This is a genomic window from Azospirillum largimobile (assembly GCF_977007025.2).
Genome location: NZ_CDRMUA020000005.1, coordinates 446,054 through 559,781, shown reverse-complemented (window position 1 = coordinate 559,781; position 113,728 = coordinate 446,054). Strand labels below are relative to the sequence as shown.

The window sequence follows — 113,728 nt, the reverse complement described above, 5'->3', positions numbered from 1 at the left end:
CCTCTCGCGCAAGGGCCGCGAACCGCGTGTCATACGGAAAGCGGGCTCGTTCAGCGATGCGGGAATGATGACGGGGCGATGGAGCAGCGCCGGCAGCGGCACGGTGTCGCGCCTTTGATTTTCCGTCCTTTTACAAGCGTTACTGCCTATGAGAAAGGTCCGGTGCGGCTTCGGACCTTGCGGATAAAGATCGGCCGGAATGAGGACATTCGGCCGGTTTTCATTTGATTTCGGCCGCCGGGACTAGCCTTTTGCCCGGTCTCGGAAGGTTTGTTGCGCAGTCGCGGAAGGCGTGGCAGAAAGCCCGGGAACACGGTCGTGCTTCCGCCGGCTCCGCTTGCGGTCGGGCAATGCCGTGGGACCATGGATTTGACTTCGCCTCAACCACAAGAGACGTCCAATGCGGAAACCCGTGCGCAAGGTGGTGTTCCCGGTCGCCGGTCTCGGCACGCGCTTCCTGCCGGCCACCAAGGCCATCCCGAAAGAGATGCTGCCCCTGGTCGACCGCCCCCTGCTGCAGCACGCCGTCGAAGAGGCGCGCGCCGCCGGCATCGAGGATTTCGTTTTCGTCACCGGCCGTTCCAAGCGCGCCATCGAAGACCATTTCGACGCCGACACCGAACTGAACCGCACGCTTGAAGAGCGCGGCAAGATGGATGCGCTGGAGGAGGTCCGCCACAGCGAGATCGCTCCCGGCCGCTGCTTCTACACCCGCCAGCAGGTTCCGCTGGGCCTCGGCCACGCCGTGTGGTGCGCCCGCGCCCTGATCGGCAACGACCCGTTCGCCATCGTGTTGCCCGACGACTTCGTCCAGGGCAAGACCCCCTGCCTGAAGCAGATGGTCGAGGCGTACGAGGAGGTCGGCGGCAACATCGTCGCCGTCGTCGACGTGCCGCGCGAACGCACCAGCAGCTACGGCATCCTGGACGTCGAGAAGGACGACGGCCGTCTGGCCACCGTCCGCGGCCTGGTGGAAAAGCCGAAGCCCGCCGAGGCGCCGTCGACCCTGTCGATCATCGGCCGCTACATCCTGCAGCCGGAAATCTTCGACCATCTGGAAAAGCAGCAGCGCGGCGCCGGCAACGAAATCCAGCTGACCGACGCCATGGCCAACCTGATCGGCAACCAGCCGTTCCACGGCCTGCGCTTCGAAGGCACCCGCTACGACTGCGGCGACAAGGTCGGCTTCATCGAGGCGACGGTCGCCCACGCGCTGAACCGGCCGGACATGGCCGACAAGGTGCGCGAGATGCTGCGTAAATATTGCTGACCGACGGGCAGCATGCATGATGCCGCGCCCGCCCCGTCCCCTGATCCGGACGGCGGCGGGCACGTGCGTTTGCGCTGCGCGACGATAAGAGCCGGCCGCATCGAACGGCCTGCCACGAGGAACGCCCGGCAAGGGCATCCCAGAGACATACAGGTTTCCTGACTTTCAAGGACTTGAGGGGGACGCGATGCGCATAGCGATGATCGGCACGGGCTATGTCGGCCTGGTCTCCGGCGCCTGCTTTTCCGAGTTCGGCGTGCACGTCTGCTGCGTCGACAAGGACGCCGGCAAGATCGAGCGGCTGAAGCGCGGCGAGATTCCGATCTACGAGCCCGGCCTGGACGACCTCGTCGCCCGCAACGTCGCCGCCGGCCGCCTGTCCTTCACCATGGATTTGAAGGAGGCGATGCAGGGCGTCGACGCCGTGTTCATCGCGGTGGGCACTCCGTCGCGCCGCGGCGACGGCCATGCCGACCTGTCCTACGTCTACGGCGCCGCCGAGGAGATCGCCCAGCATCTCGACCACTACACGGTGGTGGTGACCAAGTCGACGGTCCCGGTCGGCACGGGCCGCGAGGTGGAGGCGATCATCCGCCGCGTCCGGCCCGACGCCGAGTTCGACATCGCCTCCAACCCGGAATTCCTGCGCGAAGGCTCCGCCATCGGCGACTTCATGCGGCCGGACCGCGTCGTCATCGGCGCCACGTCGGACCGCGCGGGCGACGTGATGCGCCGGCTCTACCGGCCGCTCTACCTGATCGAGACGCCGATCGTGGTGACCTCGCTGGAGACGGCGGAGCTGACGAAATACGCCGCCAACACCTTCCTGGCCGCCAAGATCACCTTCATCAACGAGATCGCCGACCTGTGCGAGAAGGTCGGCGCCAACGTCCATGACGTGGCGCGCGGCATCGGGCTGGACGGCCGCATCGGCAAGAAGTTCCTGCACCCCGGCCCGGGTTACGGCGGGTCCTGCTTCCCGAAGGACACGCTGGCGCTGGTCCGCACCGCCCAGCAGGTGGGCAGCCCGCTGCGCATCATCGAGACGGTGGTGGACATCAACGACAAGCGCAAGAAGCAGATGGCCGAGCGCATCATCGCCGCCTGCGGCGGGTCGGTGGACGGCAAGACCGTCGCGGTGCTGGGCGTCGCCTTCAAGCCGAACACCGACGACATGCGCGACAGCCCGTCTCTGGACATCATCCCGGCGCTTCAGGCGGCGGGTGCCCATGTGCGCGCCTTCGACCCGGCGGCGATGCACGAGGCCGAGAAGCTGCTTCCCGGCGTGGAGTGGGCGAAGGACGCCTACGGCACCTTGGAAGGGGCCGATTGCGTCGCTATTCTCACGGAGTGGAACGAATTCCGCGCGCTCGACCTGCGTCGGGTGAAGTCGATGCTGAAGCGGCCGGTGATGATCGACCTGCGCAACATCTACAACCCCGAGGACATGGCGAAGGCCGGCTTCACCTATACCTCCATCGGCCGGCCGTCGCCGGCGGGTGGGATGGACCGCGGCTGACGGTCCAAAGACGGCGTCCAACAGAGGACTAACGAGACGATGAGCGAAGCCCATACCTTCCACCCCACGGTGCTGCGCGAGTACGACATCCGCGGCATCGTCGGCAAGACGCTGACCCCGGCAGACGCCCGCGCGGTCGGCCGCTCCTTCGGCACCGTGGTGGTGCGCAAGGGCGGCAAGACGGTCTGCGTCGGCTATGACGGCCGTCTGTCCTCGCCGGAACTGGAGGAGGCGCTGGTCGAGGGGCTGGTTTCCACCGGCCTGCACGTCCTGCGCATCGGGCTCGGCCCCACGCCGATGCTGTATTTCGCCACCCGCGACCGCGAGGCGGCGGCCGGCATCATGATCACCGGCTCGCACAACCCGCCGGACTACAACGGCATCAAGATGATGCTGGGCAAGGGTCCGGTCTATGGCCAGCAGATCCTGGAACTCGGCACCATGGCGGCCAAGGCCGACTGGGAGCAGGGCCAGGGCTCGTCGGAGAAGATCGACGTCCAGGACGAATACGTCACCCGCCTGCTGAAGGACTATGACGGCACCCGCGACCTGAAGATCGCCTGGGACGCCGGCAACGGCGCGTCGGGCGAGATCCTGCGCCGCCTGACCGCCAAGCTGCCGGGCAAGCATGTCCTGCTGTTCGACGACATCGACGGCAACTTCCCCAACCACCACCCGGACCCGACGGTCGAGGCCAATCTGGTCGACCTGAAGAAGGCGGTGGCGGAGCATGGCTGCGACATCGGCATCGGCTTCGACGGCGACGGCGACCGCATCGGCGCCATCGACCACAAGGGCCGCGTGGTGTGGGGCGACCAGCTGGTCGCGCTCTATGCCGCCGACGTGCTGAAGAGCCACCCGGGCGCCACCATCATCGCCGACGTCAAGGCCAGCCAGGCCCTGTTCGATGAGATCGCCAAGCATGGCGGCAATCCGCTGATGTGGAAGACCGGCCACTCGCTTCTGAAGGCCAAGATGGCGGAGACCGGGTCGCCGCTGGCCGGCGAGATGTCGGGCCACATCTTCTTCGCCGACAAGTGGTACGGCTTCGACGACGCGCTGTATTGCGGCGTCCGTCTCGTCGGGCTGGTCAGCAAGCTGAACACCACGCTGGCGGACCTGCGCGACGGCCTGCCGGACATGGTCAATACGCCGGAGACCCGCTTCCAGATCGACGAGGAACGCAAGTTCGCGGTGGTCGAGGAGGTCAAGGGCCGCGTCAAGGCGTCGGGCGCCAAGGTCAACGACATCGACGGCGTCCGCGTGACGACCGACGACGGCTGGTGGCTGCTGCGCGCGTCCAACACCCAGGACGTGCTGGTGGCCCGCGCCGAGTCCTACAGCCAGGAAGGGCTGGAGCGGCTGAAGGGCGCGCTGATCGAGCAGTTGGTGGCTTCGGGGCTGAGCGCGCCGTCGTTTGAGGGCGGCGGGTCGGCGCACTGAGGTTTGAGGGTGGGGAATCGTCTGCTGACGGTGCCCCCACCTAACCTCCCCCGCTGGGCGGGGGAGGGACTGCCGCTGCCTTCCCGAACAAGCACTTATCCCCTCCCCCGCCCAGCGGGGGAGGGTTAGGGTGGGGGCAAGAACGCCCCCTCACCTGAAACTCGCCAAGTGCCTCCTGAACCGCGCCAGGCTCCAGGCGAAGAACAGCGCACCGATCCCGGCCGTCGCCGCGAACCGCGGCCACACCACGTCGAAGCCGGCGCCGCGGAACAGGATCGCCTGGGCGAAGGCGACGAAATGGGTCGAAGGTGACAGCTGCATCGCCATTTGCAGCCATTCCGGCTCGCTTTCCAGCGGGGTGAAGCCGCCGGACAGCATGTTCATCGGCAGCACGATCAGGATGAATAGCAAGCCCAGCTGCGGCATCGACCGCGCCACGGTGCCGAGGAAGATGCCGAGCGCCGTCGCGAAGAACAGGTACAGCGCCGTCCCGGCCAGGAACAGCGGGACCGAGCCGGCCAGCGGCACCGACAGCAGGCCGCGCAGCACCACGTAAAGCGCCACCAGCGTCAGCACCAGGATCACCGCGCCGTTGGCCAGAACCTTGGCGGCCATGATCTCGGCCGGGCGGACCGGCATCACCAGCAGATGTTCCAGCGTGCCGTGTTCGCGCTCGCGGATCAGTGCGGCGCCGGCCAGCAGGACCGCCAGCATGGTGACGTTGCTGACCACCGACATGGTGCCGGTGAACCATTTGGTGTCGAGCGCCTCGTTGTAGGCGACGCGGACCTGCAGGCTGACCGGGGCGGCGCTGCCGTCGGCCTCGCGGCGGACGAAGCGGCCGACCTCGTCCTCGACGATGCCCTGGATGGTGCCGGCGCCGATGCCGGCCTGCATCATCGCGGTGGCGTCGATCAGCAGCTGGATCGCCGGGCTGCGGCCAGCCAGCACGTCGGCCTGGAAATCGGGCGGGATGTCGAGGACGAAGGTGTAGCGGGCGGAATCCATCGCCGGATCGACCTCGGCATGGCCGATCATCGCCGGGGTCTGGAACTCGGGGCCATGGAAGCTGGAGGCCAGCCGTTGCGACAGGGTCGAGCGGTCCTCGTCGACGATGGCGATGGCGGCGTTGTGCAGCTCGTGCGAGATGCCGGTCGCTTGGCTGTAGACGGAGAAGGTGAAGGAATAGACGACGAAGCCCAGCATGAAGACGTCGCGCAGAAGGCTGATCCACTCCTTGCGCGCCAATGTCAGGCTGTTGCGGAGGAAGCGCGTCATGGTTCAGCGCTCCTGTTTCGGCAGGAAGGCGACGCCGAGCGCCAGGAACACCGGCACGAAGGCGGCGGTCGCCAGGATGAAGGGGAGAAGCTCCGGCAGGCCCAAGCCCTTGGTGAAGGCGCCGACGGAGATTTTCAGGAAATGGGTGGTCGGGAACAGCGTGCCGAACAGCCACGCCCCGCCTTCCAGGGTGGAGACCGGCTGCAGCATGCCGGAGAATTGTGTCGCCGGCAGCATGGTGACGATGGCGGTGCCGAACACCGCCGCCGTCTGGGTCGCGGTGAAGACGGAGATCAGCAGCCCCAGCGCCGTGGTCGCCACCACATAGACCAGCCCGCCAAGCAGAAGCCCGAACAGGCTGCCCTTCACCGGCACGCCGAACAGGGTGACCGCCATGACCACCATCAGCAGCAGGTTGAAGGCGGCGAGCCCGATGTAGGGCAACTGCTTGCCTAGCAGGAATTCCAGCCGAGTCACCGGGGTGACGTAGAGGTTGGTGATGGATCCCAGTTCCTTTTCGCGCACCACGCCGAGGGCGGCGAGGATGGCGGGGATGAAGACCAGCAGCAGGCCGATGGTGCTGGGCACCATGGCGTCGAGGCTGCGGAAGGCCTGATTGTACCGATACCGCATCTCCAGGGTCGCCGGTGAAGCGGGCAGGATGACGCCGGACGCGATGGCGGCATCCTGGATGAAGCGCTGGTGCAGGCCGGCGACGTAGCCCTGGATGGTCTCCGCCCGGAAGGGCATGGCGCCGTCGATGCGCACCGCCACCTCCGGGACGCGGCCACGGCGGAGGTCGCGGCCGAAGCCTTCGGGGATCTCGATGGTCAGCGACGCCTCGCCGCGTTGCAGGCGGAGCGCGAGGTCGCGGGCGTCAATGGCCGGCGGGGTGGCGCGGAAGCTGCGGGAGCCGTCGAACTGCTCGATATAGGCGCGGCTCTCGGGGGAGCGGTCGTGGTCGAGGACGGCGAAGGTCAGGTTCTCCACATCCATGGTGATGCCGAAGCCGAAGACCAGCATGAGGAGGACGGTGCCGAGCAGGGCGACGGTCAGGCGGACGGGGTCGCGGCGGAGTTCGAGGGTTTCGCGCCATGCGTAGGCGAGGAGACGGCGGCGGGAGAGGGGGGAAGACTTAAGTCCCCTCTCCCCCCCAACACAAGCTTCGCTTGTGTTGCCGGCAGGCGAAGCGAAGCTTCGCCGAGAGGCGGGGAGAGGGTTAGGGTGAGGGGGGAGCGTGGCGAGGATTCTTGGGGAAGGCACACGGTGCGTCCCCCTCACCCCGACCCTCTCCCCGGGGGGGAGAGGGGGATTCTGCGGGGTGTCGAGTTGAGCATCACCCATGAAACCGATGAAGGCGTCGTCCAGGCTGTCGGCCTGTTGCTGGCGGCGCAGTTCGTCGGGGGGGCCGGCGGCGATGACGCGGCCGGCGTTCATGAAGGCGACGCGGTCGCAGCGTGCCGCCTCGTTCATGAAATGGGTGGAGACGAAGATCGTCACCCCCTGGTCGCGCGACAGGGCGATCAGGTCGCGCCAGAACTGGTCGCGCGCCACCGGGTCGACACCGGAGGTCGGCTCGTCGAGGATCAGCAGCTCCGGGCCGTGCAGGATGGCGACGGCCAGCGACAGCCGCTGCCGCACGCCGAGCGGCAGGCGGTCGGCGACCGCGTCGATGTAGGGGGAGAGGCCGAAGCGCTCGACCAGTTCGGCGAGGCGGTGCTCTGAGTCGGGCAGGTCGAACAGGCGGGCGTGCAGGTCCAGGTTCTGGCGCACCGTCAACTCGCCATAGAGCGAGAAGGCCTGCGCCATGTAGCCGACGCGGCGGCGGCTCTCCAGGTCACCGGCGTCCACCGGCCGGCCGAACAGCCGCGCTTCGCCCGCGGTGGCGGGGAGCAGGCCGGTCAGCATCTTCATGGTGGTGGTCTTGCCGCAGCCGTTGGAGCCCAGGAAGCCGAAGATTTCGCCGCGGCCGATGCGGAAACTGATGTCCGACACGGCGGTGAAATCGCCGAAGCGGCGGGTCAGGCCGATCGCCTCGATGGCCGGTTCGGCGCCGATGGGCTCCGGCGGGCGGGGCGGGACGATCAGGCGTTCATGGCCGCGCCGGGCATCCTCCGGCAGCAGGGCGACGAAGGCCTCCTCCAGGTCGGCGGCGCCGGTCTGCGCCTTGACCGCGGCGGGAGTGTCGTGGGCCAGCAGGCGGCCGGCGTTCATCATCACGACCCGGTCGAAGCGCTCCGCCTCGTCCATGTAGGAGGTGGCGACCAGCACGGTCATGCCGGGGCGGCCGGCGCGGATGCGGTCGATCAGCTCCCAGAACTGCCGGCGGGAGAGCGGATCGACGCCGGTCGTCGGCTCGTCGAGGATCAGCAGGTCGGGGTCGTGCAGCAGGGCGCAGCACAGGCCGAGCTTCTGCTTCATGCCGCCCGACAGCTTGCCGGCCGGGCGGTCGGGAAAGGGGGCGAGGCCGGTCGCCTCCAGCAGGTCGGCGATGCGGTGCCGGCGCTCTGCGGCATCCAGGCCGAACAGGCGGCCGAAGAACTGCAGGTTTTCGGCGACGCTGAGTTCGGCATAGAGGTTGCGGCCGAGACCCTGCGGCATGTAGGCGATGCGCGGCTGGAGCGCGGCGCGGCCATGGCGGTCGGCGACGTCGGTGCCGAGCACGCGGACGCTGCCCTGCTGGATTTTCTTGGCGGTGGAGATCAGGCCTAGCAGGGTCGATTTGCCGACGCCGTCCGGGCCGATGACTGCGACGCTGACGCCGGCGGGGATGTCGAGGGAGGCGTCCTCCAGCGCCACCGTCCCGCCATAGCGGTGCCGCACGCCCGACAGCGAGACGGCGGGGGCGGGGGTGGGGGCGGGAGTCATGAACTTCCGCCCGGAGCGGTGTTCCCTCTCCCCCCCGGGGAGAGGGTCAGGGTGAGGGGGATGCGTGGCGGGGATTGGGTAGCGGAGGGTGTCTGATTCTCGGCGAAGTCACGCTGTGCCTCCCCCTCACCCCGACCCTCTCCCCGGGGGGGAGAGGGGGATACGGGTGGGGAAGAGGTCACCTCCCGCGTCAGCTTCGATTCCAGCCAGTCGGGCCAGACCGCGGTGTCGTCCAGCTTCACATAGGCCATGCCGGTCAGGCCGGTCTTCACCCGCTCGATGTAGCGGGTGACCAGTGCTTCAGGCACGCGGGCCTTGACGCGGAACATCATGCGGTCGCGTTCGGACTTGGTCTCCACCTGCTTGGGCGTGAACTGGGCGCGTGGGGCGACGAAGGTGACGGTCGCGGGGATCGCGGTGTCGGGAACGGCGTCCAGCAGGATGCGGGCGTCGGCGCCGAGCGCCAGGTTTCCCGCCGTGTCGGTCGGCAGGAAGAAGGTCATGTAGACGTTGGACAGGTCGAGCAGCGTCGCCGCCTTGCCGCCGGCGGCCAGAACCTCGCCGGGTTCGGACAGGCGGTAGAGGACGCGCGACTTGCGCGGCGCCTTCAGCACGCCGTCGGCGACCAGATCGGTCAGACGGTCCACATCGCCGGCCGCTGCGGCAATGGCCTCGTCGGCGCTGGCGAGGTGGCTCTTGGCCGCTTCGAGTGCCGCGTCGGCGGTGCGGCGGCTGTTGCGGGCCTGATCGACGCGCTGTTCGGCGACATGACCCTTGCCGAACAGGATCAGCGCCCGTTCCATCTCCTTGGCGGCGAAATCGGCCTCGCTGGCGCGCTGGGCGACGAGGGCGACGGCCTCGTCGCGGGCGCGGCGGGTCTGGCGCAGCTGGGCCTCGGCGGAGCGGAGCTGCGCTTCCAGGTCGCGGGTGTCGAGCGTGGCGATGACGGCGCCGGCCTCCACCAGATCGCCCTCCTGCACCGGGATGGTCAGGACGCGGGCGGCGTATTTGGTGGCGACGTCGATCTCGTTCGCTTCGATCCGGCCGTTGCCGGAGGCGAAGCCGGCGGGCAGGCGGTTGCCCTGCATCGCCCGCCAGCCATAGGCGGCGCCGGCGCCGAGCAACGCCAGCAGGACCACGGCGATCAGAAGGCGCTTGAGGGTCATGGCTGCGCTCCCTTGCCTGCTTTGCCGGTGGTGTCGAGCGCCCCCATCACGCCGGCCAGGATGCGTTCGCGCGCCGCGTCGTCGGGCGCGGCATCCAGCGTGCGACGCAGGGTCAACAGCGCTTCGGCATAATGGTTGTGCCAGTCCCGGCCGGCGAGTTCGGCAGGGGCGAGGCGTGGGTGACGGTCTGTCGGGGCCAGCGGGCGCGGGGCGGCGAGGTCGACGCGGTCGTCCAGCGCCGGCTGGGCGATGCGCTCCGGCGACCAGCCCTTGTCGAGCAGGGCCTGCCGGATGGAGGCGCGGGCGGCCTCCTCGCCATGGATCAGGAACAGGCCGTGGCCGACGCCGTGCCGCGCCTCCACCCAGTCCAGCAGGGTGGAGCGGTCGGCATGGCCGGAATAGACGTCGATGGAGCGCACCTTCGCCTTGATGGCGATCTCCTCGCCATGGATGCGGACGCGCGGGGTGCCCTCCTGCAGCAGGCGGCCCAGCGTGCCGGGGGCCTGATAGCCGACCAGCAGCACGGTGTCCTGCGGGCGCCACAGGCGGTTCTTCAGGTGGTGGCGGATGCGGCCGGCGTCGCACATGCCGCTGGCCGCCATGATGATGGCGCCGCCGGAGATGCTGTTCAGGCGCTGGCTTTCCGGCACGCCGCGGACATGGTGGAAATTGGCGCGGGTGAAGGGGTCGCCATCGGTCTCCAGATCGTCGAGATGGCGGCGGAAGACGCCGGTCACGGCGTCGGCGAGCGGCGAGTCGAGGAAGACGTCCACCGTCGGCAGCTGGCCGCCGTCGAACAGGCAGTCGAGGTCGTAGAGCAGTTCCTGCGTGCGTTCCACCGCGAAGACCGGGATCAGCAGGACGCCGCCCGCCGCCAGCGCTGCCGCCACTTCGGCGCGCAGCACCGCCTGCCGCCCGGCCTCGTCCAAGTCGGTGCGGTCGCGGTCGCCGTAGGTGGTCTCCAGCACCATCCAGTCCGGCCGCTCCGGCCCGTCGGCGTCGGCGTGGAAGCTCTTGCCGCCGGGGCCGAGATCGCCGGAGAACAGGATGCGGGTGGGGTCGCCGGTGCCATTCGTTGCTTCCACCTCGATGGAGGCGGAACCCAGGATATGGCCGGCCTGCCAGAAGCGGGCGCGCAAGCCGGGCAGGATCTCGGTCCAGCGGTCGTACTCGACACGGCGGAGCCGGCGCAGGCTGCGGATGGCGTCGTCCTGGGTGTAGATCGCCTGGACCGGGGGCCGGCCGCGCTGGCGGTTGCGGCGGTTGAGGCGCTCCACCTCGCCCTCCTGGATGTAGCCGCTGTCGGGCAGCATGTATTCCAGCAGGTCCACCGTTCCGCCGGTGGCGTAGATGCGGCCGCGGAAGCCGAGACGGGTCAGCTTCGGCAGCAGGCCGGAATGGTCGATGTGGGCATGGGTCAGCAGGACCGCGGCGATCGAGGACGGATCGAAGGGGAAGGGGCGGTAGTTCAGTTCCCGAATCGTCTTGGTGCCCTGGAACATCCCGCAATCGATCAGCACGTCGCCGTTCGGCGTGGACAGGCGGAAGCAGGAGCCGGTCACCGTGCCGGCGGCGCCATGGAAGGTCAGCGACAGGGACATGGGTCTGCTCCTTCTGGTCTATCCCCTCTCCCCCCGGGGAGAGGGTTAGGGTGAGGGGGAACCGCTTCGTGGCTCTCTTCGGCTGCGCCGAACCCCCTCATCCCGACCTTCTCCCCAGGGGGGAGAAGGGGATTGGCTCCTGCTCACCTCACCTCACCTCCCGCCGCCACCCGCACCCCGCTGTCGTCCGCCGCAAAGGCCTGGGCGAAGGTGAAGTCGGCGTTGGTGCTGGCGTGGATGCGGTAGAGCGGTTCGCCGCGGCGCACCCGCTCGCCCACCTTGCGCAGCAGGTCGATGCCGGCGCCCTTGTCGGTGGGCGCGCCGGCCAGCCGCGCGATGCGGGCGAGGCGGTAGCAGTCGAGCGACGACACCACCCCGTCGGCGGGCGACGCGACCTCCGCAACCAGGGAGCCCAGCATCGCCACCGCGGGCGGCGGACCCTGCAGGGCGATGATGCGCTCCATGGCGGCGAGCGCGGCGCCGGATTCCAGCAGGTCGCGCGCCCGGCGGTTGCCGCTGCCGCCGCGGACGGCGGGGTCGAATTCCAGGATGCGGCCGGCCAGCAGCAGGGCGCGCTCCTTCAGGTCGGCGGGGGCGGCCGTGTCGTTGCGCAGCACGGCCATCACGTCGCGCGCCTCCAGCACCGGGCCGATGCCGCGCCCGACCGGCTGCGAGCCGTCGGTGGTCGCCACCTCCAGCGTCAGGCCGAGGCTGTCGCCGACATGCTCGAACAGCTTGCGCAGGCGCACCGCCTCGCCGGGGGTGCGGATCTTGGCGCTGGGGCCGACGGGGATGTCGATCAGCAGATGGGTGGATCCCGCCGCCACCTTCTTCGACAGGATGGAGGCGACCAGCTGCTCGCGGGTGTCGATGGCGAGCGGGCGCTCGACCGAGATCAGGATGTCGTCGGCCGGCGACAGCCGGACATGGCCGCCCCAGACCAGGCAGCCCTTGGCCTCGCGCACCAGGGTCTGCATGCGCTCCATCGGAACGTCGACATTCGCCAGCACCTCCATGGTGTCGGCGGTGCCGGCGGGCGAGGTGATGGCGCGCGACGAGGTCTTCGGTATCGGCAGGCCATGGGCGGCGACGATCGGCACCACGATCATCGAGGTGCGGTTGCCGGGAATGCCGCCGATGCAGTGCTTGTCGGCGATTGTGCCCAAATCCTGCCAGTGCAGCCGGGTGCCGGCGGCGATCATGGCGCGGGTCAGGCCCAGCACCTCCGCCGTCGTCATGAAGCTGGCGCAGGCGATCAGGAAGGCGGCGATCTCGATCTTGGAATAGCGCTGGTCGGTGATGTCGCGGATGATCGCGGCCAGCTGCGCGTCGGTCAGGGCGGCGCCGCCGACCTTGGCGCGTACCAGTTCGAAGCTCTCGGGCGGAGTGGGGGGCACGAGATGGACGGCGGAGCCCTCGGCCAGTCCCAGCTGGCGGAAGGCGGGATCGGACAGGCCGATCTCGTCGGGGCCGACGATGGCGGGGTCGTCGACGATGTTCAGCACCGCCAGCAGGGAACGGCCGTCGTTCCGCACCTCCACCCGGCCCAGACCGAGGAAATCCTCGACATGGTACCGGGCGCAGCGCCGGTTGAGGAAGGCGACGTTCTCCCGGACGGTGTCTATCGCCAGATGTCGAAGCGTCAGCATGGGAACAGTCTACGACAGACCGCGCCAAATAGAGACGCCCAGCCCGCGCGTCAGCCATACGGGACTTACGCGCGCGCCATTTGATCCGGATCATTGGCAAAACGGAGGAGCCGTGTTCAGGAGATGCGCAGTGACACTGCTGCTGCACCACACCGGCCGCCCCGCATTTATTCCCGCCGGCCCATCAGCCCTTCCAGCTTGGCGAAATCCACATATTGCGCCGGCCGGTCCTTCAACAGGTCCGGCGCGGCCTGGGCATTCTCGCGTGCGCATTCGGCGACATAGCGGGCCAAGAGGTCGCGCATGACCTCGGCCAAAGGCGTCTGCCGCTGGCGTGCGTAATTCTTGGCGACATCTTTGATTCGGCGATCAACGCGCAAAGAGATCGTCGCCTTCTTTGGATGAAACGGATCTCCGATCATGACGATCCTCCACCAATCTTGCCGATCCTCGTTATTTGGATATGCCGGATCGGCGGTGGATACAAGGATCGTCGGGAAGACGGGCGATAAAACTTGGGGATGATAACTTGTGAATTTGTGTGGATAAAATTTCTGCCGGTTTTCTTCTCCACAGAATCTGTGGATAGATGTGTGCGCAATCCCCGAACAGAATCATCCACATCCTTCCGGCCGGCCTGTCCGGCCTGTGGATGACTGGGTTTGCTTATTTTTTGGGCATACCTGGCATGCCGGGGGAACCCGGACCGCCGACCAGCCGCAGGCGCCCGGCGGGGGACAGGTCGGGCAGGATGGACAGGACGGTTTCCTCCGTCAGTTCGCCCATCTGGCGGCGCTTGGCGCGGGCCGCTTCGGTCGCGACGCGCAGGGAGCCGTAGTCGACGGGATCGGCCTGCAGCAGGGCGCGCACCCGCTGTCCGGCCTCGTGATACTCGCGGGTCAGCGTGTCATAACGCGGGCGCAGCGGCTCGAAGGCGGCACGCAGGCGCCGCGCGTCGGCATCGGTGAGGTCGGCCGCCATCCGCTCGACGAAGCGGTCGGGCATCGGTTGGTGAGGGGGCGGGGGAGGATGGCGGAAGGTCGCGACCAACATCGCGCCGAAGAACAGGTTCAGCGCCAGCGAGGCCAGCGCCAGCGTGCGCAGGCTTGGCCGCCGCAGGATTTGACGGGGCGCGGCGAGACCGCTCATCGGGACTCTCCGTCGAACAGCGTGACGACGTCATCGTGCAGCAGGGCCAGTTCCTGGCCGCGCGGTGCCTGGACGGCGGGCGCCGGCAGCGTCCCGGCGAGCCAGCCGCCGGTGAGCCAGCCCAGCGCCAGCAGGGCGGCGCAGAAGCCCGCCACCGTCCGCCGCGGCATCCGCCCCAGCAACAGCAGCGCCAGCCCGTCCTGCGGCACGGCGCGGGCGGCGGCACCGACCGTCGCAAGCAGGCGGCCGATGCGGGCATCCTCCACCGCCGGCGGGCTGCCGGCCAGCAGCCGGTCGAAGGCGAGGGCCTCGTCCGCCGCCGCCCGCAGTGCAGGCGAACGGGCAAGCGCGGCCTCGGCCCCGGCACGCAGCTCGGGCGGCCAGCGTTCCGTGGAGGCGCCGTACTCGTCCAGGTGGCGGAGGAACTGGTCGTCGGTCATTGGTTCCTCCTTCATGGACCGTCTCCGGCGGAGAGCGCGGTCTTCAGCGCGGAGCGGGCGCGGGCGAGCAGCGAGGCGAAGGCGGTCTCACCCATGCTCAGCACATCGGCGGCCTGCCGCAGGCTGAGCCCCTCCTGATGGAACAGCACCACCGCGGCGCGCTGGCGGTCCGGCAATGCTGCCAGCGCCCGGTTGACGCGCTCCGCCGTCTGGCGCTCGGCGATGCGGTCGACAGCGTCGGGGCTCTCGTCGGGCGGATCGCCGGCCTCCTCCAGCGGCGACCAGCCGGGACGGCGGCCGCGGTCGATGGCGAGGTTCATGACGATGCGGTAGAGCCAGGTGGTGAAGGCGGCGCGCCCGCCGTCCCAGCGCCCGGCATGCTGCCAGACCCGCAGGAAGGCCTCCTGCGCGATCTCGTCGGCATCGGACGGGTTGCCGGTCATCCGCTGGGCGAGCGCCACGGCGCGGCGCATGTGGCGGGCGGCCAGCCGGTCGAACGCCGCGGCATCGCCGCCGGCCACGCGGGCCATCAACTCGTCGTCCGTGCCGCTGGCCTCGATCACCGGGGGTCCGCTCATGCCGTGGGCGAGAACTATGCCCAAGAGCGCAAGGGGGTGCCAGCGTGGAGAAATCCCCTTCTCCCCCCTGGGGAGAAGGTTGGGATGAGGGGGTTCGGCGCAGCCGAAGAAATCCATGAAGCGGATCCCCCTCACCCTAACCCTCTCCCCGAGGGGGAGAGGGGATCTTGTCCAGTGGAGCAGGATCAGGGCACCCATCCGCCGCCCCCCTATTCCGCCGGGGCGGCGATGGCGGCGCGCCGCCGCCGCCGCATCGCCAGCCGTTCCAGCGTCAGATAGACCACCGGCGTGGTGTAGAGCGTCAGCATCTGGCTCACCAGCAGGCCGCCGATGATGGCGACGCCCAGCGGGCGGCGGATCTCGCCGCCGGTCCCGTAGTCGAAGGCGAGCGGAACCGCGCCCAGCAGCGCCGCCATCGTCGTCATCATGATCGGGCGGAAGCGGACCAGGCCGGCCTCGCGGATCGCCTCCAAAGGCGACAGGCCGCGCTCCCGCTCCGCCTCCAGGGCGAAGTCGATCATCATGATGGCGTTCTTCTTGACGATGCCGATCAGCAGGATGATGCCGATCAAGGCCACGATCGACAGGTCGTAGCCGGTCAGGATCAGCGCGATCAGCGCCCCCAGCCCGGCCGAGGGCAGGGTGGACAGGATGGTCAGCGGGTGGATCAGGCTTTCGTACAGCACGCCCAGCACGATGTAGATGGTGATCAGCGCCGCCAGGATCAGCAGCGGCTGGCTGGACGAGGATTGCTGGAAGGCGCGCGCGTCGCCCTGGAAGCCGGCGCGGATGCCGGCCGGCATGCCGATGTCCTCCGCCGCGCGCTGGATCACCTCGGTCGCCTGGGACAGCGAGACGCCGGGCGCGAGGTCGAAGGTCAGGTTGGCGACCGGGAAGCCGCTCTGGTGCTGGATGCTGGACGCCTGGTTGCCGATGACGACGCGCGACACCGCCGACAGCGGCACCATGCCGTCGCGGCCCGGCACATGGATGCGCTTCAGGTCGTCGGGGCCGAGCGCCTCGCGCGGATCGACCTCCAGCACCACCTTGTGCTGGTTCTGTGCCAGATACATGGTGGAGACTTGCCGCTGGCCGAAGGCGTCGTACAGCGTCGCCTCCAGCGCGCTCAAGGACACGCCGAGGCGCGAGGCGGCGTCGCGGTCGACGATCACGTTGGCCTGGATGCCGCCGTTCTGGCGGTCGTTGGCGACGTCCACCAGCTCCGGCAGGGTGCGCATCTTCTCCACCAGCTTGGGCGCCCATTCGTTGAGCGCGCCGATGTCGGGATCCTGCAGGCTGTAGCGGTATTGGCTGCGGCCCTGGAAGCCGCCGACGCGGATGTCCTGCACCGGCATCAGGAACAGCTGCACCCCCGGCACCCGGCCGGCGCGCATGCGCAGCCGCTGGGTGACGGTCGCCAGATCCTCGCGCTCCGTCTTCGGCTTCAGCGCGATGTAGATCTGGCCGGAATAGCTGCCGCCCGGCCCGCCGCCGCCGATGGTGCCGCCGACGCTGGCGACCGCCGGGTCGCCGGCCACCGCCTCCTGCAAGGCGCGCTGGCGCGTGACCATGGCGGTGAAGGAGATGTCCGGCGGCGGGTCGCTGAAGCCCATCAGCAGCCCGGTGTCCTGCTGCGGCACGAAGCCCTTCGGCACCTGCCCGTAGAGCCAGACGCTGACGCCGATGATGGCGAAGGTCGCCGCCAGCATGGTGCGGCGATGGGCCAGCACCCAGTCCAGCCCGTCGGCATAGAGCCCGAACAGCCGGTCACCGATCCAGGCAAGAGCGCGGGCGAGCCGGCCAGGGGGCTTGCGCTCCGACTCCGGCTGCAGCAGGTGGGCGCACATCATCGGGGTCAGGGTCAGCGACACCACCGCGGACACGGCGATGGCGACCGACAGCACCACGGCGAATTCGCGGAACAGCCGGCCCTGGATGCCGCCCATGAACAGGATGGGGATGAAGACGGCGACCAGCGACAGGCTGATCGACACCACGGTGAAGGCGACCTGCCGGGCGCCCTTCACCGCCGCCTCCAGCGGCTTGGCGCCCTTCTCGATGTGGCGGACGATGTTCTCGATGACGACGATGGCGTCGTCCACCACGAAGCCGACCGAGATGGTCAGCGCCATCAGCGAGAAATTGTCCAGGCTGTAGCCGACGATCCACATCACGCCGAAGGTGCCGGCCAGCGACAGCGGCACCGACGCCGCCGGGATGACCGTGGCCCACAGGCGGCGCAGGAACAGCGCCATCACCATCACCACCAGCGCCACGGTGATCGCCAGCGTCTTCTGCACGTCGTCGATGGAGGCGCGGATGGTCGGCGTGCGGTCGGTGCGCACCGAAAGCTGCACCCCCGGCGGCATCCAGCCGCGCAGGGTCGGCAATTCGGCGTTCACCCGGTCCACCGTCTCCACCACGTTGGAGCCCGGCTGTTTCTGGATGTTGATCAGCACCGCGCGCTGGCCGTCCTGCCAGGCGGCGGTGCGGCTGTTCTCCGGCGCCTCGATCACCTCGGCGACGTCGCCGAGACGGATGGTGGCGCCGTTCTTCTCGGTCACGATCAGCCGGCGGTAGGCGTCCGCGCCGAACAGCTGGTCGCTGGCCCCGATCGACCAGGATTCATGGCGGCCGTCGAAGCTGCCCTTGGGACCGTTGGCGTTGGCGCGCGAGATGGCGCTGCGGATCGTCTCCAGGCTGACGCCCATGTTGGCCGCGGCGGCGGCGTTGACCCGCACGCGCACCGCCGTCTTCTCCGCCCCGTTGATGGAGACCTGGGCCACCCCCTCGATCTGGCTCAGCCGCTGGCCGATCACGCTGTCGGCCAGATTGTACAGCTCCGACGGCGCGAGCGTGGTGGAGGTCATGGCCAGCGTCATCACCGGCGCGTCGGCCGGGTTGATGCGCCGCATCTTCGGCGGGCTGGGCAGGTCGGCCGGCAGGTCGCCGCCGGCGGCGTTGATGGCCGCCTGCACGTCGCGTGACGCCGCCTCCACCTCGCGGTCCAGGTCGAACTGCACGACGACGGAGGTGCTGCCGAGCCTGCTGTTCGACGTCATCTCCGTGATGCCGGCGATGCGCGACAGCCGCCGTTCCAGCGGGGTGGCGACGGAGGCCGCCATCGTCTCCGGGCTGGCGCCGGGAAGCGACGCGGTGACGACGATGGTCGGGAATTCCACCTGCGGCAGCGGCGCCACCGGCAGGAAGCGGTAGGCGACCATGCCGAGGATCATCAGCCCGACCATCAGCAGCGAGGTGCCGACCGGCCGTGCGATGAAGGGGGCGGAGAGCGACAGCTTGGACGAAGAGTTTGCGGGGGATGCCATGGGCGGTCTACTCCGCCGCCGCACGGCCGGGCGCCCGGTCGTTGCCCGGCAGCGCCGCCGCCTTGGACCCCGGCCGCAGCCAGCGCCGCAGGCGGGTGCCCAGCCGGTCCATGTAGAGATAGACCACCGGCGTGGTGTAGAGCGTCAGCACCTGGCTCAGCACCAGCCCGCCGACGATGGCGATGCCCATCGGCTTGCGCAGTTCCGATCCGGTGCCGTTCTCCAGCGCCAGCGGCAGGGCGCCCAGCAGCGCCGCCATCGTCGTCATCATGATCGGCCGGAAGCGCAGGAGGGAGGCCTCGTAGATCGAGCGCTCCGGCGCCATGCCCTGGTGGCGTTCGGCCTCCAGCGCGAAGTCGATCATCATGATGGCGTTCTTCTTGACGATGCCGATCAGCAGAACGATGCCGACCAGCGCGATCAGCGACAGGTCGTGGCCGGTCGCCATCAGCGCCAGGAGCGCGCCGATACCCGCCGACGGCAGGGTCGACAGGATGGTGACGGGGTGGATCGTGCTCTCGTACAGGATGCCCAGCACGATGTAGACCGCGACCACCGCCGCCAGGATCAGCCAGGGCTGGGTTTCCAGCGACGTGCGGAACTCCGCCGCGGTGCCGGCGAACCGCGCCGTCGCGGTGTCGGGCATGCCGATGCTTTCCCGCGCCTCCTGGATCGCCGCCACCGCGGCACCCAGCGAGACGCCGGGCGCCACGTTGAAGGACAGGGTGACGGACGGGAACTGTCCCTGGTGGGTGATGACCAGGGGAGCGGTCTTGCGCTCCGCCGACACCACCGCGCCCAAGGGCACCACGCCTCCGTTGCCGGACTTCACATAGATCTTGGACAGCGACGCCGGATCCATCTGGAAGGACGGCTCCACCTCCAGGATCACGCGGTACTGGTTGGTCTGGGTGTATATGGTGGAGACCTGCCGCTGGCCGAAGGCGTCGTACAGCGTGTCGTCGATGGCCTGCGGCAGCACATTCAGGCGGCTGGCGGCATCGCGGTCGATGGTCAGGTAGACCTGCAGCCCGTCCGGCTGCTGGTCGGTCGCCACGTCGGTCAGCTCCGGCCTTGCGCGCAGCGCGTCCAGCAGGCGCGGGGTCCAGTTCTCCAGCTCCCGCGGGTCGGCGTCCTGCAGGACATACTGGTACTGGGTGCGGCTGACGCGGCTGTCGATCTGCACGTCCTGCACCGCCTGCATGAACAGCGAGACGCCCTTCAGGCCGGAGGTCGCCGCGCGCAGGCGGGCGATGATCTCCTCGGCCGAGGAGGTCCGTTCGTCGCGCGGCTTCAGCGCGATGGTCAGGCTGCCGGTGTTGGTGGTGGCGTTGACCGTGCCGGTGCCGACGAAGCTCGCCACCCCGGACACGTCGGGATCGCGGCGCACGATGTCGGCGACCTCGCGCTGGCGCTCCGCCATCGCCTTGACCGAGATGGAGGGGGCGGCGTCGGTGACGCCGATGATGACGCCGGTGTCCTGCTGCGGCAGGAAGCCCTTGGGCACCACGGTATAGAGGTAGAGCGTGGCGGCCAGCGTCGCGATGGTGAAGATCAGGGTCGCCGGCTGGTGGCGCAGCACGACGCGCAGCGAGGCGGCGTAGCCGTTCAGCAGCGCGTCGAAACCGCGCTCGGTCCAGCGGAAGAAGGCGTTGGGCTTGCTGTCCGTCTCGGGCTTCAGCAGGCGGGCGCACATCATCGGCGTCAGCGTCAGCGAGATCACCGCCGACACGAGCACGGCGATGGACAGCGTGATGGCGAACTCGCGGAACAGCCGGCCGACCACGCCGCCCATGAACAGCAGCGGGATGAACACCGCGATCAAGGACAGGGTCAGGGACACGACTGTGAAGCCGATCTGGCGGGCGCCTTTGAGGGCCGCCGGCAGCGGTTTCTCGCCCTTCTCGATGTAGCGGACGATGTTCTCGATCATCACGATGGCGTCGTCGACGACGAAGCCGGACGCGATGGTCAGCGCCATCAGCGACAGGTTGTCCAGGCTGAAGCCGCACAGCGCCATGATGCCGAAGGTGCCGATCAGCGACAGCGGCAGCGCCGCCGCCGGGATCACCGTCGCCCACGCCTTGCGCAGGAACAGGAAGATCACCATCACCACCAGCCCGGCGGTCAGCACCAGCGTCTTCTGCACGTCGACCACCGAGGCGCGGATGGTCTCCGTCCGGTCGGTCAGCACCGCCATGTGGATCTGCGGCGGCAGCGTGGCCTGGAGCGACGGCAGCAGGGCGCGGATGCGGTCCACCGTCTCGATGATGTTGGCGCCGGGCTGGCGCAGCACGTTCAGCAGCACCGCCGGCTTGCCGTCATGCCAGGCCGCCAGCCGGGTGTTCTCCACCGAATCGACCACGGTGCCGATGTCGGACAGCCGCACCGGGCCGCCGTTCTTGTAGGTGACGATGATCGGGCGGTAGGCGGCGGCGGTCTCGATCTGGTCGTTGACGCCGATCGACCAGGACTGGCGTGGGCCGTCGAAGCTGCCCTTGGGCGCGTTGACGTTGGCCTGGGTGATGGTGGTCCGCACATCCTCCAGCGTCAGCCCGAGACCTGCGACGGCGGCGGGGTTGACCTGCACGCGCACTGCGGGGCGCAAGCCCCCCTCGATCCCGACATAGCCGACGCCCTCGACCTGGGACAGCTTCTGCGCCAGCAGCGTGTCGGCGGCGTCGCTGACGGTTTCAAGCCGCAGGGACTCCGAACTCAGCGCCAGCACCATGACCGGCGTGTCGGCCGGGTTGACCTTGTCGTAGACCGGCGGATTCGGCAGGCCCTTGGGCAGCGTGCCCGACGCGGCGCTGATCGCCGACTGCACGTCCTGCGAGGCGGCGTCGATGTCGCGGGACAGGTCGAACTGCAGGGTGATGACCGACAGCCCGAAGGAACTGGTCGAGATCATCGAGGAGATGCCGGCGATCTGCCCGAGCTGGCGTTCCAGGGGTGCGGTGACGGAGGACGCCATCACGTCGGGGGCCGCCCCCGGCAGCTGGGTGGTGACGCGCACCGTCGGGAAATCCACCGTCGGCAGCGAGGAGATCGGCAGCGCGCCGTAGCCCAGCAGGCCGAGCAGCACGACCGCCAGCATCAGCAGCCCGGTGGCGACCGGCCGCAGGATGAAGGGGGCGGAGATGTTCATGAGGGCTGCCGCCCCTCACGCTGGCCGGGCTGGCCGGGAGGGGGAGTGGCGCCGTTGTTCTCGCGCTGCTGCTGGCGCTCGCGCCGCCGCTCCTCGCGCGCGGCCGGATCGGGCGCGGTGCCGGCGGGCGGAGCCATGGCGGGGGCATTCGCGGCGGGAGCGGTGCCGACGGGGGCGGCCCCAACCGGTGCGGCGGACGCGATGGGTTCGACGATGCGGATCTTGGAGCCGGGCTGCAGGCGGTACTGGCCGTCCACCACCACGCGCTCGCCAGGGGTCAGGCCCTCGTCGATGATCGCCTTGTTCTCCTCCTGGCGGGCGACCTTGATCGGGCGCTGCTCCACCGTCAGGTCGTCCTTGATGACGTAGGCGTAGGTGCCCTGCGGCCCGCGCTGGACCACGGTCGAAGGCACGGTGGTGGCGTCGCGACGGATTGTGGACAGCAGGCGGACATTGACGAACTGGCCGGGCCACAGCTTCTGCGGGTCGTTTGGCATCTGCGCCTTCAGGCGGATGGTGCCGGTGCCGCTGTCGATCAGGTTGTCCACCACGGCCAGCGAGCCGGTGTCGAGCACGCGCCGGCCCTCGCGGTCCTGCACCTCCACCTTGACGGGACCCTGCGCCTGGGCGGCCAGCACGGCGGGAAGCTGCTTTTCCGGCAGGGTGAAGAGCACGGCGATGGGCTGGATCTGGGTGATGGTGGCGATGCCGCTCTGGTCGCTGGCCCGCACCACATTGCCCTGGTCGACGTTGCGCAGGCCGATGCGGCCGCTGATCGGAGCGGTGACGGTGGTGTAGTTCAGCTGGACCCGCACCGCCTCGATCGCCGCCTCGTCGGCGCGGATCTGCGCCTCGTACTGGGCGACCAGCGCGCGCTGGGTGTCGACCGTCTGGCGCGACGCGAACTCCTTCAGGTTCATGTTGCGCTCCAGGTCGCGGCGGGCGTTCGCGAGCTGCGCCTCGTCCTGCGCCTTCTTCGCCTCGGCCTGGGCCAGCTGGGCCTGCAGCGCGCGGGAATCGATGGTCGCCAGCAGGTCGCCGGCCTTCACCAGCTGCCCTTCCTGCAGCGAGACGCGCTGCAGCTCGCCGTCGACGCGGGCGCGCACGGTGACGGTGTTGAAGGCTTGGATCGTGCCGATGCCGTCGAACCAGATCGGCACATCCTCGCGCGCCACCGTGCCGGCCTGCACCGCCACCACGGCGCTGCGGGCGCCGCCCCCGGGGCCGGAAGGTGGGCCGGGAGGGGCGCCGGCACCGGCGGATTGCGGCGCGGCAGGAGGCGTCAGCTTCTGCTGAACCGCGTAACCGATGCCGCCGACCAGACCGGCAAGAACCACACCGGTGACCACCGGCTTCCAACGAATCGTCATGACTGTCCCGACGCTTTTCAGGACGGCCGCAGGGCCGCCCCGGTCTTTTCGTGTGCCTTTGATACGAGGCGGCAGGGTGAATTCGTCGAGACCGATCGAAAAAAATGTCCGGCGTCCGGCGGGATGGTTCGTCTTGACCCTCGGCCGAGCCTTGGTCATTATGATGCATCATACAGAGAACGTCGAAGGATGGGTGAGCGGGCAGACGATGAGCGGATTCGATCTTACCCTTCTCGAACATGACAATCTCGGCGGCACGATCTATCAGAAGCTGTGCGAGGCGCTGATGAAGGGGGCGTTCAAGCCGAACGACCGTCTGAAGATCCGCGATCTGGCCGAACGGCTGGGGACGAGCGTCACGCCGGTGCGCGACGCCATCCTGCGGCTGGTGCAGGATCAGGCGCTGGTGCTGCGCTCACCGCGCGACATCCGCGTTCCGATGCTGACCCGCGCCGCCTATTTGGAGATCCGCGACATCCGCGTCAGCCTGGAGGGGATGGCCGCCGCCCGCGCCGCCGGGAAGGCAACCGCCGCCCAGATCGCCGCCCTGGAAAGCCTGCTGGCGCGCAACGAGGACGCGATGGCCGCCGGCAACACCGCGCTGGCCACCGAACTCAACCAGATCTTCCACTTCACGCTGGCGGAGATCGCGGACATGCCGGTGCTCGGCGACATCCTGCGGCGTTTGTGGCTGCAGATGGGACCGCTGATCGCCGACGTCTATGGCGGGGCGGGGCGCACGATGATCGACCATCACTACCCGCTGATGGACGCCATCCGCCGTCACGACGGCCCGGCCGCCGCCATCGCCATCCAGGCCGACATCCTGCTGGCCAGCGGTCCGATCCTGGAGCGGATCGACGCCGAGATCCCGGCCCCCGCCCCGACTCCAGCCCCGGCCGCGCTCGTCTCCTGATCCGGCCGCCAGCCCCCAGTTTCCGAGTTCCGGTCCATCCATGAAGATGATGCATCAAACATTGAATGCCTCGAACCACAAGGAGACATCGGCCATGACACCCGGTGACGTTCTGACCACCGCCGCGCCGCCGATCTCCCCCGACGAGGCGGGCGCCATGATGCAGCGGTGCTTCGGGGTGACCGGCACCGTCCGGACCCTGAGCAGCGAGCGCGACCGCAACTTCCACATCGCCGCCGCCGGAGGGCAGGGCTATGTGCTGAAGTTCACCAATCCGGCGGAACCGCAGCTCGTCACCAGCTTCCAGACCGGGGCGATGCAGCATGTCGCCGCGCGCGACCCGTCCCTGCCGGTGCCGCGGGTGGTGCCGACCCTGGACGGGGACTCCCAGGCGACGGTCCGCATCGATGGACAGGCCATGGTCCTGCGGCTGCTGACCTATCTGGAGGGCACGCCACTCCATGCGGCGCCGGCCTCACCGGGGCAGATGCGGGCGCTGGGGGCGACGCTGGCCCGGCTGGATCTGGCGCTGGCCGATTACGAGCATGCCGGCTCGGAGCGCGATCTGCTGTGGGACATCACGCGCACCGCCGGCGTGGCCGACCGGCTGCATTATCTGCCCGACGGCCCGCGCCGCCGGATGGTGGAGCGCTTCGTCGCCCGCTTCGCCGGGCAGGTGGCGCCGCGGCTGCCCGCCCTGCGGCATCAGGTGATCCACAACGACCTGAACCCGCACAACGCGGTGGTCGATCCGGTCGGGCACGAGGCGGTCACCGGGATCATCGATTTCGGCGACGCGCTGAAGGCGCCGCTGGTCAATGATCTGGCGACGGCGCTGGCCTACCACGTCACCAGCGGCGAGACGCCTTTCGGCTCCCTGGTCGAGATGACCCGCGCCTACACCGCCGTGCTGCCGCTGACGCCGGAAGAGGTAGACCTGCTGCCCGATCTGGTGGCGGCCCGGCTGGCGCTGACCATCGGCATCACCGGCTGGAGGGCGGCCGAATATCCGGACAACGCCCCCTACATCCTGCGGAATTCCGAACGCGCCTATGCCGGCCTGGAAAAGCTGACCGGCGACGAGGCCGCCACCGCGCACCGCCTGCTCCATCTCGCCTGCCAGAGAGTGTGACCCGTCATGACCATGATCAACGCCTACGCGCCCGACTCCGCCGGATCCCTGCCGGAGCGCGAGCGCGCCCTGATCGCCCGCCGCGAGACGCTGCTCGGCCCGGCCTACCGGCTGTTCTACGCCGACCCGATCCATGTGGTGCGGGGGGAGGGCTCCTACCTCTATGACGCGGACGGCAACCGCTATCTGGACGCCTACAACAACGTCGCCTCGGTCGGGCATTGCCGGCCGGAGGTGGTGGAGGCGATGGCGAAGCAGGCGGCCGTGCTGAACACCCACACGCGCTATCTGACCGACGGCATCCTCGACTTCGCCGAAGCCTTCCTGGCGGAGTTCCCGACGCCGCTGTCGCACCTGATGCTGACCTGCACCGGCAGCGAGGCCAACGATCTGGCCCTGCGCGTCGCCCGCGTCCACACCGGCGGAACCGGCGTCGTCATCGCCCACAACGCCTATCACGGCGTCACCTCGGCGCTGGCGGAGATGTCGCCTTCGCTGGGGGCCGCGGTGAAGCTGGGCGACCATGTCCGCGTGGTGCCGGCGCCCGACGGCTACCGCATCCCGGAATCGGAGGTCAGCGCCGCCTTCGCCCGCTCGGTGGAGGCGGCCATCGCCGACCTGCGCGAGAAGGGGATCGCCCCGGCGGCGCTGCTGGTCGACACCATCTTCTCCAGCAGCGGCGTCTTCACCGATCCGGCCGGCTTCCTCGCCCCGGCGGTGGAGGCGATGCGCAAGGCCGGCGGCCTCTTCATCGCCGACGAGGTGCAGCCCGGCTTCGGCAGGCTCGGCACCCACATGTGGGGCTTCGCCCGCCACGGGCTGGTGCCCGACATCGTGACGGTCGGCAAGCCGATGGGCAACGGCCACCCGGTGGCGGGGGCCATCTTCCGGCCGGAGGTGATCGAGGCGTTCGGCAAGAGCCAGCGCTATTTCAACACCTTCGGCGGCAACCCGGTGTCCTGCGCGGTGGCGCTGGCCGTGCTGCGTGTCATCAAGACGGACCGGCTGCAGGAGAATGCCCTGGCCGTCGGCACCGAGATGATCGACGGCCTGCGCGCGCTCGCCGCCAAGCACGACCTGATCGGCGACGTGCGCGGCAGCGGCCTGTTCATCGGCGTCGAGATGGTGCGCGACCGCAAGCTGAAGACGCCGGCGCCGGAGGAGACGGCCCGCGTGGTGAACGACATGCGCCGGCGCCGGGTGCTGATCAGCGCCACCGGGCAGGAAGGGCACATCCTGAAGATCCGTCCGCCGCTGGTGTTCTCCTCCGACGATGCCAAGCTGTTCCTCGCCACGCTGGACGAGGTGCTGACGGCGCTGTGACGCGACCTTGGCGACGGGACCGGAAGGGGTCCCGTCAGCCGACCAGCCCGGCCGCCAGATTGACGCCCAGCGCCAGCACCGCCGTGTTGAACAGGAAGGACAGCGCGCCGTGCATCAGCACCAGCCGGCGCATGCCGGCGCTGCGGGTGGTGACGTCGGAGACCTGCGCCGTCATGCCGATGGTGAAGCTGAAATACAGGAATTCCAGATAGTCGGGAGCGTCGTTGCCGGGAAAGTCCAGCGACCGCTCCCCCTTCGCCTCCCCCGTCGCCTCCCCCTGCGGTCCGCCGTTCAGCCAATAGTCGTGGGCGTAGTGCTGGGCGAAGAAGACGTGCAGGAAGCCCCAGGACAGCAGGACCGTCACAGCAGCCAGCCCCGCCGACAGCCCTTCATGGGGGGAGCCCTTGGCCGACACCAGCTCCACCACGATGGCGGCCAGCGCTATGAGCGAGGCCAGAACCGACCCGATCAGCACGCCCCATTTGCCGGGGTCGAGCAAGCGCGCCCGGCGGCGAATCGATGCCACGGTCGCCCGACTCATCAGGAAACCCGCCATCAGGATGTAGACGGTGACGCCCAAATCCCAGCCGGTCAGCAGGGCGGTGGACGGACGGAACCACAGGGCCGCTGCGGCCCCGGAGGCGAGGGCCACAGCCAATGCGCTGGAAAGCGATGGGCGGTTGCGGAGATGGGTGAGGCTGCGGCGCATCGCGCCTCCGCTTGATCTTGGCCGGTGGACAGATCAGTTGGAGGCGGGATAGAGCGGAAGCAAGGTCTGCTGGCGGCGCTGGTAGCTGATCAGCTCCCAGGCGGTCAGCGGCTTTGTGCCCTGCGCCCGGCAGGCGTCTGCGACCTCGAACATCAGGGCCTGCTGGTGGAACAGGGTGGCGTAGGCGTCGGCCAGCCGGAAGTCCGGATCCCACATGTGGATGGCCTCGGCTCCTGCGCCGTTCACCTCGATGATGCGGAAATCCTCGCCCACCGCCAGCCGCTCCACCGAGGCGAAGCGCACGTCGAAACGGCCGAAATGGAAGCCCGGCATCTGGTCGGCGATCTCGTCGAAGCGCGCGGTCAGCGTCGCGGTGACATGGCCGCAGGCATCCTTGTAGAGCCCGCCGACCCGGCTGCTGCCGACCAGCGACAGCCGCACCGTCCGGCCCGCCGCCGGCACCTCGTCCAGCCGGTCGGCCAGCGCCTCGTGATGCAGGTCGGCCTTCCACGAGGCGCGCGGGTCGGCGGCGATCAGTTCCCGCAGGCTGGACCGGCCGTCGCCCACCACATGGGGGTAATAGCGGAAGGTCATGGAGAAGATGCGGCCGTGCCGCTCGCCCGGCTTGCGGACATAGAAGATGCCGGCCTCGCCCGCGTAATCCACATGCTCCTGCAGGATCACCCGCGCCTCGGCCGGGAAGCCGGCGAGATAGGCGCGCAGGTCGGCGGAATCGCGCACCAGCCGCACGCCGATGCCGCGCCAGCCGATGTCCGGCTTGGCGACCAGCGGGAAGGACAGGCCGGCGCCCGACGCCAGCATGTCGAGCGCCGCCGGGGTCAGCGATGGCCGGTTGACCAGCGCCACGGAGCACGCGGCCCACCGGCGCGCCGCCGGACCGATCAGGTCCATGCAGGCGATCTTCGATTCGCCCAGCAGCCCGCCGGCCTCGATCGACGGGTTGGCGGCGGTCGGCAGGCTGAGGCTGCGGTAGCGGATGCCCAGCGCGAACCACTGGACCACCAGCGGGATGTAGAACAGCAGGGGCGGGATGCGCTCCGCCCAGCCGATGGTGGGGGCGCCGGCCGGCACCACCGGCAGGCCGGGCAGGGCGATGTCGCGCGGGGTCGGATTGCAGTGCAGCGCGTCGCGCAGGCCGCGGGGCAGATGCGGCTCCGCCTTTGTCCGGATGCGGGCGCACAGGGCGCCGGCGACGGACCGGGCGCGCCGCGTGCGCAGAAGCACCAGCAGGGCCGCGCAGCCGATGCCGATCACCTGCACCTGGACCGCCGCCGCCTCAAGCGACGAGGTCATCAGCGTCAGCAGAAGCCCGACATGCACCCCCGCCGTCACCAGCGTGATGACGATGAAGCGCAGGAACGGCACCCGCATCACGCCGCAGGCGAAGTAGGTCGGGAACAGGACGCCGGGCACGATCCGGCAAGTCACCAGCGTCGGCAGCAGGTTCTTCTGCAATGCCGTACGGCAGCGCTCAAGCATCGGGCCCTCGGTCCGCCGCCGGATCCAACTGACGCGCAGGGACAACAGTCCGAGGACATAAATGAAAAGGTCGCCGATAACGATCCCGCACAGCAATGTGATGGCGGTCACGCCGATGCTGACGGTGCCGACGCTGACCAGGCTGGCCCCCACCGCAATTGCAACGTCTTCGTGCAGAAGCGTAAGCAAAGCAAGGCCCAGCAAAAGAGGGAAACCGGCAAGGGCGGTTATTGGTTGCAGTGCAGCAAACACGGGCGGGATGTCCAATGGATGGATGGCGGTCAGGGCGCCATCGGCAAAATTGCATAGGTAATCGTAAGCATCACGTTAAAACTTTTGTAGGACCGGTGGTGGTGCCGACTGTTTTTCTTAAGCCATATCGTATCGTTATGGCTAGGATAGAAAATATGTGTTTGCAGGTATGGCGCCGGCACGGCACAGTGCGGTTCAATCGATGACCGGCCAAATCGGCAACCGGCGGCGAACCGCCATACGACCTGACCAGGAGACGCACCGTGCAGAGCATCCAGTGGGACGACGCCTTCCTCCTTGAAGCCCAGCTGACCGAGGATGAGAAGCTGGTGCGCGACAGCGCCCGCGCCTACTGCCAGGACCGGCTGCAGCCCCGCGTCATCTCCGCCTTCCGCGAGGAGCGGTTCGACCGCGAGATCATGAGCGAGATGGGCGAGCTGGGCCTGCTGGGCCCGACCATCCCGGAGGAGTATGGCGGGCCGGGCGTTAGCCATGTCGCCTACGGTCTGGTCGCCCGCGAGGTGGAGCGGGTGGACAGCGGCTATCGCTCGGCGATGTCGGTGCAGTCCTCGCTGGTCATGCACCCGATCTACGCCTATGGCAGCGAGGAGCAGAAGAAGAAGTGGCTGCCGCGGCTGGCCACCGGCGAGCTGATCGGCTGCTTCGGCCTGACCGAGCCGGACCACGGTTCCGACCCCAACGGCATGAAGACCCGCGCCACCAAGGTCGACGGCGGCTATCTGCTGTCGGGCTCCAAGATGTGGATCACCAACTCCCCCATCGCCGACCTCGCCGTCGTCTGGGCGAAGTCGGACGCCCATGACAACAAGATCAAGGGCTTCGTGGTGGAGCGCGGGACCAAGGGCTTCTCGACCCCGAAGATCGAGGGCAAGCTGTCGCTGCGCGCCTCGGTCACCGGCGAGATCGTCCTGGACGAGGCCTTCGTCCCCGACGAGAACCTGCTGCCCAACGTGTCGGGCCTGGGCGGTCCGTTCGGCTGCCTGAACAAGGCGCGCTATGGCATCGCCTGGGGCGTGATGGGTGCGGCGGAGTTCTGCTGGCACGCCGCCCGCCAGTACACGCTGGACCGCAAGCAGTTCGGCCGTCCGCTGGCCCAGACCCAGCTGGTGCAGAAGAAGCTGGCTGACATGATGACGGAGATCACGCTGGGCCTGCAGGCTGCCTTGCGCGTCGGCCGCATGATGGACGACGGCAGCTGGTCGCCGGAGGCGATCTCGCTGATCAAGCGCAACAACTGCGGCAAGGCGCTCGACATTGCCCGCGTCGCCCGCGACATGCACGGCGGCAACGGCATCTCCGAGGAGTTCCAGGTCATCCGCCACATGGTGAACCTGGAGACGGTGAACACCTACGAAGGCACCCACGACGTCCACGCCCTGATCCTGGGCCGGGCGCAGACGGGCCTGCAGGCCTTCTCGTAAGGTCTTGAAAACACCCTCTCCCGCCCCGGGAGAGGGAGGGACCCGCCGCGGTGCGGCGGGAGGGTGAGGGGTGCTCCGAGGATCGGTGTGGTTGCGGATTGCTCGGAGCGATCCTGTCCTTTCCCGACCGGCAACGCCGGGTCTTCCCTCCTTCTCCCGGGGCGGGAGAGGGTAATCGCTTTTTCAGGGCGAGCGACGACGATCTGCTTCGGATGCCCTTCTCCCCTTGCGGGGCGGGATCGGCCAAACGCCAACGGCGTTTTGCCGACTCGCGGGTTGGGATGAGGGGGCGGTGGCCGCAGACCGTTGGAAATATTGAGTTTGCGCCCCCTCACCCCAACCCCTCTCCCGCGAGGGGAGAGGGGAGAGGGGCTTCAGGTCCCCGTCGCCTGCTGGCGCACCTCGGCCAGGAAGCGGTCGACTTCGGCCGCCAGCGCGCGGGTCTGGCCGGACAGGCCGCGGGCGGCGTCCTGCACGCCCAGCGCCGTGCTGCCGGCGCTCTCCGCCGTATGGGCGAGCGCGGCGATGGTCGCCGACACGTCCTGGGTGCCCAGCGCCGCCATCTCCACCGCCCGGGCGATCTCCCGCGTGGCGGCGTTCTGTTCCTGCACCGACTGGGTGATGGTGCCGGCGATACCGTCGATCTCGGTGATGGTGCTGCCGATGGCGCCGATGGCGTCGGCCGCCTCGCGGGTCACAGACTGCATGGCGTTGACCTGGGCGGCGATCTCGTCGGTGGCCTTGGCGGTCTGGTCGGCCAGCCCCTTCACCTCGGTCGCCACGACTGCAAAGCCTTTTCCGGCCTCTCCGGCACGCGCCGCCTCGATGGTGGCGTTGAGCGCCAGCAGGTTGGTCTGCTTGGCGATGGCGTGGATCAACCCGACCACCTGGCCGATGCGCTCGGCATTGGCGATCAGCCCCTGGACGGTGGCGTTGGTGCGGTCGGCGTGCGACACCGCCTCCCCGGCGATGCGGGCGGAATGGCCGACCTGCTCGGAAATGCCGCCGATGGAGCCGGCGAGTTCGGTCGCCGCCGCCGCGGCGGAGCGGACATTGGACTGGATGTCGTCGGATTCGCGGGCGACATTGCGGGTCTGGCTGGAGGCCTCGCCCACCACCACGGCCATGCGGTCGGCACTGTCGGCCATGCCGGACGCGGACTCGGCGATGCCCTCCACCAGACGCTTCACCGTGCCCTGGAATCGGTCGGCAAGGTCGAGCAGGGCTGCGCGCTTAGCCTCCTCCGCCCTGGCATCGGCTTCGGCTTGCACCGCGTGCATGCGGTCTATGGCGCGGGCGTTGTCGCGGAAGACGGTGACCGAGCCGGCCATGGCGCCGATCTCGTCGGAGCGGCCGGTACCGGGGACCTCCACCGCCGTGTCGCCGCCGGCGAGCGTCGCCATCGCCGCCGACATGGCGCGCAGCGGGCGGATGACGATCCGGCCGAGCAGGACGTTCAGCAGGGCGATCTGAACCACCAGCGCGATCAGGCAGATGGCGATCTGGTTGCGCATCTGGGTGGCGATGGCGTCGATCTGCTGGTCCAGGCTCCAGGCGATCTGCAGGGCGCCGACCAGCCGGTTGCTCTTGCCGGTCACCACCGGCACCGTCACCACGATGTGGCCCTTGGCCGAGCGTGTCTGCGCCCCCTTGCCGGCCAGCACCGCCTCGACCAGATCCTGGTCGGCCTTCAGGTCGTATTTGGCGAAACGCGGGTTGGAGAAGTCGGCGAGCGTGCCGGCGGCGGAGGCGGCGCGCAGCGAGGCCAGCTGCACCTCGCTGCTGTCGGCCAGCGGCATGAACTCCGTCTCGATGGAGGCGCCGTCGCCGGCGACGAAGCTGGTCTTGGTGGCGTTGGCCAGCATGTCCGTCTTCACGCGGGCGTCATGCGTCGCCAGCCGCACCGCGTCGTCATACTGCATCTTGGCCTGCAGCCCCATGATGACGATGAAGCCGCCGACGATGGCCGCGACGAAGGCCGCCGTCACCTTGCGCCCGATGCTCCAGAACCGCCGCGGCCGGGATGCGGCCGCCTTGTCCACTGCCATGCTCTTGCCCCTTCCCATGCCGCCTTCGCTCCTCTCCGACCGCCGCCCGCCAGGGTGAAGCACTGCACCGCCAGGGCACGACGACGCGCCGCCGGCAGGGCCGGCGCTCACTGTCGAAGCGTCAACGAATTGCAAAATTTAAATGGTATTGTAACAGGGCGCCGATGCGGGCGCCATGATGTTCTTCTCTGACTTTCGGAAGATTACGTCCTATACGGGCAATCCCAAAGTCGTGAGACGTCTCGGCCAAAAATAAGACGCCGCCGTCGCTTTGACGAAGCGGCGTCTTTCCATGCCGGGACTGTCGGTTGTCCGACCTGAGTTCTTTTTCCGGTCGCTCCTTGTCCTGGAGTGGGGCGGCTCTTTACAGGAACCGACTCACTCCAGGATTGGACGGCTTCAGCCGCGGGCCGGATTGCGCTCCCGCCAGGCGAAGGGGCCGGCAGTCTCGTAGAGCCACGGATACTGGTTGACCATGCGCCGGGCGATGGCGATGCGGTGGGCGGTCAGGGTGATCAGCCCGATCACCACCGTGTGGACGATGAAGCCCCACAGCGACAGCAACTGCTCGCCGAACAGGCCCCAGGCCAGGAAGCGGTCGCCCAGCCCCAGCAGGAGCGAGTAGGCCAGAACGCTCGACACCGGCTTCCACCCTTCGGCAAGCGTCTGGCCGGTCAGCACGCCGCAGCCGCCGAACACCAGAACCGTCAGGAACACGAACACCGGAACCGAAGAGCCAAGGATCGTTTCCATCTCAGTGGCCCCCTTCCAGATAAGCCGCGCGAACCTCCGGGTCGGCCAGAAGCTGCGCCCCCGTCCCCGTCATCGTGATCTTGCCCGTCACCATCACATAGGCCCGGTGCGCCAGCTTCAGCGCGTGGAACGCGTTCTGCTCCACCATGAACACCGTCATCTTCTGTTCCCGGTTGATCTCCTGGATCACCTGGAAGATCTGCTTCACGATCAGCGGCGCCAGACCAAGCGACGGCTCGTCCAGCAGCAGAAGACGCGGCTGGCTCATCAGCGCGCGGCCGATCGCCAGCATCTGCTGCTCGCCGCCCGACATCGTGCCGGCGCGCTGGTTGATGCGCTCCTTCAGCCGCGGGAACAGGGTCAGAACCCGCTCCAGTTCGCGCTCGAAGCTGCCGGGCTGGGCGACGATGGAGCCCATCTGCAGGTTCTCCAGCACCGTCATCCGCGGGAAGATGCGCCGCCCTTCCGGGCTTTGCGCGATGCCGCGCCGCACGATCTCGTGGGTGGGCAGGTCGGTGATGTCCTCGCCCTCGAAGAACACACGGCCCTGGCGCGCGCGGGGACTGCCGCAGATCGTCATCAGCAGCGTCGACTTGCCCGCCCCGTTGGCGCCGATCAGCGAAACGATCTCGCCGGCGCCGATCTCGATGTCGATGCCCTTCAGCGCCTCGATGGCGCCGTAGAAGGTGTGGACGCCCGATACCTTCAGCATGGCTCAGGCCCCCTTCTGCGCTTCTTGCGGCATGTTCAGGTCGGCGGCGATCTCCGGCGGCAGCGCCTCGTCCTCGTCCTCGCCCAGATAGGCGCGGATCACCGCCGGGTCGTTCTTCACATGCTCCGGATCGCCGTCGGAAATCTTCCGGCCATAGTCCAGCACCACCACATGGTCGGAAATGCGCATCACCACGCTCATGTCATGCTCGATCAGCAGCACGCCCGTGCGGTGACCCTGCGGGGTCTGGACGTCGCGGATGAAGGTCAGGATCTCGGCCAGCTCCGCCGACTCGCGCGGGTTCAGGCCGGCCGCCGGCTCGTCCAGGCACAGCAGCACCGGCTCCGTGCACATGGCGCGCGCGATCTCCAGGCGGCGCTGGGCGCCGTAGGGCAGGTTGCCGGCCTCCCAGTCGGCGAACTCGGTCAGCCGCACCCGCTCCAGCCAGTATTTCGCCAGTTCCACCGCCTCATGCTCGGCCTTGCGGTAGCTGGGGAAGCCCAGCAGCCCGCCGATGGCGAAGGTCGAGGCGCGCATCAGCTTGTTGTGCTGGGCGACGATCAGGTTCTCCAGGACGCTCATGCCGCTGAACAGCCGGATGTTCTGGAAGGTGCGCGCCACCCCGGCCAGCTGGGCGATGCGGTAGCCCGGCATCCGCTCCAGCAGGAACTCCTTGCCGGTGGGATGGCGCAGCGTCAGCCGCCCCACCGTGGGGGTGTAGAAGCCGGTGACGCAGTTGAACAGCGTCGTCTTGCCGGCGCCGTTCGGGCCGATCAGCGCGGTGATCTCGCCCGCCCGCGCCTCGAACGACACGTCGTTGTTCGCCACCAGGCCGCCGAAGCGCATGGTCAGGTGTTCGACGGTCAGCAGGGGCTTTTCACTCATGACGGCGCTCATTTCGCGGCTCCCGCCGGGATCGGCTTCTTGCCGCCATGCAGGAGGATGGTCGGGTCGCGGTGGGCCAGCAGGCCGCGCGGACGCCACAGCATGATCACCACCATGCCGGCGCCGAACGCCAGCATGCGGTAGTCGGCCAGTTCGCGGAACGCTTCCGGCAGGCCGATCACCAGCAGGGTGGCGACCACCACGCCGATCTGGCTGCCCATGCCGCCCAGCACCACGATGGCCAGGATGATCGCCGACTCGATGAAGGTGAAGCTCTCCGGGCTGATGAAGCCCTGGCGCGTGGCGAAGAAGGAGCCGGCGAAGCCGCCGAACATCGCCGCGATGGCGAAGGCCGCCAGCTTCATGTTGGTGCGGTTGATGCCCAGCGAGGCGCAGGCGATGTCGTCCTCGCGCAGCGCTTCCCACGCCCGGCCCAGCGGCAGCTTGCGCACCCGCAGCGTGAACAGGTTCACCACCAGCGCCAAGGCCAGGATGAGGTAGTAGAGGAAGATGATGCGGTGCAGCGGCGAGAACTCCAGCCCGAACATCTCGTGGAAGGCGGCCATGCCGTCGGCCGGGCTGCGCGAGAAGTCGGCGATGCCGAAGAAGCTCGGCCGCGGAATGCCGGAGATGCCGTTGGGACCGCCGGTGAACTGGTACCAGTTGACCAGGATGATGCGGATGATCTCGCCGAAGCCCAGCGTCACGATGGCGAAATAGTCGCCGCGCAGCCGCAGGACGGGAAAGCCCAGCAGCACGCCGGAGATGGCGGCGAGCACGCCCGCCAGCGGCAGGCAGACCCAGAAGCTGAGGCCGAAGTAATGCGCCAGCAGCGCGTAGCTATAGGCGCCCACCGCGTAGAAGGCGACATAGCCGAGATCGAGCAGGCCGGCCAGCCCGACGACGATGTTCAGGCCCCAGCCCAGCATGATGTAGGTCAGCAGCAGGATGCCGATGTCCAGGATCATGCGGTCGGCCAGCGGGGTCAGCGGCAGCACGGCGGCGAAGGCGACAGCGACCGGGCCGATGTAGCGGCTGGCGTGCTGCACCTTGGCGGCGATGCGGTCCATGCGCTTGTCGCGGTCGGCCTGGGACAGCTTGGAGCGGCCGGTGGCGACGGTCATGGCGGCACGGATGGCGATGACGCCGCCGCCCAGCACCAGCACCAGGCGCAGCACCTGGGTCGGCATCGGCAGCAGCAGCCCGACGCCGGCGCAGATCAGCGCCAGGATCAGCACCGGCAGCGCCATGCCCTGGCGGATCAGCCCAAGCCCGAGCCGGCCGAAGAAGACCAGCAGCAGCGAGGCGACGACCTCCTCCGGCCGGGCTTCGATGCCGAGCCCGGTGGGACGGTCCACCGTGCGCAATCCGACCAGCGGCACGGTCAGCAGCAATGCCACGAAGGCGGCGAGGCCGGCGTCCTTGACGGTGGCGGCCCAGTCGACGCCGCGGGCAGCGCCGCCCGCGGCGGACGAGACGGTGTTGGAGTGCATGGTCATGGCGCTTACACCTTCTCGATCTCGGGCCGGCCGAGCAGGCCGGTGGGCCGGAAGATCAGGACGAGGACGAGGATGGAGAAGGTTGCGACGTCCTTCCATTCGGAGCCGACATAGCCGGACCAGAAGGCCTCGATCAGGCCGATGACCACGCCGCCGAGCATGGCGCCGGGCAGCGAGCCGACGCCGCCGAGCACGGCCGCGGTGAAGCTTTTCACCCCGGCGAGGAAGCCGATGTAGAAGTCGATGACGCCGTAGATCAGCAGCACCATCATGCCGGCGACGGCGGCGAGCGCGGCGCCCATGACGAAGGTCAGCGAGATGACGCGGTCGACGTTGACGCCGAGCAGCCCCGCCATCTTCTTGTCCTGCTCGCAGGCGCGCTGGGCGCGTCCCAGCGAGGTGCGGTTGATCAGCATGGTGAAGCCGACCATGAGGACCAGGGTGATGACGATGGTGGCGAGGCGCACGTAGCTGACGGAGACGGCGCCGTCCATCAGGGTGAGGTTGCCGGGCAGGATGGGCTGCAGCGGCTTGGAGCGGGCGCCCTGGAGGAGCTGGATGTAGTTCTGCAGGAAGATCGACATGCCGATGGCGGAGATCAGCGGCGCCAGCCGGGGCGAGGAGCGCAAGGGCCGGTAGGCGATGCGCTCGACCGTCCAGCCATAGACGCTGGTGAACAGCATGGAGGCGAGCAGCATGACCAGCAGGGCCAGCGGCACCCAGGTGATGCCGAGCGCGCCGATGGCCAGGAAGGTGATCAGCGCCACGAAGGAGCCGATCATGTAAATCTCGCCATGGGCGAAGTTGATCATCCCGATGATGCCGTACACCATCGTGTAGCCGATCGCGATCAGGCCGTAAATCGCCCCAAGCGACAAGCCGTTGATCAATTGCTGTATGAAATAATCCATCAGGCGCTCTTCTCCCACTCTCCCAGATCACCGAATAGGCAGGCACTCGAAACTAGGTGCCCTATGCTTGGCACTTGAAACCTGGATTGAGCCGTGTGCGGCGGCGGAGTTCCGATCCGGATGAACGGGGGAGAACATCCAAGACCAAGGCAGGGGACGCTTGGAACCCCGCCGCCGCACCCGGTTCTTGCCGAAGCCCCGCCGGATGCGGGATCCGGCGGGGCTTCGGTCAAAGGCGGATTGGGGGACCCGTGCGGGTCTGCATGTGGAGGGCCGGAATGGTCCGGCGGCCCGGAATCGGACCAACGGCCATCAGGACGCGCGGCGACGTCATCCGGACGCACGACACTGTCATCCGGACGCGCGACACTGTCGCGGGGGCGCGGTCCCGCACCCGGGCGGCATTCCGTCGTTCGGCCATGGTCAACAGCTCCCACTTGCGCGGCACGGCCTGCGGCCGTGGCGTCCCCACCGGCATGGCTGCCGGGCAAACCTGTTGTGAATCGGCCGGATCGGACGGAACGGCCGTCCGGCCCAGCCCAGTCGGCGAAAGGCGCCGAGCCTTACCCTGTTCTATTCTGTTCTTGGCCTCTCACCCCGGCACTTTGGTGCTGGTGGCGGATGCTGCCCTTTTTCTTGTCACAGACAGGTAAAGCAACTTGATCCGTAGGCGCAACACTCTCTTTTCTGCGGCGGAAAAAAACAACATTCCTCGCGCCGTTACGGTCGATTTCAGAACGAAATTTCCAAAAAGCTGATTTCGGCAAAATTCCGTTCAGTTCTTTGTCAACAGCTGTTCACATGTTCAGCCGACGAGCCCGCGGGGGTCGGTGAAGGGCTGCCCCAGGGCGTCGGCGACCGCCGCGTAGGTCAAGTGTCCGGCATGGACGTTCAGTCCCTCCAGCAGGTGAGGATCCTCGGCCAGCGCCCGCTTCCACCCCTTGCCGGCCAGCGCCTGGACGAAGGGCAGGGTGGCGTGGTTCAGCGCCTCCGTGCTGGTGCGGGCGACGGCGCCCGGCATGTTGGCGACGCAGTAATGGACGACCCCGTCCACCACATAGGTCGGTTCGGAATGGGTGGTGGCGTGGCTGGTCTCGAAGCAGCCGCCCTGGTCGATGGCGACGTCCACCAGCACCGATCCGAGGCGCATGCCGGCCAGCTGGTCGCGGCGCACCAGTTTCGGCGCCGCCGCCCCCGGCACCAGCACGGCGCCGACCACCAGATCGCTGTCGGCGACCAGCCGGTCGAGGGTGTCGGCCGAGGCATAGACGGTCTTCAGCCGCGGCCCGAACAGGTCGTCGAGCTGGGCCAGCCGGGGCATGGAACGGTCGGCGATGGTCACGTCGGCACCCAGCCCCATCGCCATGCGGGCGGCGTTGGCGCCGACCACGCCGCCGCCGATGACCAGCACCTTGCCGGGCAGCACGCCGGGCACGCCGCCCAGCAGGATGCCGGAGCCGCCGTTGCTCTTCTGCAAGGCGACGGCGCCGACCTGGATCGCCATGCGGCCGGCGATCTCCGACATCGGCGCCAGCAGCGGCAGGCGGCCGGCGCGGTCGGTGACGGTCTCGTAGGCGATGGCGGTGCAGCCGCTTTCCATCAGCAGCCGGGCCTGTTCGGGATCGGGAGCGAGGTGCAGGTAGGTGAACAGCACCTGATCCGGCCGCAGCCTGCGACATTCCGCCGGCTGCGGTTCCTTCACCTTCACGATAAGGTCGGCCTTCGCGAACACCTCTTCGGCGGTGCCGGCGATCTCGGCACCCGCTGCGCGGTAGGCCTCGTCGGAAAAGCCGATCTCGGCGCCGGCGCCGCTCTGCACCAGCAGGGCATGGCCGTCCGCCGCCAGTTCGCGGACCGAGGCGGGCGTCAGGCCGACCCGGTATTCGTGGTTCTTGATCTCCTTGGGAACGCCGATGCGCGTAACCATGCGGGAACCAACCATACGAGATCTCCTCGATCCGATCCTTCGCCCAAGCGATCCGGCCGAACTGCTCCGGTCTCCAGTGAAACCATCGGTTGGGCTGATTGTCTCACAAAAGCCACTATAAGGCCGTCGAACGGGGTGAATCTCTGCAAAGCCTTGCATGAATCCCCCATAGTGTGGTGGAGCTTTCGCATAATCCTCCACATCTTCGAACAAAGTTGCATGCACGCCCTGGACGCCCTGGACCACAAGATCCTGCGCCTTCTCCGCAAGGACGGCCGGATGAGCAACGCCAAGCTGGCGGCGGAGGTCGGGCTGTCGCCATCGGCCTGCCTGCGCCGCCTGCACATGCTGGAGCATTCCGGCGTGATCCGCGGCTATACCGCCATCATAGAGACGGCGGACGAGGAGCGGTCGGTCATCGTCATCGTCCAGATCACGCTGGAACGCCAGACCGACGAATATCTGCGCCGCTTCGACGCCGCCGTCCGCCGCTGTCCGGAGGTGCGGGAATGCTACCTGCTGTCGGGCAGTTCGGATTACCTGCTGCGGGTGGTGGCGCAGGACCCCGCCGACTACGACCGCATCTACAAGGACTCGCTGTCGCGCCTGCCCGGCGTCCAGCGCATCCAGTCCAGCTTCGCCATCCGCAGCGTGGTGCGTCCGGGCAGCCTGCCGGCGCTGGAGGACTCCGCCGACTGATTCCCTGTGGTCACCCGAACAGGTCCAGTTCCGGATCCGGCGCGGTTTCCGGGTGGGTCAGGTCGGTGCAGCCGATGCCGATCAGGCGGAAGGCGCGGCCGTCCACCTCGCGTTCCAGCAGGGCGATGCCGGCGGCGAGGATCGCTTCCGCCGAGCGGGTCGGCTCCACCCGGCGGGAGCGGGTCAACTGCTGGAAATCCTTGGTCTTCAGCTTCAGCACCACGCTGCGGCCCAGCAGCCCTTCGCGCTCCAGCCGGCGGGCGACCTTGTCGGCCAGCGGCCGCAACTCCTGCGCCAGGGCGGGCAGGGTGGTGACGTCCCAGTCGAAGGTTTCCTCCGACGAGATGCTCTTGCTCGGCGACTCCGGGGTCACCCGGCGGGAATCCTCGCCGCGGGCATAGTTGAACAGCACCCGGCCCATGGCGCCATAGCGCTTGACCAGCCAATGCTCGTCCTTGTCCTGCAGGTCGCCGACGCGGGTGATGCCGTCGGCGAACAGCTTGCGCTCCAGCGCCGGGCCGACGCCCCACAGGATGGTGACCCGCTTGGGCGCCAGGAAGCCCGCCGCCTCCGCCCGGCCCAGTGCCGAGAAGCCGCGCGGCTTGTCGAGATCCGACGCGATCTTCGCCAGCAGCTTGTTGTAGCTGAGGCCGATGGAGGCGGTGATGCGCAGCTCCCGCTCGAACCGGCGGACGATCTCCACCAGCGCCTGGGCCGGGCTGATGCTGAGGCGGTCCTCGACGCCGGTCAGGTCGAGATAGGCCTCGTCGATGCTGATCGGCTCCACCAGGGGGGTGAAGGCCTCCATGATCGCGCGGGCCTGATGGCCGACCTCTTTATATTTCGCGATGTTCGGGCGGATGATGGTGGCGTCGGGGCAACGGTCCAGCGCCTCGCGGATCGTCATGGCGGAGCGCACGCCCGACATCCGCGCCACATAGCAGCAGGCGGCCACCACCCCGCGATGGTCGTCGCCGCCGACGATCACCGGCCGGCTGGCCAGTTCCGGCCGGTCGCGCTTCTCCACGGTGGCATAGAAGCTGTCACAGTCGATGTGGCCGATGGACAGGCTGTGCAGCTCCGCATGGCGGAACAGCCGCCGGCTGTCGCATTTCGGGCAGCGCGTCATCTCGCCCGATTCCGCGCCAGGCAGGGCGGCGGCGCAGTCGCGGCAGACGCTGGGCGGCGTGGGAGGGGCGGTCATTGCTGGCCCGTGGCTTTCGTTCCGGCGGTCTGAGGAGACACAGTAGCAACTCGCGGCGGCGGCGGCCATAGAGCGAGCACATACAGGGAACATATCCGAATCCCATAGAAGCGGAGGCGCAAGAAAACCGTGCAGCGAGATCCTGCATTTCCATCGCCTTCTGTGATCTGCCCGCTCCGTCGGTTATAGTTGTCCAGCTATATACCGGGAGAGATGCGGTGCGTGTAAAAACTCAAATCGAAAGAATGCTAAAAAAAATTTATGAAAGGGTTTTGGTTGTCAGGAAAGAGAGCGAAGCCGATCCGAACCGGCTCTCTGAATTTTTGGATCTGATGGCCCAATACAAACACTTCGCTCTTTTCCTTCAGCTATTCAATAATAATCAAATGACTGTAAGAAGTGGGATATTTGAGGGTCTCAGCTATGATCCCCCAATTTTCGAGGGCAGCCTGTTTCCCCGCCTGCTTGGGACCTACGAAGCGAATCTGCAGCCGCATATCGAGGGACTGCGTGACCGCGGCTATGGGGTCATCCTGAACATTGGCTGCGCCGAAGGCTATTACGCCTGCGGTTTGGGGCGCATGTTCCCCGATACGGTCGTACACGCCTATGAAATCCAGCCCTATTTGCGTGACGCCTGCACCGTCGTCGCGGCGGACAATGGATTGGAGTCCCGGATCGTCCTGCGGGCGGAATTCGTTCCGGGTCAGTCGGACGTGCCGGTGGAAAAGAAGGTCCTGCTGTTCTGCGATATCGAGGGTGGCGAATTCACTCTCCTCAGCCCCGACAGCTTCCCGCAGCTTGCCGACATGGACATGGTCGTCGAGGTGCATCCCAATGCCAACCGCCGCCTCGACGGGTTTCTCAGCCGGTTCGATGCGACCCACGATGTCGAAGTCGTCGATCTCAGCCGGCTTGCCGTCACCATTCCGCCGATCATCAGGGGAATCGGGGATTTCAACCAGCTTCTGACGATGTGCGAGTTCCGCGGGTCGGAAACGCCCTGGGTCGTCCTGCGTTCGAAAACACTGGGTGGCGGGCCGCGGACGGGCGGTTGACCTCTTTCTTTTACCGCAGCACGTCGCCGCCCACCGCCAGACGGCCGGCGACGACGGCGGCCTGGGTGCGGCTGACCACGTTCAGTTTGCGCAGGATGCTGGAGACGTGGACCTTCACCGTCTGCTCCGACACGTTCAACTCGCCAGCGATCTGCTTGTTCAGCTTGCCGTCGACGATCATCGTCAGGATGCGCAGCTGCTGCGGCGAGAGGGAGGCGAAGCGGCGGGCGGCGTCGGCCTCGTCGGCTTCGGATGAGGCGGCCGACAGCGGCGGCGCCCAGGTCTCGCCGGACAGGATAGCGCGGATGGCGTCGGCCATCGCCGGCATCGACAGCGATTTGGGGATGTAGCCCGAGGCGCCATAGGCCAGCGCCCGGCGGATGGTGTCGGAGTCCTGAAGCGCCGACAGGATGGCGACAGGCACGGTCGGGTGGTGGGCCAGCATCATGAACAGGCCGGCGAAGCCGTGGGTGCCGGGCATGTTGAGGTCGAGCAGCACGAGGTCGATGTCGCCCGGCCGCCGCCCCACCGTGGCCATCACCGAGTCGAGGTCCGGGCATTCGATCACCCGCACCTCCGGCATCGACTTGCCCAGCGCGTCGCGCAGCGCCGCCTGGACCAGCGGGTGGTCGTCGCCGATGACGATGGTCGTTCGCTCGCCGGTCGCCTCTTCCGTCGCTGCGCTGTCCTCGCCCATGGCTTCCGCACTCCCCCCATTCGCGACCGTCCGGCTTTTGTCCGGTTCCGGCCTTACCGTTCGGCCACCGCAGACGTCTGCAGGGCCGCCCCGTTCAGGAAGCGGCGCAGCGACGCCGGCTTCACCGGTTTGTAGAGCACGCCGCAGCCGCAACGCTCCGCCTCCGCCCGCACCGCTTCGGACCGGTCGGCGGTCAGCAGCAGCCCCTTGACCGGACGGCCCCACAATTCCCGCAACCGCTGCAGAACCGCAAGCCCCGTCTGCCCGCCTCCGACGTGATAATCCACGCAGACCACGTCGGGAAGCGCACCGTCGAAGGGGGCGAGCGCCGCCAGCGCCCCGGCGACGTCCGACGCCGTCGCCACCCGGCAGCCCCATTGGCCGAGCAGGGCACGCAAGCCCGCCAGGATCGGCTCCTCATTGTCGATGCACAGCACCAGAAGCCCGGCCGAAAGGGCGGCGGGGACGGAGACCGGGCGGTCGACCGGCGCGGCGCGCGCCTGCTCCATCGGCACCTCCACCGCGAAGCCGGTGCCGCGCCCGACGGTGGAGCGCAGCGTCACCCGATGGCCGAGCAGCCGGGCGATGCGGTCGACGATGGCAAGGCCCAGGCCCAACCCCTTGTCGGCCGGATCGCCGCCGCCGTCCGCGCCACCCAGCCGGCGGAACTCCTCGAACACCTCGCGCCGCTTGGCCTCGGGAATGCCGGGGCCGGTGTCCCACACCTCGATGCGCAGGCGGTCGCCATGCACTGGATCGCGCAGCCGCCGGCAGCCGAGCAGGACCCGGCCCTTGGGCGTGTAGCGGATGGCGTTGGACAGGAAATTCTGCAGCACCCGGCGCAGCAGCTGCGGATCCGACCGCACCGCCGCCCCGCAGCCGACCACCTTCAGCGTCAGCCCGCGTTCCTGCGCCAGGGCGGAGAACTCCACCCCCAGCCCGCCCAGCAGCTCGTCAATGGCGAAGCTGCGCATCTGCACCCGAACATTGCCGGCATCCAGCGAGGAGATGTCGAGCAGCCCGCCGAGCAGCATCTCGGTGGAGCGCAGGGCCGCGGCGGCATTGTCGATCATGCCGCATTCGGACACCCGCTGCTCCACCGTCGGCAGGGGAACGCGGATGCTTTCCTCCAGCGCCGAGACGAACAGGCGGGCGGCGTTCAGCGGCTGCAGCAGGTCGTGGCTGGCGGCGGCGAGGAACCGGGTCTTGCTGGCGTTTGCCGCCTCGGCCTCCGCCTTGGCCTGCTGCAGGGCGTCGGTGCGCTCCTGCACCCGGTGCTCCAGGCTTTCGTTGGCCTCGCGCAGGGCTTCGGCGGCGCGGTAGCGCTCGGTCACATCGGTGTAGGTGGAGACGTAGCCGCCCTCCGGCAGCGGGTTGGCGACGATCTCCAGCACCGTGCCGTCGGGCCGGCGCCGCTCATAACGGTAGGGCCATTGCAGGTTGGCGGTGTCGCGGTTGGTCAGAAGCGCCTTCATGTCGTGGGCGCTGTATTCGCCGCGCCGCTCGTTGAAGCGGACCAGGTCGGCGAAGGGCACGCCCACCCGCACCATGTCGGCCGGCAGGTCGAGCAGTTCCAGATAGCGGTGGTTCCAGGCGGCGATGCGGTGCTCGGCGTCGATCACGCAGATGCCCTGGCCGATGTTCTCCAGCGTTGCCTGCAGCAGCTTGCGGTTGAAGCGCAGCGCTTCCGACGCCTCGTCCAGCATCGCCATGGCGTCGCCGCGCGACAGCGACCGTCCCTGGAGCGAGGCCGCCATCACCACCCGCGCCGACGCCGCGCCGATGGCGCCGGCGATCAGCGTCTCGGTGAAGCGGACGGCGTCGAGGTCCGCCGGCCCCGCCTCGCCCTTGCGGCCGGCGGAGTTGAGGAGGCCGCCTCTGGCGGCGTAGGCGTCGAAGGCGGCGTTGCCGCGCTCCGCCCCGACGAAGCGGATGGCGAGCGCCCGCAGGTCGGCCAGCTTGGCGAGCGCTTGGGGGGTGTCGTCGTCGTCCCGGTCGGCGGTGGCGGTGGTGTAGAAGACGGCCTGGGTGCGCTCCACCGCGCTGGGACGGGCGAGCAGCGATCCGGCGACGAAGGCGATCAGGTTGGCGAGAAGGCTCCACAGGCTGGCATGGGAAATGGGGTCCAGCCCCTCGATCCCGAACAGGGCCTGCGGGCGCAGCCAGCCGATGCCCCAGGGGCCGACATCGAACAGCGCGTCGGGCACCGGGACGATGCGGGCCATCGACGGCACCAGCAGGGTGTAGACCCACAGCAGGAAGCCGGCGCCCAGCCCCGCCAGCGCCCCCACCCGGTTGGCCCGCGGCCAGTAGAGCCCGCCGAAGAAGGCCGGCCCGAACTGTGCCACCGCGACGAAGGACAGCAGGCCGATGACGGTCAGCGGGTAATCGCGGTCGACCAGCCGGTGCATGACATAGGCCAGCAGCAGGATGCCCAGCACCGACAGACGCCGCACCAGCAGCAGCGTGCCGACCATGTCGCGCCGGCCGACGCGGGCGGCGAAGCGCGGGCGGCTGAGCAGCAGCGGCATCACCACGTCGTTGCACAGCATGGTGCTGAGCGACACAGCGGCGACGATGACCATGCCGGTCGCCGCCGACAGGCCGCCGATGAAGGACAGCAGGCTGAAGCCGCTGGCCCCCGCCGCGATCGGCAGGGTGATCATGAAGGTGTCGGGGTTGATGCCGTCACCGCCATGTGAATTGGACCCGAAGGTGATCAGGCCGGCCACCGCGATGGGGATCATCAGCGCGCTGAGCGCCAGTAGATATGTCGGATACATCCAGGCGGCGGCGCGCAGATGGCGGGGATTGTCGTTCTCCACCGTCATCACATGGTACATCTGCGGCAGGCAGAGGAAGGCGATCAGCGAGATCGCCGTGTTCGACCACCAGGTCGGGTCGGAGAAGCTGGGCGACAGCAGCGGCTCCGCCTGCGGCCGGCCGATCAGATCGGTGTAGCCGTCGAACATGCCCCAGACGATGAAGGCCGCCACCGCCAGGAAGACGGTCAGCTTCACCAGGCTTTCGAAGGCGATGGCCAGCATCAGGCCGCGGTGATGCTCGCTGGCGTTGATGTGGCGGACGCCGAACAGGATGGTGAAGACCGCCATCGACAGCGCGACCGCGAAGGCGGTATCGCCCCAGATCGGCGGCGGCAGGGCTGCCGGGGACGCCAGCGAGGGCGCGGTCAGCACGTCAAAGCTGGCCGCCACCGCCTTCAACTGGAGCGCGATATAGGGCAGCACCCCCACCAGCGCCGTCAGCGTCACCAGCGCCGCCACTGCCTGGCTCTTGCCATAGCGCGCACCGATGAAGTCGGCGATGGAGGTGACGTTCTGCGCCTTGGTGATGGCGATGATCTTGGTCAGCACCGGCCGCGCCACCAGCAGCAGGATCATCGGCGCCAGATAGATCGGCAGGAAATCGAAGCCACTGGCCGATGCCCGCCCGACCGATCCGTAGAAGCTCCAGCTGGTGTTGTAGATGCAGAGCGTCAGCGCATAGAGGATGCCGGCCGCGCGCGGGGAGGACAGCACCAGCGTCCCGCCCGCGGTGCGCCGGTCTCCCCACCAGGCGATGGCGAACAGCACCCCCAGATAGGCCGCCGATACGGCCAGGACCAGCCAACTCTGCACGACCGACGGACCTCTCGGGAGGGAAGGGGATTGGGGCGGAACGGGGGATGGAATAGCCGGCAGACCCTATCCCAAACGGCCCGCCGGCAACAATGTCCGGCCGTCCGCGGCTGGAACAATCGGGGGTCTCCGTCGGTTTACTGCGACGCCGTCGCTGGGAAACCGTCGCGAAAAGCCCAATCTGTGGCAAGATGGCTTATCGTGAAGGAGCCCGGCCCCTGGTGCCGGGCCCGGTGCGTGGCCTGAAACGGAAGACGGACACCCAACAGAATGCTGATAGACGCCTATTTGGGGTTCCGGGTCGGGGACGTGGTCCTGGATCGTGCGGAGCTTGCCGCCGGTACCGCCACCATCAAGGAGATCCACGTCGTCCCGTGCGACTGGGCGCATGGCCTGACCGGCATCGCCGTCATGGAGAACGGCGCAGAGCGCTTCATCGTCCAGCTGAAGAAGGTGCGCCCGACCGAAGAGGTCGAGACCGAAAGCAACGTCCGGCCCCTGCGCCACCGCGCGCGTTGAGCGGAAACATCATGCGCTGAAAACGGCAAGGCCCGCCGCCCCGGATCGGAGCGGCGGGCCTTGGTTTTTGCGGCGACGACTGGACCGCGCCGGCCGGTGAGCCGGGGCGGCGTCAGTGACGAAGCTGCACACGCCCCCCGCCCATGCGCGCGTCGTCGACGCGGGCGATGGCGGGCAGGCCGCGCAGGAAGGCGGCGCCGGTGTCGGTCGCCTCGAACAGGACATGGCCCTGGCGGTCCTGGCCGCGGAAGCGGGCCTCGGTCGTCATGCCGGCATTGCGGACGGCGGCCGACAGCTCGGACACGGCCTTCCAGATGCGGGCACGGTGTTCGGCGGCGCTGGAACAGCCGGAGGAATCCGCGACGGCCAGCGTTACGGTAAAGGAATGAAGCTCGATCGCCATGGTGGCACCACGGAACAGGAATTGCGGGAATGAAGTACCCGGATCGTTCCGGCCATCGGCCGGATACGGCGCCGGCCCTTGGGATCGAGAAACTCAGTCGTAACGGGGAAGCTTCGACAGCACGATGTCGCTGATGAGGCCGCGGAGTTGGCTGACCGGGAGCTGTTCGACTGATATGCGGACGGCGCGGGCGTAGGTCTCGCAAACGTGCCAGGCGTGGTCGGGTTCGACCAGGATGTGCCGGGCGAGATCATGTTCGTCGGCGTTCGCCCTACCGGGGAGCGCCTTTTCACAGGCCAGAGCGGTTTGCACCATGTCGCTGGCCAGACTGTGCAGATTCATGGATGGCACCTTCCCATGTTTGGGAATTGGTTGGGGGTACGAACAGAGTAAACCTTCGGACCAGTTCCCACAACGGTGCCTATGACGTTCGGCTGTGACAATTGAACGTTCGTGTCACAGCGGGCACATCGGCAAAGCTGACGGTGGCCGGCCTCTCACCTGCATCAACATAGGTCGGGGCGGTTTATTCCGCCTGTGACCGTTTCGCGGGTCAGACGCGGCAAATTCCGGCGAACTCCTGGGGCATTCCCCTCTTGCGCCGGCCATGGTTTTGCCCATCGGGGCGAAGCGCCGCCGGGCGCTCCCGACCCCCGCGGGGCAGCGGTCGGGAGCCGCCTTCACGTGGCCGGCACCCCGCCGGCACCCGGCCGTCAGGCGTCCAGAACGGTCCGGCTGTTCTTCGCCACCAGCGCCTGGAAATAGGGCTGCAGCTTGGCGTCGTCGAAGCCGAAGGCCTGCTGGAAGCGGATGATCAGGTCGCGCTCGCCCTGCTCCGCCTCGCCGTCTGCCATGGCGCTGTCGATCATGTTCAGCAGGATGCACAGGCGCTGCTGCTCGTTCAGCTTCGGCGCGACCTCGCCCAGGAACGTGTCGGGCGGGGTGCTGCGCGCGAACTTGAAGCAGCGGTCCAGCTCCTCCCGCGTGGCGTTGCGGCCGAGGACGGAGATCAAATGGCCCACCTCCTCCGGATCGATCTCGCCGTCCGATCCCATGCAATAGATCAGCGAGACGACCAGCGCCCGGCGCGGGTTCAGCTCCAGCGGAGCGTTGCCCTTGAACATATCGAACAGACCCATGTTCCTACCTCCCCAATGATCAAGACGCCCGCGCATTTGGGCCCGTGGGGTACCCCGTGCAAGATGGGGGCGGCGGCGATTTTTCTGCGGGAGATCGCCCCATGCCGCCACCGCTGCCGGCCACCGCCGCCCGCCATCGGGGCAAACCCTGAGACGCGCCGCCGTCGAATAGCGCGCCGGCCCGGCGGGTTTCGTGATAGTTTGGACCTGAAGCATCGGTTTGGCCGCATTGATCGGGCCGCTTCGCGCGGCGGGGCGGGGGAATTCCGGGAGGAACTGTGGGACGCTTCGTCCGGGGCGCTCTGGTGGTGGTGGTCGTCCTGGCCGCATTGGCCGGCAACGCAGCGCACAGGATCTATTACGACTACCAGGACACGCAGCAGCGCCGCTTCGCCATGGTCCGCGACATGGCCCGGCTGGTGGACGACCATGTCCACCGGACGGTGCGCACGGCCGACATCGCGCTCGACCAGACCGCCGCGATGGTGGCGGAGGCCGGCGGGCCGCAGAAGGTGCGCGACCTGAAGCACTGGACCCGGCTGCGCGAGTACGCCGCCCATATCGAGGGCGCGGACGCGATCTGGATCTATGACGCCGACGGGCGCGCCGTCCTGGAATCGGCCAGCTTTCCCAACCGCATCGCCAGCTTTGCCGATCCGGCCGGGCTGGAGGCCCTGCGGAGCGGCATGCGCCTGCACATCGGCGCCGGGCAGCCGGGCCGCACCGGCAGCCAGCCGCTGGTCTTCCCGGTGTCCCGCCCGCTGCATGACGACGAAGGGCGCTTCGTCGGCGTGGCGTCCGCGTCGATCCGGGTCGATACCCTCACCGACTTCTACAACATGCTGGGTTTCGAGTTCGACCCGCTGATCGGCGTCTACCGTCCGAACGGCGAGGTCGTCGCCCGCCGCCCGGCGACCGAGGCGTCGGTAGGCCGGTCGGTCGCCGGCGGGCTGCTGTTCCAGACCAAGCTGCGCGAGGCGCCGGAGGGGCAGTATCTGTCGCCGTCGGTGCTGGACGGGGTGCTGCGCATCGCCGCCTACCGCACGATGCGCGATTACGGGCTGGTGGTGCTGACCGGCATCGACCGGACCGAGGCGATGGGCGCATGGCGCACCCGCACCCTGTACACGGTGGTGGAGACCGCCGTCGGGCTGCTGGCGATCCTGGCGGCGCTGGCCTGGGGGCTGCGTTACCTGGACCGAGAGCGCAAGGCGCAGGTGGCGCTGGCCGAAGCGCGCAACGCGGTTGAGCGGACCAGCGCCGAGCGCGACGAGAGCGCCCGGCTGGCCGCCGCACTCGACCATGCCCGCGACATGGCGGAGACCGCGCGGCAGGCCGCCGAGGCCGCCAACCGCGCCAAGGGCGAATTCCTGGCCGGGCTGAGCCACGAGCTGCGCACCCCGCTGAACGCGGTGATCGGTTTCGCCGACCTGATGGCACGCGAGGCGGAAGGGCCGGTCGGCACCCCGGTCTACCGGCAATATGCCGCCAATGTGCGCGATTCCGGCCAGCATGTGCTGGAGCTGATCAACGAAATCCTCGACCACGCACGGGCGGAAGCCAGTGTGCTTCCGATCGAGGAGGGGCGCTGCGATCTGGAGGCGGCGGCCGACTTCGCCGTCCGCATGCTGACCCCGCGGGCGGAACGTGCCGGCGTGCTGCTGTCGGCGGCGGTGGCGCCTGCGGTGCGGCACCTGCGCGGCGACGACCGGCGCATCCGCCAGCTCCTGCTGAACCTGATTGCCAACGGGGTGAAATACACGCCGTCGGGCGGCACCGTGACCCTGTCGGCCGCGGTGGACGACGGTGTTCCGGTGATCCGCGTCACCGACACCGGCCTCGGCATCCCCGCCGAGGATGTCGACCGTGTGCTGGAGCCTTTCGCCCGCGTGGACAGCGCCGCCAACCGCGGCATCGAGGGCGCCGGGCTGGGGCTGCCGCTGACCAAGCGGCTGGTGGAGCTGCATGGCGGCACCCTGGCGCTGCGCAGCACGCTGGGGGTCGGAACCACGGTGACGGTGCGCCTGCCCGCCGCCCGCCTGTTGCCGCCGGAACCCCGGCGGGAATTCCAGCCGGCGCCTGCACCTGCACCCGCCGCGATCCCTGCTGCCGCGGTGCCGGCTCCAGTCCCGGCCGTGCAGCCGCTGTCGGTCCTGCTGGTGGACGACGACCCGACCGTGCGCGACATGGTTGCCGGGCTGCTGCGCGGCTGGGGAAACCGCGTGATCGCGGCGGCCAATGCCAACGAGGCGCTGGTGATCCTGGACGGGCCGGAGCCGCTGGACCTGATGCTGAGCGACGTGGTCATGCCGCCGGGCATGGACGGTACGGAGCTGGCGCGGCAGGCCGCCCGCATGCGCCCCGGCCTGCCGGTGCTGCTGGCCTCCGGCTTCGCCGCGCATGCCGTCGGCAACCCCGCCGCCTTCGGACCCGAAGTGGCGATGATCGCCAAGCCCTTCTCCATCGACGAATTGCGCCGGCAGCTGGCCCGCATCACCGGGGTGCGCGGGGTGGCGGCGCCTGTGCCATCCTCCGCCTCGCCAACTCCCTTGGCATCTCCCTTAGCATCTCCCCTGGTTTCCGTACCGGCTCCTGCCCCGCTCCGGCCGGCCGGACCGCCGCGCCTGCTGATCGCCGAGGATCTGTCGATCAACCGCGAACTGCTGACCGCGCTGTTCCGCGACAGCGGCTATCGGATCGATCTGGTCGCGGACGGCGCCGCGGCTGTCGAGGCGGTGAAGGCCGGCGACTATGATCTCGTGCTGATGGACGTGCAGATGCCGGGCATGGACGGGCTGGAGGCCAGCCGGGCCATCCGCGCGATGCCGCCGCCCCGCGGCGACCTGCCGATCCTGGCACTGACCGCCGGCTCATCGGAAGAGGAGCGGCGCCAGTGCCGCGAGGCCGGGATGAACGGTCACATCGGCAAGCCCTATGACCGCGATATCCTGCTGCGTCAGGTCGCCCGCACCCTTGCATCCGACCGCAGCCGCACCGGCGTTGCCTGATCGCCCGTACGGTTATTCGACATGCCGGAGAGATAGCAACTCCTGGCCGTCATTCCCGCGATGGCGGGAATCCCGTGTTTCCCAAGAGAAACCAATGGGTAAGCCTGGATCCCCGCCTCCGCGGGATGACGGCCGCAAGAACCGAAACGCGAAGACGGCTGCCGACAGCCCTCAGGGCTGCTCGAACACCCGCGGGAAATGGGCGAGGCGACGTCCGAACAGGCTTTGCGGCGTGGCCTCCGCCGACGTGCTGGTCTGGACCTGAGCCATCGCGGCCGGCATCACCGCGGGCATGGCCGGGGTGGCGGGCAGGGCGCGCGCGGAGGTCGGGCGGGGCCGGCGTTCGGACTTGTCGGGCGGGGCGTAGAAATGAAGGGTCAGCTGGCCGTCGGCTTCCGCCGCATAGGGCAAGCCGGGAGCCGTCCGGCGTTCGGTGCCGGGAAGCACATACTGCTCGCCTTGGTCGGTGCGTTCGATATGCGGCATGACCGGTATCCTGTCTCCACCGCACCGATCCTGCCGTTCCAGCCCTTCCGGGTCAAGGCCGCGCTGCTGAACGAAGGGTTTATCCGTTCGCGTCGTGTTCCTGCCCCCGATTCCCCGCCCGGCCGAACGGGCCGGCGGCCCGCTTACGGGGTCAGCAGGCCGGCCACCAGCAGGTAGGACAGGGCGGCGACGATGCCGGAGGCGGGAATCGTCAGCACCCAGGCCCATACGATTCGGCCCGCCAGGCCCCAGCGCACCGCCGAGGTGCGGCGGGCGGAGCCGACGCCGACGATGGCGCCGGTGATGGTATGGGTGGTCGAAACCGGGATGCCCAGCCACGTCGCGCCGAACAGCGTGATGGCGCCCGCCGTCTCGGCGCAGAATCCCTGGTAGGGCTTCAGGTCGGTGATGCGCGAGCCCATGGTGCGGACGATGCGCCAGCCGCCCATCATCGTGCCCAGCCCCATCGCCGCCTGGCAGGTGATGATGACCCAGAAGGGGACGTAGAAGGTATCGCCCAGCATGCCCTGGCTGAACAGCAGGACGGCGATGATGCCCATCGTCTTCTGCGCGTCGTTGCCGCCGTGGCCCAGGCTGTAGAGGGCGGCGGAGACGAGCTGGAGGTGGCGGAACTGCCGGTCGACCGTGAAGGGGGCGGAGCGGCGCAACACCCAGGACACCACCAGCATCAGCAGCAGCGCCAGCAGCAGGCCGATGCCCGGCGACAGCACGATGGCGACCGCGGTCTTGGTGAAGCCGCTGGCGATGATGGCGCCGAACCCGGCCTTGGCGATGCCGGCCCCGGCGATGCCGCCGACCAGCGCATGGGACGACGAGGACGGCAGCCCGAGATACCAGGTGATCAGGTTCCAGCCGATGGCGCCGATCAGCGCCGCCAGGATTACCGCCGGGTCCATCACCAGCGGGTCGACCAGACCGGTGCCGATGGTGGTGGCGACATGCAGGCCGAAGAACAGGAAGGCGATGAAGTTGAAGAAGGCCGCCCACAGCACGGCCAGCTTGGGCGACAGCACGCGGGTCGACACCACGGTGGCGATGGAGTTCGCCGCGTCGTGCAGGCCGTTGATGAAGTCGAAGGCGAGCGCCACGAAGACGATGAAGATGATCGCCGGCAGAGCGAGCTGGAGGGCCTCCATTGCCGCCGCCTCAGACCTGATCGAGCGTGATGCCCGCGACCAGGTCGCCGACGTCGTCGCAGCGGTCGGTCACCGCCTCCAGCATCTCGTACAGCTCGCGCCGGCCGAGGAAGGCGATCATGTCCGGCTTCTCCGCGATCAGCGACTGCAGGGCGCTGCGCAGCACGTCGTCGGCCTCGTCCTCCAGGTCGGACATGCGGCCGCAGAGATGATCGATGCGTTCCGCGTTGCGGGCGATGGCGCCCAGCAGCGGCATCAGTTCCACCATCACGTCGGCCTGCTGGCGGATCAGGACGACGAAGCGGCGCATCGGCTCGTCGAACGTCTCGATGCCGTAGAGCCCGGCATGGCGCGGCACCTCGTCCATCAGGTCGATGGCGTCGTCCAGCGCGTTGATCAGCGACAGGATGTCGGAACGGTCGAAGGGGGTGATGAAGGCGCGGTGCAGGTCGCGCCCGGCATCCTTGGCAATGCGGTCGGCGTCCTTTTCCACCCGCTTCAGCGCCGCGATCTTCTGCGCCCGCTCCTCCGGTCCAGCGTCCATCACCGCCTCCAGGGCGGCGGCTGCGGCCACGATGTGGCGGGCCTGCTCGACGAACTGGTCGACGAAGCGTTCCTCCTTCGGCATCAGCGAACGGAAAGCGCGCAGCAGCATGGGACGGTGACTCGCGGTAACTGGGGTGATTTGGCGCTGCTCTTAGCACGCTTCGCCGCGCAGTGCAGCGGCGGCATGTCATGTAACAGTCATGAAACAGTCATTTGGTAGCAAAATCGCCACAGGTTGCGGCCTCTGCGCACTTTCCAGGCGCTGGACGGAATGATCCGGGTCGGCTGTGCCGGATCGGGCGGGGCCATGGAAAGGCGCATGCCGCCTCCCCAAATGACCGTCAGGCCCCTTCAAGACCGCAGGTTTTCCCGCATGACGTGCCCATCCAGTTCCATCCGCCGCCTTGCCGTGCCGGCCCTGGCGGTCCTGCTGCTCTCAGCCGCCCCGCTGCAGGCGCAGACGGCATCGCCGGAGGACCCCGCCGGCCGCTGCAGCCCGACCGTCTCGGCCGCGCTCAGCACCTGGGACGCCGGTCTGGCGACGGCGGAACGCTTCGGGGACAAGGCGGTGGCGCTGGCGCGGGAGAAGGGGCGGGAATATCTGCTGCCGCTCCTGGGCATCGACCCGAAGACGGCGCCGCCCGACGCCGGGAAAGGCGGGACGACCGACGACGTCGGCCGCGCGCTGGAGGAAAGCCGCGACGATCCCAAGCGGCGCGCCGAACTCTGCGCCGCTATCACCCGCGCCGCCGACGAGGCCAAATCTTCCGCCGGTGCCGGGCTGGACGCGCTGAAACGTGCGCTCGACGGCTGGCAGCTGTCGCCGGGGCCGGTCAATCCGCCGGCCGAGCCGTCCAGGACGGACGGGCTGATCCGCACCTGAGGGGGCGGGAAGAGGCCGGAGCCCCTCTTTCCGCAGAGAAATCGTATTTGGGCTTCCTTCTTCGAGAAAGCCCCTCTCCCCTTGCGGGAGAGGGGTTGGGGTGAGGGGCGCAAGCCTGAATTCCACCGACCTTTGGTCGGCAGCACCCCTCATCCCAACCCGCGGGTCGGCAAAACGCCGTTGGCGTTTGGCCGATCCCGCCCCACAAGGGGAGAAGGGCTTTGAAGATTAGACAGCCCTTACAGCCAGTCGGGCACGCGCTCGGCCGCCAGCATCTCCTCCACCGTCGGGCGGGGGCGGATGACGGAGAAGCGGTCGCCGTTGACCAGCACCTCCGGCACCAGCGGGCGGGTGTTGTAGGTTGAGGCCATCACCGCGCCATAGGCGCCGGCCGACAGGAAGGCGACGAGGTCGTCGTCGGCCAGCGGCGGCAGCGGGCGCTGCACGGCGAAGGTGTCGCCGCTCTCGCACACCGGGCCGACCACGTCGTAGGGCTCCGCCGCGACGCCGGACGCCGGCTCGGCGACCGGGACGATGCCGTGATAGGCGTCGTAGAGTGACGGGCGGATCAGGTCGTTCATCGCCGCGTCGACAATGGCGAAGCGGCGGTGCAGGCCCTGCTTCACATAGATGACGCGGCTGACCAGGATGCCGGCATTGCCGACCAGCGAACGGCCCGGCTCCAGCGTGATGCGGCAGCCGAGATTGCCGGTGATGGAGCGCACCATCGCGGCATAGTCGGCCAGATCGGGCGGCGCTTCGTTCTTGTAGGTGATGCCGAGCCCGCCGCCGAGGTCGAGGCGCTGGATGTCGTGCCCGTCTTCGCGCAGCTGGTGCAGCAGGGCCGCCACCCGCTCGTAGGCCGCCCGGAAGGGGGCGAGGTCGGTCAGCTGCGAGCCGATATGGACCGCGATGGCGACCGGCTTGATGCCCGGCAGGGCTGCCGCGCGCTGATAAATCTCACGCGCGTGATCGTAGTCGATGCCGAACTTGTTCTCTTTCTTGCCGGTGGAGATCTTGGCGTGGGTCTTGGCGTCGACGTCCGGGTTGACGCGGAAGGCGATGGGAGCCTCCACGCCCATGGACGAGGCAACCTCGCTCAGCGCCTCCAGCTCCGGCACCGACTCGACGTTGATCTGGTGGATGCCGGCCTCGAGCGCGGCGCGCAGGTCGTCGCGGGTCTTGCCGACGCCGGAGAAGACGATGCGCTCGGCCGGAATGCCGCCGGCCAGCGCCCGCTTCATCTCGCCCACCGACACCACGTCGCCGCCGGCCCCGAGCCGGGACAGCGTGCGGATGACGGCGAGGTTGGAGTTGGCCTTCAACGCATAGCAGACGCCGGCATCCTGGCCGACGAAGGCGCCGGCATAGGCGTTGTAGTGCGATTCCAGCGCCGCGGTGGAATAGAGGTAGAAGGGGGTGCCCACCTCCCGCGCTACATCCTCCAGCGACACGGATTCGGCGTGCAGCACGCCGTTGCGGTAGGCGAAGACGCTCATGGGCGAGCCGTTGGGGGAACTATAGGCGGGGGCACCGGTGCGGGCGGCGTTCATGGGAACTGGACTCCGGAACCGGCCGGCTTACCGGGCTTCGGGTCCAGCGAGGGGTTGGGATAGGTGCGCGGGAAGGGATCGACCTGACCCTCCGGACGCGGGCTGTCGACGATGCTGGGCTTCTTGCCGCAGCCGGCCAGAGCCAGCACGCCGGCCAGGGCGAGGACGGTCAGGGTGACGTGACGGTTCACAGGAAACGCTCCCGGGCGGCCTTCACCGCCTCCTGCACGCGGACCGGGGCCGGGCCGCCGAAGCTGGTGCGGCTGTTCAGCGACGCCTCGATGCTCAGCGCCGGATAGACGGCCTCGGTGATGCGCGGCTCGATGGCCTGAAGCTCTTCAAGCGTCAGGTCGGTCAGGCCGACGCGGCGGTCCTCCGCCGCCTTCACGGCGCGGCCGGTGACGTGGTGCGCCTCGCGGAAGGGCATGTCCAGTTCCCGCACCAGCCAGTCGGCGAGGTCGGTGGCGTTCAGGAAGCCGCGGTCGGCCGCCTCGCGCATCGCCGGGACGTTCGGCTGCATGTCGCGCACCATGCCTTCCATGGCGGCGATGCACAGCGCCAGCGTGTCGTCGGCCTCGAACACCGGTTCCTTGTCTTCCTGCATGTCCTTGGAATAGGCCAGCGGCAGGCCCTTCATGGCGATCAGCAGGCTGTTCAGGCTGCCGATCACCCGGCCGGCCTTGGCGCGCACCAGCTCCGCCGCGTCGGGGTTCTTCTTCTGCGGCATGATCGACGAGCCGGTGGTGAAGGCGTCCGACAGCTTGATGAAGCGGAACTGGGCGGAGCACCAGATCACGATCTCTTCGGCGAAGCGCGACAGGTGCATGGCGCAGATCGACGCCGCCGACAGGTATTCCAGGGCGAAGTCGCGGTCGGACACCGCGTCCAGCGAATTGGCGGTCGGCCGGTTGAAGCCCAACGCCTCCGCCGTCATGAAGCGGTCGATGGGGTAGGGGGTGCCGGCCAGCGCCGCCGAGCCCAGCGGGCATTCGTTCAGCCGGCAGCGGGCGTCGCGGAAGCGGCTGCGGTCGCGCCCGAACATCTCGACATAGGCCAGCAGATGGTGGGCGAAGCTGATGGGCTGCGCCGCCTGCAGGTGGGTGAAGCCGGGCATCACCGTGCCGGTGTGCTGTTCCGCCAGGTCGATCAGGGCGGCCTGCAGCGCGGTCAGGCCGGCGATGGTCCGGTCGATGGCGTCGCGCACCCACAGCTTGAAGTCGGTCGCCACCTGGTCGTTGCGCGAGCGGCCGGTGTGCAGGCGCTTGGCCGGTTCGCCGATCAGTTCGGCCAGCCGGGCCTCCACATTCATGTGGATGTCCTCCAACTCCACCTTGAAGGTGAAGCTGCCGGCGTCAATCTCTGCCTTTACGCGGTCGAGGCCGTCGATGATGGCGTCGGCGTCGGCCTGGGATATGATGCCCTGCTTGGCCAGCATCGCGGCATGGGCCTTCGACCCGGCGATGTCCTGGTCGGCGAGCCGCTTGTCGAAGCCGATGGAGGCGTTGATCTTCTCCATGATGGCGGCGGGACCGCGCGCGAATCGCCCGCCCCACATCTGGCTGGCGGCGGGTGCGGCGGCGCCGGTGGGGGCGCCGGTTGTGGCGGCGGAATTCGGCGGGGTCTGATCGGCGCTCATGGGGACGGATACCGGGGCATTCGGGTGAAGGGGAGCGAGGAAGCGTGAGTATGCGGACTTTGGCGGCTGTCGCAACGGTTTGTGTGTGCATGGCCGGGGCCGGCCTGTGGTGGAGCGCCGGTGCGGCGCCCACTCCACCCGAGGTGCTGCGGCTGGGCGCGCCGGACGCCCCGTCAGGCGCCATGCCCGTCGCCTCCACCGGTGTCGACAAGCTGGAGAAGTTCAAGGGGGCGGAGCCCAAGCCGATGCCGCCGCTGTCCTTCATCGACGCCGAAGGGCGCCGGATCGATCTGGCCGACTTCAAGGACCGGGTGATCCTGCTGAACCTGTGGGCAACGTGGTGCGGGCCTTGCGTGAAGGAGATGCCCTCGCTCGACCGGCTGCAGGCCCAGCTGGGCGGCGACGCCTTCCAGGTGGTGGCGCTGTCGCTGGACCGCGGCGGGCGGGCGGCGGTGGAACCATTCTACAAGAAGACGGGGGTGCAGAACCTGACGGTGTTCCTCGACCCGGCGTCGGACTCGATGAAGGCGCTGTCGCTGCGCGGCCTGCCCACCACCATCCTGGTCGATCCGGAAGGGCGCGAGCTTGGCCGCGTCGAGGGCGCGGTGGAGTGGGATGCGCCGGAGGTCGTGGCCTTCCTGCGCCAGCATCTGGGCCATGGAGGAGGCCGTGGCGGCGGGCCGGCGCGCGACCGCGGCGGGGTGATGAAGACCGGCGGCTGACGGCTGGCGGCTGGCGGCTGACGGCCTTGGCGCCATGGGGTAGAGTGCCGCGATAACCTTTCGCCTCTCCCGAGCCGCCCCATGACGCAATCCGCAGCTTCCGGTCCCAAGCGCTTCATCATCGGTGCCGGCATCGTGATGATGCGGCAGGGCGAACGCGCAGACCGGGCGTGGCTGATCGAATCCGGCGAGCTGGAGGTGCTGCTGACCACGCCGGACGGCGGAACCCGGCGGCTGGGGGTGGTCGGCAAGGGGGCCGTGGTCGGCGAGATGGCGCTGATCGACGATGGCGAGCGCAGCGCCACCGTGCGCTCGCTGACCGAAGTGTCTTGCGTCGAGGTGACGCGGGACGCCTTCCGCGGCCTGCTGAAGCGCAGCCCGCCGCTGGCCTCATACCTGTTGCAGAGCCTGATCGCCGCCATCCGCCGCGACTATGGCCTGCCGCCGACCGAGCGGTTCGGCAACGCGGTGGATTTCCGATCCACCAATTCCTTCCAGAAGGTGGTCGATCGCCGGATGATCCGCGAGGGGCATGTCTTCTTCGGCCCCAACGAGCCGGTGAACGCCGCCTACCTGATCCAGTCCGGCCGCGTGGCGCTCCGCCCCGGCCGCGGCACGCTGGGCGGGGACATCGCGACCTTCGGGCCGGGCAGCCTGTTCGGCGAGATCTATCTGCTGACCGGCCGTTTGCCCGACGTCACCGCGGTGGCGGTCGCCGGCGGCATCTGCGAGGTGATCGACAAGCGCAGCTTCGAGGACGCGGTGATGGCGATGCCGCCGATCCTGAAGTCGCTGACGCGGATCTACATCTCGCAGCTGACGAAGGCGAAGGCGGGGTGAAGGGCTGTGAGTTTGTAGGAGTGATGCGGAAAGTTGAACGGTAATTGAAGTTATTCTATGTTTCGTCCGTCGGGTGTGATGGCGCACGCGAACCGGATTGTGAGGACGGGATCGAGTTGGTGATTTTCAGCGTTGCATTTGCGCCTGATGCAGGATCAGCCAGCTCAGGACCGTCAAGGCAGTTCAAACAAGAGTCGCATCTTATCAAGAGATTCGTCAATCAGTGCCTAAAATCACTGGACCGTGTTGAGGCGCACGAAATAGGCCCGCTTCAAAACGCATCGCGGGTTCGCTCCAAAACCAGTTTGGATCTGCGCCGATTTTCCGTGATTGTAGAGAACACCGCTTTGAAGCATGCGCTGAAACAACATGGCGATGCTTCAAAAGAGGCTAAAAGAGGTCAGGAAGCTGTAGTTGAGGACGATTTCTGCTTGATCCCGGAAATCATCCAGGACGGCACCCCTTCGAACGGTGATGGTTCGAAACGCGGCGTATCGACGATTTTGTTCCGTAAGTCGATCAATGGCTTTGAATACACTGTCGTTGCCGACGTGCGCTCAAGTGCGTGTCAACTTGCATTCAAAACGATGATGAAAAGCCGGCAAAGGCATGCTTAGGGAGAAGCACCTGGGGACCTGCGATGCTGTCTCGTAAGGCGGACGCTCGTGTGAAGCGTATACCGTGCGAAACCCCTCGAGATTGACGTCCGAAACGAGGCCCAGGTGCTGTCAAATAGGTAATGTGGTTTTGCCTTGTGGTCAAGTTTCCAGCTGGTGCGATCACCGGAGTTGTATGCGGCGCCTTGTTTTCGGGGCAGAGGAGAATTTCTCCTTCAGTTCACCCACGCACCTCCAACCCCCGCATGACCAGCGTCCACACCGCCTCGAACGCCGTGGCGGTGTCGGGGGAGGCCCATTCGGCGGCGTGGGCGGGGTTGTGGAAGCGGGCAGTCGCGTCGAGCAGGGCGCGGGCGACCGTGGCGGCGTCGCCGGGGGCGAAGCTGCCGTCGGCCATGCCGTCGGCGACGATGCGGGCGATCTGGTCGCAGAGGTGCGCCACATGCTCCGCCACCACCTCGCGGGCTTCGGCGGCGAGCGTCATGTAGGTGGCGAACAGTTCCGGATCGTCGCCGGCCTTGCGGTGCTTGGCCTGGATCAGCGCGTCGAACCAGCGGCGCAGGCGGGCGGGTGCCGGGCCGGACTCCTCCGCGATGGCGTCCAGCGGATCGGCGACGCGGGCGAGCCAGCGCTCCGTCACCGTGTCGCGGAGCGCGGCCTTGCTGGGGAAGTGGCGGTAGACGCTGCCGTGGCTGACGCCCAGCGCGCGGGCGACGTCCACCACCGTGGCCTTGGCGGGACCGTAGCGGCGCAGGACCTCTTCCGCCGCCTCCAGGATGCGGTCCGGGGTCAGCGCCGCCTCAGCCATTGGACTGTGCCTCAGCGCCGCTCGCTGTCGAGCATCGCCATCTGTTGCGGGGCGTAGCGGTCGCCGGCCGCCGCGCCGGGCGGCACCGCCCGTTCGATCGCGGCGAGGTCATCGGGGGTGAGGTCAAATTCCAGGGCTCCCAGCGCTTCGGTCAGCCGGTCGCGCCGCCGCGCGCCGACCAGCGGCACAATATCCGAACCGCGCGACAGCACCCAAGCAATCGCGATCTGCGCGACGCTGACCCCCTTCGCCGCGGCGACCCGGCGCAGTTCCTCGACCAGGGCGAGGTTGCGGTCGAGATTCCCGCCCTGGAAACGCGGGCTGTGGGCGCGGAAGTCGCCGGGGGCCCCGGCGCTGTCCCCGGCTCTGTCCTTGCTCCAGTGGCCGCTGATCAGGCCGCGCGACAAGACGCCATAGGCGGTGATGCCGATGCCGAGCTCGCGGCAGGCCGGCAGTATGGCGTCCTCGATCCCGCGGGAAATCAGCGAATATTCGATCTGCAGGTCGCAGATCGGGTGGACGGCGGCGGCGCGGCGGATGGTCTCGGCCCCCATCTCCGACAGGCCGATGTGGCGGACATAGCCGGCCTTCACAATGTCGGCGACGGCGCCGATGGTGTCCTCGATCGGAACGTTCGGGTCGAGACGGGACGGGCGGTAGATGTCGATGTGGTCCAGCCCCAGCCGGCTCAGCGTGTGGGCCAGGAAGTTCTTCACCGCCGCCGGACGGGCGTCGTAGCCGAGCCAGCTGCCGTCCGGCGCGCGCAGGGCGCCGAACTTCACGCTGACCTGGAAGCGGTCGCGGGGGATGCCGCGCACCGCCTCGCCTATCAGCATCTCGTTGTGGCCCATGCCGTAGAAGTCGCCGGTGTCGAGCAGCGTCACCCCGGCGTCGAGCGCTGCATGGATGGTGGCGATGCCCTCCGCCCGGTCGGCGGGGCCGTACAGGTCGGACATGCCCATGCAGCCGAGGCCGAGGGCGGAAACGGTGGGGCCGGATGTGCCGAGTGCGCGCGTGTCCATGTGTCCCTCCATCGATGCGTGATGGAGCGGTTATCGGCTATCGACTGACAGATGTCAATATCTGTCAGTCGATACTCTTTCAGAGGAGTCAGGATGGGTCGATGACGATCACCCGGAAATCGTTGACGTTGGTGCGGGTCGGGCCGGTGACGACCAGATCGCCCAGCGCCTTGAAGAAGCTGTAGCCGTCGTTGTCGGCGAGGAAGGCATTGGCATCGAGCCCCATCGCCTCGGCCCGTTTCAGCGTGTCGGGGCGCAGGAGGGCGCCGGCATTGTCCTCCGTTCCGTCGATGCCGTCGGTGTCGAAGGCGGCGGCCCAGATGCCGGGATGGCCGTCGAGCGCCACCGCCAGCGCCAGCAGGAACTCGATGTTGCGGCCGCCGCGGCCCTGGCCGCGCACCGTCACCGTGGTCTCGCCGCCGGACAGGATCACCGCCGGGACTGGAGCCGGCTGGCCGTGGCGGGCGGCCTGCCGGGCGATGCCGGCATGGACCTTGGCGACCTCGCGCGCTTCACCCTCGATGGCGTCGCCGAGGATGACGGGGGTATAGCCGCGGTCACGGGCGAGTGCCGCTGCGGCCTCCAGTGCGTCCTGCGGGGTGGCGATGATGGTGGTGACGGCACCGCTCAGGCGCGGATCGCCGGGCTTGGGCGTTTCGTCCTCCGCCGCTTCGAGGAAGGCGGCCACGGCGGGCGGCGGGGTGATGCCGTATTTCGCCAGGATGGCGCGGGCGTCGGCGAAGCTGGTCGGGTCGGGCACGGTCGGGCCGCTGGCGATCACCGACGGATCGTCTCCCGGCACGTCGGAAACCAGCAGCGAGACGACGCGGGCAGGATGGGCCATGGCGGCCAGCCGTCCGCCCTTCACCGCCGAAAGATGCTTGCGCACGCAGTTCATCTCGCCGATGTCGGCGCCGCTCTTCAGCAGGGCCTTGGCGACGGCGCGCTTGTCCTCCAGCGTGATGCCGGGAGCCGGCAGGGCCAGCAGGGCGGAGCCGCCGCCGGAGATCAGGCAGAGCACGAGGTCGTCGGCGGTCAGCCCCTGCACCATGTCGACGATGCGCCGCGCCGCCTCCTGCCCGGCGGCGTCGGGCACCGGATGGCTGGCCTGCACCACCTCGATCCGTTCGGTCGGCAAATCATGATCGTAGCGGGTGACGACGAGGCCAGTGAGCGGCCCCGGCCAATGGTCTTCCACCGTCTTCGCCATGGCCGCCGCCGCCTTGCCGGCGCCGATCACCACCGTGCGGCCCTTCGGCGGCTGCGGCAGGGCCGCCGGCAGCCGTGTCTCGGCGGTCACCGCGGTCAGCGCCGCCTGGAACAGGTCGTGGAGCAGGGCGTCTGTGGTCATGGCGGTGCTCATGGTCGCTCGGGCGTCGTGGGAAGCGGGGCGGGTAGAATGCACGGGAATGAGGGGTGGGGAAATGGTGCGGGTGGGGTGGTGAAGTGGTGACGGCCGTTGCCCCCACCCTAACCCTCCCCCGCTGGGCGGGGGAGGGGATGATTGCTGATGCGGGAGAGTGGCGGCAGTCCCTCCCCCGCCCAGCGGGGGAGGTTAGGTGGGGGCATCGTCAGCCGACGACTCTCCACCCGCTCACTTCGCCCCAACCTCGTGCCCGGCAAGCAGTTCCAGCGCGCGCAGCATGCCGGAGTGGTCCCAGGCCGAGCCGCCCTGCGCGGCGCAGGCGTTGAACAGCTGCTGGCAGCTTGCCGTGTGGGGCAGCGACAGGTTCAGCGCCTTGGCGCCGCTCAGCGCGAGGTTGAGGTCCTTCTGGTGCAGCTCGATGCGGAAGCCGGGGGTGAAGTTGCGGTTGATCATCCGCTCGCCATGGACCTCCAGGATGCGGGAGGAGGCGAAGCCGCCCATCAGCGCCTGACGGACCTTGGCCGGATCGGCGCCGGCCTTCGACGCGAACAGCAGCGCCTCGGCCACCGCCTCGATGGTGAGCGCGACGATGATCTGGTTGGCGACCTTGGTGGTCTGGCCATCGCCGTTGCCGCCGACCAGCGTGACGTTCTTGCCCATCTTGTCGAACAGCGGCTTGACCGTGTCGAAGGCCTCCTGCGGGCCGCCGACCATGATGGTCAGCGAGGCGGCCTTGGCCCCGACCTCACCGCCCGACACCGGCGCGTCGAGGTAGGAGCAGCCGAGGTCGTTGATGCGCTTGGCGTATTCCTTCGTCTCGATGGGAGAGATCGAGGACATGTCCACCACGATCTTGCCCGACGACAGGCCGGCGGCGACGCCGTTCTCGCCGAACAGGGCGGCGCCGACATGGGGGGTGTCGGGGACCATGGTGATGATGACCTCGGCCGCCGCAGCCACCTCCCGCCCGCTGGGGCAGGGAATGGCGCCCTTGGACGTCAGGTCGGCCGGCACCGGCTTGATGTCATGGACGTAGAGCGTGTGACCGGCGTCCAGCAGATGCCCCGCCATCGGGGTGCCCATGATGCCGAGACCGATGAATCCGACCTTCATTGTACTGGTCCTTTCTCGCGTGATGGTGGGGACGCCTCAGGCGTGCGCCGGTTCCGTCTTGTAGGGGGCGAACCAGCCGAGCCCCTCGTCCGTGGTCGTCTTCGGCTTGTATTCGCAGCCGACCCAGCCGCGGTAGCCGATGGCGTCCAGATGCTTGAACAGGAAGGGATAATTGATCTCGCCGGTGCCGGGCTCGAAGCGGCCGGGATTGTCGGCCAGCTGGACATGGGCGATGCGGGCGAGGTTGGCCTCGATCGTGCGGGCCAGATCGCCTTCCATGATCTGCATGTGGTAGATATCGTACTGCACGTACAGATTGTCGGAGCCGACCTTGGCGATCAGGTCCAGCGCCTGTTTGGTCCGGTTCAGGTAGAAGCCGGGGATGTCGCGGGTGTTGATCGGCTCGACCAGCAGCTTGATGCCCGTGCCGGCCAGCGCGTCGGCGGCATAGGCGAGGTTGCCGGTCAGCGTGCTTTCCGCCGCGGCGACGTCGCCCCCCTGCGGCAGGATGCCGACGAGGCAGTTGACCTGTTTGCAGCCCAGCGTGCCGGCATAGTCGATGGCGCGGGCGACGCCGTCGCGGAACTCCTGCACGCGGTCGGGCATGATGGCGATGCCGCGCTCCCCGCCGCCCCAGTTGCCGGCGGGCAGATTGTGCAGGACCTGGGTCAGCCCATGTTGGCGCAGCTTCTCGGCCAGCGCGTCGGCGGGGAAGTCGTAGGGGAACAGATACTCCACGCCACGGAAGCCGGCATCGGCCGCCGCGGCGAATCGGTCGAGGAAGGGATGCTCGTTGTAGAGCATCGTCAGGTTGGCGGCGAACTGCACCATGGCCGAACTCCCGGTTGCGCGAATTGGCCGCCGCGGATGGAGGGGCGGCCCTTGGGTCGGGAGCTTGACCGCCGCGCAGGGCCTTGAGCCAGTTCGCCGGACGGCTTTTTCATCCAGCGGAAAGCGGGGCGGGCGAACAATGCGGAAGAGGGCATGTGGGTCGTCGCGGAACCATGTTGACGCATACGTCAACTCGAACTAGGCTCCGCAGCACGGATCATCCGTATCCCCAGCGCCACCAGAAGCGCCGTCTTCAAAAGCCGGAGGAACCACCCAGTGAGCCAGCCCGTGACCCAGCCCTACCCCCATCTGCTGGCCCCGCTCGACCTCGGCTTCACGGTGCTGAAGAACCGGGTGCTGATGGGGTCGATGCACACCGGGCTGGAGGACCGCCGCCGCCATTTCCCGCGGCTGGCCGCCTATTTCGCCGAGCGGGCGCGCGGCGGGGTCGGGCTGATGGTGACCGGCGGCTTCTCGCCGAATGTGGAGGGGTGGCTGTCGCCCTTCGGCTCCACCCTGGCGCGGCATGGGGCGGCGCGGTCGCACCGGGTCATCACCGACGCGGTCCATGCCGAAGGCGGCAAGATCGCGCTGCAGATCCTGCATGCCGGCCGCTATGCCTACAGCCCGCTGTCGGTGGCGCCGTCGCGCATCAAGTCGCCGATCACTCCCTTCACCCCGCGCGCCCTGACCGCAAGGGGGGTGGAGCGCCAGATCCGCGCCTATGTCCGCTGTGCCGAACTGGCGCGCGAGGCCGGCTATGACGGGGTGGAGGTGATGGGGTCGGAAGGCTACCTGATCAACCAGTTCCTGGTGACCCACACCAACCAGCGCACCGACAAGTGGGGCGGCGCTTACGAGAACCGCATGCGCTTCCCGGTGGAGATCGTGTCGCGCATGCGGGAGGCGGTCGGGCGCGACTTCATCATCATCTACCGCCTGTCGATGCTGGACCTGATCCCCGACGGCAGCACGTGGGAGGAGGTGGTGCAGCTCGCCCAAGCCATCGAGCAGGCCGGCGCCACCATCATCAACACCGGCATCGGCTGGCACGAGGCGCGGGTGCCGACCATCGCCACCAGCGTGCCGCGCGCCAACTTCGCCTGGGTGACCGGCAAGCTGAAGGAATCGGTGTCGATCCCGCTCTGCACCACCAACCGCATCAACACGCCCGAGGTTGGCGACGCGGTGATCGGCGAGGGACTGGCCGACATGGTGTCGATGGCGCGGCCCTTCCTGGCCGATCCGGACTTCGTCGCCAAGGCGGCGGCGGGCCGGCCGGAAGCGATCAACACCTGCATCGCCTGCAACCAGGCCTGCCTGGACCACATCTTCTCCGGCAAGACGGCCAGCTGTCTGGTCAACCCGCGCGCCTGCCACGAGACGGAACTGGTGATCGTCCCCGCCAGACAGCGCAAGCGCATCGCCGTGGTCGGCGCCGGCCCGGCCGGGCTGGCCTGCGCCACGACGGCGGCGGAGCGCGGGCACGAGGTGCATCTGTTCGACGCGGCCGACGAGATCGGCGGCCAGTTCAACATGGCCAAGCTGATCCCCGGCAAGGAGGAATTCCACGAGACGGTGCGCTATTTCCGCAACCGGCTGGCGGAGACCGGGGTGGCGCTGCATCTGGGCCGGCGGGTGGGTGCCGGCGACCTGACGGGTGCGGGGTTCGACGCGGTGGTTCTGGCGACCGGGGTGGTGCCTCGCGACCCGAGGATTCCCGGCCAGGACCACCCGAAGGTGCTGACCTACATCGATGTGCTGCGCGGTGCAAAGCCGGTTGGGCGCCGGGTCGCCGTGGTCGGGGCGGGCGGCATCGGCTTCGACGTCAGCGATTTCCTGGCCCATGAGGGGCCGTCGCCCAGCCTGGAGCCGGCGCTGTGGCGCGCCGAATGGGGCGTTGCCGACCCGGCCGAGGCGCGCGGCGGCGTCGCCGGCATCCGCCCCCACCTGACGCCCCCGGCGCGGGAGATCGTCCTGCTCCAGCGCAAGGCGAGCAAGCCCGGCGCGGGGCTGGGCAAGACCACCGGCTGGATCCACCGGGCCCAGCTGAAGATGAAGAACATCCAGGCATTGTCCGGCGTGAATTACGAGCGCATCGACGACGAAGGTCTGACCATCAGCTTCGGCGAGAAGCGCGAGCGCATGCAGACGCTGGCCGTCGACAGCATCGTTCTGTGCACCGGGCAGGAGCCGTTGCGGGAACTTCAGGCGCCGCTGGAGGCCGCCGGCATCGCCGTCCACCTGATCGGCGGCGCCGACATCGCGGCGGAACTGGACGCCAAGCGCGCCATCGCCCAGGGCACGAGGCTGGCGGCGGGGCTGTAGGCGGGTGGTCCTCGCCCTCCCTCCACATCCATGGCGGGAGTGCGGGCGCCTTTGTCACACCCGTACGCGACGGGGGATGAGCGAAATTGCTTGCCGCCCTAGCTGATATATTAGTATTCTGGCGTCAGTCGCTCTTGAGGAGGCTGGACGTCATGCCATCCGGCAACCCGCCGGCCAAAACCGGTTCCACCGCTGCCACCCGTCCGGCCAAGCCGGGCAAGACCGCCCCACTCCAGATCCGCCCGCCGGCCCGGCGCGACGTGCGGCGCGGCCCGACGGCGGCCGACGCCATCCACCGCGATCTCCGGGCGGAGATCGTGTCGCTGAGGCGCAAGCCGGGCGACCCAATCGCCGAGAAGCAGATCGCCGAAGCCTATGGCGTCAGCCGCACGCCGGTGCGCGAGGCGGTGCTGAGGCTGGCGGACGAGGGGCTGATCGAAATCTTCCCGCAATCGGGCACCTTCGTCGCCCGCATCCCGCTGGAAGCGCTGCCTGAGGCCGGCGTGATCCGCAAGGTGCTGGAGCGCGCCACCGTGCGTTTCGCCGCGGAGCGTGCCAGCCGCAGCCAGATCGCGGCCCTGCGCGCCTGCCTGGAGCAGCAGCGCGAGGTCGATGCGGTCGGTGACGCCAACGGCTTCCATCAGGCCGACGAGACCTTCCACGCCCAGATCACCGAAATGGCGGGCTATCCCGGATTCTGGACGATCATCCAGCAGGCCAAGGTCCAGCTCGACCGTTGCCGGCGGCTGACCCTGCCGGTTCCCGGCCGCATGCGCACGGTGATCGCCGAACATGAGGCCATCGTCGAGGCCATCGCCGCCCACGACCCGGACCGGGCCGAACGGAGCCTGATCCTGCACCTGGACAATCTGCAGATCACGGTGGACGACGTGCGCAATGCCGCACCGCTCTATTTCTCCGGCAGCCTGACCGACGCAGTCATGGAAGGAACGCCCTGATGTCCGCCCCGATCGCCCCTTCGGTTGCACCCGGCCGCCGCCGCATCGGCGTGATCGGCCTCGGCATGGCCTCGGCGCCCCATGCGCAGAGCCTGATCGACCTTCGGGACCGGGTGGAGGTGGCGGGCTGCTTCAGCCCGTCGGCCGAGCGCCGCGCCGCCTTCGCCGCCCGCCACGGACTGCCGACGGTCGACCGAATGGAGATCCTGCTGGACGATCCGACGCTGTCGGCCGTCCTGCTGCTGACCCCGCCCGACAGCCATGCCGAACTGGTCGCCCGCTGTGCCGCCGCCGGCAAGCATGTGCTGCTGGAAAAGCCGCTGGACGCCACGCCGGAGGGCGCGCGCGCCGTGGTATCGGCGATGGAGGAGGCCGGGCTGACGCTGGGCGTCGTCCTGCAGCACCGGTTCCGCGCCTCGGTGGAGCGGCTGGCCGGGCTGATGCGCGACGGCACGCTGGGCCGGCCGCTGTCGGCGGCTGTGTCGGTGCGCTGGTGGCGCGACGCCGCCTATTACGCCCAGCCCGGCCGCGGCATGAAGGCGCGCGACGGCGGCGGGGTGCTGCTGACCCAGGCGATCCACACGCTGGACGCCTTCGTCGGCCTGCTCGGCCTGCCGGAGCGGGTCGCGGGATTTGCCGCCACCAGCGTGCTTCGCCGGATGGATACGGAAGACGTGGTCGCCGCCGCGCTCAGATACGGCAACGGAATGCTGGCCACCATCGACGCCACCACCGCCGCTTATCCCGGCTATCCGGAGCGGATCGAGATCGCCGGAACCGGCGGGTCGGCCGTGCTGTCCGGCGACCGGCTGGAGGTGCAGCTGGTCGGCGGCGAGCGCATCCTCGCCGGCCAGGACGGCGCCACGCTGGGTGGCGGCGCGGATCCGATGGCCTTCTCGCACCAGCATCACCGGGCCGTGCTGTCCGACTTCCTCGATGCGCTCGACGACGGACGCCGGCCGCGGGTGGACGGGCGGGAGGCGCTGAAGGTGCACCGTCTGATCGACGCGATCCTGAACGCCGCTGCCGGCGGCACAACCGTGGAGGTGGCCGAACCCTGACCCCGCAACCCGAACTCCATCCGCCGGGCCGCGCGGTGTGCGGCCTTGCGGAAACCACCACTTTGGCGTAAAGCGCCAGCACCAGGCCGGGCCCCTCTGGCAACCTCACCGGTTGCGATGTCGGACTGGGAACACCAAGGAGCGGCCCGCGCCCCGTGCCCCCGACCGACGCCTTCCGTCGATGCTTCGGCATGACCCGGCCGGTCCGAACAGCCCTCGCGCGGACTCTCCGCCCACATTTTTCGTGATGCGAGGACATCCGCTCAAATGACGGAGCTATTCACAACTGAGGCGCTTTTCGCGCTGCTTCAGGTCATCATGATCGACCTGGTGCTGGCCGGCGACAACGCCATCGTCATCGGTCTGGCCGCCGCCGGACTGCCGCGGGAACAGCGCGGCAAGGCCATCCTGATCGGCATCCTGGCCGCCACCGTGCTGCGCATCGCCTTCGCGGCGGTCACCACCCAGCTTCTCCAGATCATCGGGCTTCTGCTGGCCGGCGGCGTGCTGCTGCTGTGGGTCTCGTGGAAGATGTGGCGCGAGCTGCGCCAGTCCCATGAGGAGGACGAGGCGGTCGAGGTGCTGGAGGACGACGGCGGAGCCGATACGGCAGGTCCGCGCAAGACCCTGAGCCAGGCGGTCTGGCAGATCGTCGTCGCCGACGTGTCGATGTCGCTGGACAACGTCCTGGCCGTGGCAGGCGCCGCGCGCGAGCATTTGGGGGTGCTGGTCATCGGCCTGACCCTGTCGATCGCCCTGATGGGCCTCGCCGCCAGCGTCATCGCCCGCGTTCTGCAGAAGCACCGCTGGCTGGCCTATGTCGGCCTCGCCATCATCTTCTACGTCGCCCTGGACATGATCTACCGCGGCGCCATGGAGGTGTGGCCCCTGGTGAACGGTCACGGCTGACGGGCTTGTGATGAACGGCCTTGGAATGGCTGGCCGCCGCGTTTGAGCGAATGGGGGAAGGGCTGCGGCGAGAGCTGGGGCCGAATGTCGCACCCAACCCCCTGCGGCGATCCGTGTACTGGCTGAAACCCGCGTCCGCAGCCACTTTGTCTCTCTCCCCGCCAATCTGAATCAGTTTAAAGTCCAAAACGGTAGTTGCCGGCTGGAACTTTCAGACTTGCACGCAGAGTGATATACTAATATCCTAAGTGACGTGAACAGGGCGCCGCCGGGGGCGGCACCGTTGCCAAGCGGAGCGGAAAGAGGATGGGGGCAAGGGCAGGGCCTGTGTCGGCCATGCGCAATTTCCGGCCGCGCGTGGCGCGGTCGCAGCGCTGCGAAAGCCGGTCTCGGCAAAGGGGCCTCATCCACGCTTCGTCCGTCACCGGCCCACGGTTCATCCAGTCACACACAGGCGGCCCACCGGCCACCAGGCAATCCGGAAACACCAGAACAAGAGAGGCCGGCCCGCTCAGGCTCCGGCCCCGCACACAGGAGGAGAACCTATGAAGTTTGCTCTGACTTCGGTCCGCACCGCGCTGCTGGCCGCCTGTGCCGTCTGCAGCATGATGGCCGCGCCGATGCTGTCGGCTCCGGCCGCCGCGCGCGACTTCCGGTCGGCCGACATCCACCCGACCGACTACCCGACCGTCGAGGCGGCGCGCTATGTCGGCAAGCTGCTGGCGGAACGCACCAACGGCCGTCTCGGCGTCAAGGTGTTCCCGAACGGCGCTCTCGGCAACGAGAAGGACACCATCGAGCAGCTGAAGATCGGCGCGCTCGAGATGATGCGCATCAACGTGGCGCCGCTGAACAACGTGGTGCCGGAGACGATGGTCACCGCGCTGCCCTTCATCTTCCGCGACACCGGCCACATGCGCCGCGTCCTGGACGGCCAGATCGGCGACGAAATCCTGGCGGCGATGGAAAGCCAGGGCATGGTCGGCCTCGCCTTCTACGACAGCGGCTCGCGCAGCATGTATTCGGCCGCCAAGCCCTACAAGACGCTGGCCGACATGAAGGGCGCCAAGATCCGCGTCCAGCAGTCCGACCTGTTCGTCGCCATGATCCAGGCGCTGGGCGCCAACGCCACGCCGATGCCCTTCGGCGAGGTCTACACCGCGCTCAAGACCGGCATCGTCGATGCGGCCGAGAACAACTACCCGTCGTACGAGTCCTCGCGCCACTTCGAAGCCGCCAAGTACTTCACGCTGACCGAACACGCGATGGCGCCGGAAGTGCTGGTCTTCTCCAAGGTCGCCTGGGACCGCCTGTCCAAGGACGACCAGGCTCTGGTCCGCCAGGCCGCCAAGGAGTCGGTGCCCTACATGCGCAAGCTGTGGGAAGAGCGCGAGCAGAAGTCGAAGGACGTCGTGACCAAGGCCGGCGCCCAGATCGTCGAGGTCACCAACAAGCAGGAATTCATCGATGCGATGAAGCCCGTCTACGACAAGTTCGCCAACACGCCGAAGCTCCAGAGCCTCGTGCAGCGCGTCCAGGAAACCAAGTAAGCAAGGGGTGAGGCGCGGCGCCGTCCCCGGCGGGACGGTGCCGCCACCCAAGGGGAGCCGCAGCATGGATATCGAGCTGCAAGCAATGGATGTCAGCCCGCCGCATGCAGCCGGCTGGCTGACGCGGATGAACGCGGTGCTGGCCAAGACCGGCATGTATGTCGCCATCATCGGATTGATGTCGATCGTCGCGGTCGTCTTTTATCAGGTGTTCGGCCGCTACGTGCTGAACAACTCGCCGACCTGGGCGGAAAGCCTGGCCATCGTGCTGGTGCTGTACGTCACCCTGATCGGTGCCGCCGTCGGCGTCCGCGACGCCGGCCACATCGGGCTCGAATCCCTGCTGGTGATGCTGTCTGACAGTGCGCGGCGCAAGATGGACATCCTCATCTACGCGCTGGTCGGAATTTTCGGCGGCTGCATGGCCTACAACGGCTGGATTCTCGGCAGTTCGGTCATGTCCTACACGATCCCGAACCTTCACATCTCCGAAGCCGTACGCTACGTGCCGCTGGTGCTGTCGGGTGTGCTGATCGTCCTGTTCTCCATCGAGCATATCGTCGCCATCCTGCGCGGCGAGGAGGTAAAGCCGTCATGGAACTGATGATCCTCAGCATCACCTTCTTCGGCTTCCTCATCCTCGGCATTCCGGTCGCCTTCGCCATCGGCCTGTCGGCGCTCTGCACCATCCTCTATGAAGGCCTGCCGGTCGCGGTGGTCTTCCAGCAGATGATGTCGGGGATGAACGTCTTCTCGTTCCTGGCCATTCCCTTCTTCGTCTTCTCGGGCGAGCTGATGTTGCACGGCGGCGTCGCCGACAAGATCGTCGCCGCGGCGAAGAGCATGGTCGGCCACATCCGTGGCGGGCTGGGCATGTCCAACGTGGTGGCCTGCACCCTGTTCGGCGGCGTCGCCGGCTCCCCCGTCGCCGACGTGTCGGCCATGGGCGCCGTGATGATCCCGATGATGAAGCGGGAAGGCTACCACGCCGACTACGCGGTCAACGTCACCACCCACGCTGCCCTCGTCGGCGCGCTGATGCCGACCAGCCACAACATGATCATCTACGCGCTGGCCGCCGGCGGAAAGGCGTCCATCGGCGCGCTGATCGCCGCGGGCCTGATGCCGGCGCTGCTGCTGATGGTCTGCAACCTGGGCGCCGCCTACTACGTCGCGGTCCGCCGCGGCTACCCGAAGGGGTCCTTCCCCGGCTGGGACATCCTGCTCCACACCTTCGCCGCCGCCCTGCCCGGCATGCTGATCGTCGTCATCATCCTGGCCGGCATCACCAGCGGCGTGTTCACCGCGACCGAATCGGCCTCCGTGGCCGTGATCTACGCGCTGCTGCTGACCACCCTGGTCTACCGCACGCTGACGCTGGAGAAGTTCCTGGCCGCCGCCGCCAAGACGGTGAAGACCACCGGCGTGGTGCTGCTGCTGATCGGCGTGTCGACGATGTTCCAGTACCTCATGGGTCTCTATGAGGTGGCGGACATCACCGGCGAACTGCTGGCCGGCATCTCGTCCAACCCGATCGTCATCTTCCTGCTGATCAACATCATCCTGTTCCTGCTGGGCACCTTCATGGACATGGCCAGCACGATCCTGATCTGCACGCCGATCTTCCTGCCGATCGCCATGACCTACGGCATGGACCCGGTGCAGTTCGGCATCGTGATGCTGATCAACTGCGCGCTCGGCCTGAACACCCCGCCGGTCGGCACCACCCAGTTCATCGGCTGCGCCATCGGCGGCGTGTCGGTGGGCGAGGTGATGCGCTCCATCACGCCCTTCTACGGGGCGCTGTTCCTGGCGCTGCTGCTGGTCACCTATGTCCCGGCCTTCTCGCTGTGGCTGCCACGCCTGCTGATGAACTGAACCGGGGCGGGCCCCGGCCCTCCTGAACGAATTCTCTCCTGGACTGGGCCATCGGCTTCTCGCCGATGGCCCATTTTTTTATGCGCCGGATTCGGGCCGCCGGTATCAGGCCGTCAGGTCCAGAACCACCCGGCCGCGGATTTGGCCGGCCAGGATGCGTTCGCCCAGCGCCGGCAGGTCGGCGAAGGGATGGACCTCGTACATCGCGCCCAGATGGCCGGGGTCGAGGTCGCGGGCCAGCCTTGCCCAGGCCGACGCACGGCGGTCGGCCGGAGCCATCACCGAATCGATGCCGATCAGCGTCACGCTGCGCAGAATATGCGGAAGCACCGTGCCGGGCAGATCGGACGAGCCGGCCAGCCCGCAGGCGGCGACGGCTCCGCCCCACACCGTCTGCGCCAAGGCGTTGACCAGCGTCTGGCCGCCCACCGAATCGACGCCGCCCGCCCAGCGCTCCTTCTGCAGGGGCGCCCCCTTTTCCAGCAGGGTGGCGCGGTCGATGAAGCCGCCGGCGCCAAGGCCGCGCAGATACTCGTGCGTCTCCGGCCGCCCGGTGGAGGCGGTGACGGCATAGCCGCGCTTGGCCAGCAGGGCGACCGCCACCGATCCGACGCCGCCGGCCGCACCGGTGACCAGCACCTCCCGGCCGCCGGGCTGGATCGCGCCCCAGCGTTCCAGCGCGTCGACGCACAGCGCCGCGGTATAGCCGGCGGTGCCGATCCCCATTGCCTGTTCGGGCGTGAAGGCGTCGGGCAGGCGGGTCAGCCACTCCGGCTTCACCCGCTGATAGCGGCTGTAGCCGCCCCACTGCGTCTCCGACAGGCCCCAGCCGTTGACCACCACCCGGTCGCCGGCCTTCCAGTCGGGTGAGCGCGACTCGACCACCGTGCCGGCGAGATCGATCCCCGCCACCATCGGCAGCTTGCGGGCAATCTTCGCCTTTCCGGTGACGGCGAGCCCGTCCTTGTAGTTGACCGTGGAATGGGAGACCTCGACCAGCACCTCGTGGTCCGGCAGATCGGACGGCGAAAGAGTGGTGAAGGAGCCCTTGGGCTTGCCGTTGTCGTCGGCGATGACGAAGGCGGTGAAGGAATCGGGAAGGGACATCGGGCGCACTCCGTTGCGCTGCAGGTCTGACCGAAACGATGCGCCGCATTCCGATATAGGTCAAACAAATTGGCCTCAGCCCTTCGACGCACGGGACAACCCCGAATTGGAGGTATTGCGTCGCGCCTCTACCTCGCCTTGGCAAATGAGTGGCAAGAGGGTGCCATGGAGCGGAGTAGCCGGAGCGCGTCGAAATCGATTGGGACCGTCCTCATTCGCCGGTCCGGAGAAATCAGCTCGTCCGGCTGGGCGCGATGCTTCCCAAGGAATGATCGGCTTATTGGGCGTTGTGGCCTGGGCAGGATCCCGTACATCACGGAACGCGCAAAACGATTTCCAACAACTCCCCAGAAAGGGGTTTTCATGCACGGGATCATTCTTGCCGACGCCGGGCTGGCCGATATCGACGCATTGATCGGCCGGCACGCGCCGGATGTGACGGTGATCCGGGTGGCCGCCGACGAGGACGCCCTCGGCCTGCTCGCCGACGCCCTGGAGACGGGTCCGGCCGCGGTCCACCTGATCGCCCACGGCGCGCCGGGCGTGGTGAAGCTGGGGGCGATGCCGCTCGACACCAGCGCCCTGTTCGACCGCCGCTGGCCCGATGCGACCGGCACCGAGATCCTGATCCATGCCTGCGACGTCGGCGCCGGCGGCAACGGCCGCCGCTTCGTCGAGCGTCTGGCCGTCGTCACCGGCGCGCGTGTCGCCGCCGCCAGCCATCCGGTCGGCCATGCGGACCAGGGCGGTTCCTGGGACCTCGACGTGGTGACCGGCCCGATCCTGGCGGCCCGTCCCTTTGAGGGCGCCGCTGCCTGGCCGCACCGTCTGGCCTATAGCGGCACGCCGACGGCGGGCAATGACTCGCTGGTCGGCGACAATGGCGGCAACACGATCAACGGGCTTGCCGGCAACGACAGCATCACCGGCGGCACCGGCAACGACAGCCTGGCCGGCGGAATCGGCAACGACACGCTGGTCGGCGGCGGCAACACCGGCGTCGCGGCCGGCGACACCATGAACGGCGGGCTGGGCGCCGACCATTATGTCGGCGGCAGCGGCTTCAACATCGTCACCTACGAGGATGCCACCGCCGGCCTGACACTGGATCTGACCAACGGCGCCAACAACACCGGGGAGGCGGCCGGCGATACCTTCGTCAACATCCAGCGCTGGATCGGTTCGGAATATGCCGACAGCCTGACGGCGGGCGACAGGGCGGTGTGGTTCTGGGGCCATGGCGGCAACGACGTCGAGCATGGCGGGGCCGGCAACGACACGCTGGAGGCCGGCGACGGCAACGACAGCGTCTTCGGCGGCGGCGGCGGCGACCTGATGTATGGCCGCGCCGACAATGACGAGCTGCATGGCGAACTCGGCGACGACACGGTGGCCGGCGGCGGCGGCGCCGACCTGATCCATGGCGATGCCGGCAACGACCTGCTGAAGGGCGATTGGGAGCGCGACACCGTCCACGGCGGCGACGGCGACGACACCATCCTGGCCGGCATCGTCACCGCCGGCAGCTATGCCCAGACCCAGGCCGATACGATCTTCGGCGAGGCCGGCAACGACCGCTACATCGTCGTCAGCCAGTATGACGCCGGCACCGTCGGCTTCGACGGCGGCACCGGCACCGACACGCTGGAGGTCCGCTCCGACAACCTGACCAGCTTCAACGGCTACAACCTGGAATACCACAACGACGTCGCGTCGCCGAGGATCGACATCAGCGGCATGACGCTGACCAGCGTCGAGACACTGGCCCTGACCGGCAGCCAGCGCCACACCGTGACGATGACGGCGGCCCAGGCCAACGGCTTCACCGGCATCACCGGCGCGGTCACCGGCGACGCCTTCGCCATCGCCGGTGCGTCGCTGTCGGGCACCGTGGGCACCGGCAGCGGCGGCACGCTCCAGGCCGGCCAGGTCCAGGCGGAGACGGTGAACGGCGTCACCCTGGTCCATATCGGAATGAACGCCGCCGCCGGGGCCGACGTGACCCTGCGCATCGCCGGCAGCTTCGCCGCGTCCAACATCAGCCTGTCCGGCAACACCATCACGCTGGGTCAGGCTGGCACCGGCGGCAACACGGGCGGCGGTGATACGGGGGGCGGCACTCCCGGCGGCGGCACGGGCGGAGGAAGCAATCCTGGCGGCTCCACGGGCGGGCTGACGCTGACCGGCACCGCGGCCCGCGACTATCTGGCCGGCGGCAGCGGCAACGACGTCATCACCGGCAACGGCGGCAACGACTACATGGTCGGCGGCACCGGCAGCGACAGCTTCGTCTTCAAGCCCGGCGACGGCTGGGACTATGTCGCCGACTTCCAGGCCGGCGGCAGCGGCGACGTGCTGAATGTCGCGGGTTGGGCCGGGCTGACCGACTTTACCGCGGTGATGGCCGCCACCACCCAGGAGGGCGCCAACACCATCGTCCGCTTCGACGACAACAACAGCGTCACCCTGGCCAACGTCACCCGCAGCAGCCTGACCGCCGCCAACTTCTCCTTCCTCAATGCTTCGCCTGGGGCCTCCCCGGGCGGGAGCACGGGCGGCGGTTCCACCGGCGGCACCGGCCAGACCGTCACCGGGACCTCGGCGGGCGAGTATCTGGCCGGCGGCAGCGGCAACGACACCATCACCGGCAATGGCGGCAACGACTACATGGTCGGCGGCGCCGGGCGGGATACCTTCGTGCAGGGTGCGGCCGACGGCTGGGACTGCATCGGCGATTTCCAGGCCGGCACCGGCGGCGACGTGATCGACCTGCGCAGCGTCGCCGGCTTCTCCAGCCTGAACGACGTGCTGACCCACTCCGTCCAGAGCGGGGCAGACCTGTCGATCGATATCGGCAGCACCAGCACCATCAAGCTGATGAGCGTCGACCGCGGCACCCTGACGGCGGAAAACTTCCTGTTCGCCAACCCGATCGGCTGAACCGGCGGCGGGCGCCAGTCCTTGCCGGGGCTGGCGCCCGCTCCCTCACTCCCCCTGCCAGCGGTCGCGGAACACCAGATCCTCCAGCGGCAGGCGCTTGCGCCAACCCTTGGTTTCCAGTTCCGGCGTCGCCTCGAAATGGGTGACGTGGCCGAGGCAGAGATAGGCGATCGGCACGATTCGCTCCGGGATGCCCAGCGCGTCCCGCAGCGCGTCCTCGTGCAGGATGCTGACCCAGCCGACCCCCAGCCCTTCCGCCCGCGCCGCCAGCCACAGATTCTGCACGGCGCAGACGCAGCTGTAGAGGTCCATCGCCGGCATGTGGGTGCGGCCCAGAACCACCGGACCCGAGCGCTCGCGGTCGCAGGTGATGCAGAGATTGATCGGCGCCTCGCGGATGCCTTCCAGCTTCAGCCGGCTGTAGAGGCTGCGCCGTTCCCCCTCGAACATCGCCGCCGCCTCCTCGGTGGCGCGGGTGAAGTCGGCATGGATGCGGGACTTCACGGCGGGATCGGTGACGACGATGAAGTTCCACGGCTGCATGAACCCCACCGACGGCGCATGGTGCGCGGCCAGCAGGATGCGGGTCAGCACCTCGTCCGGCACCGGATCGGGCCGGAACTGCCCGCGCACGTCGCGGCGGGAGAAGATCGCCTTATAGAGCGCGTCGCGCTCCGCCGCGGTGAAAGCCTCGTCCTTCTCTTCGGCCATCCCTCACCCCCGCGCGATCAGGTGGACGAAAGACCCCAGCGCCAGCCCGCGCTGGCTGCCGAGTACGCCCAGGTCGCTGCCGTCCGCCGCCGTGGCACTCAGCAGCGGTGCGTCGTCGCCGCGGGCAAGGGTCGAGGCATAGTGGAACTCGTGACCCATCAGCGGAGATCCTGCCGGACCCAGCGGGCCGTCGGCCAGCAGAGCCGCGCGGCGATAGCCCAGATGCAGCCGCCGCTTGGCGAAGGAGGTGCGCACCCCCAGCAGCCCGGTCATCGGGTGGGTGACGCCGTCGGCATCCTCCAGCGTTTCGCCCATCACCATGTAGCCGCCGCATTCGCCATAGACCGGCACCCGCTCCGCCGCCGCGCGCAGCCCGTCGCGGAAGGCGTGGTTGGCGGCGAGGCGGCCGGCATGCAGCTCCGGATAGCCGCCGGGCAGATAGACGGCGTCCGCATCCTCCGGCGGCGTCTCGTCCGCCAGGGGGGAGAAGAAGCGCAGCTCCGCCCCCGCCGCCTGCCAGCCGGCGGTCAGGTGCGGATAGATGAAGGTGAAGGCGGCATCCTGCGCGATGGCGATGCGCTGGCCCAGCGGCGGCAGGGCGGGGGCGTCGCTGCCCGGCCCGGCCTTCGAGGGATTGGCGAGAGCCACGACGCGGTCGAGGTCGACGTGCTCCGCGACGAAGCGGCCGAGTGCCGCCAGCCGGTCGGCCAGCCCCTCCGTCTCGTCGGCCTGGACGAGGCCGAGATGGCGTTCGGGCAGGCTGAGGTCGGGTGCGCGGGGCAGGGCGCCCAGCAGGGGGATGCCCAGCGCCTCGATGGCGTTGCCGGCCAGCGCCGTGTGGCGCGGGCTGCCGACATTGTTCAGCACGACACCGCCGATGGTCACGTCGTCGCGGTAGGTGGCGAAGCCCTTCACCAATGCCGCGGCCGACTGCGACTGGCCCTTGGCGTTCACCACCAGCAGGACCGGCCAGCCGGTGCGCGCCGCGATCTCCGCTGTCGAGCCGGTGCCGGTGGCGCCGACGCCGGCCACGCCGTCGAACAGGCCCATTAGCGCCTCGCAGACCAGCAGATCGGCGCCCTCGGCGGCGCGGGCGGCCAGCCCGTCCAGCAGCTCCGGCCCCATCGCCCAGGTGTCGAGGTTCACGCTCGGCCGGCCGGTGGCGGCGCGGTGGAAGGCCGGGTCGATGTAATCCGGCCCCGACTTCACCGCCCCCACCGCCACGCCGCGGGCGCGCAGCGCCGCCAGCAGCCCCAGCGTCAGCGTCGTCTTGCCAGTGCCCGATGCCGGGGCGGCGATGATGAGACCGCTAGTCATTCTTCCCTCTGGCATGTTGCAGCGCCATCTGGCCCGGCAGCCATTCCAGCGCCGGGCGCAGCCGCACCACCTCGCCGATCACGATGATGGCGGGCGGCTCCAGATCGCTCGCCGCCAGATCGGCGACGCAGGTGCCGAGGCTGGTGACGAGGCTCTTCTGGTTGGCGGTCGTCGCCTCCGTCACCACGCCGACGGGGGTGTCGGCGGACAGGCCGCCGGCCATCAGCTCCGCCGCGATGGTCGGCAGCGCCTTCCAGCCCATATAGAGGATCAGCGGCGCCTTGGTGGCGGCCAGCGCCCGCCAGTCCGGTCCGCCGCCCAGCGAATGGCCGGTCGCCAGGATCACCGCCTGGTTGGTGTCGCGGTGGGTCGCCGGGATGCCGGCATAGGCCGGGCCGGCGATGCCCGACGTGATGCCCGGAACGATGCGGAAGGGGATGCCCTCTGCCGCCAGCGCCTGCGCCTCCTCGCCGCCGCGGCCGAAGACGAAGGGGTCGCCGCCCTTCAGCCTGAGGACGCGGTGTCCTTCCTTTGCCAGCTCGATCAGGCGGTTGGTGATGTCGTCCTGATGGGCGGAGGGGCGGCCGCCGCGCTTTCCGGCGAACTCCAGCCTTGCCGACGGGCTGGCGAGCGCCATGATCCGTTCGCCGACCAGCGCGTCATGGACGATGACGTCGGCTTGCCTTAGACCTTGCAGGGCCAGCAGGGTCAGCAGGCCGGGATCGCCGGGGCCGGAGCCGGCCAGCCAGACGCTGCCGGGGGCGAAGGGGACCAGGACGCTTTCGGGAATGGACGACTCAAACGACATGAACGCGGACTCGGGCTCGGAGAAGACGGAAGGCGGTGCGGAGGGCGCCGGGGAGGGGGGCGGCATGCCGGAGCATGCTACACCCTTGCGCCGCGGCTGGACGACGGGAACCTGTGCCACCGCGGCGGCGCGTGCGGCGGCAGTGGCTCTGTTCGGCCGGGAGTTTCCCGATCCGGTGACCGTGACCCTTCCCGGCGGCCAGACCCCTGCCTTCGCGCTGGCGGTGACGGAGCGGGGGGAGGGGGCGGACGGCTCCCCGGGCGGACCCTGGGCCATGGCCGGCGTGGTCAAGGATGCCGGCGACGATCCCGACGTCACCCACGGCGCGCTGGTGCGGGCGCGGGTCTGGCGCGGCGCGCCCGGCAGCGGCGTGAGTTTCCGCGCCGGTCCCGGCGTCGGCACCGTGACGCTGCCCGGCCTGCCGCTGGCAGTGGGCGAGCCTGCCATCAACCCGGTGCCGCGCAGCATGATCGCGCAGGCGGTGGGGGAGGCGGCGCGTGACGCCGGCCAGCCGGCCGATCTGGTGGTCGAGGTCGGGGTGGAGAATGGCGAGCAGCTCGCCAAGCGCACTATGAACGGGCGGCTCGGCATTCTGGGTGGACTGTCGATCCTGGGAACCACGGGGATCGTCGTGCCCTATTCCTGCGCGGCCTGGATCGCCTCGATCCAGCGCGGCATCGACGTAGCACGGGCGGCGGGCTTGCGCCATGTCGCGGCCTGCACCGGCGATCTGTCGGAAAAGGCGGTCGTCGCGCGCTATGGCCTGCCCGAACAGGCGCTGCTCGACATGGGCGATTTCGTCGGCGGCACGCTGAAGTACCTGCGCCGGCACCCCATCCCGCGCCTGACCCTGTGCGGCGGCTTCGCCAAGTTCGGCAAGCTGGCGCGTGGGCTGATGGACCTGCACAGCAAGCGCCATGCCGTGGACTTCGACTGGCTGGCCGAACGGCTGGCGGATCTCGGGGCCGGGCCGGAGCTGATTGCGGAGACGCGCGGCGCCAATACGGCGGCGCAGGTGCTGGGCATGGCGGACGCCGCCGGCCTGCCGCTGGCCGACCATGTGGCCGAGCTGGCCCGCCGCGCCGCGCAGGATGTGCTGGAGGATGCGCCGGTGGAGGTCGAGGTGCTGGTCACCGACCGCCAGGGACGAATCGTGGGGATGGCTCCCTTCAATAGAATTACCTGATGCGACCGGATGATATTCCCTCTCCCCCCCGGGGAGAGGGTTAGGGTGAGGGGGACGCACTGCTGGGATCTTTTCGGCTGCGCCGAACCCCCTCATCCCGACCTTCTCCCCGGGGGGGAGAAGGGGATTGGCGCTGGCTTGGGCAAGCCTCACTCCCCCAACCCCCGATAGCGCCGCACATGGCTGCCGTCATAGAGCGCGCTGCAGCGGAACTCCTCATGGCCCAGCGCCGGGCCGACCAGGATCAGCGCGGTGCGCTCCATCGGTGAGGCCACGACCTGCGCCGCGATGTCGGCCAGAGTTCCGCGCAGCACCCGCTCGTCCGGCCATGTCGCGCGGTAGACCACCGCCGCCGGGCAATCGGCGCCGTAGAGCGGGGTCAGCCGCTCCACCACCCGGTCGATGACGTGGATCGACAGGTGGATCGCCAGCGTGGCGCCCGAGGCGCCCAGCACCTCCAGCGTCTCGTTGGCGGGCATGGCCGAGGCGCGCCCCTCGGTGCGGGTCAGGATCAGCGTCTGGCTGACCTCCGGCAGGGTCAGCTCGCGCCCCAGCGCGGCCGACGCCGCGGCAAAGGCCGGCACGCCGGGGGTGATGGTGTAGGGGATGCCCAGTTCCCGCAGCGCGCGGGTCTGCTCGCCCAGCGCGCTGTAGACCGACAGGTCGCCGGAATGCAGCCGCGCCACGTCCTTGCCGGCGGCATGGGCGGCCTGGAATTCGGCGACGATCTCCTCCAGCGTCAGCGGGGCGGTGTCGATGATCCGCGCATCGGCGGGGGCGTGGGCGATGATCTCCTTCGGCACCAGCGAGCCAGCATAGAGGCAGACCGGGCAGCGCGCGATCAGGTCGCGGCCGCGCAGGGTCAGCAGGTCGGGAGCGCCCGGTCCGGCACCGATGAAATGGACGGTCATGAACGGGTCTCCAAAAGAGCGACGGCAGGCAAGGCAAGTGCGACGGTGGCGCGGGGGGTGGAGCGGCGCGGCAGCAGCAGGCGCGATCCCGGTCCGGCAGCGGCCAGCGCCGCGGCCTCCGCGACCGACGCCAGCCCGACCGCGGCCAGCACGGTGGATGATCGGGTGTGGACGCGGTCCTGCGCCGCCAGCATCGCGTCCTCTTCGATGAAGCGCAGCGGCAGGCCGAGCGCGCGGGCGGCCTCCGCCAGCCCGGCCTCGTCGGCCTTCATCGCCGGGGCGGCGAGCGCCGCCAGCTGGCGCGCGGCGTCGGGCAGGGCTGCCTCGTCGAAGGCGGCGACGACCAGACCGGCGATCTCCTCCCAACCGCAGCCGCGGCGGCAGCCGAGACCGACGAAGACCGGACCGAACAGCAGGGACTCCGACGTCAGGCGGTCCATGCGCCCTCCGCATACGGCTTTTCGGCCCGCCACAGCGTGACCGGCATGGCGGCCCGCCAGCCGCGGAAACCGCCGACCGCCGAGGCGCGGGCGACCGTGATCTGGGTCAGTTCGCCGCCGAGGCGCTTGTGCGCGTCGAACAGCACCGCCTCGCTTTCCAGCGTCACCGCGTTGGCGGCGATCCGGCCGCCGGGGGGCAGGGCGTCCCAACAAGCCGCCAGCAGGCCATCCGCGGTCAGCCCGCCGCCGATGAAGATGGCGTCCGGCCGCGCCAGCCCATCCAGTTCCAGCCCGGCCAGCGCCGCCGGGGCCTTGCCGCGCGCCAGCGTCAGGCCGGACACGCCGAAGGCCGTGGCGTTGGTCAGGATGCGGGCGATGCGCTCCGGGTGGTGTTCGACGGCGATGGCGCGGTTTGCGGGATCGCGCAGCATCCATTCGATGCCGATGGAGCCCGACCCGGCACCGACGTCCCACAGCAGCTCGCCCCGGCGCGGCGCCAGGAAGGACAGGGTGACGGCGCGCACCTCGCGCTTGGTGATCTGGCCGTCATGCTCGAACCAGTCGTCGGGCAGGCCGGGGGCCAGCGGCAGGATGCGGGCGCCGGGGGCGGCGACGCAGTCCAGCGCGATGGTGTTGAGGTCGGCGACCCGCTCGGCGCTCCAGGCATCGGCGGTGGCTTCCAGCCGGGCTTCGCGCGGGCCGCCCATCGCCTCCAGCACCGTCAGGCGCGAGGCGCCGAAACCGCGGGCGCTCAGCAGGGCGGCGAGCTTCGCCGGAGTCGTTCCGTCCCAGGAAAGAAGCAGCAGCTTGGCGTTCGGTTGCAGATGCGGAACGACCAGTTCCAGCGGGCGGCCATGGACAGTCAGGCAGCGGCAGTCCTGCAGGGACCAGCCCAGCCGGGATGCTGCGAGGCTGAAGGCGGAAGCGGCCGGGATCACCGTCGTTTCCGCAGCCGGAACGAGGCGCGACAACGTGGCGCCGACGCCGTACCAGGACGGATCGCCGCTCGCCAGCACGCAGACCCGCTGTCCGCGCCGGGCGATCAGGCCGGGGAAGGCGTCTGTCATCGGCGACGGCCAGGGCAGCCGTTCCTGTCCCGAAACGACCGGCACGAGATCGAGGTGGCGGACGCCGCCATAGAGGACTGTGGAGCTTTCCACCGCCGCGCGGGCGGCGGGCGACAAACCGTCCCAGCCATCCTCGCCGATGCCGACGATGCTGAGCCAGCGAACCGTTCCCATGCTATCCATGGCGCCGATCCTGACGGGTGGGGAGGGGGAATTGGTCAAGGCGCTGATGGACAAAGTGCTGATCCTGGGCGGCACGACGGAGGCAACGGCGCTGGCCAAGCGTCTGGCCGGCCATCCGCGCATCGACGCCCGCGTGTCGCTGGCCGGCCGCACGAAGAACCCGGTGCTGCCGCCGCTGCCGACCCGCATCGGCGGCTTCGGCGGGGTGGAGGGCTTGGCCGATTATCTGCGTGCCGAGGGAATCGAGGGGGTGATCGACGCGACGCATCCCTTCGCGGATCGGATCTCCGCCAATGCCGCCGCGGCCTGCGCACTGGTGGGGGTGCCGCTGCGCCTTCTGACCCGGCCGGCCTGGGTGGCGGGGCAGGGCGACCGCTGGATCGGCGTGCCGGACATGAATGCCGCGGCGCTGGCGCTGCGCGATCTGGGCGACACCGTGTTCCTGACCATCGGCCGGCAGGAGGTCGCGGCTTTCGAGGCGACCCCGGACAAGCGCTACCTGATCCGTGCGGTGGACCCGCCGGAGCCGATGCCGGCCCTGCCGCGCATGAGCCTGATCCTCGACCGCGGGCCGTTCACCGTGGAGGGCGAACTGGCGCTGATGCGCGGGGAGCGGATTGAGGTGGTCGTCAGCAAGAACAGCGGCGGACGCGCCACCGACGCCAAGCTGGAGGCCGCGCGTGAGTTGGGACTGCCGGTGGTGATGGTGGAGCGGCCGGCGGGCAACGGTGTGGCGGAACTGCACGACGTGGGCGAGGCGGTGGGGTGGCTGGAGGGGGTGGGCTGACTCTCCCCCCCTCCGAGTCCCCTCTCCCCCCCGGGGAGAGGGTCGGGGTGAGGGGGATGCACTGCGGGTCTTTCCAAGAATCCTCGCCGTGCATCCCCCTCACCCTGCCCTCTCCCCGGGGGGGAGAGGGGGACTCGCGGTGGGTTGGTCGCGGGTATCTCCGCCCGCACTGCCGTCACGCCCATCCTCACCCCCGATAATGCCGGGGCGTGTAGACCCAGCGCCCGCCGTCAGCGCGCGCGACGAAGCGGGTGTGCGAGGCGCCGATGATGACCAGCGTGCGCATGTCCGCCTGCTCCGCCCGCACCTCGCCCAGCGTGGTCACCGTCAACTCCTCATCCGCGCGGCCGATGGCGCGGCCCAGCACGATGGGAGTTTCCGGAGCGCGGATGTCGCGCAGGGCGTCGAAGGCGGCGCCAAGCTGCCAGGGGCGGGCCTTGGAGATCGGGTTGTAGAGCGCGATGACGAAATCCGCCTCCGCCGCCAGACGCAGGCGCCGCAGCACCACCTCCCAAGGCTTGAGGTTGTCGGACAGCGAGATGGCGCAGAAATCATGCCCCAGCGGCGCCCCGGCCCGCGCGGCGGCAGCCTGCATGGCGGAAACGCCGGGATCGACCGATAGCGGCACCGCATGCCAAGCCTCTGGCGCAGCCGGATCGTCCAGCGCCTCGAATATGGCAGCGGCCATGGCGAAGATGCCGGGGTCGCCGCCCGACACCACCGCCACCCGCCGGCCCTGCGCCGCGAGATCCAGCGCGAAGCGGGCGCGGTCCAACTCCACCCGGTTGTCGGAGGCGTGGCGCACCTGATCCCCCGGCGGCACGCGTTCCAAATAGGGGAAGTAGCCGACGAGGTCGGTCGCCTCGGCCAGATCGCGCCGCGCCTCCGGCGTCAGCCAGTCCTCGGGGCCTGGACCCAAACCGACAACTTTCAACCAGCCGCTCATCCGCGCTTGCCCTCGCCCGGAATGACGATCTGGGAGAAGTAGGGGGCGACGTCGGGCGCCTCCAGGAAGGGCATGAAGCGCTGTTCGTCCATGCTGGCGCGCTCCACATACCATGCCCGCTCGGCCAGCCCGGCGGCGGCGATGGCGCGGCGGACCTTGGGCAAATTCTGGCCCAGCTTCATCACCACGGAGGCGTCGGCGGCGGTCAGGGCGCGGACCAGCGACTCCTCGTCCAGCGTGCCGGGGATCACCGACAGCACATCGTCGCGCAGCATCAGCGGGCGCGGAAGCAGCGAGGCGCTGCACACCATGCTGGTGACGCCGGGGATGACCTCCGTCGCGAAACGGCCGGACAGCCGCAGGAACAGATGCATGAAGGAGCCGTAGAAGAACGGATCCCCTTCGTTCAGGGCTGCGACCGAACGGCCGGCGGCGAGATGCGCGGCGATGCGCTCGGCGGATTCGTCGAAGAAGGCTTCGATCTGGCGGCCATAGTCCGGGTGGGTCGGCGGCAGCTCCACCGTCACCGGATAGACCATCGGCAGCTCGATCTGGTCGGGCTTGATGGCTTGGTCGGCGATGCGGCGGGCCTGGCCGCGGGTGCCGCGCTTGCAGAAATAGGCGACGACCGGGCAGGCGCCGATGGTGCGCACCGCCTTCAGCGTCATCAGCTCCGGATCGCCGGGGCCGACGCCGACGCCGAACAGGGTGCCCATGGTGGGAGGAGTGGGGATCAGGGTCTCGCCGCTCATTCGACGTCGCTCGCCAGCGCGTTGACGGCGGCGGCGGCCATGGCGCTGCCGCCGCGCCGGCCCCGGATCGCCAGATAGGGAACGCCGAAGGGGTTCTCGGCCAGCGCCTCCTTGCTTTCCATCGCGCCGACGAAGCCGACGGGGAAGCCCAGGATCGCCGCCGGCTTCGGCGCGCCTGCGGCCAGCAGTTCCAGCAGGTAGAACAGGGCGGTAGGCGCGTTGCCGATGGCGATCACCGATCCGCCGAGCCGCTCTCCCCACAGGTCGAGCGCGGCGGCGGAGCGGGTGTTGCCGATGCTCTTCGCCAGATCGGGCACGGCGGGATCGCGCAAGGTGCAGACCACCGCATTGTCGGCCGGCAGGCGGGCGCGGGTCACGCCGTGGGCGACCATCTCGCTGTCGCAGAGGATGGGCGCGCCGGCGCGCAGGGCGGCACGGGCGGCGCTGCCGACATCGGAGGAGAACAGCAGGTCCTGGGCCGCATCGACCATGCCGCAGGCGTGGATGACACGCACCGCCACCGGCTTCAGGTCGTCGGGGATGGCGGACAGGTCGGCCTCCGCCCGGATGGTGGCGAAGGACTGGCGGTAGATGGCCGCTCCGTCGCGGATATAGTCGTAGAGCGGCTCAGGCACCGGCGGACTCCTCGGTCAACAGATCCGCGACGCGGGCCACGGCGTCGGCGGGGGACAGGCCGGTGTGCGGGGACTCGTCACCGGGTTTGGCGTTCAGGGCGACGTCATACACCCCGTCGCGGGCGGTCAGGGTGACATCGGCGGTGGCGGGGTGGGCGCAGCCCTTGGCGCAGCCCGACACATGCACCATTCGGACATGGTCCAGCAAGGGGCCTGCGCGCTCGGCGATGGCGAGCGCGGTCGCATGGGTGTCGGTGGTGCCGACATCGCAGCCGCCCACTCCGCTGCAGGCGGTCAGCTTCAGCCGGCGGTCGGTGTGCGACAGGATGGCGCCATGGGCTTTGGCGATGCCTTCGGCGTCGGAGGAGGGGGCGACGAGGAGCAGGGCGCGCCAGGGGGTGATGCGGATCTCGGCGCAAGCGGCGGCTAGGGCGGCGAGGGTGGCGGCGGTCAGGCGGCCGAAGGGGAAGGCGGTAGTGAGGAATGCCGGCGCCTCCCCGCCATAGGATCCCTTCTCCCCCCCGGGGAGAAGGTTAGGATGAGGGGGTTCGGCATTGCCGAAGAGATCCATAAGGTGCGTCCCCCTCACCTTGATCCTCTCCCCGGGGGGGAGAGGAGAAATCAGGGGGGAGAGGCGCGTTGCGAACGGTTCAGTGCCGATTGCCGCAACCAAACCAGCCATGCGGCGCGGCGGCTCCGGCAACGACGCGCGCAACTCCACGAAGGCGCGGCCCAAGGCCGACGCCACGTCGGCCACATCCTCCGCCCGGCACAGCCCGAGCGGCGCGGCCGTCGCCAGCGTGCCGCCGAGAGACACCCGGAACCGCTCCGCGTCCACCGCGTCGAAGCGTACATCCGTGCTGCTGCCGGCCAGATGGCCGATCCCGCCGCCGCAGACCAGCCAGCCGAACTTCGGCGGCAGGCCGTGCAAAGCCGTGTCCTCCGACAGACGCGCGTCCAGCGTACGTGCCGCCGCCCGTACGTCCATCGCCGCCGTGGGGTCCAGCCCGGCGGTGGGGGAGCACAGGACGTTGCGCACCGCCTCGCTCGCCGCATCGTCGGAGACATAGCCCATCTCGCGCAGGGCGTCGGTCACCGGCGCCAGCGCGTCGGCCGGAATGCCACGAAGCTGCAGGTTGCCGCGATGGCTGAGGTCGATCAGGCCGTTGCCGTACCGGTCGCCCAACTCGGCGATGCGGCGGGCATGCTCGGCCGGCAGCACGCCCGCGGGGACGCGGACGCGCAGCAGGAACCCGTCGCCGACCTGCATCGGCGCCAGCACGCCGGGGCAGGTGCCGCGGCGTCTGGGCTGGTTGGCGACAGGGTTGGTCATGCGGCGGTCTCCCGGAGGCGCCGCAGATCCTCTGCGGTGGAGTTGCGGCGGGGGTGCCACAGGCCGCGGTCGAGCGCCTCGCTCATGCGCGCCAGAATGTGCCGGGCAGCCGCCGGATTGGCATGCGACAGGAAGTCCCACACCTCTGCATCCTCGACGTACGCGTCATACAGCTGGTCGAAATGGGCGGGACGTACGGCGTCGGTGGTGGCGGCGAAGGCGAACAGCGTGTCCACGCCGGCTGCCAATTCGGCCGCCCCGCGATAGCCATGGCGCATCATGCCCTCGATCCAGCGCGGATTGGCCGCCCGGCCGCGCAGGGTGCGGGCGATCTCCTCCGCGAGCGTGCGGACGGCGAGTTTCTCCGGATCGGCACTGTCGAGATGATAGAGCGTCGGTTCGGAGTCCTCCAGCGCGGCGGCGGCGGCAAATCCGCCTTCGAATTGCATGAAGCCGTCGGTGGACAGCACGTCATGCTCGCGCTGGTCCTGGTGGTGAACGAGCGCGTCGGCCCCCCCGACCCGGCGGCGGAACAATGCTGGCAACGGCACCCCCTCCAGCCCGGCACCATAGGCGTGACAGCCGCCTTCCAGATAGGCGGCGCCGAAGTCGGCCCGCGCGGTCCAGTCGCCGCGCGCGATCATGCCGGACAGCGCGGTGCCGTAAATGCCGGGGGCGGCGCCGAAGATACGGGCGGTGGCCCAGCGGCGGGCGTCCGCCGCGTCGGTGCCGGATGCCGCGAGGCGCTGTTCCTCCGCCCGCGCGGTGGCGGCCAGCGGGTTGGTGTCGTCCGGCTCGTCCAGCCCGGCGACGGCGCGCACCGCCTGATCGAACAAGGCGATTTGCTGCGGGAAGACGTCGCGGAACAGGCCGGAGATGCGCAGCGTCACATCCACCCGCGGGCGGCCCAGGACGCCGGCCGGCATGATCTCGTAGCCGGTGACGCGGCCGGAGCCGTTCTCCCAGATCGGGCGGACGCCGAGCAGGGCCAGCGCCTGGGCCAACTCGTCGCCGCCGGTGCGCATGGCGGGGGTGCCCCAGCAATCCACCACCAGCCGGCGCGGCCAGTCGCCATGGTCCTGGAGATAGCGGGTGATCAGCGCATCCGCCGCCTGCCAGCCGAGCGTCCAGGCGGTCGGCGTCGGCACCCCGCGCGGGTCGAGCGCATAGAGGTTGCGGCCGGTCGGCAAGGTGTCCGCCCGTCCGCGCGCTGGCGACCCGCCGGGACCGGGGCGGACGAAACGGCCGTCCAGCCCGTCGAGCAGCGCCCGCATCTCCGCCTCGCCGCAGGCATCTATGGTATCGGCGGCGGCGGCGACCATGGCCGGATCGGCGGAGCGGGCGACGGCGGCGGTCAGGCGGTCGCGGCGGTCTCCGGTCGGGCTGTGGCCGAAGACATGCAGGCCGTCGCGGATCTGCAGTTCCTTGATGTCGCAGAGATGGGCGTCCAGCCGCGACAGGATGGCGTCGGGATCGTCGTCGGGGCGCAGGTTGCAGTCGGCGGCGACGCCGGATTTCCAGGCGAGATCGAGGATGGTTTCGCGCAGCATGCCCAGACGCCGCGGGTCCAGCCCGGTCGCCTGCGAATACTCGTCGATGGCGGTTTCCAGCGCGGCGAGTTCGCCGTAGAGGCCGGACTCCACGGGCGGCGGGGTCAAATGGCCGATCAGCACGGCGCCGAGGCGGCGGCGCGCCTGCACGCCCTCGCCGGGGTTGTTGACGATGAAGGGATAGAGGGTCGGCAGGGCGCCGCCGACGATCTCCGGCCAGCACTCCGCCGACAGCGCCACCGCCTTGCCCGGCAGCCATTCCAGCGTGCCGTGGGCGCCGATCTGCACCAGGGCATGGATGCCGACGGCATGGCGCAGCCACAGGTGGAAGGCGAGATAGGCGTGGCTGGGCGGCGTGTCGGGATCGTGGTGCTGGGCGGTGGTCAGGGAGCCGTGGCCGCGGCTGGGCTGCACCGCCACCACGGCATTGCCGCAGGGCAGGAGGCGGAAGGCGAAGGCGCCGTCCAGGCAGGCGGGGTCGGCGGCCGGATCGCCCCAGGTCCGGGCGATGCGGGCGCGCAGCTCCGGCGGGGCGAGTCGCTGGTAGTCGGCCAGCGACAGGGTGGGGGTCGGGGCGGCGGTGAGTGCCGCCATGAGGTCGGCGTCGCTGTCCGGGATGGCGGACAGGCTGTAGCCCTCGGCGGACAGGCGCTGGAGCATCGCCACGGTGCTGGCCGGGCTGTCGAGGCCCACCGCATGGCCGATGCCGCCGCCGGGACCGGGATAGTCGGAAAGCACCAGCGCCAGGCGGCGCTCCGGCCGCGGGGTGCGGGACAGGCGGACCCAGCTTGCCGCGAGATCGGCGGTGAATGCCACCCGGTCGGCGATCGGGCGCAGGACCGGGGCGGCGAATTGCAGGTCGGGGTCGGGATCGCCCGCCGTCTTGAAGGCGATGGCGCGGGCGATGATGCGGCCGTCCATCTCCGGCAGCACGACGTTCATCGCGAGGTCGGACGGCCCGAGTCCGCGTGACGAGGCCTGCCAGCCGGCTTCCGGCGTGGTGGCGAGGATGGCCTGCAGGACCGGGCTGCCGTTGGCCTCCAGCGGGGAGCCGTCGTCGCGGGCGGCGGAGAAGGCGGTGGTGTTGACGACCACGGCGGCGTTCTGCGCGGTCAGGCTGGCGCGCATCCAGGCGGCGCAGTCCGGCTCCTTCAGGCTGGCGACGAACAGCGGGCGGGGGGCGAGACCGCGGGCGGCCAGCGCGTCGCACAGGGCGTGGGCCGGGGCGAGGTCGCCGGCCAGCAGGTGGGAGCGGTAGAAGACCACCGCGGCGACCGGCGCGTCGTCGGCGGCGGAGCCGCTCCAGCCGTCATAGGCACCGAAGCGTGGGACCGGGGCGGGGTCCTCATGGGGCAGGGGCGTGCCGGCCAACGTCGCGGCGCAGGCCAGCAGCTGGGCCATGTTGGCCGGGCCGCCTTCGGTGAAATAGCGCCACAGGCGGTCGGCGGCGTCGGGGGCGACGGTGCCGTAGGCGGTGAGGTTCGGGTCGGGCTGCGCCTCGCCGGACAGGACGGCGAGCGGGATGTCGCGCTCGCGGCACAGCGCGGAGAGGCGGTCGAGGCCGTAGCGCCAATAGCCGCTGCCGCCGAGCAGGCGCAGGACCACCAGCTTCGCCTTGGCGACGATGGTATCGGCGTAGAGATCGACCGACAACGGATGGCCGAGCCGGTTGAGGTTGGCGAGGCGGAGGCTGGGCAGCCGGTCGCGCCCGGCCCGCCATGCGGCGGCGAGCGCGGTCAGGTCGCTGTCGGAGAAGGACAGCATGACGAGGTCGGCCGGCGTCTGCCCCAGGTCTTCCGCCTGGGGGCCGGCGTCCAGTTCGTCCTGGCGGGCGGCGAGCAGGTGCATGGGTGTCCGCGGATACGTTCAAGGAGTGGGGACACTTGCCCCCACCCTAACCTCCCCCGCTGGGCGGGGGAGGGGACTAAGCGCTTGTGCGGAAGAGTGGCGGCAGTCCCTCCCCCGCCCAGCGGGGGAGGTTAGGTGGGGGTCTAACTCCGCACCAAGTCCCAACTCTTACCCAACAACCGCCCGCGTCACCGCATCGCGGTCCAGCCCGGTCTCGCCGATCACCACAAGCCGGCTGCGGCGTTCCTCGCCGGGCTTCCACAGGCGGTCGTAGTGGGTCTGGATGCGGGTGCCGACGCCCTGGACCAGCAGCCGCATCGGCTTGCCGGGCACGTCGATGAAGCCCTTCAGGCGCAGAACGCCATGCAGGCCGGCGACCTGCTCCAGCGTCATCGCCAGACGGGCGGGGTCGGGCTGCGGCGGCAACTCCACCACGAAGCTGGTGAAGTCGTCGTGGTCGTGTCCCTCTTCGTCGTCATGATGGCTGGGACGGTTGGCGAGGTCGTCCTCCACCGCCGCACCGACGCCCAGCAGGACCAGCGGATCGACGGCGCCCTGCGACGCGCGCACCAGCTTGGCATCGCGGCCGACCGTATGGCTCAGCGCGCCACGGATCAGATCCTCGACGCGGGCGAGGTCGTCGGCGGCGACCAGATCGGTCTTGTTGACGACGATCAGGTCGGCGCAGAGCAGCTGGTCCTCGAACACCTCTTCTATCGGCGTTTCATGATCGACGGTGCCGGCGGCATCGCGCTGGGCCTCCAGCGCCGCGGGATCGGGGGCGAAGCGGCCCTCGGCGGCGGCGGCGGCATCCACCACGGCGATGACGCCGTCCACGGTGACGCGGGTCTTGATCGCCGGCCAGTGGAAGGCCTGGACGAGCGGCTTGGGCAGGGCCAGGCCGCTGGTCTCGATCACGATATGCTCGGGCGGCTCCGGCCGGGCCAGCAGCTTTTCGATGGCCGGGACGAAATCGTCGGCGACGGTGCAGCACAGGCAGCCGTTCGCCAGCTCGATCACGTCGTCTTCGGTGCAGGTCGGGTTGCCGCAGGCGCGCAGGATGTCTCCGTCGATGCCGACATCGCCGAACTCGTTGATGATCAACGCCAGCCGGCGGCCATCGGCCTTTTCCAGCAGGCCGCGGATCAGCGTGGTCTTGCCGGCGCCGAGGAAGCCGGTGATGACGGTCGCCGGAACCTTGCCGGCGACCGTCTTGGGAAGGGCGGACATGGGACGTAACTCCTTAACGCGCGCCGGGCTGGGGCCGCAAGGCCGGGCGATGCTCGGCCTCGCCAACCAGACCGCTCATCAGCCAGCCGCAGGCCGCGCCCAGGATCGCCCAGAACAGGGCGGCGCTGCCCAGAGAGGCGGTGACGAAATGGGCAGCCAGTTCCGGCGGGACGGCGCCCTCGGCACTTTCCGGATGGGGGGCGCCGACCAGATGGGGAAGTGCGGCGGCCAGGACGGCGGCGGCGATGACGAGGCGGTTGCGGGCAAAGGCGAGCGCGGCCATGCCGACGCCGGCCCCGGCCGCGGCGGCCAGCCACCAGAACTGGCGCAGCTCCAGATCGGCCCCGGCCATTCCCGGCAGTTCCGGCGGTAGGCCGAAGGAGGGCGCCAGCGAAACGGCGACGAAACCGCCGGCCCCCCACACCAGCCCGCGCCGCGCATCGACCGGCCGACCGGCCAGCAGCATCGCGGCCGATAGCAGCAGCGCATAGGCGACGCCGGTCAGCAGGTTGGAGGCGATGGTCAGGCCGATGCGCTGCATCGCCTCATCCAGAGTGGTGGGCACGCCTTCGCCGACCTCGCGCACGGGGCCGTGCTGGTGGGACGCCGCAGGTGCACCGGCTGGCGCGGGCGGCGGAGTCACCACCTCGTATTTCTCGGCTTCGAGGATCAGCGGGACGGTCGTCGCCTGCTGAACGACGGAAGCGGCCGTGCCGGAGAGCACGCCCGCGACCAGGGCGGCTGTGAACAGCCGCCGGATCAGATCCATGACCCTGGCTTAGTGGCAGGGGAACGCGAAGGAGTGACGGGCATCGTGGGCCGCGTCGTGGATCTGCTGCGGCTGGGCGAAGCCGACGCCGTACAGCAGGAAGCTGCCCAGCAGGATCGCGGCGAAGGCGGCGACCGCGGTCTGGGCGGCGCTGCGGGTCGCGGAACCGGCGGCAGTGTGGAGCGAACGCGTGGTCATGGAACGAAATCCTTGCTGTCCCGCCACACCCGGCGGGGAAGGGATAAGGTCGATGTCTCCGCCGGCAGGTTTCCTGGCTCGCGGGTCGTCGCATCGCCGTCCGCCTTCCCGGCACGAAGGCCAGTGGCATGATGGACAGGACGCTCGCCGCACACAGTTGCGGGGGCAGCCGCGGCATTGGTCCCCGTGCAACGAGGATCCGCACCGCATTCCCTATTATCCCCGCCGTCCGTCAGGACGGGCAGGGCACCGTCGGACGGCCACCATCGCAGTGCGGTGCCGATTTGGCAAGTCCGCAATATGGCGTCGGCCGTACGGACGATCTTGCGCGCAAACATTTTGGATGGTGTCATGTTTGGCGGACAGAGTGTCCGCGATTCCGACACTTTCCGGCGACAAGGTCCGGAGCGGAGAGAGGGGAGGCGGAGGCAAACCCGCGGAGAAACAATGGGTCCACAGGCCCGGGCGAAGCGAACCCTGCCGTGGCACGCTTCGTGCGTACAACAATCGGTGAAACGTCCCGCCGTATGGCGGCCCCCGGGCTGGGAGCCCGGATATAAGCCCCGGGCACAAGCCCGGACATAAGCCCCCGGGCCCAGGCCCGGACATAAGAACGAACGGGAGGAGAATTCGCGACCGATGAACGCCGCACCGAACGACGACATCATCCTGGAAGCGCGGGGCCTGACGAAGGAGTTCAAGGGCTTCGTAGCGGTGAAGGAGGTGAACCTGCAGGTGAAGCGGGGCACCATCCATGCGCTGATCGGCCCGAACGGCGCCGGCAAGAGCACGGTGTTCAACCTGCTGACCAAGTTCCTGACGCCCACGCGCGGCCAGATCCTCTACAAGGGCCGCGACATCACCCGCACCAAGCCGGCGGACATCGCGCTGATGGGGCTGGTCCGGTCCTTCCAGATTTCGGCCGTCTTCCCGCATTTGAGCGTGCTGGAGAATGTCCGCGTGGCGCTGCAGCGGCCGCTCGGCACCAGCTTCCATTTCTGGAAGTCCGAATCGACGCTCTACGACCTGCACGACCGGGCGCTGGAACTGATCGAGGCGGTGAACCTCACCCCCTGGGCCGGCCACACCGCCGCCGAGCTGCCCTATGGCCGCAAGCGCGCGCTGGAGATCGCCACCACCCTGGCGCTCGACCCCGAGGTGATGCTGCTCGACGAGCCGCTGGCCGGCATGGGCCATGAGGACATCGAGGGCACCGCCGCGCTGATCAAGCGCGTCGCCGCCGACCGCACCGTGCTGATGGTGGAGCACAACCTGTCGGTCGTCGCCCACCTGTCGGACACCATCACCGTGCTGCGCCGGGGCGAGATCCTGGCGGAGGGACCCTACGAGGTCGTCTCCAAGAACCCGCAGGTGATGGAAGCGTATATGGGGACCGGACATGCCTGACGGGATGAGCACCAAGACTGCGATGCTGGAGATCGCCGACCTGCACGGCTATTACGGCGAAAGCCATGTGCTGCACGGCGTCAGCCTGGAGGTGCGGCAGGGCGAGGTGGTGACGCTGCTGGGCCGCAACGGCGCCGGCAAGACCTCCACCATGCGCGCCATCATGGGGATCATGGGCAAGCGCACCGGCTCCATCCGCTTCCAGGGGCAGGAGCTGATCGGCATGGCGCAGCACAAGATCCCGCGCCTGGGCATCGGCTATGTGCCGGAGGAGCGCGGCATCTTCTCCAGCCTCAGCGTCGACGAGAACCTGACGCTGCCGCCGGTGGTGAAGGAGGGCGGGATGACGATCCCGCAGATCTACGACCTGTTCCCCAACCTGAAGGGCCGCGGCTCGACCCAGGGCACGCGGCTGTCGGGCGGCGAGCAGCAGATGCTGGCGATCGCCCGCATCCTGCGCACCGGCGCCACCATGATCCTGCTGGACGAGCCGACCGAGGGGCTTGCCCCGGTCATCATCGAGCAGATCGGCGTGGCGGTGCGGGCGCTGAAGGCGCGCGGCTTCACCATCGTGCTGGTGGAGCAGAATTTCCGCTTCGCCGCCACCATCGCCGACCGCCATTACGTGATGGAGGAGGGCCATGTGGTGGACATGATCCCCAACGACCAGCTCGACGCCAACATGGACAAGCTCCACACCTATCTCGGCGTGTAGCCCGTCCAGCCTTCCGATCATTCCCGGCATCGACGCCGATCCGCCCGCTTTTGCGGCCGGGGCGGCGAACCGCCGGGGCTTTGCCCGATTTTGGCTCCAGGTTCCCGCGACGGGGACCGGCCGACAATAAAACCAAGAGGGAGAGACCTTCCGATGCGCACGCTTCTTCTCGCCGGCACCGCCCTGCTGACGCTGGCAGGGACCGTAATTCCGGCCGCGGCCCAGGTGTCGGACAACGTCATCCGCATCGGCGTGATGAACGACCGTTCCGGCATCTACGCCGATCTGGCCGGCGAGGGATCCGCCATCGCCGCGCGGATGGCGGCTGAGGAGTTCGGCAACAAGGTCGCCGGCGCCCCTGTCGAGATCGTCGTCGCCGACCACCAGAACAAGGCCGACATCGCCGCGTCGAAGGCGCGCGAGTGGGTGGACACCGGCGGCGTCGACGTGATCGCCGACGTGCCGAACTCCGCCGCCGCGCTGGCGGTTCAGGGCATCACCAAGGACAAGAAGCGCATCTTCCTGATGTCCGGCCCGGGCGCCACGGCGCTGAGCGGCGCGCAGTGCAGCCCCTACGGCTTCCACTGGACCTACGACAACTACGCCATGGCCGCCGGCACCGGCCGCGCCCTGTATGAGCAGGGCAAGAAGAAGTGGTTCTTCGTGACCGCCGACTACGCCTTCGGCCAGTCGCTGGAGGAAGAGACCACCAAGATGGTGAAGTCGCTGGGCGGCACCATCGCCGGTGCGGTCCGCCATCCGCTCGGCACCGCCGACTTCTCCTCCTTCCTGCTGCAGGCGCAAGGCTCGGGCGCCGACGTGATCGGGCTGGCGAACGCCGGCGGCGACACCATCAACGCGGTCAAGCAGGCGGCGGAATTCGGCATCACCCAGTCGGGCCAGAGCCTGGCCGGCCTGCTGCTGTTCATCTCCGACGTGAATGCGCTGGGGCTGCAGTCGGCCCAGGGCCTGATGCTGACCACCGGCTTCTACTGGGACATGGACGACCAGACCCGCGAGTGGTCGAAGAAGTTCGAAGCCAAGGCCGGCAAGAAGCCGACCATGGTGCAGGCCGGCGTCTATTCGGCGGTGAAGCATTACCTGAAGTCGGTCGAGGCGGCGAAGACCGACGAGGCCGACAAGGTGTCCGCCAAGATGCGCGAGATGCCGGTCGAGGACATGTTCGCCAAGAAGGGCAAGATCGCCGCCAACGGCCGCATGTTCCACGACATGTACCTGGTCCAGGTCAAGACCCCGGCCGAGTCGAAGGCGCCCTGGGACTACTACAAGGTCGTCAAGACCATCCCGGCCGAAACGGCCTTCTTGGATCCGAAGCAGAGCGGCTGTGCGCTGGTGAAGTGAGGGGGAGCTAGACCCCCACCCTAACCCTCCCCCGCTGGGCGGGGGAGGGGATTAGGCGCTTGTTCGAATAGATTGCGGCAGTCCCTCCCCCGCCCAGCGGGGGAGGTTAGGTGGGGGTATTCGAAGCCGACAATTCCCACCCAGAAGAACAACAACCACGAACCGGGAGAGACGCGGATATGTTCAGCCTGCTGGGAGTTCCGCCCCAAGTCCTGTTCGGGCAGCTTCTGCTCGGCCTGATCAATGGTTCCTTCTATGCGCTGCTCAGCCTCGGGCTGGCGGTGATCTTCGGCATGTTGAACGTCATCAACTTCGCCCACGGCGCGCTGTACATGGTCGGCGCCTTCGTGGCGTGGCTGCTGCTGACCTATGCCGGAATCGGTTACTGGGGGGCGCTGGTGCTGGCGCCGGTGGCGGTCGGGCTGCTGGGCATCGCGCTGGAGAAGTCGATGCTGTCGCGGCTGTACAAGCTCGACCATCTCTACGGGCTGCTGCTGACCTTCGGGCTGGCGCTGATCCTGGAAGGGGCGTTCCGCCACCAGTACGGCGTGTCGGGCCAACCCTATCCGATCCCCGCAGCCCTCCAGGGCGGGCAGAACCTGGGTTTCATGTTCCTGCCCAACTACCGCGCCTGGGTGGTCGTAGCCTCGCTCACCATCTGCTTCGGCACCTGGTTCGCCATCGAGCGGACGAAGCTGGGCGCCTATCTGCGCGCGGCGACGGAGAACCCGACGCTGGTCCAGGCCTTCGGCATCAACGTGCCGGTGATGGTGTCGCTGACCTACGGCTTCGGCGTGGCGCTGGCCGGGCTGGCCGGCGTGCTGGCGGCGCCGATCTATCAGGTCTCGCCGCTGATGGGGACCAACCTGATCATCATCGTCTTCGCCGTGGTGGTGATCGGCGGCATGGGCTCCATCCTGGGCGCCATCGTCACCGGCCTGGGGCTGGGGCTGCTGGAGGGGCTGACCAAGGTCTTCTATCCCGAGGCCTCCAACATCGTCGTGTTCGTCGTGATGGCGATCGTTCTTCTCATCAAGCCCGCGGGCCTCTTCGGACGGGAGCGCTGATCCATGACCGTCGCCAGCAACGCAACCACCATCGCCATGCGCGGGTCCTCCCGCGGCACCGGCACGGTGCTGATCGCCGCCCTCCTGCTGCTGATCGCCGTCGCGGCACCCTTCGTGCTGTATCCCGTCTTCCTGATGAAGGTGCTGTGCTTCGCGCTGTTCGCCTGCGCCTTCAACCTGCTGATCGGTTTCGCCGGCCTGCTCAGCTTCGGCCATGCCGCCTTCTTCGGCGGAGCGGCCTACATCGCCGCCCACACGGTGAAGGTCTGGGGCTGGGCGCCGGAGTTCGGCCTGCTCGCCGCCACCGCGGTGGCCGGGGCGATGGGGCTGGTCTTCGGCCTGATCGCCATCCGCCGGCAGGGCATCTATTTCGCCATGATCACGCTGGCGCTGAGCCAGATGATCTTCTTCCTGGCGCTGCAGCTGCCCTTCACCCATGGCGAGGACGGCATCCAGGGCGTGCCGCGCGGCACCCTGTTCGGGCTGTTCGACCTCAACCAGCCGCTGACCATGTACTACACCGTGCTGGCGATCTTCGTCGGCGGCTTCGCCCTGATCTGGCGCACGGTGCATTCGCCCTTCGGCCAGGTGCTGAAGGCGATCCGTGAGAACGAGCCGCGCGCCGTCTCGCTCGGCTACCGCACGGACCGCTATAAGCTGGTCGCCTTCGTGCTGTCGGCCTCGCTGGCCGGTCTCGCCGGCGGAACCAAGGCCATCGTCTTCCAGCTCGCCAGCCTGACCGACGTGACGTGGCAGATGTCGGGCGAGGTGGTGCTGATGACGCTGCTGGGCGGTATGGGCACGCTGCTGGGGCCGGTGGTCGGCGCCGGGCTGGTGGTGACGCTGGAAAGCTACCTCGCCTCCACCAGCCTGCCGGTGCCGGTGGTGATCGGCTGCATCTTCGTCGTCTGCGTCCTCGTCTTCCGCCGCGGCATCGTCGGCGAACTGATGGCCCGCCTGCCGAAGCGGGGGCACTGAGTCCACCGTCCATTTCCGCGAACTTCCCCAGGGGGGACCGAAAGGTCCCCCTCCTTTTTCCGTCTTCCTGCCCGTTTGGGTTGAAAGTCACGAAGAAGGGAGGGATATGGCGGAGGATGTAGAGAACAGGTCCGGGTTGCCTTTTTAAAAAGCGTACCGGCTTGCGGTGCCGTCAAGCTCTGGTCTGATGAACGGGTGCGGATCGACCCCGCGCACCCGCCCGATCCTGCGCGCCTTCCCTTTAATCCGACGGATGGGCTACTATGTTGACCTCTGATATTGTTGGCAAATTGCGCTGCAATGCAGCAGGCCCCAAAGCGGGCATCGCAAGGGGCCTCGACACCGGGACGACGAAGATCGGTCCCGTTTGGGAGGGTGACGTGGGCGACACCGTCGATTTCGAAGCGTTGCGCCAGCGCGCGGTGCACTCCCTGTTCGAACACCTGGAATCCATGTGCGTCGGCGCCGTCGCGGTCGACCACAATGGCCGCATCGCCTGGATGGACGAGAAGTACAAGGCGCTGCTGGGCGTTCCCGGCGATCCGCGCGGCCGGCAGGTGGAAGACGTCATCCCCAACAGCCAGCTGCGCCGGGTAATCGAGAGCGGCCAGCCCCAGCCGCTGGACATCATGGAATTCGACGACCGGTCCTTCGTGGTGACGCGGATGCCGCTGTTCGGCATCGACGGCTCGATCATCGGCGCCATCGGCTTCGTGCTGTTCGACCGCGCCGAGTATCTGCGCCCGCTGGTCCGCAAGTACGAGAAGATGCAGGAGGAGCTGACCCGCACCCAGCAGGAGCTGGCGCATGAGCGCCGGGCCAAATACTCCTTCTCCCAGTTCCTGGGCGCCAGCGAATCGATCCGCGAGATCAAGCGGCTGGGCCGCCGCGCCGCCCAGATGGACAGCACCGTCCTGCTGCTGGGCGAGACGGGGACGGGCAAGGAACTGCTGGCCCAGGCCATCCATTCCGCCAGCCCGCGGGCGTCCAAGCCCTTCGTCGGCGTCAACGTCGCCGCCATCCCGGAAACCCTGCTGGAGGCGGAGTTCTTCGGCGTCGCCCCCGGCGCCTACACCGGGGCCGACCGCCGCCACCGCGAGGGCAAGTTCCAGCTGGCCAACGGCGGCACCCTGTTCCTGGACGAGATCGGCGACATGCCGCTGCCGGTGCAGGCCAAGCTGCTGCGCGTCCTGCAGGAGCGGGAGATCGAACCGCTGGGCTCCAACAAGGTGGTGCGGGTCGATGTGCGCATCATCGCCGCCACCAGCCGCGACCTGCACGCCCTGGTGCGCGAGAAGCAGTTCCGCGCCGACCTCTATTACCGGCTGAACGTGGTGCCGATCACCCTGCCGCCGCTGCGCGACCGGCCGGAGGATATCGAGAGCATCGCCGACCGCATCCTGGAACAGCTGGCGATCCAGCAGGGCACGCCGCCGCGCGAGCTTCTGGAGTCGGCGGTGCAGGTGCTGCGCGACTATGACTGGCCGGGCAATGTGCGCGAGCTTTACAACACGCTGGAGCGGGTGGTAGCGCTGACCGACGCGCCGATCCTGACCGCGCCGCACATCCGTAGCGTGCTGCCCGGCACCCAACATCCGGCCGGCGCCTCGGCCCTGCCGCTGGCAGCCGGTGCGCGGCCGTTGCAGGAGGTGCTGCACGCCGCCGAACGCCACGCCATCGCCGCGGCGCTGGAGGAAGCCAACGGGGTGAAGGCGCGGGCCGCGAAGCTGCTGGGCATTTCGCGCGCGTCGCTGTACGAACGCATGGTGACGCTGGGGTTGGGGGCGACGCAGTAGGCGCCGGCATAGGCCTGCGGTCATAAATTTCGCATTGTGAAACGCTGTTTCATTGACCTGCCGTCCGCCCGCTGGCAGGATCGTCCCGCAACGGTTTGCGGGAGGATTGGTCATGCGCAGGCGGGAAGAGGCTCTGGTCGCCGACGATCTGGCGGATGACGAGAAGGACCCGCGTTTCGTCACCGCGCTGGCCCGTGGGCTGGAACTGCTGCGCGCCTTCCGCCGCAACGAATCGATGCTGGGCAACCTGGAACTGGCGCAGCGCACCGGCCTGCCCAAGCCGACGGTGTCGCGGCTGACCTACACGCTGGCCAAGCTGGGCTATCTCGCCTACGACCAGAACACCGGCAAGTACCGGCTCGGCACCTCGGTGCTGGCGCTGGGCTATGCCAGCCTGTCCGGCATGGGCATCCGGCAGGTGGCGCGCCCGCTGATGCAGGAACTGGCCGACCAGACCGGGCTTGCCGTGGCGCTGGGCGGGCGCGACCGGCTGAGCATGATCTATCTGGAATGCTGCAAGGCGACCGGTCCGATCACCCTGTCGCTCGACGTCGGCTCCCACATCAAGCTGTCGACCACCGGCATGGGCCGCGCCTATCTGGCCGCCTTGCCGGAGGCTGAGCGCGCGCCCCTGATGGCGAAGCTGGAGGAGCATGAGGGGGAGCGCTGGCCGGAGATCCGCGACGGCATCCTCCAGGCCATCGAGGATTACCGGACACGCGGCTATTGCCGCTCCATCGGCGCCTGGAAGTCGGAGGTGCATGCCGTCGGCGTCCCCTTCGTGCCGCGCGACGGATCGCAGGTGCTGGCCTTCAACTGCGGCGGGCCAGCCTTCATGGTCGACCTGAAGAAGCTGGAGGAGGAGTTCGCACCGCGGCTGGTGGCGATGGTCCGGCGGATCGACGCGACACTGTTCAACGGGTGAGAGTGGGGGGACACCGAATTTAAATCGGGAGCAGCCGTTTACCCCGACGGATGCCCTTCTCCCCTTGCGGGGCGGAATGAGGGGTGCAGCCGGCCGAAGGCCGGGAGGAAGCGTTGAATTGCGCCCCCTCACCCCAACCCGCGGGTCGGCAAAACGCCGTTGGCGTTTGGCCGATCCCGCCCCGCAAGGGGAGAGGGGCTTCAACTGCCCCTCGGACCCAAATGCGACTACCCCAAGGCCGGCACAACGCCGCCCTTGCCAGCATTGCCGCGTCCCAGCTAACTGTTCGGACGGCCGACGCACACTCCGGATCCCATGCTCGACAGTTTCCTGCTCGCCTTCACCGCCCTGTTCTCCATCGTCAACCCGCTCGCGATGGCGCTGATCTTCAGTCAGGTGACGGCGGACAGCAGTCCGCGCGACCGGGCGCGGCTGGCCGGGCTGGTCAGCCTCTATTCGGCCATCGTCATGCTGACCGCGCTGTGGGCCGGCGCCTATGTGCTGAACTTCTTCGGCGTGTCGATGGCGGCGCTGCGGATCGCCGGCGGCTTCGTGGTGGCGGAACGGGCCTGGGCGCTGCTGACCGCGCCGGAGCGGCACGAGGCGCGCAAGCAGGAACAGGCGGCCGGCGACGGCGACGGGTTGGCGGAATCGGCCTTCTTCCCGATGACGATTCCCTTCACCACAGGGCCGGGCACCATTTCGGTCGCCATCGCTCTCGGCTCCACCCGCCCGACGCGGGGCGGCGGGCTGATCGAGTTCTTCCTGGGCATGTCGGGCGCGGCGCTGGCGATCGCCGCGCTGATCTGGCTGTCCTACCGCTCCGCCGACCGCATCGTCGCCTTCCTGGGACCGACGCGGGTGCGGGTGCTGACGCGGCTGTTCGCCTTCCTGCTGTTCTGCGTCGGCGTCCAGATCCTGCTGACCGGTGTCCTGGACGCCTTCCCGCTGCTGTCGCAGAAGGGCTGAGCGTCAGCTTTTCGGGCGCAGGTCCTGCACCCGCTTGGCCTTGCCGATGGAGCGGGCGATCCCGCCGGGCTCAACGACCTCGACGCGGGTGCTGATGCCGATCAGCGACTTGATCGAATGCTGCAGGTGCTTGGCGTGGCCGTCCCACTCCGACGGGTGGATGTCGTCATGCATCTCCACCCGGACGGCGAGGTTGTCCATGTGGCCGTCGCGGCTGACCACCAGCTCATAGTGCGGGGCGAGCGCCGGGATCTTGCAGATCAGTTCCTCGACCTGGGTCGGGAAGACGTTCACGCCGCGGATGATGAGCATGTCGTCGGAGCGGCCGGTGATCTTGTCCATCCGCCGCATGCCGCGCGAGGTCGGCGGCAGCAGCCGGGTCAGGTCGCGGGTGCGGTAGCGGATGACCGGCATGCCCTGCTTGGTCAGCGTGGTGAAGACCAGTTCGCCGTAGGAGCCGTCGGGCAGCACCTCACCCGTTTCGGGGTCGATGATCTCGGGATAGAAATGGTCCTCCCAGATCACCGGGCCGTCCTTGGTCTCGACGCATTCGGACGCCACGCCCGGCCCCATCACCTCCGACAGGCCGTAGATGTCGACGGCGTGGATGTTGAAGGTGCGCTCGATCTCCTCGCGCAGCGCGCCGGTCCAGGGCTCGGCGCCGAAGATGCCGACGCGAAGGCTGGTGCTGCGCGGGTCGATGCCCTGGCGGCGCATCTCGTCGGCGATGTTCAGCATGTAGGACGGCGTGACCATGATGATGGTCGGCTTGAAGTCCTGGATCAGCTGGACCTGCTTCTCGGTCTGGCCGCCCGACATCGGGATGACGGTGCAGCCCAGCCGCTCCGCCCCGTAATGGGCGCCGAGGCCGCCGGTGAACAGGCCGTAACCATAGGCGATGTGCACGATGTCGCCGCGCGTGCCGCCCGCCGCCCGGATGGAGCGGGCGACGACCTCCGCCCACACGTCGATGTCGCCCTTGGTATAGCCGACCACCGTCGGCCGCCCGGTGGTGCCGCTGGAGGCATGAACGCGCACGATGTCCTCCATCGGCACGGCGAACATGCCGAAGGGATAGGCCCGGCGCAGGTCGTCCTTCACGGTGAAGGGGAACAGCGCCAGATCCTTCAATTCCTTGAAGTCGTCGGGATGGACGCCCTTCGCCTCGCACTTGGCGCGGAAAGACGCGACGTTGGCGTAGGAGTGACGCAGCGACCATGCCAGCCGCTCCGTCTGCATCGCGACGATCTCGTCGCGGCTGGCGAACTCGTAGCGGTCCATGCCGGCTTTCGCGCCGTTGCTGACAGTGGCGTCGGTCATGATGGACATGGTGCGCTTCTCCCCTTCGTTCCGGTTCCCGGCGCTTGGCGGCCGGTGATGCCCTTATCTGTTCAGACCCGCTCCACCATCATGGCGATGCCCTGGCCGACGCCGATGCACATGGTGCAGAGCGCGCGGGTCGCCTTGCGGTCCTCCAGCTCCATCACCGCGCTGGCGACCAGACGGGTGCCGCTGGCGCCCAGCGGGTGGCCGAGCGCGATGGCGCCGCCGTTGGGGTTCACATGCTCGGCATCGTCGGGCAGGCCCAGCATGCGCAGCACGGCGAGGCCCTGGGCGGCGAAGGCCTCGTTCAGCTCGATCACGTCGATGTCGCCGATGGAGAGGCCGAGGCGGGCCAGCAGCTTCTGCGTCGCCGGCGCCGGGCCGATGCCCATCACGCGCGGCGCCACGCCGGCCACCGCGGTGCCGACGACGCGGGCGCGCGGGGTCAGGCCATAGCGCTTCACCGCATCGGCCGAGGCCACGATCACGGCGGCGGCACCGTCATTGACGCCCGACGCGTTGCCGGCGGTGACGCTGCCGCCTTCCTTGCGGAAGGGGGTGGAGAGCTTGGCCAGCGCCTCCAGCGTCGTGTCGGGGCGCAGATGCTCGTCGGCGGCGACGATGGTCGGCTCGCCCTTGCGGCGGGGGATGCTGACCGGCACGATCTCGCGGGCCAGACGGCCGGATTCCTGAGCGCGGCCGGCGCGCTGCTGGCTGCGGACGGCGAAGGCGTCCTGGTCGGCGCGGGAAATGGCGTAGGCGGCGGCGACGTTCTCCGCCGTCTCCGGCATGCTGTCGATGCCGAACTTCGCCTTCATCAATGGATTGACGAAGCGCCAGCCGATGGTGGTGTCGAAGATTTCGGCCTGCCGGGAGAAGGCGCTGTCGGACTTGCCCATGACGAAGGGCGCGCGGGTCATGCTCTCCACGCCGCCGGCGACGATCAGCTCGGCCTCGCCCGCCTTGATGGCGCGGGCGGCCATGCCGATGCTGTCCATGCCGGAGCCGCAGAGGCGGTTGACGGTGGTGCCGGGCACCGTCTCGGGCAATCCTGCCAGCAGTGCCGCCATGCGGGCGACGTTGCGGTTGTCCTCGCCGGCCTGGTTGGCGCAGCCGAGGATCACGTCGTCCACCGCGGACCATTCGACACCGGGGTTGCGTTCCATCAGCGCCTTCAGCGGCACCGCGGCGAGGTCGTCCGGGCGCACCGGGGCCAGCCCGCCGCTGTAACGGCCGAAGGGGGTGCGGACGGCATCGCAGATGTAGGCTTCACGCATGGTTCGCTCCAGAAACTATCAGATGGGGATCGTGACCGTGACCGCCAGGGGGGCGGTTACTCCACAGGAATCACGGTCCCCACGATGCGCGCCGACTGGCCGCGGAACAGGCCGACCACCGTGCCGTCCTGTTTGGTGACGGTGACGTCGTAGACGCCGGAGCGGCCGCGCTTGTGGACCTCGCGGCATTCGGCGGTCAGCACGTCGCCCAGCTTGGCCGGAGCCGGGAAGGTGATGGAGCAGCCCGCCGCCACTGTCACCTCGTTCGCCGCGTTGCAGGCATAGGCGAAGGCGGTGTCGGCCAGCGTGAAGGTCATGCCGCCATGGCCGATGTCGTGGCCGTTCACCATGTCCTTGCGCACCGTCATCGCCATGCGGGAATAGCCGGGGGCGATCTCCAGCAGTTCGATGCCATGGGCCTGGGCGCAATGGTCGCGCTCGTACATGCCGCGGCCGACCGCTTCGGCGAGGCTTTGGGGGTCGGTGGTCATGCGGGCAGGTCCTTGTTTCCCCCTCTCCCCCCCGGGGAGAGGGTTGGGGTGAGGGGGATGCGCGGCGTGGAGTCGGCGGTGAAGCTGGAGTGTCCGCCACTTGCGGAGCCACGCGACGCGACCCCCTCACCCTGACCCTCTCCCCAGGGGGGAGAGGGGATTTGGGCGGCAGCGATCCTCCGGCGCAGCAGAGCCGACGCGCGGTAGCGGTCCTCGCCGTAAGTGCGGGCCAGCGCGTCGAGCACGGCCAGCACATGGGGCAGACCGATGCGGTCGGCCCAGGCCAGCGGACCCAGCGGGTAGTTCACGCCCTTGGTCATCGCGATGTCGATGTCGGCGGCGCTGGCGACCCCCTGCATCGTCGCGTCCGCCGCCTCGTTGGCGAGCATGGCGACGGTGCGCATCACCACCAGACCGGGGGCGTCGTCGATCACCGACACCGCCTTGCCCAGCGCCTGGAACAGCCCGGCGGCGATGGCGAGCGCCTCGGCCGGCGTTCCGTCGGCGGGGGCCAGCGCGACGCGGGTCGCCTTGGCGTAGTCCAGCGCGAGGTCGAACAGCACCAGCGGAGCGATACCGTCTTCGGCCGCGCGGGCGGTGGCGGTGCGGCCGTCGGTCAGGGCCAGCGTGACGCCATCGACGACCAGCACGCCGGGGCCGGGCGCTTCCTCGACGGCGATTCCGGCCTCGTGCAACAGCTCGACCAGGGACGCGGCGGGGCCGAGGTCGCCCCGCACGGTGACACGCTGCGGCTTGGCGCCCGGCTCGGCGCTGCACGGCACCGGCTTCGTGGAGCCGGGGCTGTGGTCGTAGAAGCCGCGGCCGGTCTTGCGGCCGAGACGCCCGGCCTCGACCAACTCCTGCTGGATCAGCGAAGGTTGGAAGCGCGGGTCGCCGAAATAGGCGGCGTGGACGGAGCGGGTGACGGCGAAGTTCACGTCATGGCCGATCAGGTCCATCAGTTCGAACGGCCCCATGCGGAAGCCGCCGGCCTCGCGGGCGATGGCGTCGATGGTGGCGGGATCGGCAGCCTGCTCCTGCACCAGCCGCAGCCCTTCGGCGTAGAAGGGGCGGGCGACCCGGTTGACGATGAAGCCGGGGGTGGAGCGGCAGCGTACCGGGCTCTTGCCCCAGGCCTTCGCCGTGTCGAACAGCGTGTCGAGCACCGTTACGTCGGTCGCCAGCCCGCTGACGATCTCCACCAGCGCCATCAACGGCGCCGGGTTGAAGAAATGCAGGCCGGCCAACCGTTCCGGCCGCTGCACCCCGGCGCCGATGGCGGTGACCGACAGCGACGAGGTGTTGGTGGCGAGGATGGCCTCGCGCCCGACGATGCCTTCCAACTCGGCGAACAGGCGGCGCTTGACGTCGAGGTCCTCGACGATGGCCTCCACCACCAGACCGGCGGGGGCGAGGTCGGACAGGCCGTTCACCGCGCGCAGCCGGTCCACGGTGGCGTCACGCTCCGCCGCGGTGCGCTTGCCCTTTTCGACCAGCGCGGTCAGCGCCCTGGCGATGGACTCGACGGCGGCCTGGGCGGCACCGGGGCGGGTGTCGACCAACAGGACCGGATGGCCGGCCTGTGCCGCGACCTGGGCGATGCCCTGGCCCATGGCGCCGGCCCCGACCACCGCGACGGTGATGGAGGGATCGAGCGCCGCCATCATCGCCCCTCGAACTTCGGCGCGCGCTTTTCGACGAAGGCGGCGACGCCCTCACGATAGTCCTGCGTGCGGCCGGCCTCGCGCTGGAGATCGCGTTCCAGATCCAGCTGGGTGTCGAGATCATTGGCGGAGGAGGCGTTGAGCGCCTGCTTGATGAGGGCCAGACCGCGCGTCGGCTGGGTGGCGAGCTGGCGGGCGAGCGCGCCGGCCTCCGCCATCAGCTTGTCGTCGTCCACCGCCTTCCAGATCATGCCCCAGGCTTCCGCCTGCTCGGCCGTGACCTTGTCGCCCAGCATGGCGAGTCCCATGGCGCGGGCATGGCCGACCAGACGCGGCAGGGTCCAGGTGCCGCCGCTGTCGGGGATCAGCCCGATCTTGCAGAAGGCCTGGATGAAGCTGGCCGACCGCGCCGCCAGAACGATGTCGCAGGCGAGAGCGATGTTGGCGCCCGCCCCGGCGGCGACGCCGTTGACGGCGCAGACCACCGGCATCGGCAGGGCGCGCAAGGACCGGACCAGCGGGTTGTAGTTGGTCTCGATCGACACGCCGAGGTCGGGCCCCTGGGCGCCCGGCGCGACGGCGCGGTCGGACAAATCCTGCCCGGCGCAGAAGCCGCGCCCGGCGCCGGTCAGCAGCAGGCAGCGCACGGCCTTGTCGTCGCGCACCTCGCCGACGGCCTCGCGCAGTTCCTCATGCATCGCCGCGGTGAAGCTGTTCAGCCGGTCGGGCCGGTTCAGCGTGATGGTGGCGACGCCGTCGGCGATGTCGAGAAGGATGGTCTTTTCGGCGGTCCCGATAGTCTCGCTCATTGCGCGGCCTCCAGAACGGGAACGCGGCTTTGCACCACGCGGAAGCGGTTGGCGACGAAGGCGAGGTCGCACAGCGCGGCATTTGCCGCCGGGTTGGCGCCGGTGCCGTGGAAGTCGCTGAAGGCCGCCGACTGGTTGACGAAGACGCTGCCGGTCAGGTTGACCGACAGGGCGACGCCGGCCTCGACGAACAGGTCGGTCGCCTGCTCGATCAGCTGCGGGTCGGTGCTGTAGAGGCCGGTGGTCAGGGCGCCCTTGGTCCGGGTCAATCGGGCGGCGCGCTCCAGGCTGTCGGAGGTGCTGTCGGTCTTCACGATGATGGAGATCGGGCCGAACAGCTCATGGCCGTACTTGTCCTCGTCGGCCGCATCCATGGTCAGGATCAGCGGCGTGCGGATGCGGGCATTGGGGAATTTCGGATGGGCGATGGTGCGCGACGGCAGCACGACGGTGCCGAGCTTGGCGGCCTCGTCGATGCGGGCCAGCGTGGCGTCGGACTGGATGGCGCCCAGCACCTCCACCGCGCGTTCCGAGTCGGACAGGAACTTGTCGACGCCGCCGGCCAGCGCCGAGACGACCTGATCGAAGCTCATGCGGTCGGGACCGGCCTGGATGCCGTCCTTGGGCACGAAGATGACCTGGGTCGTCGTGCACATCTGCCCGGAATAGAGGCTGAGCGTGAAGGCGAGGTTGCGCACCATGCCCTTGGGATCGTCGGTGCCGTCGATCACCACCGTGTTGACGCCGGCCTTCTCGGTGTAGACCTGGGCCTGACGGGCGTTCTGCTCCAGCCAGTCGCCGAAGCCGGTGGAGCCGGTGTAGTCGATCACCGCCACTTCCGGCCGCAGCGCTAGATCCTTGGCGACGGTGTCGCCGATGGCGAGCGTGACGAGGTTGGGGTCGAGCTCGCACTCCGCCAGCACCTCGCGCGCGATCTTCACGGTGATGGCGAGCGGCAGGATGGCGGTCGGGCCGGGCTTCACGATCACCGCGTTGCCGGTGACGAGGCTGGCGAACAGGCCGGGATAGCCGTTCCAGGTCGGGAAGGTGGCGCAGCCGATGACCAGCCCGACGCCACGGCCGACCACCTCGAAGCGCTTGTCCATCACCAGCGGCGGGTTCTTGCCCTGCGGCTTCTCCCAACGCGCCGCCGGGGTCTGGTCGGTCATCGCCTTCCAGCCATAGGCGACGGCCTCCAGCCCACGGTCCTGGGCGTGGGGGGCGCCGGCCTGGAAGGCCATCATGAAGGCCTGACCGGTGGTGTGCATCACCGCGTTGGCGATCTCGAAGGACCGCGCGTTCAGCCGCTTGAGGATTTCCAGGCAGACGCCGGCCCGGCCGTTCGGCCCCGCCTTGCGCCAGCCCGGCATCGCCGCCTTGGCCGCCTTGACCAGCGCGTCGACGTCCGACACCGGATAGGCGATGCCGAGGTCGAAGCCGAAGGGCGAACGCTCGCCACCCACAGTACCGGTCACGCCCGGCTGGTCAAGTTCGAAGGGTTTGTCGCGGTAGGCCGCGAAGGCCGCCTCGCCATCCGTCGCCGCCGTCTCGCCATAGGCGCGCGGGCTCGGCATTTCGGGGAAGGCCGACCAATAGGCGCGGCTGCGGCAGGCCTCGACGGCCTTCTGCAGCGTGGCCTCGTGCGTCTCGAACAGCGCTTGCGGGGTGGTGGTCATGGCGGGGCGTTTCCTTTTTCTCGTTGATTAGGCGGCGTTGGTCAGGCGGCGTCGAAATCGATGACGACCCGTTCGGTCAGCGGGCGCGACTGGCAGGTCAGGACATAGCCGGCCTCGACCTCCCACGGTTCCAGGGAGTAGTTCTCGGCCATCTCGACCTTGCCTTCGCGCACCTTGGCGCGGCAGGTGCAGCAGACGCCGGACTTGCAGGAATAGGGCAGGTCGGCGCCATGCCGGTGGGCGGCCTCCAGGATGCTTTCGCCGTCGTAAGGCAGCGTGAATTCCTTGCGCTTGCCGTCCTGCAGGATGGCGATGGTCGCGGCATCGGTGGGCGTGTCGGTCGCCACCTTCCTGGCGGTCGGGCGCGCGGCGGTCGTGGTGCCGAACAGCTCGACATGGATGTTGGCGGGCGGCGTGCCGCAGCCGGCCAGGGCGTCGCGCACCTCCTCCACCATCGGCTGGGGGCCGCAGAGGAAGGCGGCGTCGATGTCCTCCGCTTTGAGCGGACCGGCACAGAGTTCGCGCACCAGACCGGCGCCGATGCGGCCGCCCAGCAGCCCGGCCTCTTCCGGTTCGCGGCTCAGCACATGGTGGATCACCAGCCGGCCGATGTAGCGGTTCTTCAGGTCCTCCAGCTCTTCGCGGAAGATGATGGAGGTGACGGTGCGGTTGCCGTAGACCAGGACGAAACGGCTCTTCGGCTCCTGCGCCAGCACGGTCTTCAGGATCGACATCACCGGGGTGATGCCGCTGCCGGCGGCGAAGGCGACATAGGTGCGCGCTGCATCCGGGTCGATGGGGGTGTGGAAGCGCCCCATCGGCGTCATCACCTCCAGCACCGCGCCGGGGGCCAGCGATTGGTTGGCGTGGGTGGAGAACAGGCCGCCATCGACCTTCTTCACCGCGACGCGCAGCTCGCCGTCACCCACGCCGGAACAGATGGAGTAGGAGCGCCGCACCTCCTCGTCCCCGATGTGGGTCTTGAGGGTGAGATACTGGCCCTGGACGAAGCGGAAGCGGTCGGCGAGATCGGCCGGCACGTCGAAGGCGATCGACACGGTGTCCGCGGTCTCCCGGCGGCACTCGCGGATGGTCAGCGGGTGGAAGCTGGGGGTGGTCATGGGGTGGTCCTTGGTCGGGCCGGTGGAATGGTTGCGGCAGTGGTCGCGGCGTTTGCCCCCACCCCGACCCTCCCCCGCTGGGCGGGGGAGGGGGCAAGTCCTGATGCGGGAGAGCGGCGGCAGTCCCCTCCCCTGCGAAGCGGGGGAGGGTTAGGGTGGGGGCATTCGTGGCCGGCGCTGTCACTCAATGGCATTTGAACACGTCGAACGGTTCGAGGCAGGCGTTGCAGGCGTGCAGTGCCTTGCAGGCGGTGGAGCCAAAGCGGCTGATCTGGCGGGTGTCCGTAGAGCCGCAGCGCGGGCAGGCGATCACCTCGTCCGGTGCCGTCAGCGACCGCTTGCCGGAATGCGGCGGCGGGACGATGCCGACCTCGGCCAGCTTGTTCCGGCCGGCGTCGCTGATCCAGTCGGTCGTCCAGGGCGGGGCGATCACCACCGAGACGCGGGCGTCGAGTTTGGCGCGGGCCAGTGCCGTTTCCGTCTCCAGAACGATCACGTTGGTCGCCGGACAACCGGAATAGGTGGGCGTCAACGCCACCGACAGCCGGCCGTCCGCGTCGGCGGACACCGCGCGGACGATGCCGAGATCGACGATGCTCAGCACCGGGATCTCCGGATCCATCACCCCAGCCAGCGCGTCCCAGGCAGCCTTCACGACCGCATCGGCGCCCGGCTCCGGTCCCCAGCAGCCTGCTGCATCCGGCATCTCGCCCTCACCACGTCGCGTCGGGATAGGCGCGCGGCAGGAACTGCATCTCGGCCAGCAGATAGCCCAGATGCTCGCTGTGCTCGCCGCGGCGGCCGCCCTGCTGCATCCAGCCATCGGCCGGGCGGTCGAGCGTCGCCTCCTCCAGCACCGCTTCGACGCGGGCGGCCCAGCCGGCCTTCAGTTCGGCCGGGTCGGGGAGGATGCCGGCGGCGACCAGCGCCTGTTCGGCCTCGTCGCGCTCGAACATCTCGCCGGTGTAGGGCCAGAGGCGGCCTAGCGCGTCGGCGACCTTGGCATGGCTGACGTCGGTGCCGTCGCCCAGCCGCACCAGCCAGTCGCCGCTGTGACGGACATGGTAGCGCACCTCCTTCACCGCCTTGGCGGCGATGCCGGCGAGCGTCTCGTCCCTGGAGGCGCAGAGCCGCTCGTACAGTTCCACTGACCAGGCGTCGTGCAGGAACTGGCGGACGATGGTGTGGCCGAAGTCGCGGTTGGGCTGCTCGACCAGCAGATGGTTGCGATAGTCGAAGACGTCGCGCCGGTAGGCGAGGCGGTCCTCGTCGCGGCCCTTGCCTTCGAGTTCACCGGCGTAGGTCAGCAACATGCGGGCGTGGCCGACGAGGTCGAGCGCGACGTTGGTCAGCGCGATGTCCTCTTCCAACTCCGGCGCATGGCCGCACCATTCCGACAGCCGGTGCCCCAGCACCAGCGACGTGTCGCCCAGCCGTAGCGCGGTGGCGAACAGGGCCTCTTTGAGATCCGTGCTCATCAGATGTTCTTCCGGCTAGATATTTTTGACGTCTGCGGGGATGTCGTAGAAGGTCGGGTGGCGATAGACCTTGTCGTCGGCCGGATCGAACAGGCTGGCCTTCTCCGACGGGTCGGACGCTGCGATACTGGATGCTGGGACCGCCCAGATGCTGACGCCCTCGCCGCGGCGGGTGTAGACGTCGCGGGCATTGTCCAGCGCCATGCGGGCGTCGGCGGCGTGCAGGCTGCCGACATGCTTGTGCGACAACCCGTTCTTCGGCCGGATGAAGATCTCGAACAGCGGCCAGTCCTTACGGTCCATCGTCTCTTCCCCTCGGTATTCTTGTGTCAGCCGGCCTTCTTCAGGGCGCGCTGCTTGCGTTTGGCGGCATGGGCGGATGCGGCGTCCCGCACCCAGGCGCCGTCGTCCCACGCCTTGCGGCGGGCCTCGATGCGTTCGCGGTTGCAGGGGCCGTTGCCCTTCAGGATCTCGTTGAACTCGGTCCAGTCGATGGCGCCGAATT

At 69.0% G+C, this 113,728-nt stretch carries 97 protein-coding genes and 1 riboswitch (1 of these 98 only partly in view); of the genes, 33 read left to right on the top strand and 64 right to left on the bottom strand.

Annotated features, from left to right (window positions below; all coding sequences use genetic code 11):
- Positions 1 to 400: 400 nt before the first annotated feature.
- The 3 genes from galU to pgmG all read left to right on the top strand — a co-directional run bounded on the left by galU (position 401) and on the right by pgmG (position 4,232).
- Positions 401 to 1,270: a UTP--glucose-1-phosphate uridylyltransferase GalU gene (gene galU, locus ACWPKK_RS27280; protein WP_324864474.1), complete on the top strand. Its 870-nt coding sequence runs from the start codon at positions 401 to 403 to the stop codon at positions 1,268 to 1,270.
- A gap of 187 nt (positions 1,271 to 1,457) precedes the next feature.
- Positions 1,458 to 2,789 (top strand): UDP-glucose dehydrogenase family protein, encoded by a 1,332-nt coding sequence (locus ACWPKK_RS27275; protein WP_452010714.1) that lies wholly within the window; start codon positions 1,458 to 1,460, stop codon positions 2,787 to 2,789.
- Positions 2,790 to 2,828: 39 nt separating this feature from the next.
- A complete protein-coding gene (pgmG, locus tag ACWPKK_RS27270) occupies positions 2,829 to 4,232 on the top strand; it encodes a phosphoglucomutase/phosphomannomutase PgmG (RefSeq protein WP_452010711.1) in 1,404 nt (467 codons plus the stop codon).
- Between the two features lie 150 nt (positions 4,233 to 4,382).
- On the opposite strand, the gene ACWPKK_RS27265 is transcribed toward pgmG, so the two are convergent.
- The 12 genes from ACWPKK_RS27265 to ACWPKK_RS27210 all read right to left on the bottom strand — a co-directional run bounded on the left by ACWPKK_RS27265 (position 4,383) and on the right by ACWPKK_RS27210 (position 22,808).
- Complete coding sequence (locus ACWPKK_RS27265) at positions 4,383 to 5,510, bottom strand: ABC transporter permease (RefSeq protein WP_452010708.1); 1,128 nt, start codon at positions 5,508 to 5,510, stop codon at positions 4,383 to 4,385.
- Between the two features lie 3 nt (positions 5,511 to 5,513).
- Positions 5,514 to 8,378 (bottom strand): ribosome-associated ATPase/putative transporter RbbA, encoded by a 2,865-nt coding sequence (gene rbbA, locus ACWPKK_RS27260; protein WP_452010705.1) that lies wholly within the window; start codon positions 8,376 to 8,378, stop codon positions 5,514 to 5,516.
- The gene (locus tag ACWPKK_RS27255) at positions 8,375 to 9,544 is read right to left on the bottom strand and encodes an HlyD family secretion protein (RefSeq protein ID WP_452010702.1); all 1,170 of its coding nucleotides are present in this window, start codon (positions 9,542 to 9,544) and stop codon (positions 8,375 to 8,377) included. The genes rbbA and ACWPKK_RS27255 overlap by 4 nt, the downstream gene beginning before the upstream one ends.
- Positions 9,541 to 11,145, bottom strand: a complete 1,605-nt coding sequence (locus ACWPKK_RS27250) for an MBL fold metallo-hydrolase (RefSeq protein WP_452010699.1) — start codon at positions 11,143 to 11,145, stop codon at positions 9,541 to 9,543. The genes ACWPKK_RS27255 and ACWPKK_RS27250 overlap by 4 nt, the downstream gene beginning before the upstream one ends.
- A 143-nt stretch (positions 11,146 to 11,288) precedes the next feature.
- Positions 11,289 to 12,794 (bottom strand): thymidine phosphorylase family protein, encoded by a 1,506-nt coding sequence (locus tag ACWPKK_RS27245; protein WP_452010696.1) that lies wholly within the window; start codon positions 12,792 to 12,794, stop codon positions 11,289 to 11,291.
- A gap of 167 nt (positions 12,795 to 12,961) precedes the next feature.
- Positions 12,962 to 13,216 carry a hypothetical protein gene (locus tag ACWPKK_RS27240; RefSeq protein ID WP_081506015.1) on the bottom strand — a complete coding sequence of 85 codons (255 nt, stop codon included), beginning with the start codon at positions 13,214 to 13,216 and terminating at the stop codon, positions 12,962 to 12,964.
- A 244-nt stretch (positions 13,217 to 13,460) separates the two neighbouring features.
- Positions 13,461 to 13,943, bottom strand: a complete 483-nt coding sequence (locus ACWPKK_RS27235; protein ID WP_452010692.1) for a periplasmic heavy metal sensor — start codon at positions 13,941 to 13,943, stop codon at positions 13,461 to 13,463.
- A complete protein-coding gene (locus ACWPKK_RS27230) occupies positions 13,940 to 14,398 on the bottom strand; it encodes a hypothetical protein (RefSeq protein ID WP_452010689.1) in 459 nt (152 codons plus the stop codon). Before ACWPKK_RS27230 ends, ACWPKK_RS27235 begins: the two co-directional genes overlap by 4 nt.
- A complete protein-coding gene (locus ACWPKK_RS27225) occupies positions 14,395 to 14,961 on the bottom strand; it encodes an RNA polymerase sigma factor (RefSeq protein WP_452010686.1) in 567 nt (188 codons plus the stop codon). Before ACWPKK_RS27225 ends, ACWPKK_RS27230 begins: the two co-directional genes overlap by 4 nt.
- Before the next feature lie 209 nt (positions 14,962 to 15,170).
- Positions 15,171 to 18,290, bottom strand: a complete 3,120-nt coding sequence (locus ACWPKK_RS27220) for an efflux RND transporter permease subunit (RefSeq protein WP_452010683.1) — start codon at positions 18,288 to 18,290, stop codon at positions 15,171 to 15,173.
- Between the two features lie 7 nt (positions 18,291 to 18,297).
- The gene (locus ACWPKK_RS27215; RefSeq protein WP_452010680.1) at positions 18,298 to 21,438 is read right to left on the bottom strand and encodes a multidrug efflux RND transporter permease subunit; all 3,141 of its coding nucleotides are present in this window, start codon (positions 21,436 to 21,438) and stop codon (positions 18,298 to 18,300) included.
- Positions 21,435 to 22,808, bottom strand: coding sequence for an efflux RND transporter periplasmic adaptor subunit (locus ACWPKK_RS27210; RefSeq protein WP_452010677.1), 1,374 nt, complete (start codon positions 22,806 to 22,808; stop codon positions 21,435 to 21,437). The genes ACWPKK_RS27215 and ACWPKK_RS27210 overlap by 4 nt, the downstream gene beginning before the upstream one ends.
- Before the next feature lie 208 nt (positions 22,809 to 23,016).
- On the opposite strand from ACWPKK_RS27210, the gene ACWPKK_RS27205 reads away from it, so the two are divergent.
- From ACWPKK_RS27205 to ACWPKK_RS27195, 3 genes are all read left to right on the top strand, one after another.
- Positions 23,017 to 23,724 (top strand): GntR family transcriptional regulator, encoded by a 708-nt coding sequence (locus tag ACWPKK_RS27205; protein ID WP_452010674.1) that lies wholly within the window; start codon positions 23,017 to 23,019, stop codon positions 23,722 to 23,724.
- Positions 23,725 to 23,818: 94 nt separating this feature from the next.
- The gene (locus ACWPKK_RS27200) at positions 23,819 to 24,856 is read left to right on the top strand and encodes a phosphotransferase (protein ID WP_452010671.1); all 1,038 of its coding nucleotides are present in this window, start codon (positions 23,819 to 23,821) and stop codon (positions 24,854 to 24,856) included.
- 6 nt (positions 24,857 to 24,862) lie between these two features.
- A complete protein-coding gene (locus ACWPKK_RS27195; protein ID WP_452010668.1) occupies positions 24,863 to 26,179 on the top strand; it encodes an aspartate aminotransferase family protein in 1,317 nt (438 codons plus the stop codon).
- A gap of 34 nt (positions 26,180 to 26,213) precedes the next feature.
- Here ACWPKK_RS27195 and ACWPKK_RS27190 read toward each other — a convergent pair whose 3' ends face one another.
- Both ACWPKK_RS27190 and ACWPKK_RS27185 read right to left on the bottom strand, forming a co-directional pair.
- A complete protein-coding gene (locus ACWPKK_RS27190) occupies positions 26,214 to 26,888 on the bottom strand; it encodes a DUF1345 domain-containing protein (RefSeq protein ID WP_452010661.1) in 675 nt (224 codons plus the stop codon).
- A gap of 33 nt (positions 26,889 to 26,921) precedes the next feature.
- Positions 26,922 to 28,541: a VTT domain-containing protein gene (locus ACWPKK_RS27185; RefSeq protein WP_452010658.1), complete on the bottom strand. Its 1,620-nt coding sequence runs from the start codon at positions 28,539 to 28,541 to the stop codon at positions 26,922 to 26,924.
- Between the two features lie 362 nt (positions 28,542 to 28,903).
- Here ACWPKK_RS27185 and ACWPKK_RS27180 point away from each other — a divergent pair, with 362 nt between their 5' ends.
- A complete protein-coding gene (locus tag ACWPKK_RS27180) occupies positions 28,904 to 30,082 on the top strand; it encodes an acyl-CoA dehydrogenase (RefSeq protein ID WP_452010655.1) in 1,179 nt (392 codons plus the stop codon).
- A 374-nt stretch (positions 30,083 to 30,456) separates the two neighbouring features.
- Here ACWPKK_RS27180 and ACWPKK_RS27175 read toward each other — a convergent pair whose 3' ends face one another.
- The 7 genes from ACWPKK_RS27175 to ald form a co-directional block, all read right to left on the bottom strand.
- Positions 30,457 to 32,130, bottom strand: coding sequence for a methyl-accepting chemotaxis protein (locus ACWPKK_RS27175; RefSeq protein ID WP_452010652.1), 1,674 nt, complete (start codon positions 32,128 to 32,130; stop codon positions 30,457 to 30,459).
- A 399-nt stretch (positions 32,131 to 32,529) separates the two neighbouring features.
- Positions 32,530 to 32,883 (bottom strand): DUF6867 family protein, encoded by a 354-nt coding sequence (locus ACWPKK_RS27170; protein WP_452010649.1) that lies wholly within the window; start codon positions 32,881 to 32,883, stop codon positions 32,530 to 32,532.
- Position 32,884: 1 nt separating this feature from the next.
- A complete protein-coding gene (locus ACWPKK_RS27165; RefSeq protein WP_014189439.1) occupies positions 32,885 to 33,595 on the bottom strand; it encodes an ABC transporter ATP-binding protein in 711 nt (236 codons plus the stop codon).
- Between the two features lie 3 nt (positions 33,596 to 33,598).
- Positions 33,599 to 34,480: an ABC transporter ATP-binding protein gene (locus tag ACWPKK_RS27160; protein ID WP_452010644.1), complete on the bottom strand. Its 882-nt coding sequence runs from the start codon at positions 34,478 to 34,480 to the stop codon at positions 33,599 to 33,601.
- An 8-nt stretch (positions 34,481 to 34,488) separates the two neighbouring features.
- Positions 34,489 to 35,979, bottom strand: coding sequence for a high-affinity branched-chain amino acid ABC transporter permease LivM (gene livM / locus ACWPKK_RS27155; RefSeq protein WP_452010642.1), 1,491 nt, complete (start codon positions 35,977 to 35,979; stop codon positions 34,489 to 34,491).
- A 5-nt stretch (positions 35,980 to 35,984) separates the two neighbouring features.
- Positions 35,985 to 36,890 (bottom strand): ABC transporter permease subunit, encoded by a 906-nt coding sequence (locus ACWPKK_RS27150; protein ID WP_149227013.1) that lies wholly within the window; start codon positions 36,888 to 36,890, stop codon positions 35,985 to 35,987.
- An 805-nt stretch (positions 36,891 to 37,695) separates the two neighbouring features.
- The gene (gene ald, locus ACWPKK_RS27145; RefSeq protein ID WP_452010798.1) at positions 37,696 to 38,817 is read right to left on the bottom strand and encodes an alanine dehydrogenase; all 1,122 of its coding nucleotides are present in this window, start codon (positions 38,815 to 38,817) and stop codon (positions 37,696 to 37,698) included.
- 219 nt (positions 38,818 to 39,036) lie between these two features.
- Between ald and ACWPKK_RS27140 the strand changes: the two genes are divergently transcribed.
- Positions 39,037 to 39,516 carry an Lrp/AsnC family transcriptional regulator gene (locus ACWPKK_RS27140; RefSeq protein ID WP_452010637.1) on the top strand — a complete coding sequence of 160 codons (480 nt, stop codon included), beginning with the start codon at positions 39,037 to 39,039 and terminating at the stop codon, positions 39,514 to 39,516.
- Positions 39,517 to 39,526: 10 nt separating this feature from the next.
- Here the strand turns inward: ACWPKK_RS27140 and ACWPKK_RS27135 are convergent, their stop codons facing one another.
- Positions 39,527 to 40,720 (bottom strand): DNA polymerase IV, encoded by a 1,194-nt coding sequence (locus tag ACWPKK_RS27135; RefSeq protein ID WP_452010634.1) that lies wholly within the window; start codon positions 40,718 to 40,720, stop codon positions 39,527 to 39,529.
- Between the two features lie 218 nt (positions 40,721 to 40,938).
- Here ACWPKK_RS27135 and ACWPKK_RS27130 point away from each other — a divergent pair, with 218 nt between their 5' ends.
- Positions 40,939 to 41,778 carry a hypothetical protein gene (locus ACWPKK_RS27130; RefSeq protein WP_452010631.1) on the top strand — a complete coding sequence of 280 codons (840 nt, stop codon included), beginning with the start codon at positions 40,939 to 40,941 and terminating at the stop codon, positions 41,776 to 41,778.
- A 10-nt stretch (positions 41,779 to 41,788) separates the two neighbouring features.
- On the opposite strand, the gene ACWPKK_RS27125 is transcribed toward ACWPKK_RS27130, so the two are convergent.
- Both ACWPKK_RS27125 and ACWPKK_RS27120 read right to left on the bottom strand, forming a co-directional pair.
- Positions 41,789 to 42,475 carry a LuxR C-terminal-related transcriptional regulator gene (locus ACWPKK_RS27125; RefSeq protein WP_452010628.1) on the bottom strand — a complete coding sequence of 229 codons (687 nt, stop codon included), beginning with the start codon at positions 42,473 to 42,475 and terminating at the stop codon, positions 41,789 to 41,791.
- A gap of 53 nt (positions 42,476 to 42,528) precedes the next feature.
- Positions 42,529 to 46,113, bottom strand: a complete 3,585-nt coding sequence (locus ACWPKK_RS27120; RefSeq protein WP_452010625.1) for a hybrid sensor histidine kinase/response regulator — start codon at positions 46,111 to 46,113, stop codon at positions 42,529 to 42,531.
- A gap of 270 nt (positions 46,114 to 46,383) precedes the next feature.
- Here ACWPKK_RS27120 and ACWPKK_RS27115 point away from each other — a divergent pair, with 270 nt between their 5' ends.
- The gene (locus ACWPKK_RS27115; RefSeq protein WP_111070105.1) at positions 46,384 to 46,632 is read left to right on the top strand and encodes a hypothetical protein; all 249 of its coding nucleotides are present in this window, start codon (positions 46,384 to 46,386) and stop codon (positions 46,630 to 46,632) included.
- 112 nt (positions 46,633 to 46,744) lie between these two features.
- On the opposite strand, the gene ACWPKK_RS27110 is transcribed toward ACWPKK_RS27115, so the two are convergent.
- From ACWPKK_RS27110 to ACWPKK_RS27100, 3 genes are all read right to left on the bottom strand, one after another.
- Entirely contained in the window at positions 46,745 to 47,035 is a 291-nt protein-coding gene (locus ACWPKK_RS27110) for a hypothetical protein (protein ID WP_324866553.1), read from the bottom strand.
- A 93-nt stretch (positions 47,036 to 47,128) separates the two neighbouring features.
- The gene (locus ACWPKK_RS27105) at positions 47,129 to 47,377 is read right to left on the bottom strand and encodes a hypothetical protein (protein WP_452010621.1); all 249 of its coding nucleotides are present in this window, start codon (positions 47,375 to 47,377) and stop codon (positions 47,129 to 47,131) included.
- Positions 47,378 to 47,748: 371 nt separating this feature from the next.
- A complete protein-coding gene (locus ACWPKK_RS27100) occupies positions 47,749 to 48,174 on the bottom strand; it encodes a tellurite resistance TerB family protein (protein WP_324866549.1) in 426 nt (141 codons plus the stop codon).
- A 278-nt stretch (positions 48,175 to 48,452) separates the two neighbouring features.
- On the opposite strand from ACWPKK_RS27100, the gene ACWPKK_RS27095 reads away from it, so the two are divergent.
- The gene (locus ACWPKK_RS27095) at positions 48,453 to 51,182 is read left to right on the top strand and encodes a response regulator (RefSeq protein ID WP_452010618.1); all 2,730 of its coding nucleotides are present in this window, start codon (positions 48,453 to 48,455) and stop codon (positions 51,180 to 51,182) included.
- A 171-nt stretch (positions 51,183 to 51,353) separates the two neighbouring features.
- On the opposite strand, the gene ACWPKK_RS27090 is transcribed toward ACWPKK_RS27095, so the two are convergent.
- The 3 genes from ACWPKK_RS27090 to ACWPKK_RS27080 form a co-directional block, all read right to left on the bottom strand.
- A complete protein-coding gene (locus ACWPKK_RS27090) occupies positions 51,354 to 51,668 on the bottom strand; it encodes a hypothetical protein (protein WP_452010615.1) in 315 nt (104 codons plus the stop codon).
- Positions 51,669 to 51,811: 143 nt separating this feature from the next.
- Complete coding sequence (locus ACWPKK_RS27085; protein WP_149227035.1) at positions 51,812 to 52,825, bottom strand: inorganic phosphate transporter; 1,014 nt, start codon at positions 52,823 to 52,825, stop codon at positions 51,812 to 51,814.
- A gap of 10 nt (positions 52,826 to 52,835) precedes the next feature.
- Positions 52,836 to 53,480 (bottom strand): DUF47 domain-containing protein, encoded by a 645-nt coding sequence (locus ACWPKK_RS27080; RefSeq protein WP_108548800.1) that lies wholly within the window; start codon positions 53,478 to 53,480, stop codon positions 52,836 to 52,838.
- A 264-nt stretch (positions 53,481 to 53,744) separates the two neighbouring features.
- Between ACWPKK_RS27080 and ACWPKK_RS27075 the strand changes: the two genes are divergently transcribed.
- Complete coding sequence (locus ACWPKK_RS27075; protein WP_452010611.1) at positions 53,745 to 54,254, top strand: hypothetical protein; 510 nt, start codon at positions 53,745 to 53,747, stop codon at positions 54,252 to 54,254.
- 239 nt (positions 54,255 to 54,493) lie between these two features.
- Here ACWPKK_RS27075 and lysA read toward each other — a convergent pair whose 3' ends face one another.
- Genes lysA through argH form a run of 3 tightly spaced genes read right to left on the bottom strand, consistent with a single transcriptional unit; the run spans position 54,494 to position 57,443 of the window.
- The gene (gene lysA / locus ACWPKK_RS27070) at positions 54,494 to 55,753 is read right to left on the bottom strand and encodes a diaminopimelate decarboxylase (protein ID WP_452010796.1); all 1,260 of its coding nucleotides are present in this window, start codon (positions 55,751 to 55,753) and stop codon (positions 54,494 to 54,496) included.
- A 50-nt stretch (positions 55,754 to 55,803) separates the two neighbouring features.
- Complete coding sequence (locus tag ACWPKK_RS27065) at positions 55,804 to 55,998, bottom strand: hypothetical protein (protein WP_149227040.1); 195 nt, start codon at positions 55,996 to 55,998, stop codon at positions 55,804 to 55,806.
- On the bottom strand, positions 55,995 to 57,443 hold the full coding sequence (gene argH, locus ACWPKK_RS27060; protein WP_452010608.1) for an argininosuccinate lyase: 1,449 nt from the start codon (positions 57,441 to 57,443) through the stop codon (positions 55,995 to 55,997). The genes ACWPKK_RS27065 and argH overlap by 4 nt, the downstream gene beginning before the upstream one ends.
- Before the next feature lie 89 nt (positions 57,444 to 57,532).
- On the opposite strand from argH, the gene ACWPKK_RS27055 reads away from it, so the two are divergent.
- From ACWPKK_RS27055 to ACWPKK_RS27045, 3 genes are all read left to right on the top strand, one after another.
- On the top strand, positions 57,533 to 58,165 hold the full coding sequence (locus ACWPKK_RS27055) for a TlpA family protein disulfide reductase (protein ID WP_452010605.1): 633 nt from the start codon (positions 57,533 to 57,535) through the stop codon (positions 58,163 to 58,165).
- Between the two features lie 81 nt (positions 58,166 to 58,246).
- Positions 58,247 to 59,005 (top strand): cyclic nucleotide-binding domain-containing protein, encoded by a 759-nt coding sequence (locus ACWPKK_RS27050; RefSeq protein ID WP_452010602.1) that lies wholly within the window; start codon positions 58,247 to 58,249, stop codon positions 59,003 to 59,005.
- A gap of 119 nt (positions 59,006 to 59,124) precedes the next feature.
- Positions 59,125 to 59,622 (top strand): PBECR3 domain-containing polyvalent protein, encoded by a 498-nt coding sequence (locus ACWPKK_RS27045; RefSeq protein WP_452010793.1) that lies wholly within the window; start codon positions 59,125 to 59,127, stop codon positions 59,620 to 59,622.
- A gap of 220 nt (positions 59,623 to 59,842) precedes the next feature.
- Here the strand turns inward: ACWPKK_RS27045 and ACWPKK_RS27040 are convergent, their stop codons facing one another.
- The 5 genes from ACWPKK_RS27040 to hyi form a co-directional block, all read right to left on the bottom strand.
- Complete coding sequence (locus tag ACWPKK_RS27040) at positions 59,843 to 60,430, bottom strand: TetR family transcriptional regulator (protein WP_452010599.1); 588 nt, start codon at positions 60,428 to 60,430, stop codon at positions 59,843 to 59,845.
- 11 nt (positions 60,431 to 60,441) lie between these two features.
- Positions 60,442 to 61,452: an aldo/keto reductase gene (locus ACWPKK_RS27035; RefSeq protein WP_452010596.1), complete on the bottom strand. Its 1,011-nt coding sequence runs from the start codon at positions 61,450 to 61,452 to the stop codon at positions 60,442 to 60,444.
- Positions 61,453 to 61,540: 88 nt separating this feature from the next.
- Entirely contained in the window at positions 61,541 to 62,803 is a 1,263-nt protein-coding gene (locus ACWPKK_RS27030) for a glycerate kinase type-2 family protein (protein WP_452010593.1), read from the bottom strand.
- Positions 62,804 to 63,046: 243 nt separating this feature from the next.
- Complete coding sequence (gene glxR / locus ACWPKK_RS27025) at positions 63,047 to 63,931, bottom strand: 2-hydroxy-3-oxopropionate reductase (RefSeq protein ID WP_452010590.1); 885 nt, start codon at positions 63,929 to 63,931, stop codon at positions 63,047 to 63,049.
- A 36-nt stretch (positions 63,932 to 63,967) separates the two neighbouring features.
- Positions 63,968 to 64,762, bottom strand: a complete 795-nt coding sequence (gene hyi / locus ACWPKK_RS27020) for a hydroxypyruvate isomerase (protein WP_452010587.1) — start codon at positions 64,760 to 64,762, stop codon at positions 63,968 to 63,970.
- A 288-nt stretch (positions 64,763 to 65,050) separates the two neighbouring features.
- On the opposite strand from hyi, the gene ACWPKK_RS27015 reads away from it, so the two are divergent.
- From ACWPKK_RS27015 to ACWPKK_RS26985, 7 genes are all read left to right on the top strand, one after another.
- Positions 65,051 to 67,090 (top strand): oxidoreductase, encoded by a 2,040-nt coding sequence (locus tag ACWPKK_RS27015; RefSeq protein WP_452010791.1) that lies wholly within the window; start codon positions 65,051 to 65,053, stop codon positions 67,088 to 67,090.
- A gap of 152 nt (positions 67,091 to 67,242) precedes the next feature.
- The gene (locus tag ACWPKK_RS27010; RefSeq protein WP_452010584.1) at positions 67,243 to 68,049 is read left to right on the top strand and encodes a GntR family transcriptional regulator; all 807 of its coding nucleotides are present in this window, start codon (positions 67,243 to 67,245) and stop codon (positions 68,047 to 68,049) included.
- The gene (locus tag ACWPKK_RS27005; RefSeq protein ID WP_452010581.1) at positions 68,049 to 69,110 is read left to right on the top strand and encodes a Gfo/Idh/MocA family protein; all 1,062 of its coding nucleotides are present in this window, start codon (positions 68,049 to 68,051) and stop codon (positions 69,108 to 69,110) included. The genes ACWPKK_RS27010 and ACWPKK_RS27005 overlap by 1 nt, the downstream gene beginning before the upstream one ends.
- A gap of 267 nt (positions 69,111 to 69,377) precedes the next feature.
- Entirely contained in the window at positions 69,378 to 70,019 is a 642-nt protein-coding gene (locus ACWPKK_RS27000) for a TerC family protein (protein ID WP_310115494.1), read from the top strand.
- 545 nt (positions 70,020 to 70,564) lie between these two features.
- Entirely contained in the window at positions 70,565 to 71,569 is a 1,005-nt protein-coding gene (locus ACWPKK_RS26995; protein ID WP_324866510.1) for a TRAP transporter substrate-binding protein, read from the top strand.
- Positions 71,570 to 71,633: 64 nt separating this feature from the next.
- Complete coding sequence (locus tag ACWPKK_RS26990) at positions 71,634 to 72,173, top strand: TRAP transporter small permease (RefSeq protein WP_452010578.1); 540 nt, start codon at positions 71,634 to 71,636, stop codon at positions 72,171 to 72,173.
- Entirely contained in the window at positions 72,164 to 73,447 is a 1,284-nt protein-coding gene (locus ACWPKK_RS26985) for a TRAP transporter large permease (protein ID WP_324866505.1), read from the top strand. The genes ACWPKK_RS26990 and ACWPKK_RS26985 overlap by 10 nt, the downstream gene beginning before the upstream one ends.
- A 105-nt stretch (positions 73,448 to 73,552) precedes the next feature.
- Here ACWPKK_RS26985 and ACWPKK_RS26980 read toward each other — a convergent pair whose 3' ends face one another.
- The gene (locus tag ACWPKK_RS26980) at positions 73,553 to 74,554 is read right to left on the bottom strand and encodes an MDR family oxidoreductase (protein WP_452010575.1); all 1,002 of its coding nucleotides are present in this window, start codon (positions 74,552 to 74,554) and stop codon (positions 73,553 to 73,555) included.
- A 363-nt stretch (positions 74,555 to 74,917) separates the two neighbouring features.
- On the opposite strand from ACWPKK_RS26980, the gene ACWPKK_RS26975 reads away from it, so the two are divergent.
- On the top strand, positions 74,918 to 77,494 hold the full coding sequence (locus ACWPKK_RS26975; protein ID WP_452010572.1) for a DUF4347 domain-containing protein: 2,577 nt from the start codon (positions 74,918 to 74,920) through the stop codon (positions 77,492 to 77,494).
- Positions 77,495 to 77,539: 45 nt separating this feature from the next.
- On the opposite strand, the gene bluB is transcribed toward ACWPKK_RS26975, so the two are convergent.
- Genes bluB through cobA form a run of 3 tightly spaced genes read right to left on the bottom strand, consistent with a single transcriptional unit; the run spans position 77,540 to position 80,330 of the window.
- Positions 77,540 to 78,205 carry a 5,6-dimethylbenzimidazole synthase gene (bluB, locus tag ACWPKK_RS26970; RefSeq protein ID WP_452010570.1) on the bottom strand — a complete coding sequence of 222 codons (666 nt, stop codon included), beginning with the start codon at positions 78,203 to 78,205 and terminating at the stop codon, positions 77,540 to 77,542.
- Between the two features lie 3 nt (positions 78,206 to 78,208).
- Entirely contained in the window at positions 78,209 to 79,522 is a 1,314-nt protein-coding gene (locus ACWPKK_RS26965; protein WP_452010568.1) for a cobyrinate a,c-diamide synthase, read from the bottom strand.
- The gene (gene cobA / locus ACWPKK_RS26960) at positions 79,515 to 80,330 is read right to left on the bottom strand and encodes a uroporphyrinogen-III C-methyltransferase (RefSeq protein WP_324870823.1); all 816 of its coding nucleotides are present in this window, start codon (positions 80,328 to 80,330) and stop codon (positions 79,515 to 79,517) included. Before cobA ends, ACWPKK_RS26965 begins: the two co-directional genes overlap by 8 nt.
- Positions 80,331 to 80,394: 64 nt before the next feature.
- Here cobA and ACWPKK_RS26955 point away from each other — a divergent pair, with 64 nt between their 5' ends.
- Positions 80,395 to 81,516: a cobalt-precorrin-5B (C(1))-methyltransferase gene (locus ACWPKK_RS26955; protein WP_452010788.1), complete on the top strand. Its 1,122-nt coding sequence runs from the start codon at positions 80,395 to 80,397 to the stop codon at positions 81,514 to 81,516.
- A gap of 149 nt (positions 81,517 to 81,665) precedes the next feature.
- Here ACWPKK_RS26955 and cobM read toward each other — a convergent pair whose 3' ends face one another.
- From cobM to cbiE, 3 genes are read right to left on the bottom strand one after another with little or no spacing between them, the layout of a single operon-like run.
- Positions 81,666 to 82,427 carry a precorrin-4 C(11)-methyltransferase gene (cobM, locus tag ACWPKK_RS26950; RefSeq protein ID WP_452010564.1) on the bottom strand — a complete coding sequence of 254 codons (762 nt, stop codon included), beginning with the start codon at positions 82,425 to 82,427 and terminating at the stop codon, positions 81,666 to 81,668.
- A complete protein-coding gene (locus tag ACWPKK_RS26945; protein WP_452010562.1) occupies positions 82,424 to 82,867 on the bottom strand; it encodes a cobalamin biosynthesis protein in 444 nt (147 codons plus the stop codon). The genes cobM and ACWPKK_RS26945 overlap by 4 nt, the downstream gene beginning before the upstream one ends.
- Positions 82,855 to 84,108: a precorrin-6y C5,15-methyltransferase (decarboxylating) subunit CbiE gene (gene cbiE, locus ACWPKK_RS26940; protein WP_452010786.1), complete on the bottom strand. Its 1,254-nt coding sequence runs from the start codon at positions 84,106 to 84,108 to the stop codon at positions 82,855 to 82,857. The genes ACWPKK_RS26945 and cbiE overlap by 13 nt, the downstream gene beginning before the upstream one ends.
- A gap of 55 nt (positions 84,109 to 84,163) precedes the next feature.
- Between cbiE and ACWPKK_RS26935 the strand changes: the two genes are divergently transcribed.
- Positions 84,164 to 84,904, top strand: a complete 741-nt coding sequence (locus ACWPKK_RS26935; protein ID WP_452010784.1) for a cobalt-precorrin-6A reductase — start codon at positions 84,164 to 84,166, stop codon at positions 84,902 to 84,904.
- A 187-nt stretch (positions 84,905 to 85,091) separates the two neighbouring features.
- Here the strand turns inward: ACWPKK_RS26935 and cobJ are convergent, their stop codons facing one another.
- From cobJ to ACWPKK_RS26895, 8 genes are all read right to left on the bottom strand, one after another.
- The gene (gene cobJ / locus ACWPKK_RS26930) at positions 85,092 to 85,850 is read right to left on the bottom strand and encodes a precorrin-3B C(17)-methyltransferase (protein WP_452010560.1); all 759 of its coding nucleotides are present in this window, start codon (positions 85,848 to 85,850) and stop codon (positions 85,092 to 85,094) included.
- Positions 85,847 to 86,602 carry a precorrin-2 C(20)-methyltransferase gene (locus tag ACWPKK_RS26925; RefSeq protein WP_452010556.1) on the bottom strand — a complete coding sequence of 252 codons (756 nt, stop codon included), beginning with the start codon at positions 86,600 to 86,602 and terminating at the stop codon, positions 85,847 to 85,849. Before ACWPKK_RS26925 ends, cobJ begins: the two co-directional genes overlap by 4 nt.
- Complete coding sequence (locus ACWPKK_RS26920; protein ID WP_452010554.1) at positions 86,599 to 87,237, bottom strand: precorrin-8X methylmutase; 639 nt, start codon at positions 87,235 to 87,237, stop codon at positions 86,599 to 86,601. Before ACWPKK_RS26920 ends, ACWPKK_RS26925 begins: the two co-directional genes overlap by 4 nt.
- The gene (gene cobG, locus ACWPKK_RS26915) at positions 87,230 to 88,570 is read right to left on the bottom strand and encodes a precorrin-3B synthase (RefSeq protein ID WP_452010552.1); all 1,341 of its coding nucleotides are present in this window, start codon (positions 88,568 to 88,570) and stop codon (positions 87,230 to 87,232) included. The genes ACWPKK_RS26920 and cobG overlap by 8 nt, the downstream gene beginning before the upstream one ends.
- Entirely contained in the window at positions 88,567 to 91,968 is a 3,402-nt protein-coding gene (cobN, locus tag ACWPKK_RS26910) for a cobaltochelatase subunit CobN (protein WP_452010550.1), read from the bottom strand. Before cobN ends, cobG begins: the two co-directional genes overlap by 4 nt.
- Positions 91,969 to 92,136: 168 nt before the next feature.
- Positions 92,137 to 93,198, bottom strand: coding sequence for a cobalamin biosynthesis protein CobW (gene cobW, locus ACWPKK_RS26905; RefSeq protein WP_452010548.1), 1,062 nt, complete (start codon positions 93,196 to 93,198; stop codon positions 92,137 to 92,139).
- 13 nt (positions 93,199 to 93,211) lie between these two features.
- Positions 93,212 to 93,967, bottom strand: a complete 756-nt coding sequence (locus ACWPKK_RS26900) for a CbtA family protein (RefSeq protein WP_452010545.1) — start codon at positions 93,965 to 93,967, stop codon at positions 93,212 to 93,214.
- 9 nt (positions 93,968 to 93,976) lie between these two features.
- On the bottom strand, positions 93,977 to 94,165 hold the full coding sequence (locus tag ACWPKK_RS26895) for a CbtB domain-containing protein (RefSeq protein WP_149227097.1): 189 nt from the start codon (positions 94,163 to 94,165) through the stop codon (positions 93,977 to 93,979).
- A gap of 46 nt (positions 94,166 to 94,211) precedes the next feature.
- A riboswitch (cobalamin riboswitch) is annotated at positions 94,212 to 94,434 on the bottom strand.
- Positions 94,435 to 94,804: 370 nt separating this feature from the next.
- Here ACWPKK_RS26895 and ACWPKK_RS26890 point away from each other — a divergent pair.
- The 8 genes from ACWPKK_RS26890 to ACWPKK_RS26855 all read left to right on the top strand — a co-directional run bounded on the left by ACWPKK_RS26890 (position 94,805) and on the right by ACWPKK_RS26855 (position 103,384).
- Positions 94,805 to 95,572 carry an ABC transporter ATP-binding protein gene (locus ACWPKK_RS26890; protein WP_452010542.1) on the top strand — a complete coding sequence of 256 codons (768 nt, stop codon included), beginning with the start codon at positions 94,805 to 94,807 and terminating at the stop codon, positions 95,570 to 95,572.
- Entirely contained in the window at positions 95,565 to 96,287 is a 723-nt protein-coding gene (locus tag ACWPKK_RS26885) for an ABC transporter ATP-binding protein (protein ID WP_452010540.1), read from the top strand. The genes ACWPKK_RS26890 and ACWPKK_RS26885 overlap by 8 nt, the downstream gene beginning before the upstream one ends.
- Positions 96,288 to 96,440: 153 nt before the next feature.
- Complete coding sequence (locus ACWPKK_RS26880; RefSeq protein ID WP_452010538.1) at positions 96,441 to 97,649, top strand: ABC transporter substrate-binding protein; 1,209 nt, start codon at positions 96,441 to 96,443, stop codon at positions 97,647 to 97,649.
- Positions 97,650 to 97,828: 179 nt separating this feature from the next.
- On the top strand, positions 97,829 to 98,716 hold the full coding sequence (locus ACWPKK_RS26875) for a branched-chain amino acid ABC transporter permease (protein WP_310115470.1): 888 nt from the start codon (positions 97,829 to 97,831) through the stop codon (positions 98,714 to 98,716).
- A 36-nt stretch (positions 98,717 to 98,752) separates the two neighbouring features.
- Entirely contained in the window at positions 98,753 to 99,694 is a 942-nt protein-coding gene (locus ACWPKK_RS26870; RefSeq protein WP_452010782.1) for a branched-chain amino acid ABC transporter permease, read from the top strand.
- A gap of 380 nt (positions 99,695 to 100,074) precedes the next feature.
- Positions 100,075 to 101,490 (top strand): sigma-54 interaction domain-containing protein, encoded by a 1,416-nt coding sequence (locus ACWPKK_RS26865; RefSeq protein ID WP_452010535.1) that lies wholly within the window; start codon positions 100,075 to 100,077, stop codon positions 101,488 to 101,490.
- Between the two features lie 112 nt (positions 101,491 to 101,602).
- The gene (locus ACWPKK_RS26860; protein WP_452010532.1) at positions 101,603 to 102,415 is read left to right on the top strand and encodes an IclR family transcriptional regulator; all 813 of its coding nucleotides are present in this window, start codon (positions 101,603 to 101,605) and stop codon (positions 102,413 to 102,415) included.
- Between the two features lie 315 nt (positions 102,416 to 102,730).
- Positions 102,731 to 103,384: a MarC family protein gene (locus ACWPKK_RS26855; protein WP_324870840.1), complete on the top strand. Its 654-nt coding sequence runs from the start codon at positions 102,731 to 102,733 to the stop codon at positions 103,382 to 103,384.
- A 3-nt stretch (positions 103,385 to 103,387) separates the two neighbouring features.
- Here ACWPKK_RS26855 and paaK read toward each other — a convergent pair whose 3' ends face one another.
- From paaK to paaA, 11 genes are all read right to left on the bottom strand, one after another.
- A complete protein-coding gene (paaK, locus tag ACWPKK_RS26850; RefSeq protein WP_452010528.1) occupies positions 103,388 to 104,713 on the bottom strand; it encodes a phenylacetate--CoA ligase PaaK in 1,326 nt (441 codons plus the stop codon).
- Between the two features lie 62 nt (positions 104,714 to 104,775).
- The gene (pcaF, locus tag ACWPKK_RS26845) at positions 104,776 to 105,984 is read right to left on the bottom strand and encodes a 3-oxoadipyl-CoA thiolase (RefSeq protein ID WP_452010526.1); all 1,209 of its coding nucleotides are present in this window, start codon (positions 105,982 to 105,984) and stop codon (positions 104,776 to 104,778) included.
- Between the two features lie 56 nt (positions 105,985 to 106,040).
- Entirely contained in the window at positions 106,041 to 106,475 is a 435-nt protein-coding gene (gene paaI, locus ACWPKK_RS26840; protein ID WP_452010524.1) for a hydroxyphenylacetyl-CoA thioesterase PaaI, read from the bottom strand.
- Positions 106,472 to 108,139 carry a 3-hydroxyacyl-CoA dehydrogenase PaaH gene (gene paaH, locus ACWPKK_RS26835; RefSeq protein WP_452010779.1) on the bottom strand — a complete coding sequence of 556 codons (1,668 nt, stop codon included), beginning with the start codon at positions 108,137 to 108,139 and terminating at the stop codon, positions 106,472 to 106,474. Before paaH ends, paaI begins: the two co-directional genes overlap by 4 nt.
- Entirely contained in the window at positions 108,139 to 108,948 is an 810-nt protein-coding gene (gene paaG / locus ACWPKK_RS26830) for a 2-(1,2-epoxy-1,2-dihydrophenyl)acetyl-CoA isomerase PaaG (RefSeq protein ID WP_452010520.1), read from the bottom strand. Before paaG ends, paaH begins: the two co-directional genes overlap by 1 nt.
- Positions 108,945 to 110,624 (bottom strand): phenylacetic acid degradation protein PaaN, encoded by a 1,680-nt coding sequence (gene paaN / locus ACWPKK_RS26825; protein ID WP_452010518.1) that lies wholly within the window; start codon positions 110,622 to 110,624, stop codon positions 108,945 to 108,947. Before paaN ends, paaG begins: the two co-directional genes overlap by 4 nt.
- Positions 110,625 to 110,665: 41 nt before the next feature.
- Positions 110,666 to 111,745 carry a 1,2-phenylacetyl-CoA epoxidase subunit PaaE gene (gene paaE, locus ACWPKK_RS26820; protein ID WP_452010515.1) on the bottom strand — a complete coding sequence of 360 codons (1,080 nt, stop codon included), beginning with the start codon at positions 111,743 to 111,745 and terminating at the stop codon, positions 110,666 to 110,668.
- A gap of 184 nt (positions 111,746 to 111,929) precedes the next feature.
- Positions 111,930 to 112,451, bottom strand: a complete 522-nt coding sequence (paaD, locus tag ACWPKK_RS26815; RefSeq protein WP_324870848.1) for a 1,2-phenylacetyl-CoA epoxidase subunit PaaD — start codon at positions 112,449 to 112,451, stop codon at positions 111,930 to 111,932.
- Positions 112,452 to 112,458: 7 nt separating this feature from the next.
- Entirely contained in the window at positions 112,459 to 113,223 is a 765-nt protein-coding gene (paaC, locus tag ACWPKK_RS26810) for a 1,2-phenylacetyl-CoA epoxidase subunit PaaC (protein WP_452010512.1), read from the bottom strand.
- Between the two features lie 15 nt (positions 113,224 to 113,238).
- Positions 113,239 to 113,526: a 1,2-phenylacetyl-CoA epoxidase subunit PaaB gene (gene paaB / locus ACWPKK_RS26805; protein ID WP_085092120.1), complete on the bottom strand. Its 288-nt coding sequence runs from the start codon at positions 113,524 to 113,526 to the stop codon at positions 113,239 to 113,241.
- A gap of 26 nt (positions 113,527 to 113,552) precedes the next feature.
- Positions 113,553 to 113,728: the 3' portion of a 1,2-phenylacetyl-CoA epoxidase subunit PaaA gene (gene paaA / locus ACWPKK_RS26800; RefSeq protein ID WP_452010509.1), read on the bottom strand. Its footprint extends 838 nt past the window's final position; the window shows 176 of its 1,014 coding nt (coding positions 839-1,014); its start codon lies beyond the right edge, outside the window; it ends in the stop codon at positions 113,553 to 113,555.

Coding starts and splice junctions, on each gene's coding strand:
- ACWPKK_RS26870 (WP_452010782.1), top strand. CDS start 98,753: ATGCGCGGGTCCTCCCGCGGCACCGGCACGGTGCTGATCGCCGCCCTC.
- ACWPKK_RS26890 (WP_452010542.1), top strand. CDS start 94,805: ATGAACGCCGCACCGAACGACGACATCATCCTGGAAGCGCGGGGCCTG.
- ACWPKK_RS27170 (WP_452010649.1), bottom strand. CDS start 32,883: ATGGAAACGATCCTTGGCTCTTCGGTTCCGGTGTTCGTGTTCCTGACG.
- paaC (WP_452010512.1), bottom strand. CDS start 113,223: ATGAGCACGGATCTCAAAGAGGCCCTGTTCGCCACCGCGCTACGGCTG.
- ACWPKK_RS27055 (WP_452010605.1), top strand. CDS start 57,533: ATGGCCGGGGCCGGCCTGTGGTGGAGCGCCGGTGCGGCGCCCACTCCA.
- livM (WP_452010642.1), bottom strand. CDS start 35,979: ATGACCATGCACTCCAACACCGTCTCGTCCGCCGCGGGCGGCGCTGCC.
- ACWPKK_RS27210 (WP_452010677.1), bottom strand. CDS start 22,808: ATGACGATTCGTTGGAAGCCGGTGGTCACCGGTGTGGTTCTTGCCGGT.
- paaK (WP_452010528.1), bottom strand. CDS start 104,713: ATGTCCATCATGACCGACGCCACTGTCAGCAACGGCGCGAAAGCCGGC.
- ACWPKK_RS27275 (WP_452010714.1), top strand. CDS start 1,458: ATGCGCATAGCGATGATCGGCACGGGCTATGTCGGCCTGGTCTCCGGC.
- ACWPKK_RS27235 (WP_452010692.1), bottom strand. CDS start 13,943: ATGAGCGGTCTCGCCGCGCCCCGTCAAATCCTGCGGCGGCCAAGCCTG.
- ACWPKK_RS27035 (WP_452010596.1), bottom strand. CDS start 61,452: ATGGACACGCGCGCACTCGGCACATCCGGCCCCACCGTTTCCGCCCTC.
- ACWPKK_RS26935 (WP_452010784.1), top strand. CDS start 84,164: ATGGACAAAGTGCTGATCCTGGGCGGCACGACGGAGGCAACGGCGCTG.
- paaH (WP_452010779.1), bottom strand. CDS start 108,139: ATGGCGGCGCTCGATCCCTCCATCACCGTCGCGGTGGTCGGGGCCGGC.
- ACWPKK_RS27255 (WP_452010702.1), bottom strand. CDS start 9,544: ATGACCCTCAAGCGCCTTCTGATCGCCGTGGTCCTGCTGGCGTTGCTC.
- ACWPKK_RS26860 (WP_452010532.1), top strand. CDS start 101,603: ATGCGCAGGCGGGAAGAGGCTCTGGTCGCCGACGATCTGGCGGATGAC.
- ACWPKK_RS27160 (WP_452010644.1), bottom strand. CDS start 34,480: ATGAGTGAAAAGCCCCTGCTGACCGTCGAACACCTGACCATGCGCTTC.
- paaD (WP_324870848.1), bottom strand. CDS start 112,451: ATGCCGGATGCAGCAGGCTGCTGGGGACCGGAGCCGGGCGCCGATGCG.
- paaN (WP_452010518.1), bottom strand. CDS start 110,624: ATGACCACCACCCCGCAAGCGCTGTTCGAGACGCACGAGGCCACGCTG.
- ACWPKK_RS26885 (WP_452010540.1), top strand. CDS start 95,565: ATGCCTGACGGGATGAGCACCAAGACTGCGATGCTGGAGATCGCCGAC.
- ACWPKK_RS26875 (WP_310115470.1), top strand. CDS start 97,829: ATGTTCAGCCTGCTGGGAGTTCCGCCCCAAGTCCTGTTCGGGCAGCTT.
- ACWPKK_RS26945 (WP_452010562.1), bottom strand. CDS start 82,867: ATGGACCGCCTGACGTCGGAGTCCCTGCTGTTCGGTCCGGTCTTCGTC.
- ACWPKK_RS27150 (WP_149227013.1), bottom strand. CDS start 36,890: ATGGATTATTTCATACAGCAATTGATCAACGGCTTGTCGCTTGGGGCG.
- ACWPKK_RS27135 (WP_452010634.1), bottom strand. CDS start 40,720: ATGACCGCCCCTCCCACGCCGCCCAGCGTCTGCCGCGACTGCGCCGCC.
- ACWPKK_RS27195 (WP_452010668.1), top strand. CDS start 24,863: ATGACCATGATCAACGCCTACGCGCCCGACTCCGCCGGATCCCTGCCG.
- ACWPKK_RS26990 (WP_452010578.1), top strand. CDS start 71,634: ATGGATATCGAGCTGCAAGCAATGGATGTCAGCCCGCCGCATGCAGCC.
- cobJ (WP_452010560.1), bottom strand. CDS start 85,850: ATGAGCGGCTGGTTGAAAGTTGTCGGTTTGGGTCCAGGCCCCGAGGAC.
- ACWPKK_RS27040 (WP_452010599.1), bottom strand. CDS start 60,430: ATGGCTGAGGCGGCGCTGACCCCGGACCGCATCCTGGAGGCGGCGGAA.
- ACWPKK_RS26980 (WP_452010575.1), bottom strand. CDS start 74,554: ATGTCCCTTCCCGATTCCTTCACCGCCTTCGTCATCGCCGACGACAAC.
- ACWPKK_RS27125 (WP_452010628.1), bottom strand. CDS start 42,475: ATGGGCGAGGACAGCGCAGCGACGGAAGAGGCGACCGGCGAGCGAACG.
- ACWPKK_RS27000 (WP_310115494.1), top strand. CDS start 69,378: ATGACGGAGCTATTCACAACTGAGGCGCTTTTCGCGCTGCTTCAGGTC.
- ACWPKK_RS27190 (WP_452010661.1), bottom strand. CDS start 26,888: ATGCGCCGCAGCCTCACCCATCTCCGCAACCGCCCATCGCTTTCCAGC.
- hyi (WP_452010587.1), bottom strand. CDS start 64,762: ATGGTGCAGTTCGCCGCCAACCTGACGATGCTCTACAACGAGCATCCC.
- ACWPKK_RS27090 (WP_452010615.1), bottom strand. CDS start 51,668: ATGCCGCATATCGAACGCACCGACCAAGGCGAGCAGTATGTGCTTCCC.
- ACWPKK_RS27030 (WP_452010593.1), bottom strand. CDS start 62,803: ATGACCACAGACGCCCTGCTCCACGACCTGTTCCAGGCGGCGCTGACC.
- ACWPKK_RS27175 (WP_452010652.1), bottom strand. CDS start 32,130: ATGGCAGTGGACAAGGCGGCCGCATCCCGGCCGCGGCGGTTCTGGAGC.
- ACWPKK_RS27110 (WP_324866553.1), bottom strand. CDS start 47,035: ATGGCGATCGAGCTTCATTCCTTTACCGTAACGCTGGCCGTCGCGGAT.
- ACWPKK_RS27225 (WP_452010686.1), bottom strand. CDS start 14,961: ATGAGCGGACCCCCGGTGATCGAGGCCAGCGGCACGGACGACGAGTTG.
- ACWPKK_RS27140 (WP_452010637.1), top strand. CDS start 39,037: ATGCACGCCCTGGACGCCCTGGACCACAAGATCCTGCGCCTTCTCCGC.
- ACWPKK_RS26855 (WP_324870840.1), top strand. CDS start 102,731: ATGCTCGACAGTTTCCTGCTCGCCTTCACCGCCCTGTTCTCCATCGTC.
- rbbA (WP_452010705.1), bottom strand. CDS start 8,378: ATGACTCCCGCCCCCACCCCCGCCCCCGCCGTCTCGCTGTCGGGCGTG.
- paaB (WP_085092120.1), bottom strand. CDS start 113,526: ATGGACCGTAAGGACTGGCCGCTGTTCGAGATCTTCATCCGGCCGAAG.
- ald (WP_452010798.1), bottom strand. CDS start 38,817: ATGGTTACGCGCATCGGCGTTCCCAAGGAGATCAAGAACCACGAATAC.
- ACWPKK_RS27050 (WP_452010602.1), top strand. CDS start 58,247: ATGACGCAATCCGCAGCTTCCGGTCCCAAGCGCTTCATCATCGGTGCC.
- bluB (WP_452010570.1), bottom strand. CDS start 78,205: ATGGCCGAAGAGAAGGACGAGGCTTTCACCGCGGCGGAGCGCGACGCG.
- ACWPKK_RS26895 (WP_149227097.1), bottom strand. CDS start 94,165: ATGACCACGCGTTCGCTCCACACTGCCGCCGGTTCCGCGACCCGCAGC.
- ACWPKK_RS27240 (WP_081506015.1), bottom strand. CDS start 13,216: ATGATCGGAGATCCGTTTCATCCAAAGAAGGCGACGATCTCTTTGCGC.
- ACWPKK_RS27215 (WP_452010680.1), bottom strand. CDS start 21,438: ATGAACATCTCCGCCCCCTTCATCCTGCGGCCGGTCGCCACCGGGCTG.
- ACWPKK_RS26955 (WP_452010788.1), top strand. CDS start 80,395: ATGCCGGAGCATGCTACACCCTTGCGCCGCGGCTGGACGACGGGAACC.
- ACWPKK_RS27005 (WP_452010581.1), top strand. CDS start 68,049: ATGTCCGCCCCGATCGCCCCTTCGGTTGCACCCGGCCGCCGCCGCATC.
- paaE (WP_452010515.1), bottom strand. CDS start 111,745: ATGACCACCCCCAGCTTCCACCCGCTGACCATCCGCGAGTGCCGCCGG.
- ACWPKK_RS27245 (WP_452010696.1), bottom strand. CDS start 12,794: ATGCTGACGCTTCGACATCTGGCGATAGACACCGTCCGGGAGAACGTC.
- ACWPKK_RS26975 (WP_452010572.1), top strand. CDS start 74,918: ATGCACGGGATCATTCTTGCCGACGCCGGGCTGGCCGATATCGACGCA.
- ACWPKK_RS27115 (WP_111070105.1), top strand. CDS start 46,384: ATGCTGATAGACGCCTATTTGGGGTTCCGGGTCGGGGACGTGGTCCTG.
- ACWPKK_RS27265 (WP_452010708.1), bottom strand. CDS start 5,510: ATGACGCGCTTCCTCCGCAACAGCCTGACATTGGCGCGCAAGGAGTGG.
- ACWPKK_RS27165 (WP_014189439.1), bottom strand. CDS start 33,595: ATGCTGAAGGTATCGGGCGTCCACACCTTCTACGGCGCCATCGAGGCG.
- paaI (WP_452010524.1), bottom strand. CDS start 106,475: ATGACCACCGACCCCCAAAGCCTCGCCGAAGCGGTCGGCCGCGGCATG.
- cbiE (WP_452010786.1), bottom strand. CDS start 84,108: ATGGGAACGGTTCGCTGGCTCAGCATCGTCGGCATCGGCGAGGATGGC.
- ACWPKK_RS26965 (WP_452010568.1), bottom strand. CDS start 79,522: ATGACTAGCGGTCTCATCATCGCCGCCCCGGCATCGGGCACTGGCAAG.
- galU (WP_324864474.1), top strand. CDS start 401: ATGCGGAAACCCGTGCGCAAGGTGGTGTTCCCGGTCGCCGGTCTCGGC.
- pgmG (WP_452010711.1), top strand. CDS start 2,829: ATGAGCGAAGCCCATACCTTCCACCCCACGGTGCTGCGCGAGTACGAC.
- ACWPKK_RS27075 (WP_452010611.1), top strand. CDS start 53,745: ATGACGTGCCCATCCAGTTCCATCCGCCGCCTTGCCGTGCCGGCCCTG.
- cobM (WP_452010564.1), bottom strand. CDS start 82,427: ATGACCGTCCATTTCATCGGTGCCGGACCGGGCGCTCCCGACCTGCTG.
- ACWPKK_RS27250 (WP_452010699.1), bottom strand. CDS start 11,145: ATGTCCCTGTCGCTGACCTTCCATGGCGCCGCCGGCACGGTGACCGGC.
- ACWPKK_RS27080 (WP_108548800.1), bottom strand. CDS start 53,480: ATGCTGCTGCGCGCTTTCCGTTCGCTGATGCCGAAGGAGGAACGCTTC.
- ACWPKK_RS26925 (WP_452010556.1), bottom strand. CDS start 86,602: ATGAGCGGCGAGACCCTGATCCCCACTCCTCCCACCATGGGCACCCTG.
- cobG (WP_452010552.1), bottom strand. CDS start 88,570: ATGACCAACCCTGTCGCCAACCAGCCCAGACGCCGCGGCACCTGCCCC.
- cobW (WP_452010548.1), bottom strand. CDS start 93,198: ATGTCCGCCCTTCCCAAGACGGTCGCCGGCAAGGTTCCGGCGACCGTC.
- ACWPKK_RS27085 (WP_149227035.1), bottom strand. CDS start 52,825: ATGGAGGCCCTCCAGCTCGCTCTGCCGGCGATCATCTTCATCGTCTTC.
- cobA (WP_324870823.1), bottom strand. CDS start 80,330: ATGTCGTTTGAGTCGTCCATTCCCGAAAGCGTCCTGGTCCCCTTCGCC.
- ACWPKK_RS26900 (WP_452010545.1), bottom strand. CDS start 93,967: ATGGATCTGATCCGGCGGCTGTTCACAGCCGCCCTGGTCGCGGGCGTG.
- lysA (WP_452010796.1), bottom strand. CDS start 55,753: ATGAGCGTCTTCGCCTACCGCAACGGCGTGCTGCACGCCGAATCCGTG.
- ACWPKK_RS27230 (WP_452010689.1), bottom strand. CDS start 14,398: ATGAAGGAGGAACCAATGACCGACGACCAGTTCCTCCGCCACCTGGAC.
- ACWPKK_RS27105 (WP_452010621.1), bottom strand. CDS start 47,377: ATGAATCTGCACAGTCTGGCCAGCGACATGGTGCAAACCGCTCTGGCC.
- ACWPKK_RS27100 (WP_324866549.1), bottom strand. CDS start 48,174: ATGGGTCTGTTCGATATGTTCAAGGGCAACGCTCCGCTGGAGCTGAAC.
- ACWPKK_RS27220 (WP_452010683.1), bottom strand. CDS start 18,290: ATGGCATCCCCCGCAAACTCTTCGTCCAAGCTGTCGCTCTCCGCCCCC.
- glxR (WP_452010590.1), bottom strand. CDS start 63,931: ATGAAGGTCGGATTCATCGGTCTCGGCATCATGGGCACCCCGATGGCG.
- ACWPKK_RS27200 (WP_452010671.1), top strand. CDS start 23,819: ATGACACCCGGTGACGTTCTGACCACCGCCGCGCCGCCGATCTCCCCC.
- argH (WP_452010608.1), bottom strand. CDS start 57,443: ATGAGCGCCGATCAGACCCCGCCGAATTCCGCCGCCACAACCGGCGCC.
- cobN (WP_452010550.1), bottom strand. CDS start 91,968: ATGCACCTGCTCGCCGCCCGCCAGGACGAACTGGACGCCGGCCCCCAG.
- pcaF (WP_452010526.1), bottom strand. CDS start 105,984: ATGCGTGAAGCCTACATCTGCGATGCCGTCCGCACCCCCTTCGGCCGT.
- ACWPKK_RS26985 (WP_324866505.1), top strand. CDS start 72,164: ATGGAACTGATGATCCTCAGCATCACCTTCTTCGGCTTCCTCATCCTC.
- ACWPKK_RS26880 (WP_452010538.1), top strand. CDS start 96,441: ATGCGCACGCTTCTTCTCGCCGGCACCGCCCTGCTGACGCTGGCAGGG.
- paaG (WP_452010520.1), bottom strand. CDS start 108,948: ATGAGCGAGACTATCGGGACCGCCGAAAAGACCATCCTTCTCGACATC.
- ACWPKK_RS27205 (WP_452010674.1), top strand. CDS start 23,017: ATGAGCGGATTCGATCTTACCCTTCTCGAACATGACAATCTCGGCGGC.
- ACWPKK_RS26995 (WP_324866510.1), top strand. CDS start 70,565: ATGAAGTTTGCTCTGACTTCGGTCCGCACCGCGCTGCTGGCCGCCTGT.
- ACWPKK_RS27010 (WP_452010584.1), top strand. CDS start 67,243: ATGCCATCCGGCAACCCGCCGGCCAAAACCGGTTCCACCGCTGCCACC.